106 protein-coding genes, 1 tRNA gene, 1 other RNA gene and 1 pseudogene (2 of these 109 running past the window's edge) are annotated in these 115,343 nt (G+C 67.0%); 29 read left to right on the top strand and 80 right to left on the bottom strand.

The genetic code is table 11. The features are described from left to right. The 6 genes from lgt to AC59JP_RS20270 all read right to left on the bottom strand — a co-directional run. Window positions 1-424 carry the beginning of a prolipoprotein diacylglyceryl transferase gene (gene lgt / locus AC59JP_RS20295; RefSeq protein WP_497327594.1) on the bottom strand. 632 nt of this gene lie to the left of the window's left edge, so the window shows 424 of its 1,056 coding nt (coding positions 1-424); its start codon is at window positions 422-424; its stop codon lies beyond the left edge, outside the window. Continuing rightward, window positions 421-1,203, bottom strand: coding sequence for a tryptophan synthase subunit alpha (gene trpA / locus AC59JP_RS20290; RefSeq protein WP_497327680.1), 783 nt, complete (start codon window positions 1,201-1,203; stop codon window positions 421-423). The genes lgt and trpA overlap by 4 nt, the downstream gene beginning before the upstream one ends. A 35-nt stretch (window positions 1,204-1,238) precedes the next feature. After that, entirely contained in the window at window positions 1,239-2,462 is a 1,224-nt protein-coding gene (gene trpB, locus AC59JP_RS20285; RefSeq protein ID WP_497327679.1) for a tryptophan synthase subunit beta, read from the bottom strand. A gap of 140 nt (window positions 2,463-2,602) precedes the next feature. After that, window positions 2,603-3,412 carry an indole-3-glycerol phosphate synthase TrpC gene (trpC, locus tag AC59JP_RS20280; protein WP_497327593.1) on the bottom strand — a complete coding sequence of 270 codons (810 nt, stop codon included), beginning with the start codon at window positions 3,410-3,412 and terminating at the stop codon, window positions 2,603-2,605. Between the two features lie 169 nt (window positions 3,413-3,581). Then, the gene (locus AC59JP_RS20275) at window positions 3,582-4,208 is read right to left on the bottom strand and encodes a TIGR02234 family membrane protein (RefSeq protein ID WP_497327592.1); all 627 of its coding nucleotides are present in this window, start codon (window positions 4,206-4,208) and stop codon (window positions 3,582-3,584) included. Next, window positions 4,205-5,746, bottom strand: coding sequence for an anthranilate synthase component I (locus tag AC59JP_RS20270; protein WP_497327591.1), 1,542 nt, complete (start codon window positions 5,744-5,746; stop codon window positions 4,205-4,207). Before AC59JP_RS20270 ends, AC59JP_RS20275 begins: the two co-directional genes overlap by 4 nt. A gap of 134 nt (window positions 5,747-5,880) precedes the next feature. Here AC59JP_RS20270 and AC59JP_RS20265 point away from each other — a divergent pair, with 134 nt between their 5' ends. Further along, window positions 5,881-6,369, top strand: coding sequence for a MarR family winged helix-turn-helix transcriptional regulator (locus tag AC59JP_RS20265; RefSeq protein WP_497327590.1), 489 nt, complete (start codon window positions 5,881-5,883; stop codon window positions 6,367-6,369). Between the two features lie 3 nt (window positions 6,370-6,372). On the opposite strand, the gene hisI is transcribed toward AC59JP_RS20265, so the two are convergent. From hisI to AC59JP_RS20205, 12 genes are all read right to left on the bottom strand, one after another. Continuing rightward, window positions 6,373-6,735 carry a phosphoribosyl-AMP cyclohydrolase gene (gene hisI / locus AC59JP_RS20260; protein WP_497327589.1) on the bottom strand — a complete coding sequence of 121 codons (363 nt, stop codon included), beginning with the start codon at window positions 6,733-6,735 and terminating at the stop codon, window positions 6,373-6,375. Beyond that, window positions 6,732-7,505, bottom strand: a complete 774-nt coding sequence (gene hisF / locus AC59JP_RS20255) for an imidazole glycerol phosphate synthase subunit HisF (protein WP_497327588.1) — start codon at window positions 7,503-7,505, stop codon at window positions 6,732-6,734. Before hisF ends, hisI begins: the two co-directional genes overlap by 4 nt. Beyond that, entirely contained in the window at window positions 7,502-8,317 is an 816-nt protein-coding gene (locus tag AC59JP_RS20250) for an inositol monophosphatase family protein (RefSeq protein WP_497327587.1), read from the bottom strand. Before AC59JP_RS20250 ends, hisF begins: the two co-directional genes overlap by 4 nt. Continuing rightward, a complete protein-coding gene (gene priA, locus AC59JP_RS20245) occupies window positions 8,314-9,048 on the bottom strand; it encodes a bifunctional 1-(5-phosphoribosyl)-5-((5-phosphoribosylamino)methylideneamino)imidazole-4-carboxamide isomerase/phosphoribosylanthranilate isomerase PriA (protein WP_497327586.1) in 735 nt (244 codons plus the stop codon). Before priA ends, AC59JP_RS20250 begins: the two co-directional genes overlap by 4 nt. A gap of 31 nt (window positions 9,049-9,079) precedes the next feature. Then, window positions 9,080-9,328 (bottom strand): hypothetical protein, encoded by a 249-nt coding sequence (locus tag AC59JP_RS20240; RefSeq protein ID WP_497327585.1) that lies wholly within the window; start codon window positions 9,326-9,328, stop codon window positions 9,080-9,082. Beyond that, the gene (gene hisH, locus AC59JP_RS20235) at window positions 9,325-9,957 is read right to left on the bottom strand and encodes an imidazole glycerol phosphate synthase subunit HisH (RefSeq protein ID WP_497327584.1); all 633 of its coding nucleotides are present in this window, start codon (window positions 9,955-9,957) and stop codon (window positions 9,325-9,327) included. Before hisH ends, AC59JP_RS20240 begins: the two co-directional genes overlap by 4 nt. Continuing rightward, window positions 9,954-10,364 carry an MmcQ/YjbR family DNA-binding protein gene (locus tag AC59JP_RS20230; protein ID WP_497327583.1) on the bottom strand — a complete coding sequence of 137 codons (411 nt, stop codon included), beginning with the start codon at window positions 10,362-10,364 and terminating at the stop codon, window positions 9,954-9,956. The genes hisH and AC59JP_RS20230 overlap by 4 nt, the downstream gene beginning before the upstream one ends. Next, window positions 10,352-11,458, bottom strand: coding sequence for an MFS transporter (locus AC59JP_RS20225; protein ID WP_497327582.1), 1,107 nt, complete (start codon window positions 11,456-11,458; stop codon window positions 10,352-10,354). The genes AC59JP_RS20230 and AC59JP_RS20225 overlap by 13 nt, the downstream gene beginning before the upstream one ends. 47 nt (window positions 11,459-11,505) lie before the next feature. Beyond that, on the bottom strand, window positions 11,506-12,120 hold the full coding sequence (gene hisB, locus AC59JP_RS20220; protein ID WP_497327581.1) for an imidazoleglycerol-phosphate dehydratase HisB: 615 nt from the start codon (window positions 12,118-12,120) through the stop codon (window positions 11,506-11,508). Beyond that, window positions 12,117-13,229, bottom strand: a complete 1,113-nt coding sequence (locus AC59JP_RS20215; protein WP_497327580.1) for a histidinol-phosphate transaminase — start codon at window positions 13,227-13,229, stop codon at window positions 12,117-12,119. Before AC59JP_RS20215 ends, hisB begins: the two co-directional genes overlap by 4 nt. Next, window positions 13,226-14,566: a histidinol dehydrogenase gene (gene hisD, locus AC59JP_RS20210; RefSeq protein ID WP_497327579.1), complete on the bottom strand. Its 1,341-nt coding sequence runs from the start codon at window positions 14,564-14,566 to the stop codon at window positions 13,226-13,228. Before hisD ends, AC59JP_RS20215 begins: the two co-directional genes overlap by 4 nt. Before the next feature lie 66 nt (window positions 14,567-14,632). Beyond that, window positions 14,633-15,100, bottom strand: a complete 468-nt coding sequence (locus AC59JP_RS20205; RefSeq protein ID WP_497327578.1) for an SRPBCC family protein — start codon at window positions 15,098-15,100, stop codon at window positions 14,633-14,635. Between the two features lie 182 nt (window positions 15,101-15,282). Between AC59JP_RS20205 and aztD the strand changes: the two genes are divergently transcribed. Continuing rightward, window positions 15,283-16,497 carry a zinc metallochaperone AztD gene (gene aztD, locus AC59JP_RS20200; RefSeq protein WP_497327577.1) on the top strand — a complete coding sequence of 405 codons (1,215 nt, stop codon included), beginning with the start codon at window positions 15,283-15,285 and terminating at the stop codon, window positions 16,495-16,497. Here the strand turns inward: aztD and nadC are convergent. From nadC to nadA, 3 genes are read right to left on the bottom strand one after another with little or no spacing between them, the layout of a single operon-like run. Next, window positions 16,494-17,360 (bottom strand): carboxylating nicotinate-nucleotide diphosphorylase, encoded by an 867-nt coding sequence (gene nadC / locus AC59JP_RS20195; RefSeq protein ID WP_497327576.1) that lies wholly within the window; start codon window positions 17,358-17,360, stop codon window positions 16,494-16,496. The genes aztD and nadC overlap by 4 nt on opposite strands. Beyond that, the gene (locus AC59JP_RS20190) at window positions 17,360-18,925 is read right to left on the bottom strand and encodes an L-aspartate oxidase (protein ID WP_497327575.1); all 1,566 of its coding nucleotides are present in this window, start codon (window positions 18,923-18,925) and stop codon (window positions 17,360-17,362) included. Before AC59JP_RS20190 ends, nadC begins: the two co-directional genes overlap by 1 nt. Continuing rightward, the gene (nadA, locus tag AC59JP_RS20185; protein ID WP_497327574.1) at window positions 18,922-19,962 is read right to left on the bottom strand and encodes a quinolinate synthase NadA; all 1,041 of its coding nucleotides are present in this window, start codon (window positions 19,960-19,962) and stop codon (window positions 18,922-18,924) included. The genes AC59JP_RS20190 and nadA overlap by 4 nt, the downstream gene beginning before the upstream one ends. A 143-nt stretch (window positions 19,963-20,105) precedes the next feature. Here nadA and AC59JP_RS20180 point away from each other — a divergent pair, with 143 nt between their 5' ends. Continuing rightward, complete coding sequence (locus AC59JP_RS20180; RefSeq protein WP_497327573.1) at window positions 20,106-20,801, top strand: NUDIX hydrolase; 696 nt, start codon at window positions 20,106-20,108, stop codon at window positions 20,799-20,801. On the opposite strand, the gene AC59JP_RS20175 is transcribed toward AC59JP_RS20180, so the two are convergent. Continuing rightward, the gene (locus AC59JP_RS20175; protein WP_497327572.1) at window positions 20,764-21,351 is read right to left on the bottom strand and encodes a DUF2567 domain-containing protein; all 588 of its coding nucleotides are present in this window, start codon (window positions 21,349-21,351) and stop codon (window positions 20,764-20,766) included. The genes AC59JP_RS20180 and AC59JP_RS20175 overlap by 38 nt on opposite strands. 57 nt (window positions 21,352-21,408) lie before the next feature. On the opposite strand from AC59JP_RS20175, the gene AC59JP_RS20170 reads away from it, so the two are divergent. Beyond that, complete coding sequence (locus tag AC59JP_RS20170; RefSeq protein ID WP_497327571.1) at window positions 21,409-21,990, top strand: TetR/AcrR family transcriptional regulator C-terminal domain-containing protein; 582 nt, start codon at window positions 21,409-21,411, stop codon at window positions 21,988-21,990. Window positions 21,991-21,994: 4 nt separating this feature from the next. On the opposite strand, the gene car is transcribed toward AC59JP_RS20170, so the two are convergent. After that, window positions 21,995-25,525 carry a carboxylic acid reductase gene (car, locus tag AC59JP_RS20165; RefSeq protein WP_497327570.1) on the bottom strand — a complete coding sequence of 1,177 codons (3,531 nt, stop codon included), beginning with the start codon at window positions 25,523-25,525 and terminating at the stop codon, window positions 21,995-21,997. 195 nt (window positions 25,526-25,720) lie between these two features. On the opposite strand from car, the gene glgX reads away from it, so the two are divergent. Both glgX and treY read left to right on the top strand, forming a co-directional pair. Beyond that, window positions 25,721-28,045, top strand: a complete 2,325-nt coding sequence (gene glgX / locus AC59JP_RS20160; RefSeq protein ID WP_497327569.1) for a glycogen debranching protein GlgX — start codon at window positions 25,721-25,723, stop codon at window positions 28,043-28,045. Between the two features lie 9 nt (window positions 28,046-28,054). Continuing rightward, on the top strand, window positions 28,055-30,397 hold the full coding sequence (gene treY, locus AC59JP_RS20155; protein WP_497327568.1) for a malto-oligosyltrehalose synthase: 2,343 nt from the start codon (window positions 28,055-28,057) through the stop codon (window positions 30,395-30,397). A 1-nt stretch (window position 30,398) separates the two neighbouring features. On the opposite strand, the gene AC59JP_RS20150 is transcribed toward treY, so the two are convergent. The 20 genes and pseudogenes from AC59JP_RS20150 to prfB form a co-directional block, all read right to left on the bottom strand. Beyond that, window positions 30,399-31,217, bottom strand: coding sequence for a DUF1295 domain-containing protein (locus AC59JP_RS20150; RefSeq protein WP_497327567.1), 819 nt, complete (start codon window positions 31,215-31,217; stop codon window positions 30,399-30,401). Beyond that, complete coding sequence (locus AC59JP_RS20145; protein ID WP_497327566.1) at window positions 31,214-32,509, bottom strand: class I SAM-dependent methyltransferase; 1,296 nt, start codon at window positions 32,507-32,509, stop codon at window positions 31,214-31,216. The genes AC59JP_RS20150 and AC59JP_RS20145 overlap by 4 nt, the downstream gene beginning before the upstream one ends. After that, the gene (locus AC59JP_RS20140; protein ID WP_497327565.1) at window positions 32,506-33,783 is read right to left on the bottom strand and encodes a class I SAM-dependent methyltransferase; all 1,278 of its coding nucleotides are present in this window, start codon (window positions 33,781-33,783) and stop codon (window positions 32,506-32,508) included. Before AC59JP_RS20140 ends, AC59JP_RS20145 begins: the two co-directional genes overlap by 4 nt. Then, window positions 33,780-34,511: a DUF1365 domain-containing protein gene (locus tag AC59JP_RS20135; protein WP_497327564.1), complete on the bottom strand. Its 732-nt coding sequence runs from the start codon at window positions 34,509-34,511 to the stop codon at window positions 33,780-33,782. Before AC59JP_RS20135 ends, AC59JP_RS20140 begins: the two co-directional genes overlap by 4 nt. Beyond that, on the bottom strand, window positions 34,508-35,797 hold the full coding sequence (locus AC59JP_RS20130) for an NAD(P)/FAD-dependent oxidoreductase (RefSeq protein ID WP_497327563.1): 1,290 nt from the start codon (window positions 35,795-35,797) through the stop codon (window positions 34,508-34,510). The genes AC59JP_RS20135 and AC59JP_RS20130 overlap by 4 nt, the downstream gene beginning before the upstream one ends. 69 nt (window positions 35,798-35,866) lie before the next feature. After that, entirely contained in the window at window positions 35,867-36,517 is a 651-nt protein-coding gene (locus tag AC59JP_RS20125) for an alpha/beta hydrolase (protein WP_497327562.1), read from the bottom strand. An 86-nt stretch (window positions 36,518-36,603) separates the two neighbouring features. After that, the gene (locus AC59JP_RS20120; protein WP_497327561.1) at window positions 36,604-38,193 is read right to left on the bottom strand and encodes a SulP family inorganic anion transporter; all 1,590 of its coding nucleotides are present in this window, start codon (window positions 38,191-38,193) and stop codon (window positions 36,604-36,606) included. Window positions 38,194-38,253: 60 nt separating this feature from the next. After that, window positions 38,254-38,898 carry a cysteine hydrolase family protein gene (locus AC59JP_RS20115; protein WP_497327678.1) on the bottom strand — a complete coding sequence of 215 codons (645 nt, stop codon included), beginning with the start codon at window positions 38,896-38,898 and terminating at the stop codon, window positions 38,254-38,256. Window positions 38,899-38,952: 54 nt separating this feature from the next. Continuing rightward, window positions 38,953-40,374 (bottom strand): annotated as a pseudogene (locus AC59JP_RS20110) (allophanate hydrolase); the annotation flags it as partial. 57 nt (window positions 40,375-40,431) lie between these two features. Further along, entirely contained in the window at window positions 40,432-41,058 is a 627-nt protein-coding gene (locus AC59JP_RS20105) for a GntR family transcriptional regulator (RefSeq protein WP_497327677.1), read from the bottom strand. A gap of 135 nt (window positions 41,059-41,193) precedes the next feature. Next, window positions 41,194-41,564, bottom strand: a transfer-messenger RNA (tmRNA) gene (gene ssrA / locus AC59JP_RS20100). A gap of 57 nt (window positions 41,565-41,621) precedes the next feature. Next, a complete protein-coding gene (locus AC59JP_RS20095) occupies window positions 41,622-43,130 on the bottom strand; it encodes an SDR family oxidoreductase (protein ID WP_497327560.1) in 1,509 nt (502 codons plus the stop codon). A 20-nt stretch (window positions 43,131-43,150) separates the two neighbouring features. Continuing rightward, entirely contained in the window at window positions 43,151-44,020 is an 870-nt protein-coding gene (locus tag AC59JP_RS20090; RefSeq protein ID WP_497327676.1) for an EamA family transporter, read from the bottom strand. Then, complete coding sequence (gene smpB, locus AC59JP_RS20085; RefSeq protein ID WP_497327559.1) at window positions 44,017-44,490, bottom strand: SsrA-binding protein SmpB; 474 nt, start codon at window positions 44,488-44,490, stop codon at window positions 44,017-44,019. The genes AC59JP_RS20090 and smpB overlap by 4 nt, the downstream gene beginning before the upstream one ends. 66 nt (window positions 44,491-44,556) lie before the next feature. Continuing rightward, complete coding sequence (gene ftsX, locus AC59JP_RS20080; protein ID WP_497327558.1) at window positions 44,557-45,462, bottom strand: permease-like cell division protein FtsX; 906 nt, start codon at window positions 45,460-45,462, stop codon at window positions 44,557-44,559. Between the two features lie 52 nt (window positions 45,463-45,514). Continuing rightward, window positions 45,515-46,204 (bottom strand): cell division ATP-binding protein FtsE, encoded by a 690-nt coding sequence (gene ftsE, locus AC59JP_RS20075; RefSeq protein ID WP_497327557.1) that lies wholly within the window; start codon window positions 46,202-46,204, stop codon window positions 45,515-45,517. A 49-nt stretch (window positions 46,205-46,253) separates the two neighbouring features. Beyond that, on the bottom strand, window positions 46,254-46,925 hold the full coding sequence (locus tag AC59JP_RS20070) for a hypothetical protein (RefSeq protein ID WP_497327556.1): 672 nt from the start codon (window positions 46,923-46,925) through the stop codon (window positions 46,254-46,256). Further along, window positions 46,922-47,362: an Rv3103c transmembrane domain-containing protein gene (locus tag AC59JP_RS20065; protein ID WP_497327555.1), complete on the bottom strand. Its 441-nt coding sequence runs from the start codon at window positions 47,360-47,362 to the stop codon at window positions 46,922-46,924. Before AC59JP_RS20065 ends, AC59JP_RS20070 begins: the two co-directional genes overlap by 4 nt. Then, a complete protein-coding gene (locus AC59JP_RS20060) occupies window positions 47,359-48,276 on the bottom strand; it encodes a mechanosensitive ion channel family protein (RefSeq protein ID WP_497327554.1) in 918 nt (305 codons plus the stop codon). Before AC59JP_RS20060 ends, AC59JP_RS20065 begins: the two co-directional genes overlap by 4 nt. Then, entirely contained in the window at window positions 48,276-49,391 is a 1,116-nt protein-coding gene (gene prfB / locus AC59JP_RS20055; protein ID WP_497327553.1) for a peptide chain release factor 2, read from the bottom strand. Before prfB ends, AC59JP_RS20060 begins: the two co-directional genes overlap by 1 nt. Window positions 49,392-49,512: 121 nt before the next feature. On the opposite strand from prfB, the gene hisN reads away from it, so the two are divergent. The 3 genes from hisN to AC59JP_RS20040 all read left to right on the top strand — a co-directional run bounded on the left by hisN (window position 49,513) and on the right by AC59JP_RS20040 (window position 53,032). Continuing rightward, entirely contained in the window at window positions 49,513-50,298 is a 786-nt protein-coding gene (hisN, locus tag AC59JP_RS20050) for a histidinol-phosphatase (RefSeq protein WP_497327552.1), read from the top strand. A gap of 77 nt (window positions 50,299-50,375) precedes the next feature. Then, a complete protein-coding gene (locus tag AC59JP_RS20045; RefSeq protein WP_497327551.1) occupies window positions 50,376-51,758 on the top strand; it encodes an acyl-CoA dehydrogenase family protein in 1,383 nt (460 codons plus the stop codon). Window positions 51,759-51,808: 50 nt separating this feature from the next. Then, window positions 51,809-53,032 (top strand): acyl-CoA dehydrogenase family protein, encoded by a 1,224-nt coding sequence (locus AC59JP_RS20040; protein ID WP_497327550.1) that lies wholly within the window; start codon window positions 51,809-51,811, stop codon window positions 53,030-53,032. Between the two features lie 68 nt (window positions 53,033-53,100). Here AC59JP_RS20040 and AC59JP_RS20035 read toward each other — a convergent pair whose 3' ends face one another. From AC59JP_RS20035 to AC59JP_RS20010, 6 genes are all read right to left on the bottom strand, one after another. Continuing rightward, window positions 53,101-54,066 carry a HAMP domain-containing protein gene (locus AC59JP_RS20035; protein ID WP_497327549.1) on the bottom strand — a complete coding sequence of 322 codons (966 nt, stop codon included), beginning with the start codon at window positions 54,064-54,066 and terminating at the stop codon, window positions 53,101-53,103. An 87-nt stretch (window positions 54,067-54,153) separates the two neighbouring features. Next, window positions 54,154-54,423, bottom strand: coding sequence for a metal-sensitive transcriptional regulator (locus AC59JP_RS20030; protein WP_497327548.1), 270 nt, complete (start codon window positions 54,421-54,423; stop codon window positions 54,154-54,156). A 75-nt stretch (window positions 54,424-54,498) separates the two neighbouring features. Continuing rightward, a complete protein-coding gene (locus tag AC59JP_RS20025) occupies window positions 54,499-54,900 on the bottom strand; it encodes a DUF302 domain-containing protein (RefSeq protein ID WP_497327547.1) in 402 nt (133 codons plus the stop codon). A 65-nt stretch (window positions 54,901-54,965) separates the two neighbouring features. Further along, window positions 54,966-57,119: an MMPL family transporter gene (locus AC59JP_RS20020; protein ID WP_497327546.1), complete on the bottom strand. Its 2,154-nt coding sequence runs from the start codon at window positions 57,117-57,119 to the stop codon at window positions 54,966-54,968. A gap of 74 nt (window positions 57,120-57,193) precedes the next feature. Continuing rightward, the gene (locus AC59JP_RS20015) at window positions 57,194-57,361 is read right to left on the bottom strand and encodes a DUF8730 family Cys-rich protein (protein WP_497327545.1); all 168 of its coding nucleotides are present in this window, start codon (window positions 57,359-57,361) and stop codon (window positions 57,194-57,196) included. A gap of 196 nt (window positions 57,362-57,557) precedes the next feature. Further along, window positions 57,558-57,634: transfer RNA gene (locus tag AC59JP_RS20010), tRNA-Met, on the bottom strand. A gap of 498 nt (window positions 57,635-58,132) precedes the next feature. Between AC59JP_RS20010 and AC59JP_RS20005 the strand changes: the two genes are divergently transcribed. Next, window positions 58,133-58,660: a transglycosylase family protein gene (locus AC59JP_RS20005; protein WP_497327544.1), complete on the top strand. Its 528-nt coding sequence runs from the start codon at window positions 58,133-58,135 to the stop codon at window positions 58,658-58,660. 106 nt (window positions 58,661-58,766) lie between these two features. Here AC59JP_RS20005 and AC59JP_RS20000 read toward each other — a convergent pair whose 3' ends face one another. After that, entirely contained in the window at window positions 58,767-61,727 is a 2,961-nt protein-coding gene (locus AC59JP_RS20000) for a UPF0182 family protein (RefSeq protein ID WP_497327543.1), read from the bottom strand. A gap of 171 nt (window positions 61,728-61,898) precedes the next feature. Here AC59JP_RS20000 and AC59JP_RS19995 point away from each other — a divergent pair, with 171 nt between their 5' ends. Continuing rightward, complete coding sequence (locus tag AC59JP_RS19995) at window positions 61,899-62,531, top strand: PPA1309 family protein (RefSeq protein WP_497327542.1); 633 nt, start codon at window positions 61,899-61,901, stop codon at window positions 62,529-62,531. Between the two features lie 4 nt (window positions 62,532-62,535). Here the strand turns inward: AC59JP_RS19995 and AC59JP_RS19990 are convergent, their stop codons facing one another. Further along, window positions 62,536-63,558 carry a YlbL family protein gene (locus AC59JP_RS19990; RefSeq protein ID WP_497327541.1) on the bottom strand — a complete coding sequence of 341 codons (1,023 nt, stop codon included), beginning with the start codon at window positions 63,556-63,558 and terminating at the stop codon, window positions 62,536-62,538. An 81-nt stretch (window positions 63,559-63,639) separates the two neighbouring features. Here AC59JP_RS19990 and AC59JP_RS19985 point away from each other — a divergent pair, with 81 nt between their 5' ends. The 3 genes from AC59JP_RS19985 to AC59JP_RS19975 all read left to right on the top strand — a co-directional run bounded on the left by AC59JP_RS19985 (window position 63,640) and on the right by AC59JP_RS19975 (window position 67,343). After that, window positions 63,640-65,004 (top strand): zinc-dependent metalloprotease, encoded by a 1,365-nt coding sequence (locus tag AC59JP_RS19985; protein ID WP_497327540.1) that lies wholly within the window; start codon window positions 63,640-63,642, stop codon window positions 65,002-65,004. Window positions 65,005-65,186: 182 nt separating this feature from the next. After that, window positions 65,187-65,972 (top strand): hypothetical protein, encoded by a 786-nt coding sequence (locus AC59JP_RS19980; protein WP_497327539.1) that lies wholly within the window; start codon window positions 65,187-65,189, stop codon window positions 65,970-65,972. Between the two features lie 57 nt (window positions 65,973-66,029). Then, complete coding sequence (locus AC59JP_RS19975) at window positions 66,030-67,343, top strand: ABC1 kinase family protein (protein WP_497327538.1); 1,314 nt, start codon at window positions 66,030-66,032, stop codon at window positions 67,341-67,343. Window positions 67,344-67,404: 61 nt separating this feature from the next. On the opposite strand, the gene AC59JP_RS19970 is transcribed toward AC59JP_RS19975, so the two are convergent. The 3 genes from AC59JP_RS19970 to AC59JP_RS19960 form a co-directional block, all read right to left on the bottom strand. Next, window positions 67,405-67,695, bottom strand: a complete 291-nt coding sequence (locus tag AC59JP_RS19970; protein ID WP_497327674.1) for a WhiB family transcriptional regulator — start codon at window positions 67,693-67,695, stop codon at window positions 67,405-67,407. 190 nt (window positions 67,696-67,885) lie between these two features. After that, window positions 67,886-68,089: a hypothetical protein gene (locus AC59JP_RS19965; protein WP_497327537.1), complete on the bottom strand. Its 204-nt coding sequence runs from the start codon at window positions 68,087-68,089 to the stop codon at window positions 67,886-67,888. A 162-nt stretch (window positions 68,090-68,251) separates the two neighbouring features. Then, entirely contained in the window at window positions 68,252-70,375 is a 2,124-nt protein-coding gene (locus AC59JP_RS19960) for an ATP-dependent DNA helicase UvrD2 (protein ID WP_497327536.1), read from the bottom strand. A gap of 85 nt (window positions 70,376-70,460) precedes the next feature. Here AC59JP_RS19960 and AC59JP_RS19955 point away from each other — a divergent pair, with 85 nt between their 5' ends. Further along, window positions 70,461-70,715: a mycoredoxin gene (locus AC59JP_RS19955; protein WP_497327535.1), complete on the top strand. Its 255-nt coding sequence runs from the start codon at window positions 70,461-70,463 to the stop codon at window positions 70,713-70,715. Window positions 70,716-70,741: 26 nt separating this feature from the next. On the opposite strand, the gene nudC is transcribed toward AC59JP_RS19955, so the two are convergent. Together nudC and AC59JP_RS19945 are read right to left on the bottom strand one after the other, a co-directional pair. Beyond that, complete coding sequence (gene nudC, locus AC59JP_RS19950; RefSeq protein WP_497327673.1) at window positions 70,742-71,614, bottom strand: NAD(+) diphosphatase; 873 nt, start codon at window positions 71,612-71,614, stop codon at window positions 70,742-70,744. A 71-nt stretch (window positions 71,615-71,685) separates the two neighbouring features. Then, window positions 71,686-72,756, bottom strand: a complete 1,071-nt coding sequence (locus AC59JP_RS19945) for a potassium channel family protein (RefSeq protein WP_497327534.1) — start codon at window positions 72,754-72,756, stop codon at window positions 71,686-71,688. Between the two features lie 106 nt (window positions 72,757-72,862). Between AC59JP_RS19945 and AC59JP_RS19940 the strand changes: the two genes are divergently transcribed. Continuing rightward, on the top strand, window positions 72,863-73,261 hold the full coding sequence (locus AC59JP_RS19940; protein WP_497327533.1) for a DoxX family protein: 399 nt from the start codon (window positions 72,863-72,865) through the stop codon (window positions 73,259-73,261). Here the strand turns inward: AC59JP_RS19940 and AC59JP_RS19935 are convergent, their stop codons facing one another. Both AC59JP_RS19935 and AC59JP_RS19930 read right to left on the bottom strand, forming a co-directional pair. After that, complete coding sequence (locus tag AC59JP_RS19935; protein WP_497327532.1) at window positions 73,262-76,630, bottom strand: ATP-dependent helicase; 3,369 nt, start codon at window positions 76,628-76,630, stop codon at window positions 73,262-73,264. Continuing rightward, a complete protein-coding gene (locus tag AC59JP_RS19930; protein ID WP_497327531.1) occupies window positions 76,627-79,947 on the bottom strand; it encodes an ATP-dependent helicase in 3,321 nt (1,106 codons plus the stop codon). The genes AC59JP_RS19935 and AC59JP_RS19930 overlap by 4 nt, the downstream gene beginning before the upstream one ends. A 57-nt stretch (window positions 79,948-80,004) precedes the next feature. On the opposite strand from AC59JP_RS19930, the gene AC59JP_RS19925 reads away from it, so the two are divergent. Beyond that, complete coding sequence (locus AC59JP_RS19925; protein ID WP_497327530.1) at window positions 80,005-80,784, top strand: alpha/beta fold hydrolase; 780 nt, start codon at window positions 80,005-80,007, stop codon at window positions 80,782-80,784. Between the two features lie 9 nt (window positions 80,785-80,793). On the opposite strand, the gene AC59JP_RS19920 is transcribed toward AC59JP_RS19925, so the two are convergent. Continuing rightward, entirely contained in the window at window positions 80,794-82,281 is a 1,488-nt protein-coding gene (locus AC59JP_RS19920) for an aminotransferase-like domain-containing protein (protein WP_497327529.1), read from the bottom strand. A 211-nt stretch (window positions 82,282-82,492) separates the two neighbouring features. On the opposite strand from AC59JP_RS19920, the gene AC59JP_RS19915 reads away from it, so the two are divergent. Then, window positions 82,493-84,232: an NTP transferase domain-containing protein gene (locus AC59JP_RS19915; protein ID WP_497327528.1), complete on the top strand. Its 1,740-nt coding sequence runs from the start codon at window positions 82,493-82,495 to the stop codon at window positions 84,230-84,232. Here AC59JP_RS19915 and AC59JP_RS19910 read toward each other — a convergent pair. From AC59JP_RS19910 to AC59JP_RS19885, 6 genes are all read right to left on the bottom strand, one after another. Next, window positions 84,189-84,911 (bottom strand): sirohydrochlorin chelatase, encoded by a 723-nt coding sequence (locus AC59JP_RS19910; RefSeq protein ID WP_497327527.1) that lies wholly within the window; start codon window positions 84,909-84,911, stop codon window positions 84,189-84,191. The two genes, AC59JP_RS19915 and AC59JP_RS19910, sit on opposite strands and share 44 nt — an antisense overlap. Next, on the bottom strand, window positions 84,908-86,068 hold the full coding sequence (locus AC59JP_RS19905) for a uroporphyrinogen-III synthase (protein ID WP_497327526.1): 1,161 nt from the start codon (window positions 86,066-86,068) through the stop codon (window positions 84,908-84,910). Before AC59JP_RS19905 ends, AC59JP_RS19910 begins: the two co-directional genes overlap by 4 nt. After that, window positions 86,065-86,448: a nitrite reductase small subunit NirD gene (gene nirD / locus AC59JP_RS19900; protein ID WP_497327525.1), complete on the bottom strand. Its 384-nt coding sequence runs from the start codon at window positions 86,446-86,448 to the stop codon at window positions 86,065-86,067. The genes AC59JP_RS19905 and nirD overlap by 4 nt, the downstream gene beginning before the upstream one ends. A gap of 86 nt (window positions 86,449-86,534) precedes the next feature. Next, window positions 86,535-89,084 carry a nitrite reductase large subunit NirB gene (gene nirB, locus AC59JP_RS19895; protein WP_497327524.1) on the bottom strand — a complete coding sequence of 850 codons (2,550 nt, stop codon included), beginning with the start codon at window positions 89,082-89,084 and terminating at the stop codon, window positions 86,535-86,537. Next, entirely contained in the window at window positions 89,084-90,565 is a 1,482-nt protein-coding gene (locus AC59JP_RS19890) for a nitrate/nitrite transporter (RefSeq protein WP_497327523.1), read from the bottom strand. The genes nirB and AC59JP_RS19890 overlap by 1 nt, the downstream gene beginning before the upstream one ends. 143 nt (window positions 90,566-90,708) lie before the next feature. Continuing rightward, window positions 90,709-91,947: a CynX/NimT family MFS transporter gene (locus AC59JP_RS19885; protein WP_497327522.1), complete on the bottom strand. Its 1,239-nt coding sequence runs from the start codon at window positions 91,945-91,947 to the stop codon at window positions 90,709-90,711. 84 nt (window positions 91,948-92,031) lie between these two features. On the opposite strand from AC59JP_RS19885, the gene AC59JP_RS19880 reads away from it, so the two are divergent. Continuing rightward, window positions 92,032-92,709 (top strand): FadR/GntR family transcriptional regulator, encoded by a 678-nt coding sequence (locus tag AC59JP_RS19880; RefSeq protein WP_497327521.1) that lies wholly within the window; start codon window positions 92,032-92,034, stop codon window positions 92,707-92,709. Here the strand turns inward: AC59JP_RS19880 and AC59JP_RS19875 are convergent. The 3 genes from AC59JP_RS19875 to AC59JP_RS19865 form a co-directional block, all read right to left on the bottom strand. Further along, window positions 92,693-93,547: a TIGR02569 family protein gene (locus tag AC59JP_RS19875; protein WP_497327520.1), complete on the bottom strand. Its 855-nt coding sequence runs from the start codon at window positions 93,545-93,547 to the stop codon at window positions 92,693-92,695. The genes AC59JP_RS19880 and AC59JP_RS19875 overlap by 17 nt on opposite strands. Window positions 93,548-93,617: 70 nt before the next feature. Next, window positions 93,618-94,790, bottom strand: coding sequence for an adenylyltransferase/sulfurtransferase MoeZ (moeZ, locus tag AC59JP_RS19870; RefSeq protein ID WP_497327519.1), 1,173 nt, complete (start codon window positions 94,788-94,790; stop codon window positions 93,618-93,620). A gap of 13 nt (window positions 94,791-94,803) precedes the next feature. Next, complete coding sequence (locus AC59JP_RS19865; protein ID WP_497327518.1) at window positions 94,804-95,862, bottom strand: DUF3152 domain-containing protein; 1,059 nt, start codon at window positions 95,860-95,862, stop codon at window positions 94,804-94,806. Between the two features lie 145 nt (window positions 95,863-96,007). On the opposite strand from AC59JP_RS19865, the gene fasR reads away from it, so the two are divergent. Continuing rightward, window positions 96,008-96,664 (top strand): HTH-type transcriptional activator FasR, encoded by a 657-nt coding sequence (fasR, locus tag AC59JP_RS19860; protein ID WP_497327517.1) that lies wholly within the window; start codon window positions 96,008-96,010, stop codon window positions 96,662-96,664. 76 nt (window positions 96,665-96,740) lie between these two features. Here fasR and AC59JP_RS19855 read toward each other — a convergent pair whose 3' ends face one another. Continuing rightward, window positions 96,741-96,983 carry a DUF3107 domain-containing protein gene (locus tag AC59JP_RS19855; protein ID WP_497327516.1) on the bottom strand — a complete coding sequence of 81 codons (243 nt, stop codon included), beginning with the start codon at window positions 96,981-96,983 and terminating at the stop codon, window positions 96,741-96,743. 111 nt (window positions 96,984-97,094) lie between these two features. Further along, a complete protein-coding gene (locus AC59JP_RS19850) occupies window positions 97,095-97,775 on the bottom strand; it encodes a ferritin-like fold-containing protein (RefSeq protein ID WP_497327515.1) in 681 nt (226 codons plus the stop codon). A gap of 251 nt (window positions 97,776-98,026) precedes the next feature. Between AC59JP_RS19850 and AC59JP_RS19845 the strand changes: the two genes are divergently transcribed. Together AC59JP_RS19845 and AC59JP_RS19840 are read left to right on the top strand one after the other, a co-directional pair. After that, the gene (locus tag AC59JP_RS19845) at window positions 98,027-99,649 is read left to right on the top strand and encodes a DEAD/DEAH box helicase (RefSeq protein ID WP_497327672.1); all 1,623 of its coding nucleotides are present in this window, start codon (window positions 98,027-98,029) and stop codon (window positions 99,647-99,649) included. A 12-nt stretch (window positions 99,650-99,661) separates the two neighbouring features. Next, entirely contained in the window at window positions 99,662-100,888 is a 1,227-nt protein-coding gene (locus tag AC59JP_RS19840) for an Rv3212 family protein (protein WP_497327514.1), read from the top strand. A 4-nt stretch (window positions 100,889-100,892) separates the two neighbouring features. On the opposite strand, the gene AC59JP_RS19835 is transcribed toward AC59JP_RS19840, so the two are convergent. Continuing rightward, the gene (locus tag AC59JP_RS19835) at window positions 100,893-101,684 is read right to left on the bottom strand and encodes a ParA family protein (RefSeq protein WP_497327513.1); all 792 of its coding nucleotides are present in this window, start codon (window positions 101,682-101,684) and stop codon (window positions 100,893-100,895) included. Between the two features lie 53 nt (window positions 101,685-101,737). Beyond that, window positions 101,738-103,294, bottom strand: coding sequence for a DHA2 family efflux MFS transporter permease subunit (locus AC59JP_RS19830; protein WP_497327512.1), 1,557 nt, complete (start codon window positions 103,292-103,294; stop codon window positions 101,738-101,740). Between the two features lie 172 nt (window positions 103,295-103,466). Between AC59JP_RS19830 and AC59JP_RS19825 the strand changes: the two genes are divergently transcribed. Further along, window positions 103,467-104,084 carry an acid phosphatase gene (locus AC59JP_RS19825; protein WP_497327671.1) on the top strand — a complete coding sequence of 206 codons (618 nt, stop codon included), beginning with the start codon at window positions 103,467-103,469 and terminating at the stop codon, window positions 104,082-104,084. A 3-nt stretch (window positions 104,085-104,087) separates the two neighbouring features. Here AC59JP_RS19825 and AC59JP_RS19820 read toward each other — a convergent pair whose 3' ends face one another. Continuing rightward, window positions 104,088-104,525 carry a hypothetical protein gene (locus tag AC59JP_RS19820; protein WP_497327511.1) on the bottom strand — a complete coding sequence of 146 codons (438 nt, stop codon included), beginning with the start codon at window positions 104,523-104,525 and terminating at the stop codon, window positions 104,088-104,090. Between the two features lie 46 nt (window positions 104,526-104,571). Here AC59JP_RS19820 and AC59JP_RS19815 point away from each other — a divergent pair, with 46 nt between their 5' ends. Both AC59JP_RS19815 and AC59JP_RS19810 read left to right on the top strand, forming a co-directional pair. Then, entirely contained in the window at window positions 104,572-105,528 is a 957-nt protein-coding gene (locus AC59JP_RS19815) for a diacylglycerol/lipid kinase family protein (protein WP_497327510.1), read from the top strand. A gap of 282 nt (window positions 105,529-105,810) precedes the next feature. Then, a complete protein-coding gene (locus AC59JP_RS19810; RefSeq protein ID WP_188545482.1) occupies window positions 105,811-106,065 on the top strand; it encodes a WhiB family transcriptional regulator in 255 nt (84 codons plus the stop codon). A 90-nt stretch (window positions 106,066-106,155) separates the two neighbouring features. On the opposite strand, the gene AC59JP_RS19805 is transcribed toward AC59JP_RS19810, so the two are convergent. Both AC59JP_RS19805 and AC59JP_RS19800 read right to left on the bottom strand, forming a co-directional pair. Further along, on the bottom strand, window positions 106,156-107,643 hold the full coding sequence (locus tag AC59JP_RS19805) for a sensor histidine kinase (RefSeq protein WP_497327509.1): 1,488 nt from the start codon (window positions 107,641-107,643) through the stop codon (window positions 106,156-106,158). 31 nt (window positions 107,644-107,674) lie between these two features. After that, window positions 107,675-107,890 carry a biotin/lipoyl-binding carrier protein gene (locus AC59JP_RS19800; RefSeq protein WP_188545484.1) on the bottom strand — a complete coding sequence of 72 codons (216 nt, stop codon included), beginning with the start codon at window positions 107,888-107,890 and terminating at the stop codon, window positions 107,675-107,677. Between the two features lie 155 nt (window positions 107,891-108,045). Here AC59JP_RS19800 and AC59JP_RS19795 point away from each other — a divergent pair, with 155 nt between their 5' ends. Then, entirely contained in the window at window positions 108,046-108,120 is a 75-nt protein-coding gene (locus AC59JP_RS19795; protein ID WP_370878772.1) for a 50S ribosomal protein bL37, read from the top strand. Window positions 108,121-108,202: 82 nt separating this feature from the next. On the opposite strand, the gene rsrA is transcribed toward AC59JP_RS19795, so the two are convergent. Both rsrA and AC59JP_RS19785 read right to left on the bottom strand, forming a co-directional pair. Beyond that, complete coding sequence (gene rsrA, locus AC59JP_RS19790; protein WP_497327508.1) at window positions 108,203-108,487, bottom strand: mycothiol system anti-sigma-R factor; 285 nt, start codon at window positions 108,485-108,487, stop codon at window positions 108,203-108,205. Next, entirely contained in the window at window positions 108,484-109,131 is a 648-nt protein-coding gene (locus AC59JP_RS19785; RefSeq protein WP_497327507.1) for a sigma-70 family RNA polymerase sigma factor, read from the bottom strand. The genes rsrA and AC59JP_RS19785 overlap by 4 nt, the downstream gene beginning before the upstream one ends. A gap of 209 nt (window positions 109,132-109,340) precedes the next feature. On the opposite strand from AC59JP_RS19785, the gene AC59JP_RS19780 reads away from it, so the two are divergent. The 3 genes from AC59JP_RS19780 to rsgA all read left to right on the top strand — a co-directional run bounded on the left by AC59JP_RS19780 (window position 109,341) and on the right by rsgA (window position 112,212). After that, entirely contained in the window at window positions 109,341-109,835 is a 495-nt protein-coding gene (locus AC59JP_RS19780; protein ID WP_497327506.1) for an aminoacyl-tRNA deacylase, read from the top strand. A 36-nt stretch (window positions 109,836-109,871) separates the two neighbouring features. After that, the gene (aroA, locus tag AC59JP_RS19775; protein WP_497327505.1) at window positions 109,872-111,164 is read left to right on the top strand and encodes a 3-phosphoshikimate 1-carboxyvinyltransferase; all 1,293 of its coding nucleotides are present in this window, start codon (window positions 109,872-109,874) and stop codon (window positions 111,162-111,164) included. A gap of 121 nt (window positions 111,165-111,285) precedes the next feature. Then, window positions 111,286-112,212: a ribosome small subunit-dependent GTPase A gene (gene rsgA / locus AC59JP_RS19770; RefSeq protein ID WP_497327504.1), complete on the top strand. Its 927-nt coding sequence runs from the start codon at window positions 111,286-111,288 to the stop codon at window positions 112,210-112,212. Here the strand turns inward: rsgA and AC59JP_RS19765 are convergent, their stop codons facing one another. From AC59JP_RS19765 to AC59JP_RS19755, 3 genes are all read right to left on the bottom strand, one after another. Continuing rightward, window positions 112,213-113,457: a fatty acid desaturase family protein gene (locus tag AC59JP_RS19765; protein ID WP_497327503.1), complete on the bottom strand. Its 1,245-nt coding sequence runs from the start codon at window positions 113,455-113,457 to the stop codon at window positions 112,213-112,215. A gap of 118 nt (window positions 113,458-113,575) precedes the next feature. After that, a complete protein-coding gene (locus AC59JP_RS19760) occupies window positions 113,576-114,871 on the bottom strand; it encodes a fatty acid desaturase family protein (protein ID WP_497327502.1) in 1,296 nt (431 codons plus the stop codon). A gap of 163 nt (window positions 114,872-115,034) precedes the next feature. Continuing rightward, window positions 115,035-115,343, bottom strand: partial view of a ferredoxin reductase gene (locus AC59JP_RS19755; RefSeq protein ID WP_497327670.1) — the final stretch only. It continues 807 nt past the right edge of the window; the window shows 309 of its 1,116 coding nt (coding positions 808-1,116); its start codon lies beyond the right edge, outside the window; the stop codon is at window positions 115,035-115,037.

Here is a 115,343-nt window from a genome sequence, read left to right as displayed (position 1 = left end):
CGAGAAGGATTCCGGGAGCGACCGCGTCACCGAACGCCGGAAGCGGAATGCCTCTGCGGCGGCACGCGATCCAGGCGCCGACACCGCCGAGCAGCACGGCGCCCCAGATTCCCAGCCCGCCTTGCCAGATCTTCAACGCGTCGATCGGGTTTCCACCCTCGCCGAAGTACGTCGACGCGTCGGTGGCGACGTGGTAGAGCCTGCCGCCGATGAGCCCGAACGGCACCGCCCACACCGCGACGTCGAGCACGGTGCCCTTGGTCCCGCCGCGCGCCACCCAGCGCCGGTCTCCCCACACGATGGCAATGATGATGCCGACGATGATGAAGAACGCATACGCGCGAAGGGCGAGAGGGCCCACGTGCCATACGCCTTGCGGCGGACTCGGAATGTACGCGAGGACAGCGGTACCGGGTGATGTCACGACGCCACGGTAGCCGAACGCACACCTTCGGCGAGTTCGGCTGTCAGCGCCGACACGGCGTCGATTCCGTCGTCCACGGCCGAGACGAGTGCCGAGCCGACGATCACGGCGTCGGCGTACGCGGCGATCTCCGCCGCCTGCGCTCCCGACCGCACACCGAGACCGACACCCACCGGAATTCCGGAGTGCTCCCGAATTCGTGCCACGAGCGCCGGCGCCATGGAGGACACGGCGTCACGGGCTCCGGTCACGCCCATCGTCGAAGCTGCGTAGACGAAGCCGCTGCTCGAGTCGAGAGTGCGGGCGAGCCGTTCCTCGGTCGAGGACGGGGCGACGAGGAAGATGCGATCGAGGTTCTGCTCGTCGGACGCGGCGAGCCAGTCGGTTGCCTCGTCCGGGATGAGATCGGGGGTGATCATGCCGAGCCCGCCGGCCGATGCGAGGTCGCGTGCGAACGCGTCGACGCCGTAGCGCATGACCGGGTTCCAGTACGTCATCACCACGGCATTGCCGCCGGCCGACGCGATGGCGTCGACCACGGTGAAGACGTCGCGCACGTGAGCGCCGTTGCGCAGAGCCTTGTCCGCGGCCGCTGCGATGGTGGGCCCGTCCATGACGGGATCGGAGTACGGAATGCCGACTTCGATGATGTCGCAACCGGATTCGACCATGGCGCGCACGACGTCGATCGAGCCGGGCACGGTCGGGAATCCGGCGGGCAGGTATCCGACGAGCGCAGCGCGGCCTTCGGATCGAGTCTTCTCGAAGACGGAACCCAGGCGGCCGGTGGGCCGGTAGTCGGTCGGATCGGATGTCACGTCACGTTGCCCTTCTCGTCGATGATGCCGAACCACTTGGCGGCGGTGTCCATGTCCTTGTCGCCGCGGCCGGACATGTTGACGAGAATGATTGCGCCCTCACCCAGTTCCTGGCCGAGCTTCAGAGCACCTGCGACGGCGTGCGCGGATTCGATTGCCGGAATGATGCCCTCGCGACGCGAACACAGCCGCATGGCGTCCATGGCCTCGGAGTCCGTGATGGGTCGGTACTCGGCGCGGCCGATGTCGTTGAGATAGGAGTGCTCCGGCCCGACACCCGGGTAGTCGAGACCGGCGGAGATCGAATGCGAGTCGACGGTCTGGCCGTCTTCGTCCTGCAGCAGGTAGGAGAACGCGCCGTGCAGTGCACCCGGCGACCCGGCGCCGATCGTGGCGGCGTGTCGGCCGGTCTCGATGCCGTCGCCCGCCGCCTCGTACCCGATGAGCCGCACGTTCGGGTCGTCGATGAACGCGTGGAAGATACCGATCGCGTTGGAACCGCCTCCGACGCACGCGGCGATCGCGTCGGGCAGACGGCCCATCGAGGACAGCACCTGGGCACGCGCTTCGAGTCCGATGATGCGCTGGAAGTCACGCACCATCATCGGGAACGGATGCGGGCCGGCGACGGTGCCGAAGCAGTAGTAGGTGTTGTCGGCGTTGCTGACCCAGTCGCGCAGCGCTTCGTTGATCGCGTCCTTCAGGGTCCGCGATCCCGACTGCACCGCAACGACATCGGAGCCGAGCAACTTCATACGTGCGACGTTGAGAGCTTGCCGCTCGGTGTCCACCTCACCCATGTAGACCACGCACTCGAGGCCGAGCAGCGCACATGCCGTCGCCGTGGCCACGCCGTGCTGGCCGGCTCCGGTCTCGGCGATGATGCGCGTCTTGCCCATTCGCTTGGCGAGGAGAACCTGGCCGAGAACGTTGTTGATCTTGTGCGAGCCCGTGTGATTGAGGTCTTCGCGTTTGAACAGGATGCGCGCACCACCGGCGAACTCGGCGAGCCTGGTCGCCTCGAAGACCGGTGACGGGCGGCCGGTGTAATCGCGCTGCAAGCGGTCCAGTTCGGCGAGGAAGCCGTCGTCGACTCGCGCCTTCGCGTACTCCGCGGTGACCTCTTCGATCACGCCCATCAGGGCCTCGGGTACGTAGCGGCCCCCGTACTTGCCGAAGTGCCCGAGAGCATCCGGATCGTGGGACGTGCGCTCGGTAATTCCCGAACTCGTACTCGGGACGTCGCCTGTGGTCGGTCGGTAGCTGGTACTCACGCCATCAAGTCTCCCCCACCGAACCCTGCGGGCTCATCGCGGGGGCACCGCAGAATTGTCGAGGCCGCGCAGTCTGGCGAGGTGGTCTAGCGAGCAGGCTTCGGGCAGGACGGGTGCGTACCCGCCGTCACCAGATCACGCACCGCCGAACGCGGGTCACCGCTGGTGACCAAGCCTTCGCCGACCAACACCGCATCCGCACCCGCACCCGCGTACGCGAGCAGGTCGGCGGTGCCGCGAACACCGGATTCCGCGACGCGGATCACCTCGGACGGCAGGCCCGGAGCAATGCGTCCGAACGTGTCGGTGTCCACTTCGAGCGTCTTGAGGTTGCGAGCGTTGACACCGATCACCTTGGCGCCGGCGTTCAGCGCGCGGTCTGCTTCTTCCTCGGTATGCACCTCGACGAGCGCGGTCATTCCGAGGGACTCCGTGCGGTCGAGGAGAGAGGCCAACGCGTCCTGCTCGAGAGCGGCGACGATCAGCAGAATCATGTCGGCGCCGTGGGCTCGTGCCTCGTGAATCTGATATGGACCGACGATGAAGTCCTTGCGCAGGATCGGAATCGAGACGGACCGACGGACTGCGTCGAGGTCGTCGAGCGAGCCGTGGAATCGGCGCTCCTCGGTCAACACGCTGATGATGCGCGCGCCACCTTCTTCGTAGGCGCGGGCAAGGTCGGCGGGGTCCTTGATGTCGGCCAGTGCACCCTTGGACGGGCTGGCGCGCTTCACCTCGGCGATGACGCCGATGCCGGTTTCGATGAGGGCTGCTGCGGCGTCGAGGGGCGGCCTGGCGGCCTTCGCCGCTGCCTTGACGCTGGCGAAGTCGAGCACGGATTCACGTGCTGCGGCGTCTGCACGCGCCCCGTCGAGAATAGAATCGAGAACGGTCATTTTTCTGCCCCCGCATCCTTTCCGACAAGCTCCGATGTGGAGAAGCCCATCCGGTGAACACAGACTAGAGCCCTACCGCACGGCGGCTCTCATCGGGTGTCCGAGCCGAAAGTGTGGTCACTGTTACACACATACCGACCGGCCTCGTTGGGCAGTTCGGGCGGTTCGTCTACTGCGGTCGGCGACGATCGTCGGTGGGGTCCATGCCGGAATCGAGTGCGTCCCACAATGCCCGCTCGCTGGGCTCGCCGTCGGAGTCGTCTTCGGTCAGTGCCGCCTTCTCGGCCTCGGCTCGACGCACGGCCGGGGCGTCGTATTTGGAGGACAAGCCCCCGCGCGAGGGCGGTGTGCGGCACAGCAGCACTGCGGCAACGAGAGCGAGTACCGCGCCGACGACCACGATCACCGCCGGCAACCACGACACGTCGACGGTGGTCACGTCGGCCCGCGCGGGTAGCTCGGCAAGCGCCCCGGCGCGGCCCGCGTCGGCGCCGCCGAACAGCAGCGACAGGGCCGGCACGAGCGCTCCGACCGCAACGGCGGCCACCAGCACCCCGACCAGGATGGACCAGCGGCCCTTCACCGCGAACATCGCGGCCACCGCCGCAACGAGCACGAGGGCAAGCGGAGTAGTCGCCGCTGCCCAGGTGCCCCCGTCGAGTGTCGACGTGCGCTCGTCCCCGAGGCCGTCGACCGACGAGAGCGTCACCCACGTCATGCGCGACGCCGCCCACAGGCACACTGCGGACACCGCGAGCAGAACAGCGGTCAGGGCGACGGCGCGGCGAGAATTCACGACGAAGCCGATCCCGTACCGGCAATCGTCTCGGCGGCGGCGATGGCACCGAGTACGGCCATGGCCTTGTTCCTGGACTCGTCGTCCTCGTACTCGGCCTTGGAGTCGGCGACCACTCCCGCACCCGCCTGGACGTAGGCGGTGCCGTTCTTGATCAGTGCCGACCGGATGCAGATTGCGGTGTCGGCGTCTCCCGCGAAATCGAGGTATCCCACGATTCCACCGTAGACACCTCGGCGCGACGTCTCGAGTTCGTCGATGAGCTCCATTGCACGAACCTTCGGCGCACCGGAAAGTGTCCCCGCCGGGAAACAGGCGGTGACGGCGTCGATGGCGTGCTTGTTCTCGGCCAACGACCCGGTCACGGTCGAGACGAGATGCATGACGTGGCTGTACCGCTCGATGTGGCGATAGTCGGTCACCTTCACCGTGCCCGGGGTGCACACTCGCCCGAGATCGTTGCGCCCGAGGTCGACGAGCATCAGATGCTCGGCGTTCTCCTTCTCGTCAGCGAGGAGATCCTTGGCGAGCAGCACGTCTTCTTCCTCGGTGTGCCCGCGCCACCGGGTTCCGGCGATGGGGTGCGTCGTGGCGACCCCTTCCACCACCGTCACCAGGGACTCGGGGCTCGACCCCACGATGGAGAAGGCGGTGCCACCATCGCTGTCGGGTACGTGCATCAAGTACATGTACGGACTGGGGTTCGACGCCCGCAGCATCCGGTAGACGTCCATCGGCGTGGCGTCGGTGTCCATCTCGAACCGCTGCGACAGCACGACCTGAAACGCTTCGCCCGCCTCGATCTCCTCGACGAGCCTGGCCACGCCGGCGCCGAACTGCTCCGGCGTTCGCTGGCGCCGGAATTGCGGTGCGGGACGGTCGAACTGGGCAACCGTCGAATGCGCAGGGGTGGACAGAGCGTCGGTCATGCGATCGAGTCGAGCGACGGCGTCGTCGTACGCCTCGTCCACTCGCTCGTCGGTGCCGTTCCAGTTCACGGCGTTGGCGATGAGCGTGATCGCACCCTCGTGATGATCGACCGCTGCGATGTCGGTGGCGAGCATCATGACGAGTTCGGGTACTTCGAGATCGTCGACGGTCGTGTCCGGCAGTCGCTCAAGGTGACGCACGGCGTCGTACCCGAGGTACCCCACCATGCCGCCGGTCAAGGGCGGGAGATCGGGCAGTCGTTCCGAGCGCAGCAATTCGAGCGTCGCGCCCAGCGCGTCGAGCGGATTACCGCCGGACGGTGCGCCGGCGGGCACGTTTCCCATCCAGGCAGCTTCGCCGTCGACGACGGTCAGCGCGGCGGGCGAGCCGGCCCCGATGAACGACCACCGGGACCACGATCGACCGTTCTCGGCGGACTCCAGCAGAAAGGTGCCCGGACGGTCGTCCGCGAGCTTGCGGTAGGCCGACAGTGGAGTCTCGGAGTCGGCGAGCACTTTTCGCACCACGGGCACCACGCGGTGCTCGGAGGCCAGCAGGCGAAATTGCTCACGTGACGTCGTTGCCGACGGCTTCTTCTGACCATGCATGCGACCAGTGTTTCAGGTGCCCGATCGGCACCTGCGCGGGCAGGAGTCACGGCGCACCTGACACACTGTTGGCTCGGCTAAGGGATATGACGGGTTCGGTCGAGTTCCGGACGAGGATGTGGAGGTGGCACGCGATGGACGAGCAGGGCACCCCCCGATGGCTCACCCCCGAGCAGCAAGCCGCGTGGCGCGGGCTCGTGAGCTTGTGCACCCGGCTTCCGGCGGCACTGGACACTCAGCTGCAGCGTGACTCCGGATTGACGCACTTCGACTACTTCGTCCTCGCCGGTCTGTCGGAGAGCCCCGATCGTCGTCTGAAGTTGCGAGACCTCGCGGAGAGGTCCAACGCATCGCTGTCGCGGCTGTCCCACGTGATCACCAAGCTCGAAAAGGTGGGATGGGTGCAGCGCGAGAACATCGAAGGCGGCCGCGGGTCGTTCGCGGTGCTGACCGAATCCGGGTGGGAGAAGGTGCGCGAGGCGGCGCCCACGCACGTCGAGACCGTGCAGTCGTTGGTGTTCGAAGGCCTGGACGACGCTCAGGTCGAGGCCTTGCGCACCCTGGGCTCGGTCATGCTGGCGCAGCTCGATCGCGGCATCGCCGCCGGGCTCGGAAAGGCCTGACGGTCAGGGCTTTTCGGCGGCGAGCAGCACGTCGGTATCGAAGCACGTGTGCGTTCCGGTGTGGCACGCCGCGCCCTCCTGATCGACGATCAGCAGCACGGTGTCACCGTCGCAGTCCAGCCGGACCTCGTGGACGTACTGGGTGTGACCCGACGTCTCACCCTTGACCCAGTAGTCGCCCCGCGAGCGCGAGAAGTAGGTGCCCTTGCGGGTGGCGAGCGTGCGCGAGAGCGCTTCGTCGTCCATCCACGCGACCATCAGCACGTCGCCGGTGCCGCGTTCCTGCGCGACGGCGCTGAACAGGCCGGCGTCGTTGCGCTTGAGCCGTGCCGCGATGTCGGCGGGCAGGCCGGAGGCGGGTGTCATCGGACGGTCACCCCTTCTGCTCGAAGTGCGTCCTTGACCTCACCGATCTCGAGCTCGCCGAAGTGGAACACGCTGGCTGCGAGTACGGCGTCGGCTCCGGCCGCGACGGCGGGAGCGAAGTGTTCGACGGCTCCGGCCCCGCCGCTGGCGATCACCGGAACGTGCACTGCTGCGCGGACTTTCGTGATCATGGCGATGTCGAACCCTGCCTTGGTTCCGTCGGCGTCCATGGAGTTCAGCAGGATCTCGCCCACTCCGAGGTCGGCGCCGCGGCGAGCCCACTCGACGGCGTCGATGCCGGTCCCCCGGCGTCCACCGTGGGTGGTCACTTCCCATCCGGAGGCCGTCGGCGGCTCTCCGTCGGGAACGGTCCTGGCGTCGACCGAGAGGACGATGCACTGGGAACCGAAACGGGTGCTCAGCTCTCGCAGGAGCTCCGGGCGCGCGATTGCGGCGGTGTTCACACTCACTTTGTCGGCCCCGGCGCGCAGCAGTGAGTCGACGTCGGCGACCGTGCGTACGCCGCCGCCGACGGTGAGCGGAATGAACACCTGCTCGGCGGTGCGGGTGACGACCTCGAGCATGGTCGCTCGGCCGCCGGACGAGGCGGTGACGTCGAGGAACGTCAGCTCGTCGGCGCCCTCGGCGTCGTACTTGGCCGCCAGCTCCACCGGGTCGCCGGCGTCCCTCAGATCCGCGAAGTTGACGCCCTTGACCACTCGGCCGGCGTCGACGTCGAGGCACGGAATCACGCGCACGGCAACGGTCATGGCAGGAAGTCTCCCGGATTCCCCAACGAGGTGATCAGTTCGAGGAGTTCGTCGTGCACGCCGGGGGCGGCGGCCAGGACCGACTTCGACTCGATGGTCCAGGGCTGCCCGCGCAGGTCGGTGACCACTCCACCTGCGGCCCGCACGAGCATGGCGCCGGCTGCGTTGTCCCAGGCCTGGTGTCCGAAGACGACCGACGCACCCAGAACGCCGGCGGCGGTGAAGGCCAGGTCCAGTCCCGTCGAACCGTGCATGCGGATGCGTGACGAGTCGCGGGAGAGCTCGGAGAGGATCCGCACCCGGTAGGCGCCGGGTAGACGCCCACGGCTCGCGACGTTGAACGCGCCGAATCCCACGATGGATTCCGCCAGTGTGGTGGCTTCGAGCGCGGGAAGGGGGTCGGACCCGAGGTGCACCGGCCCGCCGTCCACTGCCCAGTAGCGGTGCCCGAACAGCGGTAGCCACGTCAGACCGATGACCGGAACACCGTCCACGAGAAGTGAGAGAAGTGTTCCGGCAGTGGGCAATCCGTAGGAATAGTTGAATGTGCCGTCGATGGGGTCGACGACCCAGACGGTGCCCGAGTCGAGATCCGGCCCGCCGAACTCTTCGCCGTGCACCGCAATTCCGGTGCGCTCGGACAGTTCGTCGGTGAGGCGGCGTTCGAGTTCGAGATCGACAGCGGTCGCGAAGTCGTCGGGACCCTTCGCCACCGCGCTCGGTGCTCCGACGCCGGCGACGAATCGGTCCGTGATGCTGTCGAGGAGGTCCCGCGCGGTGGACGCGAGGGCGTCGAGATCGAGATCGGTCATGACGAGACGGCGCGAAGCGCCTCGGGCAGCGTGAACTTGCCGGCGTAGAGCGCCTTGCCGACGATGGAGCCTTCGACGCCGGCGTCGGTCAGGGTGGCGATGGCCCGCAGATCGTCGATGGTCGACACGCCTCCGGACGCGATCACGGGTGCATCGGTGGCCGCGCAGACCTGCTGCAGCAGTTCGAGATTGGGTCCGGTGAGGGTTCCGTCGCGCGTGACGTCGGTGACGACGTATCGGCTGCACCCGTCGCGGTCGAGACGGGCGAGCACCTCCCAGAGGTCTCCCCCGTCGCTGACCCAGCCGCGGCCGCGCAGGCGGTGCTCACCGTCGACGATGCGCACGTCCAGCCCGACGGCCACCCGATCGCCGTACTCGCCGAGCGCACGCGCGCACCACTCCGGATCTTCGAGTGCAGCGGTTCCGAGGTTCACACGCGCACATCCGGTGGCGAGGGCGGCCCGGAGCGATTCGTCGTCGCGAATTCCGCCGGACAACTCGACCTTGACGTCGAGTTCGCCCACGACGTCGGCGAGCAGGTCGCGGTTCGATCCGCGTCCGAACGCTGCATCGAGATCGACGAGATGGACCCATTCGGCGCCGTCACGCTGCCAGGCGAGAGCTGCCTCGCGGGGCGAACCGTAGGCGGTTTCGCTTCCCGCCTCTCCTTGAACGAGGCGCACGGCCTCGCCATCGGCGACATCGACAGCGGGAAGAAGTACCAGGCTCACGTGGTCCGAGGGTACTGCCCGAACCCGGGGTTCACGCTGGCGGGTCGACGCCGTCGGACGCGCCGGGGTCGTCGCCGAACGCGCGGCGCACGGTTCGACGAGACACCGCCGCCATCACCGCAACTGCCAGGGCGACACCGACCGCCACGATCAGCAGCCCGACGCCGGGCGCCGGACGCAGAACGAGGATCGCCACCGTCGTCAGCGCGAGGACGAGCGCCGCCGAGCCCAGCGAGATCAGGGCATGGCGAGCGAACGAGAACTCGGGGTCGTCGCTCATGCGACGGTGCGGAGCCAGTTCTCGAGCAGCGCGGCGCCGGCGTCGCCGGACTTCTCCGGGTGGAACTGTGTCGCCGACAACGGACCGTTCTCCACGGCCGCCAGGAATCGGCCGCCGTGCTCGGCCCACGTCAGCGTGGCGGGCGCTATGTAGTCGCTGGGCTCCATCTCCCACCGCAGGGCCGCGTAGGAGTGCACGAAGTAGAAGCGGGTGTCCGCGTCCATTCCGTCGAACAGAACGCTGCCCGCGTCGGGCGTCACGGTGTTCCATCCCATGTGCGGAAGAACGTCGGCCTGCAGCTGCTCGACGGTGCCCGGCCACTGGCCGCAGCCGGTGGCGGGTTCCCCGAACTCCACGCCGCGGTCGAAGAGGATCTGCATTCCGACGCAGATACCCAGGACGGGCCGGCCACCCGCGAGTCGCTTGTCGATCAGTTCGTCGCCGCGTACCGACAGCAGTCCGTCCATGCATGCTCCGTACGCGCCGACCCCGGGAACCACCAGGCCGTCGGCGGCGAGAGCCACGCGATGATCGGAGGTGACGGTGACGGTGGCTCCCACACGTTCGAGGGCGCGCTGTGCGGAGTGCAGATTTCCCGACCCGTAATCGAGTAGGGCAACGGAAGTCATGGCTCCAGTCTATCGGTGGGGTTGGCGGCCAGGTACTTCTCGGTGAGCTCGTCCGGCGCGGCGACGAGCCACGCGTCGACGATCAGGTCGGTCAATACCGCGTCCTCGACCGCCTCCAACTGGATCAGCACCGCCGGGTAGTTGGCGAAGTGCTCGATCGTGAACACGCCCGAATGCCCTTGGGCCAGTACGGCTTCCTTCTCCTGAAGGTCACCGAGGTGGACCGCGAAGATCGGCCCGGCGGGTACGGGCTGATCGCCGAATCGCTTGATGTCGGCCTTGTTCAACGGCCGCTCCCATGCGAACGCGTTCTTGCCCACGAACCAGGTGCGGTTGTTCCACCGCGTTCCTTCCCGAACCTCGGGGAGGCCGGCCGCGATCGAAGATGCCCCTGTCAGCGTCGCCATGTCGACGATCGAACCAGAAGTGCCACCACCAGCACCAGAGCCGATGCCGCGGCAAAGGTCGGCGGATAGCCGTAGTGCACGGCCAGAACGCCGAGGGCCAGCGCCCCGACGCCGGTGCCCGCGTCGAAGCTGACGTTCCAGGCTGCGCTGGCCGCTCCGAATCGGGCGGGACCCGCGTATGCGAAGGCCATGACCAGGCTTTCGTTCTGGCACGCTCCGTAGCCGACTCCGAACACCACGGCCGCCGCCAACAGCACGGCTGCAGAACCGTTTCCGGCGACACCGGCAGCAAACGCGAGAACCCCGACCGTGGTGACGACTAGCGCGGGAACCAGCGCTCGCCCGGGTCCGAGGCGATCCGCGATCGCGCCGGCGCCGTACCGTCCCACGATCATGGCTCCGCTGACGACGGCTAGAGCAAGGCCCGCCAGGACTGGAGCGTCGCTCTCGGCGATGGGAAGGAGCGAGGACAGGCCACCGAAGGCCGCCGACACCGACGCGATGGCCATGCAGGGAACGACCAACCGACGCCACGGGAATGCACCACCCGTCGATACGGGTATGGGCGCCGCGGACCGCACGTTCGGCAGACGACCGATCGCGACCAGCGCGAGCACCGGCACGAGCGCGCCGACCACGAACACCGCCGTCGACGACACCGCCTGCAGCAGAGCAAGTCCGGCCGGGAGCGAGATCATCTGCGCCACCGCGACCGCGATTCCCTGTGCGCCCGTGGCACGCCCGAGCAACGCCGGTGGCGCCAGTTCGGCGACCAGCGCCGCGGACGAGACCGTCAGCAGTCCGAAACCGACACCTCGGAACGCGGAGATCGTCAGCACGGCGAGCGGTGCGGTCGACATCAGGAAAGCCAGTGCCGGCAATCCCAGGAACAGGCATCCGGCGGCCAACGCGCCGCGGTGGCCGACGGCACGCAGCAGCCACGGCACCGCGAGCTGAGTGAGCACGGTGGCACCCATGAACACCGCTGTCGTGGCTCCGGCCAGGGCATCGGATCCGCCGTTGTTCGAGATGACGAGCGGAACCACCGGCAGCAGCAGACCGAACCCGCCGAACGACGCCGCGCCCATGATCATCGCGGCGGCGAGACCGGGGAGCCGCAGCAGCGACTGCCCGTCAGAACTCAGAGAACACCCTTGGTCGACGGCACGCCGGACACCCGCGGGTCCGGTTCCACGGCGACTCGGAGCGCCCGGGCCACCGCCTTGAACTCGGCCTCGGTGATGTGGTGCTGATCGCGACCGTAGAGCACCCGTACGTGCAGGGCGATGCGGGCGTTCGACGCGATCGACTCGAACACGTGCCGGTTGATGACCGTCGCGTAGGGGGTTCCGGGGTATCCACCGATGACGGCGTGCAGCATGTGCTCCGGCTCCCCGGTGTGCACGCAGTACGGGCGCCCGGACACGTCTACCGCCGCGTGCGCGAGGGTCTCGTCCATGGGGATGAACGCGTCGCCGAAACGACGGATGCCCTTCTTGTCGCCGAGGGCTTGGGCGAGCGCCTGCCCGAGGACGATCGCGGTGTCCTCCACCACGTGGTGTGCCTCGATCTCGATGTCGCCTGTGGCCTTGACGTCCAGATCGAAGCTGGCGTGCGTGCCCAGGGCGGTCAGCATGTGGTCGAAGAACGGCACCCCGGTGGTGACGTTCACGATGCCGGTTCCGTCGAGGTTCAGCTCGACGACGATCGACGACTCCTTGGTGGTTCGTTCGATACGCGCAATGCGTGGGGTCACGAGATCTCCTGTGCAAGTTCGGAACTGACGGCAAGAAAGCGATCGTTCTCGTGTGCGAGACCGATCGTGACGCGGAGGTACCCCTCGATACCCACGTCGCGGATCAGCACTCCGCGGTCGAGGTAGTGCTGCCAGGTGAGCGGCGCATCGGCGAATCGGCCGAACAACAGGAAGTTCGCGTCGCTGGGAACGACGTCGAAACCGAGGTCGCTCAAGGCGGCAGCTACCCGGTCTCGTTGCCGCGCAAGCTCGTCGACGCTCCCCAGCGTGTCGTTCGCGTGCCGCAGTGCTGCACGCGCCGCGGCCTGCGTGACCACGGACAGGTGGTACGGAAGGCGCACCAGCAGCAGCGCGTCGATGACGGCCGGGGACGCCACGAGATATCCGAGACGCCCGCCGGCGAAGGCGAAAGCCTTGCTCATGGTGCGGCTGACGACCAGACGTGTCGGAAACTCCGATATCAGTTCCAGTGCGCTGGGCGCGCTGGAGAACTCTGCGTAGGCCTCGTCGACGATGACGATCCCGGTGGCCACCCGAGCGATGCGGCGCAGGTCCTCCAGGCCGAGGCTGTGGCCGGTCGGGTTGTTGGGGCTGGTGACGAACACGACGTCCGGCTTCTGCTCCGTGACGACGTCCACCGCGGCGTCGACGTCCAGCGTGAAATCGGGTCGACGGGTCAGGTCGAGCCACGCGGTCTGTGTCCCCGCCGAGATGATGGGGTGCATCGAGTACGACGGAACGAATCCCAGTGCTGTGCGCCCCGGCCCACCGAACGCCTGCATCAACTGCTGCAGGATTTCGTTCGAACCGTTTGCCGCCCAGACGTTCTCGTGCGTGACGAAGACGCCCGTCCGTTCGGTCAGGTAGGCCGCCAGATCCTGCCGAAGTGCCACCGCGTCGCGGTCTGGATACCGGTGCAGCTGCGTTGCCGCCTCACGGACCGACTCGGCGACGTCGGCCACGAGAGCGGGAGTCGGCGGGTGCGGATTCTCGTTCGTGTTGAGCTGCACCGGCACCGTGAGCTGCGGAGCCCCGTACGGCGACCGTCCTCGCAGGTTGTCGCGGATCGGCAGATCGCCCAGAGTCGTTCCCGTTCCCGGCGCCGTCACGGGCGCAGGCTCTCGAAGCGGACCCGCACGGCTTCACCGTGCGCAGGAAGGTCCTCGGCATTGGCAAGGGAAATGACGTGGCGAGCAACGTCTTTCAGTGCGTCCTGCGAATAGTCGACGATGTGGATGCCCCGCAGGAACGTCTGCACACTCAGCCCCGACGAGTGACGCGCACAGCCCGCGGTGGGCAGCACGTGATTGGAGCCGGCGCAGTAGTCACCGAGGCTCACCGGCGCCCAGGGGCCGACGAAGATGGCGCCCGCGCTGCGAACGCGGTGCGCCACGGTGGAGGCGTCCTCGGTCTGGATCTCGAGGTGCTCGGCCGCGTACGCGTCGACCACTCGCAGGCCGTCGTCGACGGACGAGACCAACACGATTCCCGACTGCTCGCCGGACAGCGCGGTGGCGACCCGCTCGGAGTGCTTCGTGATCTGCAACTGATCGAGCACGGCCGCGTCCACGGCGTCCGCGAGCTCGACCGAGGTGGTGACCAGGACGCTGGCCGCCAGCACGTCGTGTTCGGCCTGGCTGATGAGGTCGGCGGCCACGTGCACCGGATCGGCGGTGTGGTCGGCGAGGATGGCGATCTCGGTGGGGCCGGCCTCGGAGTCGATGCCCACGACGCCTCGGCAGATCCGCTTGGCCGCGGTGACGTAGACGTTGCCGGGCCCGGTGATCATGTCCACCGGATCCAGGGGCGCACCGTCGACGTCGGTTCCGCCGTACGCGAGGAGCGCGACGGACTGGGCACCTCCGACCGCCCACACCTCGTCCACCCCGAGCATCTGTGCCGCGGCGAGGATGGTCGGGTGGGGCAATCCCCCGAACTCGGCCTGCGGCGGGGAAGCGACGACGAGCGACGCGACGCCGGCCGCTTGCGCGGGGACGACGTTCATCACGACGGACGACGGATACACCGCGTTTCCGCCCGGCACGTACAGGCCGACGCGATCGACCGGAATCCACTTCTCGGTGACGCTCCCACCTGGTACGACCTCGGTGGTGCTGTCCGTCCGGCGCTGGTCTGCGTGCACCTTGCGCGTGCGGTCGATCGCGACGCCCAATGCTTCGCGGACCTGCGGATCGAGGTTCTCGAGGGCTTTGACCAGCTCCTCCCGGGGAACGCGGACAGTACCCGGTCGCACCTTGTCGAACTTCTCACCGAAGTCCAGGGCGGCATCGGTGCCGCGCGTCCGGACGTCGTCCACGATCGGCTGCACCAGATGCAGCACCGAGTTCACGTCCACTCCACCTCGCGGGAGGACGGCCCTGAGTTCGGCCGTGGACGGAGAGCTACCGCGAAGGTCGACGCGGCGGAGCTCGGTGCGGGCAGTCATGACGAGTACCTTTCGGGAACCGGAAAAGCTGACGGTCCGATTATCCAGTACGCGTCACCGCATTTTTTACGAGTACGCGTTTGCGAGCTTCTCGAGCGTCGCGGTGATGCCCCTGGCGTTGGTCTTGGGCTGGCCCAGCAGCTCGAGAACCTTCGGACTCCGCGCCGTGTCGTAGAGGAAGCTCTCGGTCACCTCGGTGGTGTTGGGCCCGGTCTGGACGAGCTCCCAGCGCCAGCGATGCCCCATCGGGTGCTGCCACTCGAGCACCTTGCGCTCACCGTCGTCGACGAAATCGGTGACGGTGCTGGTGATCTTGTACGGGACGCCGTACTGCTTCATGCCGACGGAGAACTTGTCGCCGGGGCCCAGCCGAGTCGGGCCCTTCACGTTGTCCTTCACCGTGCCCGAGCCGTCGAGCTGACCGTGCCGGTGCGGGTCGACCACCATCTCGAAGATCGTGTCCGCATCCGTGGCGACGGTCACTTTACGAGAAACGGCGTGCTTGCCCTTGTCCACATTCGTCACTGTTGCCATGACGACGGTGTACCCGGGTCGGGTGTGGACAAACTCTGGCCGGGTCGACTGGGCTGGTTGCAGCAGAACTCACACGGTGCAACCCGTGAACATTGCCGGAACATGACCAGTCCTGGCGCGACGGACATATGCACCTTTTCGACTTTGACAATCATTTACATTAAGCCGTAGACAGTCACACCATGACCTCCACCTCTCGCGCGCTGCTGACCACCGCAGCCTGCATCGCCCTCGTTGCCGGATGTTCGTCGAACGCCGCCGAGCCCCCGCCCGAGCCCTCCGCCGACAAGTCCGAGAACTCCTCGCCGACACCGCGATTGGCGATCTCGTACGACGGGGGAATCATGGTTCTCGACGCGGCCACCCTCGCCACCGTCGGCGACACCCCCGCCAGCGGGTTCGTACGCCTGAACCCGGCCGGCGACGGGCGACACGTGATCGTCAGTGCCGGAGACCGATTCGACGTGCTCGACGCGGGCACATGGTCGCGGGAGCACGGCGACCACGCGCACCACTACACCTCGGAACCGGCGATGACCGACATCACGTTCGCGGCGGAGGAGCCGGGCCACGTAGTCAGGCACGCGCGCAAAACCGTCCTGTTCGACGACGGCACGGGTGAGGTGACCTCGTTCGATCCGGCCGACCTGGCGGACGGCCCGCCGCCCACCGACACTCGACGCACACCCGACCCCCATCACGGCGTCGCCGTCGAGCTCGGCGACGGATCGATGCTGACCACCGTCGGCACCGAGGACGAGCGCAGCGGCGTCGTGGTGACGAGCAGCGACGGTCGCGAACGCGCCCGCACCGATTCCTGCCCCGGCGTCCACGGTGAAGCGATCGCAGCGGACTACACCGTCGTTCTCGGCTGCGAAGACGGCCTGGTGGTGTACCGCGACGGGTCGTTCACCAAGGCACAGAGCCCCGACCGCTACGGGCGCATCGGAAATCAAGCCGGTGACGAGACGTCGCAATACGTCCTCGGGGACTACAAGACCGACCGCGACGCAGAACTCGAGCGGCCGACGCGGGTGTCGATCACCGACACGGCCACTGCGACGACGAGATTGGTCGACCTCGGCACCAGCTACACGTTCCGATCGCTCGGCCGAGGACCGGCTGGTGAGGCACTGATCCTCGGTACCGACGGCGCGATCCACGTCGTCGACCCGCAGACCGCCGCAGTAACGCGGACGATCCCGGTGATCGGTGCGTGGACCGAGCCCGACGAATGGCAGTCACCGCGACCCACACTCTTCGCTGCGGACGGGATCGCCTACGTGACCGATCCCGCCACGTCGACGGTGCACGCAGTCGACGTCGTCACCGGAAGGGTCACGGCCACTGCCGAATTGAGCCACGTTCCGAACGAGCTGACCGGGGTCACCGGTTAGAAGTCGAGACCCAGATCCAGGACCGTGACCGAGTGGGTGAGCGCACCGACGGCCAAGAAGTCGACACCCGTGCGGGCGTAGTCACCGGCCACGCCCACGGTCAGACCGCCCGAGGACTCCAGTCGGGTGGTCGGTGCGTTCTTGTCACGTCGCTGCACCGCCATCTGCGTCTGCCACAGTGGAAAGTTGTCCAGCAGTACGAGGTCGACACCCTCGGCGAGCACCTCGTCGAGTTGCTCGAGGGTGTCGACCTCGACCTCGCAGGCGATGTCCGGGGCCATGGCACGGACCGCGCGCAGTGCTGCCACCACTCCGCCGGCCGCAGCCACGTGGTTGTCCTTGATCAACGCGGCGTCGCCGAGGCCCATCCGGTGGTTCGCGCCGCCGCCGGCCCGCACGGCGTACTTCTGGAGAGAGCGCAGCCCGGGGAGAGTCTTGCGGCTGTCCCGGATCACGCACTCCGTACCGTCCACGGCCGCAACCCATTCCGAGGTGGCCGTCGCGATGCCCGACAGATGACACAGAAGATTCAGCATGGTGCGCTCGGCGGTCAACAGCTCCCGTGTCGGAGCGTCGACCGTCAGGACGGCGTGCCCCGGCTCGACGCGAGACCCGTCGGTGTCGCGCGAGACGATCTCGTAGCGGTCCGGCCCGATGACCTCGTCGAGCACCAGGATTGCCACGTCGATGCCGGCAACGGTGCCGTGGGCGCGCGAGACGACCGACGCGGTGGTTCTCGCATCTGATGCCACGGTGGCCAGCGTCGTGATGTCGGGGCCCAGTCGAAGGTCCTCGTCGAGCGCAGTGCGCACGACCCCGCGAACCTCGTCGAGATCCATGCCCGTCTGTCCCAGTTCGTTCATCACGCCACTCCCGCCATCTCCAGCGCCGACACGGCGCCGCCCGCATCCAGACCGAACACGGTGCTGTGCTGTTGACGCGGATCCGGGCCGTGGAAGTCGAGACGCGTGTGAGCTCCGCGTGTCTCGGTACGCAGCGCAGCGGCCGCAATCACGACGGTGCCCACCAGCGTCAGTGCCGCGTCCTCCACGTCGGCGCCCGTTGCCAGGATTCTCTGCGGCGCTGTGTCGAAAACGTCTGCGGCAGCGTGCAACCCGTCACCGTCGCGCACCACGCCGCCACGCTCGGTCATCGTGGCCTGAAGCACGCTGCGCGGCAACGCTTTCTCGGTCCATCGGCCGGACGCCACGTCGTCGACCTGGTCTGCATCGATGTCCGTGACGATCCCCCGCCGCTCCGCGGCCGCCGCGCCCACCCGCCGACCGACGACGGCGCCCTCGACGAGACTGTTCGACGCGAGCCGGTTCGCTCCGTGCAGGCCGGTGCGTGCGACCTCACCCGCGGCGTAGAGGCCGGGCACACAGGTGCGGCCGTGCACGTCGGTGGCGACGCCTCCGCACGAGTAGTGCGCCGCCGGTGCGACGGGGATCAGGTCGACCGACGGGTCGATTCCCGCGGCGAGGCACGACGCGGTGACCGTCGGGAATCGCTGTGCGATGTCGTCGATTCCGCGTGCGTCGAGCAAGACGTGATCGCCGCCGCTCTCACGCAGGCGGGTGGCGATCGCTCGCGAGACGATGTCGCGAGGTGCAAGGTCCCCCAGCGGATGCACGCCGGCCATGACGGATCGACCGGCGAGGTCCACGAGGCGAGCGCCCTCGCCGCGCACGGCCTCGCTGATCAGCGGACGCCGACCGAGGCCGTGCGCGTCGAACAGCACGGTCGGGTGGAACTGCACGAACTCGAGGTCCGACACGCTCGCGCCGGCACGCAGCGCCATGGCGACACCGTCACCGGTCGCGGCCACCGGGTTGGTGCTGCACGCGAAGAGCTGACCGAGGCCGCCGGTGGCCAAGAGCACCGCCGGCGCACGCAGGACGCCGACGCCATGCTCCGAGGTCACCAGTACTCCGGCCGCACCGGTCGCTCCGGTCAGCACCCGCACGGCCGTGGTCCCGATCAGCACTGCGGTTGCCGAGGACGACAGGACACGCTGCACCTCGGCGCCGGTGGCGTCGCCGCCCGCGTGGACGATGCGCGAAATCGCGTGTCCACCTTCGCGAGTCAGCGCGAGCGAACCGTCCGCGTTCGTGTCGAAACGTGCGCCGAGGCCGACGAGGGTATCGAGCGCCGCCTCTCCCGAGGAGAGGATCGACCACACGGCGGGTTCGTGGCACAGACCGGCGCCGGCCACGCAGGTATCGGCCACGTGCGACGCGATGTCGTCTCCGTGACTGATCGCGACCCCGCCCTGCGCGTACTGCGTCGACGTCTGGCCCGGGTCGGCCTTCGCGATCGTGACGACGCGCAGACCTCTGCGAGCGGCCTCGATGGTCGCGGCAAGCCCGGCCACCCCGCCGCCCACGACCACGAGGTCGGCGTCGACCTCCCAGAGGCCGGTGCTCATTCCCCGCCGCCGCCGGGTGTGCCGATCGCGATCATGCGCTCCACGGACTGGCGAGCGCGGTCTGCGACCGCCCGGTCTACGTGCACTTCGTCCTTGCCTTCGCTGAGGCACCGCAGCAGTGCGGCGGGGGTGATCATCTTCATGTACGGGCAGGACGCTCGTTCGTTGACGGGCTGGAAGTCGACGCCGGGAGCAGCTTTGCGCAGCTGGTGCAGCATGCCGATCTCGGTGGCAACCAGGACCTGCTTGGCTCCCGTCGTCCGCGCCGCGTCGAGCATGCCGCCGGTGGAGAGGATCTTGACCTTGTCCTCCGGGACGAACCCCTCCCCGGCGAGGTACAGAGCGGATGTGGCACAACCACATTCGGGATGTACGTACAGCTCGGCATCGGGGTACGCCTTCGACCGAGCGGTGAGCTCGTCGCCGTTGATGCCGGCGTGAACGTGGCACTCGCCGGCCCAGATCAGCATGTTGGTGCGGCCGGTGACGCGCTTGACGTGGGCGCCGAGGAACTGGTCCGGAAGGAAGAGCACCTCGCGGTCGGGGTCGATGGACTCCACGACCTCCACGGCGTTGGACGACGTGCAGCAGATGTCGGTCAGACCTTTGACCTCGGCCGTGGTGTTGACGTACGACACCACGACGGCATCGGGGTGCTCGGACTTCCACTCGCGAAGCTGGTCGGCGTCGATCGAATCCGCGAGGGAGCACCCGGCGCGCGCGTCCGGGATCAGCACCCGCTTGTCGGGGCTCAGGATCTTGGCGGTCTCGGCCATGAAGTGCACGCCGCAGAAGACGATCTCGTCCTCCGCCGCTTCGGCCGCGATGCGCGAGAGCGCCAACGAGTCACCGACGTGGTCGGCGATGTCCTGGATGGCCGGAAGCTGGTAGTTGTGCGCCAGGATCGTCGCTCCGCGTTCGCGGGCCAGCCGCTTGATCTCCGCCGCCCACTCCGGGCCGGCCTCGATTCCGCTGTATCCGCCCGGTCCGTCGTGAATCTGCGACAGCCCACCTGCCCATAACGTCGTGGTCGCCATGGCCCTCTCCTTCACCTTGTCCGACCGGCCTCCGGCCTGCCCGTCAACCTGCGACCGGCCTCCGGCCTGCCCGGCACCTTGCGACCGGCCCCAGTTCGACCGGCGGTTTCTCCTGTGGAGGTTTTCGACTTATGATCGAAAACATGTCACATCGTAGCACCGTCCACGAAGTGCTCAGTGTCGTGTTCCAAGTCCGTGTCTTCGACGAGGGCGAACCGGCCGAGCTCGCAGTCCTGTTGTGGCAGCGCGCGCGCTCCCCCGAGAGCGGCACGTGGTCGCTACCCGGAGGCACCCTGGCCGACGACGAAGACCTGCCGACGTCGGCCCGCCGTCTGCTCGCAGAGAAGGTCGACGTGCGCGAAGTCGCGCACCTCGAACAGCTGTCGGTGTTCTCGGATCCGGACCGGGCACCGGGGCCGCGGCGCATCGCGTCCACCTTTCTCGGTCTGGTTCCGATCGTGGCCGATCCGCAGCTGCCCGTCGACACCGCGTGGCACCGCGTGTCGGCGTTGACCGACATGTCCTTCGATCACGGCACCATGGTGCGGCACGCGCGCACCAGGCTTGTGGCCAAGCTGTCGTACACCAACATCGCGTTCGCGCTGGCGCCGACGGAGTTCACTCTGTCCACCCTTCGCGACATCTACTGCGCCGCACTGGGTTACCAGGTCGACACGACCAACCTTCAGCGCGTACTGAGCCGGCGCGGGGTGCTCGAATCCACCGGCACCACCGCTCCCCCGGGCCCGTCCGGTGGGCGCCCGCCCACCCTCTATCGGTTTCGCGAATCGGCCCTGCGTGTCACGGACGAGTTTGCGGCTCTGCGTCCACCGAACTGAGGTCCGATCTCGCGCTCTCGTGGTCCTCCATGCTCTCGTCGACGTCACCGCGCAGATCGTCCGACCGGCTGAGCGAAGCGAGTACCACCACGACGAGAGCGACGACGAAAGGCTGCACGAGAACCGCGACGGGCGTGGACAGTCCGGGTGCGAACGAGATGACATCGCCCACCGGCGGGGAAACGGCGTGTGGATGCAGCAAGCGTCCGACACCCAACCCCACACCGGCAGCGACGACGGCACCCACCAGCGACGACGCGACAAGCGCGATCGTCGTCGCAGGCCCGCGGACTGCCGTGACGATCCAGCTCCCGACCGCGGTGACCGCACCCAGCGCGATCGACATGCACACGAACAACGCGAGTGCGTCGAAGCGGTGCGCACTCTCCCCGGTCAGCAGGATCCCGCGGTTTTCCTCGACCACCATCAGGTGCTCCGTGGGCGCCAGTACACCCCACACCGCACCGGCGAGGGCGCTGACGATCACGACCGCTGCCACCAGGATCGGTATCGGTCGACGCGCCGCATGTCTCACCTGCACCACAGTCACCCGGACCACACTACTGTCGGCCCGGCACGCGACGGGCGCCGCGTTATGGTGGTCGCCATGCAGTTGCGCAGGCAGGACGTCGTCGTCGGCGCTATGGCGATTCTCGACGAGTACGGTCTGGCCGACCTGACGATGCGCCGTCTCGCCGCCTCTCTCGGTGTCGGGCCCGGCGCACTCTATTGGCACTTCCCGAACAAGCAGGCGCTGCTCGGCGCGGTGTCGGATCTCGTTCTCGCGCCGGTGGGTAAGCCGCTCACGACGTCCACGTGGGACGCGCGCGTCGGCGAAGTGGCCCACCGTCTGCGCGACGCCCTGCTGGCGCACCGTGACGGAGCCGAGGTCGTCGCGTCCAGCCTCTCGGCCCGGACCGTCACGTCCACGGTTCGAGACCAGGTGAGCGAGACCGTGGCCGCGGCGGGGCTGGGTGCCTCGGACTCGTCCTCCGCTGCCGACACCCTGCTGTACTACGTACTCGGCGCCGCCCTCGACGAACAGGCACGACTGCAATTGGACTCCGCGGGGGCGCTCACCGAGTCCGCGTCACCCTTGGCCGAATCGCCCTCGGCTGCAGAGCGATTCGGCTTCGGCCTCGAACTCTTTCTCGACGGTGTGCGCCACCGCGTCCACGCGCTGCGCTGACCGCTCAGAGCAGTCCGAGCTTCGTCAGGTCGGTGACGTACTTGACGATCAGCTCCTGCGAGAGATGCGGAATGTCCCGGTCGGCACCGATCTCGTTGCGGCGAACCGCAGATCTGAACACCTCCGCCGGAATTGCGGATCCCGGAGCGGGTTCCGCCGGCTGGGCGTATGCGTGCATCAGCGGAAGCAGCGAGTGCTGCTTCTGCTTTTCCGGCATCGCCCTGATTGCGGTGTCCAGGCGGGAGAACCATTCGTCGTAGTCGTCGATGCGGGTGATCGGGTACCCGGCATCGATCAACCAGTCGACGAACGTGTCCAGGGAAATTCCGTCGTCGTGCGGATTCGTGACGTCGTACGTGACGTGTCCCTCGGTGATGTGACCGCCGAGTTCCGCGATGGCTGCCGCGGTGAAATCGGCGGGGAGACCGTCGTAGTGGGCCTGTGACGCGTCGGCGGTGTAAAAGGAGGCCGGTGCGATCCCGGTCGCCACGACGCTGAGGATCAGACGGGTGAACACGTCCGGAACGTTGAGCTGACCGCCGTAGGTGCTGTGAGCGAGGATCATGTCCGACCGGAAGACGGCAACCGGGAGACCGCAGAGATCGTGCGCTTCCCGCAGAAGAACTTCGCCGCCCCACTTGCTGTTGCCGTATCCGTTCGCGTACGAATCGTCCACCACCCGTTCAGCGCTCACGATCCGGATGTCTCCGTCCTCCTCGAACGTCGACGGGTCGATCTGCGATGCGACGGCGACCGTGGACAGATAGTCGACGGGCTTGATCTTCGACGTCAACGCCATTCGGATCAGTTCGGCGGTGCCGACCACGTTCGGTCCGAACATCTGGTTGTACGGCAGGACGTGATTGACCAGCGCTGCGGGGTGAACGATCAGATCGACGGTGTCCGCCAGGCGCTTCCAGGTCTGCGGGTCCAGTCCCAGGTTGTCGTCGCCGATGTCGCCTGCGATCACCTCGAGGTGTTTCGCCGCCAGATCCGCGTAGTGCGCACGCAACTCGTCGTCGCCGCTGTCGAAAGCGTCGTCGAGTCGGCGGCGGGCGGCGGCCGCGTCCGCTCCGCGCACCAGCGCGATCACTGTGCCGCCGGTTTTCGCGACACGCTCAAGCCACTCGAGGCAGAGGAAGCGGCCGAGGTACCCGTTGCCACCGGTCAGGAGCACCGTGCGGGGGTCACCGCTCGGCTGGGGCAGAGACGGGGCCGCCCGCAGGGTGCCCTCGTCGATGAACTTGTCCAGCGTCAGATCCGTTGCCGAGACCGACGTGCTGCCCGCCCCGTGTACCGAGGCGAACGACGGTCGCTTGGCACCCGTTCGGCGCTCGCTGTCGATGTAGTCGGCGAGACGGCTCAGGTCGTTGGCCGCACTGACGATGACCCCGACGGGCACCTCGACCTCGAAGATGTCCTGGAGCAGCGTGGAGAACGTCAGCGCAGACAACGAGTCACCGCCGAGGTCGGTGAAGTGCGCGTCGGGAACGACGTCCGCCTCCGCGCACCCGAGGAGCGCACGCGCCGCGCGCACCACGGTGTCCAGGGCCGGACCGTCCGGGTCGCTGGTTCGCAGGGACTGCATTTCGCGTTCCTGACCGTCCGCGAGTTCGGAGTAGAGCCGTTCGAGGCTGTCCCCGTACCGTTCCTTCAGCTTGGGCCGCAGCAACTTTCCGACACCGGACAACAGCCCGTTGTCCTGAGTGAACGGCTCGGTCTCGACGATGACGTCGCGGGGAATCTCGTACGAATTGAGAGTCTCTGCTGCCGCGATGGACTGGAGCGACTGCAGGATCGCGTTCTTGTCGACGTTCGGGTCGGTGGGTACGACCACCGCCAGCAGGTACGAGCGCGCACTGTTTCCGTACACGAATATCTGTTGCACCAGTGGGCTGTTCGCGTAGTCGGCTTCGAGCTTCGACACCGCCACGAACTCGCCCTGCGACAACTTGAGCACGTTCTTGCGCCTGTCGACGTACACGAGCTGGTCGGGGCCGACCTCGGCCATGACGTCGCCGGTCATGTAATACCCGTCGGCGTCGAACATCTCGGCCGTGATCTCCGGTCGCTTGTAGTAGCCGGGGAACATCGATTCGGTCTTGAGCAGCAGTTCACCCCGCGGATGTGGGGTGTCCGTCGCGAAGTATCCGAGCTCGGGGACGTCGACGAGTTTGTAGTCGATCACCGGCGGGCGCTGAATTTCCTGATCCACCAACACCATTCCGGCCTCGGTGGAGCCGTATCCTTCACCGAGGTCGAGGTCCAGGCACGACGAGACGAAGTCGGCCATCTCGGTGGACAACGGGGCGGTGCCGCACGTCGCGGTCAGCACTCGGCCTCCCAGAACGCGTTCGCGAATGTCCTTCTTGACCTGTCGTTCGAGTTCGGCGTCACCGAGGCTCTCCCCGGCGCGGCGGTCGACCTCGCTGCGGAAGAGCTGAAACACCATGTCGCACACCCGAGGTACGAAGTTGAAGGCCGTGGGACGGATCGACGCGATGTCGTCGAAGAGTGTGGAGAGGTCGCTCTTGGCTGCGAAATAGGCCGTTCCGCCCGACGCCAACGTCATGGCGAGCCAGTGCCGCCCGTACAGATGACTCATCGGCATGAAGTTGATGTGGATGGCCGGGATGGTCTCGTCGTGACGCCGGTCGAGAAGGGTGGACGGCAACCAGGGTGTGACGAGCATCCGCTCGGTGTACATCGCACCTTTGGGGGCGCCGGTGCTGCCGGACGTGTAGAAGATGGTGGCCAGCGGGTTGTCGTTCTCCTCGGGTACGAACAGCGGCGGCGGATCACCCGCCGATCCGCGCTCGACGACCTCGATGAGGGACTCCAGAACAACGCCGGCCGGAAGCCGGTCGCGGGCGGCCTCGAACGCCTCGCGCTGGTCGTCGTCTTCCGGGTAATAGTCGAACACCACCACGCGCTCGGGCGCCGTGCCCTGCGCGATGGCGTCCACCGCGGTGTCCAGCTGGTCGATACTCACCGCGAAGGCGGTGGGTGCCACCTCGGCGATGATCGGCGCCAGCTGCGCGGCCGGCGCGCTCGTCTGAAGCGGGACTGACACGGCGCCGAGGCGAATGCACGCGAGGTCGAGCGCGGTGTAGTCGCTGCTCGTGAATCCGAGAATTGCCACGAACGAGCCTGCAACGGAACCGATGTCGTCGCTCCACGAGCGAGCGATCGCGGCAACCCTGCGCTGCAGATCGCGATAGGTGGTGGTCTCGAAGTCGTCGAGCAGATGCATCGAGGTTCGACCGGTAGCGGAATCGGTGACGAACTCGCGGCGGCGCTGCCCCAGCGCGGGGCGGTCGGCGTAACCGGTCAGGACGGTCTCGACGACCTCGGCCAGGCGCAATCCCGGCTCCGATGCGGCGCGAGCCACGTCGGGCCGCGGCATGGCGGCGGCGAATTGCTCGTCGTTTTCGAACAGCTCTGCCGTCCGGCGCGCGAGGCGCTCCTCGCGGTCGTCCGCCGAATGCAGTGTTTCTGTGGAGATCTCGGTATCCAGCTGCGTGTCGATCGTCACGATGCCCCCTCGTTTACCAAGTCTTTAGATGTGTTAATGAGTAACGCTAACTATATTCGGGGTCCTCGGCCGATCGGATCGATGTGACAAGCACCACCCCCTCGATGTGCCTCTCGCGGGCTCGTTCGGGCCACGTGACCTGCGGCAACTGCGCCGAAGCGTCGCCCGGGCCGAGGCCGGGATAGGGTTTCCACCATGTCCGTCGACCGCACCACCGACCCACTCGTGATCCCCACATGGCCCGGTAGTGCTTACCCGCTGGGTGCGACCTACGACGGCGCGGGCACCAATTTCGCGATCTTCTCCGAGGTTGCCGAGAAGGTGGAGCTGTGCCTTATCGATCCGGACGGAACGGAAACCCGCGTCCGGCTCGACGAGGTCGACGGATACGTCTGGCACGCCTATCTTCCGTCGGTTCAGCCCGGCCAGCGCTACGGATATCGCGTACACGGACCGTGGAACCCCGGTGCGGGGCAGCGATGCGATCCCAGCAAACTCCTTCTCGATCCGTACGGCAAAGCGTTCGTGGGCGCCTTCGACGGTGACCGGTCGCTGTTCAGCTACGACATCGACATTCCCGCGCAGAAGCCGGACGCCCCGGATCCGGCCGAGATTCACCCCGGCGAGGTACACCCGGCCGGACCCGCGGGCTCGGCAGTTGCGTCCATGACGGTGGACGCGACCCGCGCGAACGTCCCGACCGTGGCCGCACCCGTCAAGGAACCCGCCCCCGTCGAGGCTCCGGAACCGGTGACCGGTGACAGCTCCTTCCCGCAGCACGACTCGCTCGGTCACACGATGACGACCGTCGTGGTCAATCCGTTCTTCGACTGGCAGAACGACCGCTCGCCGCGGCGGCCGTACAACGAGACGGTCATCTACGAGGCGCACGTCAAGGGCATGACGATGACGCACCCGGACATCCCGGAGGACATGCGCGGAACCTATGCGGGACTGGGTCATCCGGCCATCATCAATCACCTCGAGAAGCTCGGGGTGACAGCCATCGAACTGATGCCGGTGCACCAGTTCATGCAGGATCAGACATTGCTGGACAAGGGTCTGCGCAACTACTGGGGCTACAACTCGTTCGGTTTCATGGCTCCGCACAACGAGTACGCATCGTCCGCGCTGGCAGGTTCGGCGGTCTCGGAGTTCAAGACCATGGTCCGTTCGTTCCACGAGGCGGGTATCGAAGTCATCCTCGACGTGGTCTACAACCACACTGCCGAGGGCAATCACATGGGGCCGACCATCGCGTTCCGCGGAATCGACAACGCCGCGTACTACCGCCTCGTGGACGACGATCCGTACTTCTACATGGACTACACCGGAACGGGAAACAGCCTCAATGTCCGGCATCCCCACACGCTGCAACTCATCATGGACTCGCTGCGTTACTGGGTCACCGAGATGCACGTCGACGGATTCCGCTTCGATCTGGCGTCGACACTGGCTCGTGAGCTGCACGACGTCGACAAACTGAGCGCGTTCTTCGACCTGGTGCAGCAGGATCCGGTGGTCAGCCAGGTCAAGCTGATCGCCGAGCCGTGGGACGTCGGCGAGGGCGGGTATCAGGTAGGAAACTTCCCGAGCCTGTGGACCGAGTGGAACGGCATGTACCGCGACACCGTCCGCGACTACTGGCGCGGTGAGCCGGCCACCTTGGGCGAGTTCGCATCTCGCCTCACCGGGTCGTCCGATCTGTACGAGAACACCGGTCGGCGTCCGGGCGCGAGCATCAACTTCGTGATCGCGCACGACGGCTTCACCATGGCGGACCTGGTGTCCTACAACGAGAAGCACAACGACGCCAACGGTGAGGACAACAACGACGGCGAGAGCCACAACCGGTCGTGGAACTGCGGCGTCGAGGGCCCCACCGACGATCCGGAGATCGTGTCGTTGCGCGCCAGGCAGATTCGCAACATGCTGGCCACTCTGATGCTGAGCCAGGGAACGCCCATGCTCGCGCACGGCGACGAGATGGGCCGCACCCAGCAGGGCAACAACAACGTCTACTGCCAGGATTCGGAACTGGCGTGGGTGGATTGGTCGCTGGCCGAGAAGAACGCCGATCTGGTCGACTTCACCGCACACGTGATCGCGCTGCGCAACGACCATCCGGTCTTTCGTCGGCGACGCTTCTTCGAGGGCCGACCCATTCGCAAACTGGGCCAGACGCGCGACATCGCCTGGCTCACGCCGGCGGGCGAGGAGATGACGGAGGAGGACTGGGACAGCGGATTCGGTAAATCGCTCGCCGTCTTCCTCAACGGCGAGGGCATTCCGGAACCGGACGTTCGCGGCAACCGAGTCGTCGACGACACCTTCTACCTGTGTTTCAACGCCCACCACGAGCCCTTGGACTTCACCACCGTCGACGGTGAATACGCATCGGAATGGACGGTGGCGCTCAACACCGCCACACCGACCGGGCTCGAGGATCGCACGATCGTCGCGGGCACGGCCGTCGCCGTGGAAGCAAGGTCACTGTTGGTGCTGCGCAAAACTGGGTAATAGGACGCCATGGTTGCCATCACGTCCACGTACCGCCTCCAACTACGCGGCGACAGATTCACCTTGGCCGATGCAGCCGGGGTCGTGGACTACATCCACGCGCTCGGCGTCTCCCACGTGTACCTGTCCCCCATCCTGACCGCAGCCGAAGGCTCGACTCACGGATACGACGTGACCGACCCGAGGTCGGTGTCGGAAGCCCTGGGTGGCCGAGCGCAGTTCGAGGACGTGGTGAGCGAATGCCGCGCCCGCGGAATGGGTGTGGTGGTCGACATCGTGCCGAACCACCTCGGCGTGGCCGTTCCTCGGCACAACCCGTTCTGGTGGGACGTGCTCGAGTTCGGCCGGGCGAGCGAGTACCGCGACTGGTTCGACATCGATTGGACCGCGGACACCATCGCGTTGCCGGTCCTCGGTAGTGACGACGACATCGCCGAGCTCACCGTCGATCGCTCCGGCGACGAAGCGATGATCGCGTACTACGATCACCGCTTCCCCATCGATCCCGCCACCGACGACGGCTCGGAAGACGCTGCGGCACTGCACGATCGCCAGGCTTACCGACTCGTGGGATGGAAGACGGGTCGGATCGGTTACCGGCGCTTCTTCACCGTCAGCGATCTCGCGGGCGTCCGACAGGAAGATCCGGCGGTGTTCGACGCCACGCACACCGAGGTGCGCAGCTGGTTCACCGACGGCCTCGTGGACGGCCTGCGGGTCGATCATCCCGACGGATTGGCCGCTCCCGCAGATTATCTGACGCGTCTGCGCTCGCTGATGGGCGACGACTCCTGGCTGGTGATAGAGAAGATCCTGACGGGAACCGAGCCCCTGGATCCGGCGCTTCCCGTCGACGGTACGACCGGATACGACGCGCTCTCCGACCTCGGCGGCGTGTTCGTCGATCCGGCGGGAGCCACTGCGCTGGAACAACTGTCGACGACGTTCACCGGCAACCCCGGAGACCGCGCATGGCTGCACGCCACCGAGCTCGACATCAAACGCACCACCGCCCAAACCGGACTGTCCGCCGAAGTCGACCGTCTGGTGGCCGCGGTGGCGAGGGCCACGGGCCGGCCGACGGATGCGGCCGCGACACGCGACGCGGTCGTCGAGATCGTCGCCCGGATGCCCGCGTACCGCTCCGATTACGGCCCGCTGGCGGGCACCCTCGCCGGCCTCGTCGCCACCGTCGCCGAGGAGCAGCCCGCGCTGTCCGACGCCCTGACCGGCATCGCCGCCGCGATCGCCATCGGCGGCGAAGCATCGGTACGCCTGCAACAGGTGGCCGGAGCGGTGATGGCCAAGAGCGTGGAGGATTGCCTGTTCTACCGCACGTCGCGCCTGATTTCCCTGCAGGAGGTCGGCGGCGATCCCGCGCAGTTCGGCCGATCCGTGGCCGAGTTCCACATCCGACTGGCCGAGAGAGCCCGGCTGTGGCCCGCCGCCATGACCACCCTCTCCACACACGACACGAAGCGCGGCGAGGACGTTCGCGCCCGCATCGCCGTGTTGTCACAGGTCCCCGACCTGTGGACCAGGTGCCTCGCCGACTGGGAGGCCGTGGCACCGAGCCCGAACGGTACGACCGGACTGTTCCTGTGGCAGAACATCATCGGCACCTGGCCGGCGGACGGCGCCATCACCGACGAGTACCGCTCGCGTCTGCACGACTACGCCGAGAAGGCGGTCCGGGAAGCCGGGTTGTTCACCTCCTGGAACGACTCGGACGACGACTTCGAGTCGGCGATGCACACCTGGATCGACGCTGTCCTGGGCGGTCCCGTGGCCGCGTCGGTGACGACGTTCGTACAGCACATCGCGCCGCATGCGTGGTCGGACTCGTTGGGGCAGAAGCTGCTTCACCTCGTGGGCCCCGGCATTCCGGACATCTATCAGGGCACCGAGCTGTGGGAGGACTCCCTCGTCGACCCCGACAACCGGAGGGACGTGGACTACACCGCGCGCCGAGAACTGCTCGAGTCGGTCACATCACTGCCCGCGATCGACGACTCGGGCGCAGCCAAACTGTGGGTCACTCGTCATGCGGCGACGGTGCGACGGGACCGCCCGTCCAGCTTCGTCGGTGGCACGTACGCGCCGATCGTCGCGGACGGTGATTCCGCGCAACACCTGGTCGGCTTCGCTCGCGGTCCGCAAAACGCGGAACCCGACGTTCTCGCTCTCGCGAGCCGGCTCAGCCTCGCGATGTACGACACCGGCTGGCGTGAGACGACGGTGACACTGCCCGAGGGCGAGTGGACCGACCGGCTGACATCGCGGAAGTTCTCCGGCACCGTGCAGCTCGAGGATCTCTTCGAAGGACTACCCGTCGCGCTACTGGTGCGCTGACTTACCGGTGCGCTGACGCCTTCGGCGGACGAGGGATGAAGTAGCTCGTGCGCTGCTGATACTCGCGGTAGCCGGGCCGTTTCTCCATGGACTGTTCCAACAGCTTCGCGCCGGTGGCGAAGACGAGGAAGTACGTCATCGCCACCGGGGACAGCACCGTCAGTACTCCCGGCCAGTGCGCCGCGGCGACGAGGAAGATTCCCCACCACACGCACGCGTCGCCGAAGTAGTTCGGGTGGCGGGTCCAGGCCCACAGCCCTCGGTCCATGACCGTCGGCTGCTGGTCCTTCGGAAGTGTGGCCTTGTCGGCCTTGTACTTGTCCATCTGGGCATCGCCGACGGTTTCGAACGTCAGACCGACCAGCCACAGGACGACACCGATGCCGCTCACGATTCCGAACGAGCCGTGGGTGACCGCCGACACCTGCAGCGGCAGGGACACGAACCACAGCGCCAGTGCTTGCGTCAGGTAGATCTTGCGAATCGCGGTCCACACAGGGTGACCCCCGGCGCGCCCGAGCATCTCCTCGTATCGCGGGTCCTCGCCCTTGCGGCGGGAACGGCGAAACATCGAGGACGCCAGACGCAGCCCCCAGATCCCGACGAGGACGACGAAGAGAATGCGGCGCCATCCGTCACCGGTTCCCGACAGCGCGGTGGCGACGGCTACGACGACGAAGCCCAGCCCCCAAGTCACGTCGACCACGTTGTGTCGACCGATCCGGAACCCGATGATCGCCGTGACGGTCAGCAGAACGACGATGGCGAGCAGGCTGACCCCGACGACCGCGAGGAAGTCGGACCACACGAAGGAATTCATCCTTCGTCCCGCGCCGACCAACTCGGACGGACCGCCGGCATCGACGTGTGGCCGCGGCTGTCCGGCCTGACCGCCAGGATCTGATCGACGCCCATACGGCCGTCTCGGAAGGCCATCCCGCCGCCGACGAGGTAGAGCCGCCACACTCTGGCGACCTCCTCGCCCACGAGAGCAACGAGGTCGTCCCACCGATGTTCGAACGTCTCGTACCAGACGTCGACGGTGCGAACGTAGTGCTCGCGCATCGCGTGCACGTCGCGCACTTCCAATCCGCCCTCCTCGATCATGGCCACGGTCTCCCCTACCGGTCGCATGAACATGTCGGGGGCGATGAACGACTCGATGAACGGTCCGCCGCCGGGATGGTCACCGGCCTTGCGAGACATCTGCTGAATCAGGACCCGGCCACCCGGAACGATGTTGTCGTGCAACGCCTTCACGTACACGGGGTAGTTCTTCTGCCCCACGTGCTCGCCCATCTCCAGCGACGCCACGGCATCGAACGGGCCGTCCGGCACCTCCCGGTAATCCTGAATGCGAATCTCCACGAGATCGGCGAGACCGCGGTCCGCAATGCGCTTGTCGATGAAGGCCTTCTGCTCACGCGAGATGGTCACCCCGACGACCCGAGCGCCGAACTCGGCCGCTGCGTGCAGGCTCAGCGACCCCCATCCGCAACCGACATCCAGGAAACGCATGCCTCGGCGCTGATCCAGACCGACCTTGCGGCAGACCATGTCGAGTTTGTCCCGCTGCGCGTCCTCGAGGGTGTAGTCGGGCGAGTCCGACGTCCAGTACGCGCTCGAGTACGCCATGTTGGGATCGAGCACCATCTCGTAGAACTCGTTCGACAGGTCGTAGTGGTGGCTGATGGCAGCGCGGTCCCGGCTCAGCGAATGCAGGCGTCCCTTGACCTGTGCCTGCGAGACAGGCGCAGGCAACGGCCTGCCGAACGCACCGAGAGAGCGTGCAGCGCGGACCAATTCGAGGATCTTGGCGGGCGTCGGCCGCACCATGGTGAGCCCGCGGCTGTGCACGACGGACCACACGTGCGTCAAAGCCTCGCCGAGGTCACCGTCGACGTCCAGCTCCCCGGTCACGTACGCCTGAGCGGCGCCGAGTTCGCCCGGGCTCCACAGCAGTCGGCGAAGCACGTTCGGACTGGTCAAGCGAACGTGCGGCGCATCCTCGGGTCCGGCGGTCGACCCGTCCCACGCGGTCAGATGCACCGGCAGCTCGCCGCCCACCACGGGCGCCAGCAGGTCGGCCAATGTCGTTGCAACGGCGGTCATGTGGCACTCCTACGGTCGAGAGTGATCTGTTGGACGTCGATGTAACCCGACCGGAAGCCGGCCTCGGAGTAGCACAGGTAGAAGTGCCACATCCGAGCGAAGATGTCGTCGAACCCGAGCATGGCCGCTTCCTCGACACGGGAGGCGAATCGCTCGTCCCACAGCCGCAGAGTGTGTGCGTAGTGGTCACCCATCGACAGACGTTCGCGTACGCGCAGCGTGGTCTGCTTCTCGGTCACGTCTTCGATCGCCCTGATGGATGGCAGGAATCCGCCGGGGAAGATGTATTTGTGGACCCACGTGTACGTGTTGCGGGTGGCCAACATTCGTTCGTGCGGCATGGTGATCGCCTGAATCGCGACCTTGCCGCCGGGCGCCAGGAGCGAATCGATGGTCGAGAAGTACTCGCCCCAGTACTGGTGGCCGACCGCTTCGATCATCTCGACCGACACGATCGCGTCGTACTCGCCGTCGACCAGCCGGTAGTCGAGCAGATCGACGCGAACCTGGTCGCTGTAGCCGGCGGCATCGATGCGTTTGCACGCGAGTTCGAGCTGTTCGGTCGAGAGGGTGACCGTGCGAACGGTGGCACCACGAGAGGCTGCGCGGATCGCCAGTTCGCCCCAGCCGGTGCCGATCTCGAGTACGCGAGAACCGGCGGTGACTCCTGCACGATCGAGCAGACGGTCGATCTTGGCGTGCTGAGCGTCGGCGAAGTCGTTCCACGTCGGCGCCGGCGTGACGCTCGGGAACAGGGCGCTCGAGTAGGTCATCGACTCGTCCAGGAACAACTCGAACATCTCGTTGGACAGGTCGTAGTGCCGGGAGATGTTGGAGCGGGTGTTCTTCGTCGTGTTCTTCTCTGCGCGTGGCTGTTTGGGTATGTAGAGGCCGCGCAGTCGCTGCAGCCATTCCGGAACGAGGGTGGCCATGCGCGATGCGAACACGCCGAGTGCGGCGGCGAGGTCCGGCGCGTCCCAGTCGCCGGCCATGTAGGCCTCGCCGAAACCGATCAGTCCGCTGTCGCCGACACGTGCGGCGAACGCGGCCGGCCGGTTGACGATCATCACCGGGGCCAGGGGGTCGTCGGCGCCGCCGCCGATGACCTCGCCTCCGGGCATCTCGACGCGGATCGGCAATCGCGAGGCCGCGTTGCGAAACAGTGCAGCTGCCACGGGAGCCGCCAACCTGACCTTGGGGCCCGACGGAACCCGGGCGATGCTGGGCCAGCGTTCGGCGTTCAGCGCGAGGGAAGGATCAGTCACAGCAGTCATTGCACGCTCTCCGGGGTGGTGTGGACGCGACGGGGAACCACGGGGAGGCCCCGCTTCCACAATTTGATTCCTTGAAGACGGATACGAGCCGACGCCACGAGCGGCGCCATCGGCAGCGATGCGACGGTGCGCACGATCTGCCCCGTGGTGGCGGGCCGACGGGTCCCGTCGACCGTGGCCACGAACGGTGGGTGCCCGTCGCGGTGGAGCACGATGGACAGCGAGAGCTCGGCGCCCGGCTCCGGCAGGCGCATGCGGTACTCGCCCTCGACCTCGTTGAACGGCGAGACGTAGAACTCCTTCGCCGTGCGTGCCGCACCCCGCTCGTCGGTGCGGACGAGGTAGCAGTGACGCTCACCGTAAGTGTTGTGGACCTCGGCGATCACGCACGCGAGCGCGCCGTCACGGTCGTGACACCAGAACACGCTCAGCGGGTTGAAGACGTACCCGAGTACGCGGGCGGACGCGAGCATGTCCACTCGTCCACCCCGGAGATCGATTCCGTGGTCGGCGAGAAACGCATCGACGTTCTGCCGCAACGTCGCCGACGGATCACCGAGATGGTCACGCGCCTCGAAACGCGCGAAAGGCCGTAGCGGGGCGGACAATCGGGGCAAACGGTCGATATCGACGAGCCAGGAGTAGCTGCGGTAGGTGAACCTGTTCGCAATCGGACCGGTACGCACGTGCCGAATTCTGGTGTCGTACAACGCCGCCGCGGTACTCATGTCCACATTCCACCGATGCGTTCGGCGGCGCGCAACCCGGACAGCGCACCGTCTTCGTGGAACCCCCAACCGTGGTACGCGCCGGCGAACGCCAGCGTGTCCGAATCGAGTTCCGGAAGGCGCCTCTGCGCGGCGATCGAGTCCGGTGTGTACTGCGGGTGCTCGTAGTCCATCTCGTCGATGACCGACGCCGGATCGACCGAGTCCGAGCCACCGAGAGTGACGACGTATCGCGCGCCGGTGTCCGGCAGCCGCTGCAAGCGTGTCATGTCGTAGCTGACCAGAACGTTGTCCGGCTTCGCGTCGCACGAGGGCATCGAGTAGTTCCACGACGCCCGCGCACGCGGCAACCTCGGCAGGACCGACTCGTCGGTGTGCAGCTGAGCGCGATTGGGCGAGTAGGCCATCGCTCCGAGAACGGTGTGTTCGGCGGACGTCGGTTCGACGAGCATGTCCAACGCGTGTCGCGGATGGGTGGCGACCACCGCCGCGTCGAAACGCTCACACGCTTTCGACTCCACCGTGATGTCGACCGAATCTGCGTTGCGGCGGATCCGGCGAACAGGCGCGCCGAGCTCGATACGGTCGATCGCGGCCGCGACACGCGAGACGTACTCGACCGACCCTCCGGTCACCGTCCGCCACGTCGGCGAACCCTTCACCCCCAGCATGCCGTGATGATCGAGGAACGTGAACAGGTAGCGTGCCGGATATTGAAGCGCCACAACGGGATTGCACGACCACACTGCGGACACCAGCGGCGTCATGAAGTGTGCCGTGAAGTAGGGCGAGAACTCCCCCATGGCGACGAAGTCGTCGACGGTGACGGAGTCGTCGGTGTCCGGCGACGCCAGCAGTTGTCGAGCCTGGCGGTGGAATAGCGTGATCTCGCGAAGCATCGTCAGATACTTCGGACGCATGGCCGTCCTGGCCGAGGGAAACAGACCCGACACACCTTGTCCGCCGGAGTACTCGAGGCCGCACCCGTCGCAGTGAATGGACATGCTCATGTCCGATTCCTGCGTGGCGACGTTCAATTCGCGGAAGAGCCGCTGCAGGGTCGGGTACGTCCTGTCGTTGTGCACGATGAAGCCCGTGTCCACGGCGAGTGGTCCGAGCGGAGTGTCGACGACGTGTGTGTCGGCATGGCCACCGAGTCGCCGATCGGCTTCGAACAGTGTGACGTTCGCTGTCTTCGACAGGACCCAGGCGGCGGTGAGACCCGCGACCCCACTACCGACCACAGCGACGCTGCGCCGTGGTGCAGATTCAGGGGTGGTGGTCACGTCGGGCTCTTCTCTGTTGTTTCGACTCACGAGTTTCGACTCATCGGCGGGTTGTTCGTTTGTGCCGACTCACCGAGTTTTCGTAGCGCAGTTGCTCGGCGATTGGTCCACCACGAAGTCGCGTACGAGATTCGACCACCTCCACGGGGCCCGAAGCATGAAATGTCCGGATCTGGGCATCGAGATGTACCGCGCAGCGATTCCGCGGGTGGACGCTGTCTCGGTCGCAGCGCGCGACAACGCCGGGTCGGTCCAGCGGTCGGCGGTGCCGTGCACCACGAGGAGCGACTGGTCGGGCCGCATGAGCTTCGTTTCGTCGCCCGACGGCCACCACGGTGCCAGCGCCGCGATCGCGACGACGGACTTGTCGTCCGCGACGGCAGCGGCGGTTCGTCCGCCCATGGAATGCCCGAGCAGGGTGACCGGAACGTCGCCGTACCGATCACGGATCTGCGTCAGCGCCCACCGCGCATCCTGGACGGGACTCTCCTCGGCTCCGTTCCACCCGCGGTAGCGGTACTGCAACTGCAGCACGGCGGTATCGTCGAGCGCTCGGCGCAGTGAGCGAGTGAAAGGCACCATCCGCACGCTCGACAGCTGCCACGGGGTCGCGCGATCGTGGGACTTCACCTTGCCACCGTGCAGGACCAGGACGGCGGACGTCACGGGACCTCGTGTGGAGCCGTGCAGAACGGGCACCGTGTCGGTCTTCGAATTCATGGCAGTCATTCGACACCGAACGGGCCATGAGTCGGATGACGACGCGCCCCGTTGTGTGATGTCGGGAACAGAAATTCACACTGCGGTCAGGCGGCGGTCTCACTCACGCCGGACGCATCGCTCGACTCCTCGGCAGTGGGAGGGATGCGCGAGTACACCAGGCAGACTGCACCGAAGAGGAGGTAGCCGAGCGCGACCTGCGGTGACGCCGCCCAACTCACTTCGGCGCCGTGAATCAAACCGATCCACGCGAGCGCAGCTCCGACCGTTGCCGCACCCGCTGCGGCGACGAACCGCTTGTCCAGGACGAAGGTCACCACGGCGCCGAGCACGAGGCCGGCGAGAACAGCGCCCTCGCCCAGAGTCTTCAAACCGTCGTAGACCACACCGGCCGCACCCAGCTTGTCCATTCCGACCTCGGCAGCCGTGGTCCCCGCGGCGCTGAGAGCGTTGTCGATCAGCCCCGTCGCCCATTCCGCGAGGTTGGGCAGAAGCGCAGCGACGACGGCAACCGCGTGGATCTTCGGAACGGCCTGGAACGCTTGCGCACCGATGAGCAGGCCGATGTAGAGCAGGATCGGGACGATCGCCGGGATCGGCAGGAGTGTGGCGAGCAGTCCGAAGAGACCGAGGAAACACATCAGACCGACGACGACGCCGCTCGCCACCGAGTAACCGGTGCGGCCGCCCGCGTCCTTCCAGCCGGGATGACCGATGTAGACGGCCGGCGGAAACGGCGACCCGAAGGCCGACCCGACGACCGCGCCCAGCCCGTCCGCCAACAGCACGCTGCGCAAGTTGTAGTTGTCTCCTGCCGCGGCTGCACTCTCGACGTTGCTCATCGCCTCGGTGAAGTTGTAGACGCCCAGCGGGATAGCCGTGGCCAGGAGGGGTGCCAGATTGCTCAGCCCGTCCCACAACAGGTCGAGCCGAAGGTCGGGCAGACCCAGTGCCACATTGCTCGCCGCCTCGGTGACGTCCGGTACCGACATGTACCCGCCGATCCACCCGATCGCCGTGCCGACCAGCAGGGCTGCCAGACCGACCGGGACGTTTCCGGGCAGCTTCACGTCGGTGAAGAATCCGATGAGGATGATCGCGAGGACCGGCAGACCGATCCACGCCGCTTCCCACATCTGCGCCGCCGGGCGCATCGCGATGAACGTGATCGAGATTCCCGCCAGAGTGCCCAGCATGGCGGCACGCGGGGTGATCTTGCGGACGTACGGCCCGACGAAGGCGCCGATCATCACGATGATGCCGATCATGAAGGCCCACGCGAGGCCCGCTGCCCAGGCCTGGATCGCGTCGCCGGTCGCCAGGTAGACCGGCAGCATGACGACGAACACCACGATGAACATGTGCGGCACGCTCGGCCCGTACGGAAGAGCCGTGACGTCGGTTCGGTTCTCCCGCGCGGCGAGTCGCCGAGCCAGCAGCATGTAGTACAGGTTGCCCAGGATCAGCGCAACCCCGAGCGCGGGAAGAAGCGTACCCAGCACGTCGCTGCTCGGGATCGACACCACGGCGACACTGAGTGTGGTCAACGTGAGCACGTTCACGAGGATGTTGAAGCCGAGCCCGAAGAATGCGTTGGTGTCGCCCCGGGTCCACCAGGGCAGGCGGAACGGCGTCGCGGGATCGGGTGTCTGCTGCGTGGAGACGTCGACGGCCATGATGGGTTCCTTTGTCCTGGTGGAGGGTTGACCGGTGGGAGTTCTGGCGGGGAAAAGAAATTACGGCGTGGGTGCGAGCGAGGAGAGCGCAGACAGTACGGCGGCGGAATCGGCGACCCAGCCGAAGATTCCACCCTGTGCGGAGATCATCTCGAGTCCCACTCGCTGGAACTCGGGGAAATACGAACCGACACAGTCGGATACGACGAGACATTCGTATCCTCGGTCGTTCGCTTCGCGGGTGGTGGTGTGTACGCACACCTCCGTGGTGACACCCGTGACGAGAAGCGTTGTGATCGAGTCCTTCTGGAGAATCTCCTCCAGCTCGGTGGCGTAGAACGCTCCCTTGCCGGGTTTGTCGATCACGATCTCGCCGGCGACGGGTGCGAGTTCGTCGACGATGTCGTGGCCGTACTCACCCTGGATCAGGATGCGTCCGTACTTGCCCTGGTCACCGATCCGCGACGACGGGGCACCGCGATTCAGTTTGGCCGGTGGACAATCCGACAGATCGGGTCGGTGACCTTCGCGGGTGTGAATGACCGGAACTCCGGCCGCCCGTGCGCCGGCGATCAGTGCAGCCAGGGGTTCGACGACGGTGGCCAGACGCGAGACGTCGTTACCGAGACTGTCGCCGAAGCCGCCCTCGAGAAGGAAGTCTCGCTGCATGTCGATCACCAGCAGTGCAGTCTTCCCGGCAGGCATCGTGAAAGGCGTTGGAACGGCGTCGATCCGAGCAACCGCAGATCGATCGACCGCGGCCGGAGGGTGCGACACCGCAGGGACCGATCGGGACTGGCCGAGAATGCGCGCCGCGACATCGAGCACCACGTCGTCGGCCAGCGCGGGCCCGACCACCATGAGGCTCACCGGTCGACCGTCGGCTGTCGACCCGGCCGGCACCGCGACCGCCGTGAGATCGAGGAGGTTGCCGAAATGCGTGTAGTGACCCAACATCGAGTTGCACCCGATCGGGTTCGACTGCACTTCCTCGACCGTGAAGGTCGTTCCGATCGTGGGCAGAACCATCACGTCCATCTCGTTCCACAGGCGTGCGACCAGGGCTTTGCACTCCCGAAGACGCTGCTGAGCACGGAAGGCGTCGACCGCCGAGTACCCGCGTCCACCCTCGAAGATCTCTCGGACGACCGGAACGAAGGCGTCCGGCTTCTCGTCGAGAAAATCGGCGAACTCGACGAGCCGCTCGGCGACCCACGGCCCCTGGTAAAGCAACTCGCCGGCGGTCTCGAAGGGAGCGAACGGGACGGTGACCGAGCCGAAACCCAACTCCAGCAGACGATCTCGCGCCTGGAAGTGCGCGGTGGCCATCGCGTCGTCACCGAAGAAGGCCAGGTCGCCCGGATCGGGAAACCCGATCGTGATCGGGTGGCCGTCGTAGCGTGCACCACGTTCGCGTGACCACGCGTCGCGGTCGTCGACACCGGCGACGACGTCGAACACCCGATCGAGATCGTCCACCGTGGTTGCCATCAAAGTGATGCAGTCGAGCGATTTACAGGCGGGGACGAGCCCCACCGTGCTGATGAGACCGCGGGACGGCTTCCACCCGACGATTCCGTTGAGAGCAGCCGGAACTCGACCGGATCCCGCAGTGTCGGTAGCGACACAGAAGGGAACTTCGCCGAGCGCCACGGCCAGCGCGGATCCAGAGCTCGACCCACCGGAAATGATCTCGTTGCCGAACACGCTTCGCGGGATCGTGTACGGCGTTCGAGTTCCGTTCAGCCCGGTCGCGAACTGGTCGAGGTTGGTCTTGCCCACGTACAGCGCGCCAGCCTCGAGCAGGGCCGTCACGACCGGTGCCGTCTCGGAGGCGACGTAGGCGTACTCGGGGCAGGCCAACGTGGTGGGCTGCCCCGACACGTCGATGCTGTCCTTGACGCCGAACGGCACCCCGTACAGCGGAAGGTCGCGGGCGTCCGGCCTGGACTCGAGCGCACGAGCGGCCTCGAGCAACTCGGCGCGTGAGAGTGGCGTGATCCAGGTACCGTCGTCGCCGCGGCTTTCGATGGCATCGGCGACGCGCATCGCGGTCGAGGTGGGAGTAGCGCGTCCGTCGGCATGAGCGGCAAGAATGTCCGCGACCGTGGGTCCCGAACGCGGACCGGCGGCCACGTGGATGTCGCTCACCTGGTTGTCGTCGAGCGTCTCGTTCGTCATTTCGTCGATTGTCGACAGTTTCTGTGAACACGACGGTCTCGTCTTGTATCCAGCGTGTTAGCAGATGTTCTCCAAGTGCAGGTAGGTCAGCTCACCGTGGCGGCGCAGCGCCTCCACGGCCACGTCCGGATCGTTGCTCTCCACCGCTCGAAGCAGGTCGGCGTGCCGCCGCAGGCCGTCCATACGGTGCGCCACGCGCGCTTCCTCCCGAAGGTTGCGCGCCATCGGCAGCTGCAACTTCAAGATCACCGGCCCGTAAGCGAGGTCGAGCTGCGCGTTGCCGGCCAGCCCCACGATGGCCTCGTGGAATCTGCGATGCGCGACGTCCTTGGCCAGTGAGTCCTCTCGGCTGTCGGCGTCGACCATCTCCGCCAACGCGCGCCGCGGCGCCGCGAAGAACTCGTCGGGATCGCCGGTCATCGGCAGTGCGCTGGTCACCGCGTGACGTTCGAGCACCTGCCGGATCCCGAAGAGTTGCACGATGTCGGTGGGCGACCACACGACGACGCGGAACCCGCGCCGAGGGCGGTGCTCCACCAGACCCTCCTGCACGAGAAGCCGGAGCGCCTCGCGTACCGGCGCGCGGCTGATGCCGAGGCGAGAACACAGTGCTTCTTCGACGATGTGCGCGCCCGGCTCGAGCTCACCGCTGAGCACCTCCTCTCGAACGGAGTGGGTCACCATTTCGACCAGGCTCTGCGGGAGCTCGTCGCTCGTTCGAACCGAAGTCACACCGGCCAGTGTACGAACGTCGGCGCCTGAAGAATGGACCGACTCACAAGGAAAGCCCCGCCTCGTAGGAGGCGGGGCTTTCCTTGTCGGTGGAGCTGCCGGGAATCGAACCCGGGTCCTGTGTCGGTTTGCTAGGGCTTCTCCGTGTGCAGTCCGCTATGCCTCTACTTGGATCTCCAGATCTCGCAGACAAGCCTGGATGACGATCCCAGCCACTGTTTGATGTTCCGCATCACTCCGTAGCCGAGTGAATAGGTAAGCCCTCTAGCTGATGCCAGTACCCGACCCGAGGGCAAGATCGGACTGACAGACACGCAGTCGCTACTTAGGCAGCGAGTGCGTAGTCGCGCTGATTGGAATCGGCGCTTATATTTTTGCGATGACGCTTACGGTGGTCTCTCGCCTGCACCGACACGCTTCCCCTAACTAGACGCACACAGTCGAAACCGTTCAGCCCCGTGTGCACCCCGGCTCTCTGCCGGGGCTGTTCAGTGTAACGCGTCAAACGGCCCGAATCATCCGGATATCGAGCGCGTCGACTCCTCGGACCGTTCCGCCTTGCCCGTGATGTTCTCGAGCATGCCGCGGAAGATCACGCCGTGGAACGGCATGATCGCGTACCAGTAGACCCGTCCGGCAAGCCCGCGCGGGAAGAAGATCGCACGCTGCTCGTACCGCGACCGGCCGTTCCCCAGGTCGCTCACCCGCAGCTCGAGCCACGCCCCACCGGGCGCCTTCATCTCCGCCCGGAGCCGCAGAAGCGACCCGCGCTCGATTTCCTCCACGCGCCACCAGTCGAGGGCCTCGCCGGTCTGCAACCGGCGCGGGTCGCGACGACCGCGCTTGAGCCCCACGCCGCCGACGAGTTTGTCCATCCACCCACGGATGACCCAGGCAATGGGGAACGAGTACCACCCGTTCTGGCCGCCGATACCCTCGACGACCTCCCAGAGCAGTTCCGGGCTCGCGTTGCAATCACGAGCGCGCTCGTCGACGAACACGTCCTCACCCGCCCAATCGGGATCCGACGGCAGCGGATCCGACGGAGCGGTCACGTCCGACGCACTGGCCCAGGTGGTCTCGACCGTGCCCTCCTCGATGCGCCGCAGGGCGAGCCGGACGGAGTCGGCGTAGCTGGTCAACCCGCCCTCGGGAGGGGGAATGACCGCGCCGATGTCGGACTCGTGCGCGATGGCGTCGTACTGCAACGACTCGATCAGCGGCATCGCGAGACCGCGCGGAATAGGCGTGACCACTCCGATCCAGTGACCCGCCAATCTCGGCGTCAGCACGGGGAGCACGACCATGCGCCGCTTCCGCAGACCGGCCACCTCCGCGTACAGATTCATCATCTCGCCGTACTCGAATACGTCCGGGCCGCCGACGTCCCACGTTCGGCTGGTCTCGAACGGTGCGTCTGCTGCCTCGATCAGGTAGTGCAACACGTCTCTGACCGCGATGGGCTGGATCTTGTTGTGCACCCACTTCGGGGTGGTCATCACCGGAAGTCTGTCGGTGAGGTGACGGATCATCTCGAACGACGCCGAACCCGATCCGATCACCACGCCGGCCTGCAGTACGACCGTCTGCACGCCCGAATCGATCAGGATCTCCCCCACCTCGGCGCGCGAGCGCAGGTGCGGTGACAGTTCACCTTCGGTGGGGTGCAGGCCCCCCAGGTAGACGATGCGCCGAACGCCTGCGCCCTTGGCCGCCCGTGCGACGTTCTCGGCGCTCTCCCGCTCGGCCCGGTGGAAATCCTTCGTACCGCCCATCGAGTGGACCAGGTAGTAGACGACGTCGACATCGGCGAACGCCGCATCCAGCGACTCGGGGTCGCCCAGATCGCCCTTCGCGACCTCGACGTCGGCCGCCCAGGGAACGTCACGCAATTTCTGTGGTGAGCGGGCGAGCACGCGGACCCGGTAGCCCGCCTCGTGCAGTCGCGGCGCGAGCCTGCCTCCGATGTACCCGGTTGCGCCCGTCACCAGCACGCGCGTTCGGACCGCGAAAGGTTCGTTCATGCAGAGCATTCGGAGCCGCGTCAACCCGCGACCGTGATCAGACCCACCGCTCCGAGTGCGAGCGCCATGCCCACTTTCTGAATGCCGCCGACGCGCTCGCCCAGCATCACCATCGCCAGCAGCACGGTGGCCGCCGGATACAACGATGCGATCACGCTGACCAGCGACAACAGGCCGCCCTGGAACGCGTACAGCAAGGCCACGTTGGCGACGACGTCGAGGACGCTGACGAACACGGCGAGCTTCAGCACTCCCCCGCGCGGCGGTGAGAACTGCCGACGCGACAGCGCGACACCCCACACGACGGCAGTCGCGGCGGCCCGCGAGGCCACCAGCGGCCACAGACCTGCGTCCGAGTCGCCGATTCGGTCGATGGCGATGAACGCGAGCGCGAAGGCGACACCGGATCCAACGGTCAGCCACGCGACCGCCGGGGTGAACGACAGGGTCCTGCCACCGGCAACCTCACCCGCGGCGTCGTCGGGTGATTCCTTGCTCACCAGAACCACGGCGATCAGCGCGAGGGCGATACCGCCGAAGGCCAGTGCGGTCGGCCGTTCGCCGAGCGCGAGACCGACCACGACCGGTACGCCCGCGACCAGAACCGCGGTGACCGGCGAGACGATCGCCATGGGTCCGTCGGCGAGAGCGAGGTAGAACCACCACACGGCGATGCCGCCGGCGATACCCGAAGCGACGCCCCACACCATCGGTGCGAGGCTGACTTCCCCGCCGACGAACGGGGCGAGCGCACCGACGACGATCAGGGACAGTGGGTAGGACACGATGACCACACGCAGAGCCGCCACTCGGCGTGAAGCCACACCTCCCACGAAATCACTCACTCCGTAGCCGAGCGCGGCCACGAGAGCGAGAAGGACTGCGGTCAGCGCATTCCCTTGATGCGGCGGCCCATCTCGCGGGTGACCTCGCGCTCGGCGGTGCGCTTGGCCAAAGTCTGCCGCTTGTCATAGTCCTGCTTGCCCTTGGCCAGCGCGAGCTCGACCTTGACCTTGCCCTCGTTGAAATACATCGACAGCGGCACCAGGGTCAGGTTTCCCTCTCGGGTCTTGCCGACCAGATGCTCGATCTCTCGCTTGTGCAGCAACAACTTTCGGTTGCGGCGCGGCGCATGGTTGGTCCAGCTGCCCCGTGTGTACTCGGGGATGTGGAGTCCGCGCAGCCACACTTCGCCGTCGTCGACGGTCGCGAAGGAATCGGCCAACGAGGCCTTTCCGTCACGCAGGCTCTTCACCTCGGTACCGACCAGCGCAACGCCGGCTTCGTACACGTCGAGAATCGAGTAGTTGTGCCGGGCTTTGCGGTTGGTCGCAATCGCTTTGCGACCCTTCTCTTTCACAGCGGGACCTTTCCGATCATGGGCGTCGATCCATCATAAGGACGCCGGCCACCGATTTATTTCGGATCACTCCCGCACGTACAACCGGAGCGTGATGTAGGAGGTGATCGCCGCCATACCGATTCCGGCGAGGAGCAGTATCGGCGCGATCAACAACACGTCGCTCGCGGTGATGCGAGCCAGGATGTTGGCCTGATAGAGATCATCGAGCACGGAGTCGATGAACACCGACTTGGCCGTGAAGAGGGCCGCGATCGCCAGGACCGCACCGACCAGCGCGGCGACGATCGCTTCGAGAAGGAACGGCAGCTGGGTGTACCAGCGAGTCGCGCCGACCAGGCGCATGATCCCGACCTCGGTTCGGCGGGTGAACGCCGCGATCTGGACCATGTTGGCGATCAGGAGGATTGCAGCCAGTGCCTGCACGACGGCGATCGCGAACGCTGCGTTACGCACTCCGGACAGGACGCTGAACAGACGGTCCACCAACTCTCGCTGGTTCAGCACGCTCTGCACACCGGGACGTTGCGCGAACTGATCGTTGATCACGCCGAACCGTTCCGGGTCGCTGAGCTTGACCTTGAACGACGCCGGGAAGCTGTCCGGGCTGACCAGCGACGCGAGCTCCGGCTGATCCTTGAAGACTCGGTTCGTCGCGTCCGCGACCGCGTCCGCGCGATTGAGGTACTGCACGGACACGACGGCCGGCGTTGCCTCGATGTCGCGACGCAACCCGGCACAGATGTCGCCGGTGCAGTCGGGGTCCGTGGTCGAGACGTCGTCGGTGAGGAAGATCTGCACCTCGACGCGGTCGAGGAAGATCTGCTGTGTCTTTCCGGCCATCTGGACCACCAGCAGGCCACCACCGAACAGGCCGAGCGAAATCGCGGTGGTGAGAATCATCGCGATGGTCATGGTGATGTTGCGGCGCAGGCCGGTGAGGACCTCGCCGAACAGGAAACTTGCGCGCATTGTCGATGAACTTTCGTCGTTCGAATGGGGCCGAAGTCGTGAAGAGGGGCGCTTACCTGCCCACGCCGTAGACCCCGCGCGCCTCGTCTCGCACCACACGCCCGTTGTCGAGTTCCACCACGCGGCGCCGCATCGAGTCCACGATGTGATTGTCGTGCGTCGCCATCAACACCGTTGTCCCCGTTCGGTTGATGCGTTCGAGGAGCAACATGATGTCCGAGCTCGTGTCCGGGTCCAGGTTTCCGGTGGGCTCGTCGGCGAGCAGAACGAGCGGCCGGTTCACGAAGGCACGTGCGATCGCGACGCGCTGCTGCTCGCCGCCTGAGAGTTCGGTGGGCAGGCGATCTGCCTTGCCCGACAGGCCGACCAGATCGAGAACCTCCGGCACGGTCCGCTGGATCATCGAGCGCGGCTTGCCGATCACCTCGAGTGCGAACGCCACGTTCTCCGCGACGGACTTCTTCTGCAGAAGGCGGAAGTCCTGGAAGACGCACCCCATGGTCTGGCGCAACCGCGGGACGCGTCGACCCGACAGTCGGTTGACGTGAAAGTTGGCGATGTGGATGTCGCCCGACGTCGGCGTCTCCTCCTTCAGGAGCAGACGCATGAACGTGGACTTGCCCGATCCCGACGGCCCGATGAGGAAGACGAACTCGCCCTTGTCCACCTCGACCGACACCTTGTCCAGCGCAGGACGAGTCGACGACTTGTAGGACTTGGACACATTCTCCACGCTGATCACGGGTCGCCAGTGTAGCCGCGAGCCGCACGCGCTCCCCGGATCGCCGCGCTCAGTTCAGGATGTTGATGGCGCGCGCCAGAACCATCGCCACCGTGGCCAGGGCGATCACCGACTGGACGGACATCGCCAGTTTGGCCCAGCGACTCATGGGCATCGTGTCCGTCGGGCTGAACGCGGTGGCGTTGGTGAACGAGACGTAGAGGTAGTCCCCGAACCTCGGCTCCCAGTGCGGATCGGCCAGGTCCGGCGTCGTCATCTGCGGGAACACGAAGTCCGGGTACTCCGCGATCCCCGCGGCCCGGGCCGCGGGTCCGCCGCGATCGAGATCCCAGAACAGCAGGCCGAACACGATGACGTTGGTCAGATAGATGGTGCCGCCGGTGGTCAGCAGAGCCGGTGCGCTCACCCCGTTGGCCCCGGTCACGATGTCGACGACCAGGGTCACCGCCGAGAAGGCGTTCGCCAGCGCGGCCAAAGCGATCAGCGTCAGGCTCAGCGCGCGCAGCGGCGACGACACGCGATCGATCCGCAGCGGGTTGGCCGCCACCAGCACGACGAGGAGTGCCGCTTCGATGCCGGGAAGCAGGTACGGCGACGACAGGTTCAGCCGCTCGGGCAGGCTGACCTGCAGAGCGATGACCGCTGCCATGGCGACGGCCGCGACCCACCTGGGCTCGCCGGCCGTGACGCGGCGCCAGGCAGGCCGGTCGGCCTCGCTCACCGCGCAGGCGTCGTGGTGGGCGCCAGGCCGGGCAGCTGCAGGCCGGGGATGGTCGGGAGCTGAAAACGGGGGGTGGTCGTCGTCGTGGGCGCGCCGGACCCGGATGTCGCTGCGCCGCCGCCTGATTCGGACCCGGGGGTGGGCGTCACGGACGGAGTCGTGGACGGCGCTGTCGTCGTCGTGGGTGTACGCGTCGGAACGTACTCCTGCGTGGGAGCGACCTGCGTGGACGTAGCGGGAGGCACGTACACCGGAGAGTTCTCGACCGTGGTCGGGTCCGGCCGCAGATACAGGTACAGACCCAGCACGAGGACGAACGCCGCGAGGAGCCCTGCCGTCGAGGTTCGGACGCGACCCATCAGGTGAGCCGGGATGGACCGCTTGTGCTCGGCCTGGTCGTCGCCGTCCGTCGACGACGGCGTTGTGGACTCGCTCATTCACCCTCCCCCACCGGTGCGTTCGCGGCGGCCGCCGGCTGCCCCGTCGTGAGCTCGGGACTGACGGTGATTCCGTTGCGACGCAACGTGATAGCGATGCGGGCACGGACTTCGCGACCCACCTCGAACTGCTTTCCCGGCAGCGTGCGGGCAACCATCCGCAGGTTGACCTGGTCGACCTCGATGCTGTCCACACCCATGACCGTCGGCTCGTCGAGAAGCAGATCGCGCAGCCGGGAGTCCCGATACGCTTCCTGCCCGATCTCCTTCAGAATCTCGGTGACGTGTCCCAGTTCGGCGGTGACCGGAACGGGAATGTCGATCACGGCCCGCGCCCAGTCCTGAGACAGGTTGATCGCCTTCACGATCTGCCCGTTCGGCACGGTGATCACCTCACCCTCGGCGGAGCGCACTCGGGTCACACGCAGGGTGACGTCCTCCACGGTTCCACTCGCCTCGGCGGTGGCGCCGACGACGGCAATCCGGACGACGTCGCCGTATCCGTACTGCCGCTCGGTGATGATGAAGAAGCCGGCCAGGATGTCCTGGACGATGCGCTGCGCACCGAAGCCCAGCGCTGCGCCGAGAACCGTCGCGGGAGCCACCAACGACGAGATCGGGAAACCGAGCCTCTGCAGCACCTGAATGGTGACCAGCACGTAGATCATCGCGATCACCACCCAGGTGACCACCTGCGCGACGGAGTGGCGGTGCTTGGCCGATTCCGTGCGCACCAGCTGATCGGTCTGCTGGTAGCTCTTGTCGATTCTGATCGTGACCTTCGCGCCGGCCCAGGCGACGAACCGGGCGAGAAGCATGCCGCCGAGAATCAGGAGCAGAATCTCGAGCCCGTTGTTCCGCAGCCACAGCTGAAAGTCCGCGGTCTCGGGAAGTCCGAATGCCGAGAACGTCATCAGGCGTCGTCACCACGCATGCGCCAGCGGATTCCGGACTCGATGAACCCGTCGATGTCACCGTCGAGCACCGCAGACGGGTTGTTGACCTCGTATTCGGTGCGGAGGTCCTTCACCATCTGGTACGGGTGCAGAACGTACGAGCGCATCTGGTTGCCCCACGAGCTGCCGCCGTCACCCTTGAGTGCGTCCATCTCGGCGCGTTCTTCCTTGCGCTTGACCTCGAGCAACTTGGCCTGCAGAACGCGCATGGCCGACACCTTGTTCTGCAGCTGCGACTTCTCGTTCTGACAGGTGACGACTATGCCGGTGGGGATGTGAGTGAGCCGCACCGCGGAGTCGGTGGTGTTGACGGACTGCCCACCCGGTCCAGACGAGCGGTACACGTCGACGCGGATGTCGCCTTCGGGAATCTCGATGTGGTCGGTGGTTTCGACCACGGGGAGCACCTCTACCTCGGCGAACGAGGTCTGACGGCGGCCCTGGTTGTCGAACGGACTGATTCTCACCAGGCGGTGGGTGCCCTGTTCGATGGACAGCGTTCCGTAGCTGTAGGGCGCCTTGACCGCGAAGGTCGCGCTCTTGATGCCGGCCTCTTCGGCGTAGGACGTGTCGTACACCTCGACCCCGTATCCGTGCTTCTCCGCCCAGCGGATGTACATGCGCATGAGCATCTCGGCCCAGTCGGCAGCGTCGATGCCGCCCGCCCCGGACCGGATGTTGACCAGTGCGTCGCGCTTGTCGTACTCACCCGACAGCAACGTCCTCACCTCCAACAGCTCGACGTCCGCGTGCAGCGATGTGCGCTCGCTGTCCGCTTCGGCCAACGCATCGGCGCCCGCGGCGCCCTCCTCGGCTTCGGCGAGCTCGTACAGAATGGGCAGATCGTCGAGCCGTTGACGCAGTTCTTCGACTCGGCGCAATTCCGCCTGAGCGTGCGAGAGCTGGCTGGTGACCTGCTGGGCGTGCTCCTGGTCGTTCCACAGCTCCGGGTCGGCGGCCTGATGTTCGAGCTCGTCGATTCGGCGCCGGAGTTCGTCGATGTCGAGCACCGATTCCACCGTTTTCAAGGTGGCGTCGAGCTCGGCTATGTCTGCGGAAACGTCGGGATGCACGGTAGTCGAGGGTACCGGGAGCGGCGAGGTGGTGATGACCCCCGTCGGCGACCACCGAGCCGGGCGACGTCACCTCCCGCAGCCGTGACGTGGGGCACGCGAGGGTGAGTAATCTCATTCGGTGCCCGATTACTCCGCCGACCTCGAACTCGCCCTGCGTCTCGCCGACACGGCCGACGCCATCACGCGCGACCGGTTTCGCGCACAGGATCTGCGGGTGGACGACAAACCCGATCTGACACCGGTATCGGACGCGGACCTCGCGGTCGAGACCGCGGTGCGCGACGTCGTCTCCACTGAGCGACCCGACGACGCCGTCCTCGGTGAGGAGTTCGGCGGCACAGCCTCCTTCGCCGGGAGGCAGTGGGTCGTCGACCCGATCGACGGAACGAAGAACTTCGTCAGAGCGGTTCCGATCTGGGCCACGCTCGTCGCCCTGCTCGTCGACGGCGGGCCGGTCGTCGGCGTGGTCAGTGCCCCGGCACTGAACCGGCGCTGGTGGGCGAGCGCCGGCGGCGGAGCGTTCGGCAGTCACGACGGCGAGACGCCCCGACGTCTGCAGGTGTCGTCCGTGAGCGATCTCGGATCGGCGAGTCTGAGTTTCGCGAGCCTGTCGGGCTGGCGGGAGCTGGGTCTGCGCGAGAAGTTCGTGGATCTGACGGACGCAGTATGGAGAGTGCGGGGTTACGGAGACTTCTTCTCCTACTGCCTACTGGCTGAGGGAGGTCTGGACATTGCCACCGAACCAGAGGTGTCTCTTTGGGACTTGGCACCGCTGGACGTCATCGTGCGGGAAGCGGGCGGACGTTTCACGTCGTTGGATGGATCCGACGGGCCGCACGGAGGTAGTGCCGTGGCGACGAACGGGCTGCTCCAGGAGGAAGTTCTGGCGCGACTCGCGCGCTGAACTTACTCGGTAGTAGACACCTATCTTACCGGTGAGTAAGATAAAGCTGTCCACGACCGAACACCGAGAAGCAGCTGGTGATCATGACGAAGCAAGACACCGTACGAGACACGTCCGCACCGGGCCTGAACCCCGTCAAACGTGACGCGATCGGCACCGCAATGCGTGTGCTGACGAAGATCACCGGTTCGGACCTGGCCGAGAAGTACAACCTCCGCCAGACCATCGACCGCGGCATCTACGAGAGCACCAAGACCGGGTTCAAGACTCTGGGCGCGGCAACCCGCACGTTCGAGAAGGTCGCGGGCGGCGGCAAGCCCGAGCGGCTTCCCGACGCGACGGGTGCGCGCAAGGACTACTTCGACCTGACGCCGGACGACGAGCAGAAGATGATCGTCGAGACGGTCAAGGAGTTCGCCGAAGAGATCATGCGTCCGGCCGCACACGACGCCGACGAGGCCGCGGAATCCCCGGCGGACCTCGGCACTCGCGCCGCCGAACTCGGCATCACGCTGATCAACGTCCCCGAGAGCCTGGACGGCGCCGCGAGCGAACGCGGAGCGGTCACCAACGCCCTCGTCGCCGAGGCGCTCGCCTACGGCGACATGGGCCTCGCGCTCCCCATCCTCGCGCCGAGCGGTGTTGCGGTCGCACTCACACAGTTCGGTACCGAGGCTCAGCAGAAGACGTACCTCCCGGCGTTCACCGGCGAGACCGTGCCCGGCGCGGCCGTCGTGATCAACGAGCCGCGGGCACTCTTCGACCCGTTCGCACTGCAGACCAAGGCCGTGCGCTCCCCCAGCGGATACAAGCTCAACGGCGTCAAAAGCTTGGTACCCGCGGCGGCCTCGTCGGAGCTGTTCGTCATCGGCGCCGAGCTCGACGGCAAGCCGTGCTTCTTCATCGTCGAGTCCGACACCAAAGGCCTTGTCGTAGAAGCGGATCCGAGCATGGGCTTGCGCGCCGCGGGCCTGGGACGGCTGCTCTTGACCGACGTTGCCGTGCCCGAGTCGGCACTGCTCGGCGACGGCGACTCGGCTTCACGCGCCGGCGACTACGCCGACGCAGTGCGTCTGGCCCGTCTCGGATGGGCGTCGATGGCCGCCGGCACCTCGAAAGCCGTCCTCGACTACGTCGTTCCGTACGTCAACGAGCGCACCGCGTTCGGTGAGCCGATCAGCAACCGTCAGGCAGTGGCGTTCATGGTGGCCAACATCGCCATCGAGCTCGACAGCATTCGCCTCGTGACCCAGCGCGGCGCGTCGCGCGCCGAGCAGGGCCTGTCCTTCGCGCGGGAATCGGCGTTGGCGCGTCGACTTGCCACGGACAAGGGCATGCAGATCGGCCTGGACGGAGTCCAGCTCCTGGGCGGTCACGGATTCACGAAGGAGCACCCGGCCGAGCGCTGGTACCGCGACCTGCGTTCCGTCGGCGTCGCCGAGGGCATCGTCCTCATCTGATCCGCCCGGCCCCACTTCTTTCTCGACTCCTCCTTGACTAAGGAATCACGATGATCAATCTCGAGCTCCCCAGGAAGCTGAAGGCTCAGGCGAATCAGGCACATCAGGTCGCCGCCGAAATCTTCCGTCCCATCTCACGCAAGTACGACCTCGCCGAGCACGAATATCCGATCGAGCTGGACACCATGGCCGCCATGGTCGAAGGCATGTCCGACGCCGGTGGCGACATCGGCGGTGCCGCGGGCGGGCGCGACAAGAACAGCGAGGACGCGCCGAAGCCCAGCAAGACGGCAAATGCCAACGGCGGCAACATGGCTGCACTGGTCAACGTCATCGAGACGTGCTGGGGTGATGTCGGCTTGACGCTGTCCATCCCGTACCAGGGTCTCGGCAACTCGGCCATTGCGGCCGTCGCCACCGACGCTCAGCTCGAGCGGTTCGGCAAGGTATGGGCCTCGATGGCCATCACCGAGCCCAGCTTCGGCTCCGACTCCGCAGCCGTCACCGCCACCGCCACCCTCGACGGCGACGAGTGGGTCCTCAACGGCGAGAAAATCTACGTCACGGCCGGTGAGCGCTCCACGCACGTCGTGGTGTGGGCAAGCGTCGACAAGAGCAAGGGCCGCGCCGCGATCAAGTCGTTCGTCGTTCCGCGCGACACACCGGGCATGACGGTGGCTCGTCTCGAGCACAAGCTCGGCATCAAGGCGTCCGACACGGCAGCACTGCTGTTCGAGAACTGCCGTATCCCGAAGGACAACCTGCTCGGATCCGCAGACGTCAACACCGACAAGGGATTTGCGGGCGTCATGCAGACGTTCGACAACACGCGCCCCCTCGTGGCAGGTATGGCCATCGGCGTCGCGCGGGCAGCACTCGAGGAGCTGCGAACCATCCTCACCGACGCCGGTATCGACATCTCCTACGACGCCCCGGCCATGACTCAAAGCGCCGCGGCGTCGGAGTACATCCGGCTCGAGTCGGATTGGGAAGCGGCGTACCTGCTTGCCCTGCGCGCAGCGTGGATGGCCGACAACAAGGAGCCCAACTCGCTGCAGGCCTCGATGTCGAAGGCCAAGGCCGGACGCGTGGCGAGCGACATCACTCTCAAGGCCGTGGAGTTGGCGGGCACCTTCGGCTACTCCGAGCGACTTCTGCTCGAGAAGTGGTCGCGCGATTCGAAGATCCTCGACATCTTCGAGGGCACGCAGCAGATTCAGCAGCTCATCGTTGCTCGTCGAGTTCTCGGAAAGTCGTCCGCCGAGCTCAAGTGATTCGTCTCGACTGATTCGTCTCGACCCGGGCCCGGTGCAGATTCTTGCGCCGGGCCCGTTTCCGCATCTCATCCCGAGATCGATTCCGTCGCAGCATCTCTCGCGTCTTCGACCAGCCGGTGGATGCGTCCGGTGAGCTCGTCGAGCTGATCGACGACATCTGTCCGCAACGCCGCTTGCGTGGCCTCGTCCAGCCCGCCGCCGTCGCTCGCCTGCACCGAAATGAGAAGTTCGATGTTGGTGCGCAGTGCCGTCAAGGGGGCCTGCAGTTCTGCACCGGCGTCCACCACGAGCTGACTCTGGCGCGCGCGCGACGAGTCCAGCGCACGCAGCATCGTGTTGAACCCGACGGCCAACTGCGCCAACTCGTCCTTGCCGGTCACCGTGATCGGCGTCAGGTCTCCCATCGTCGCCACACGCCGTGTCGCCCGCGTGAGGCGCTCGACGGGCCGCAGACCGATTCCCGCGGCCCCTGCGCCCACCGCCGCCGCGAAGAGAATGAGACCACCGCCCAGCACACCGAGCAACACCACCAGCTTGTGGAGTGTCGGTTCCATGCTGGACTCGGGTTCGGCCACCAGAACGATGTCTCCCCCGACGGCCGTGATCCCGCACATGAGATAGCCGTCGGTCTCGGTGGCCACCTGTGCGGTCTCCCCGCGGATCAGGGGTTGCAACGACGGCGCCATCCGCCCGTCCGCCGTCTCGAACGGCTCGGTCGATCCGTCCTGCGCGATGAATTCGCCCGCGGCCGTGATCATCGCGACGCGCATCGGGCCGGTTCCGTCGTTCGCGAAGCCGAGTGCGTCCGGCGACACCTGCGTGGACGAGCTGACGGCCAGCTTGGCCGCGTTCCGCTCGACTCTCTCCGCGATCTGAGCGCGCAAGGCGTCTTCGGTCACCACGTAGATGGCGATCGAACACGCCGCCACCGCGATGGCCGCCAGAGCCGTGGTCAGCAACACCACACGGCGCCGCATCGACAACCCCGCTCCCGGCTGGGGACGGGCGCCGGATCGTGAGAGTAGTCGCACCCGGCCAGTATCGGCGGCGATGCTGAGACTGCGCTGAGGCCCCTGCTGAGGCTGGAAGAAGTCAGCCCTGGAGTCTCGTCGTGGCGGTCAGGCCAGCGCGAGGAACAGCTTCTCGAGCTCCGCCTCGGTCATCGGCTCCTTGTCGTCCGCGGTGGCGCCGGTCATGCACTCACGAAGCCCGGTGGCGACGATCTTGAATCCGGCCTTGTCGAGCGCACGGGACACCGCGGCGAGCTGGGTCACCACGTCCTTGCAGTCACGCCCGTTCTCGATCATCGAGATCACGCCGGCGAGTTGACCGTTCGCGCGGCGGAGACGGTTGAGAACCAATGCGATGCTGTCCTCGTCGCCGATCATGGCATTGCCCCTGTCAGTGTGTCCGTAAATGGTGCTATCGGTTGATGGTGAAGTCGATGGTACCCCTGGGGGCATTCACCCCTCGAGCGCCGTGATCGCGGCGCGCAGTTTCGTGGCGGCTTCGCCGGCCACGTCACCGAGCGCGGGTTCACCGGTCGCGTCGACCATGATGTCCGGGTTCATCGCGTCGACGATGATCGTGTCGGCATCGTTCGGGTCCTCGCGGACCACGACGTTGCAGGGCAGCAGCAGGCCGATCTCGCGCATGACCCCGACCGCGCGGTGCGCGAGCGGCGGATTGCACGCACCCAGGATCAGGTAGCGCTCCATGTCTTCGCCCAGCTTGGCTTTCATGGTGGCCTGCATGTCGATCTCGGTCAGCACTCCGAAGCCCTGTTCGGCGAGGGCGTCGCGGGTGCGCTGCACTGCGGTGTCGAAGTCGGTGCCGGTCAGGGTGGTGGAGATGGCGATGCTCATGACAGTGATTCCTTGTCGTCGGTGTCTCGAGATCAAGTGTTCTGGAAATTCAGCGTCGTGAAAATTCAGTGCGAGAAGCTGATGGACGGGAGGACCTTGCGGAGCCAACTCGGTGACCACCAGGCGGCACCTCCGGTCAGTCGCAGCAGAACCGGCAGCAGGATCAGCCTGATCAGTATGGCGTCGAGAAGGACGGCCACACCGAGAATGATGCCCATCTCCTTCGGCGGAAGCGGATCGGCCAGAGCGAAGGTGAAGAACACCGCGACCATCACCGCGGCGGCGGCGAAGATGACGCGCCCGGAGTGGGCAAGACCGTCGATCAACGCTGTCGTCGGGTCGCCGGTGCGCTCGAAGTGCTCCTTCGCGGTGGCAAGCAGGAACACGGTGTAGTCCATGGCGATGGCGAAGATCATCGCGAAGAAGAACACAGGTCCCCAGCCGTTCAGGAATCCTTGAGGTGTGAAGCCGAGCAGCGAGGCGCCGTGCCCGTCCTGGAAGATCAGCTTCGCGACACCGAATGCGGCGGCGGTGGAGAGAAGACTGACCGCGGTGCCCAAGAACGCGATCAACGGGGCCTGCAGCGCAACGAGCAAGAGCACGAATCCGAGGATCAGAATGATGGTGATCACGAGCGGCAAGTAATCGTTCAGGGCTTGCTGCAAATCCAGATTCTCCGCCGGAGCGCCGCCGACCAGAGCCGAGTCCGGCAGCTCGCCGCGCAGGTCGGCGAGGATGCCGCCCACGGACTGGTCCGACGGGTCGACTGCCGGTATCGCCTGCAGCAGCGCGTACCCGGAGCCGTCGGCAGCAGGCTGAGGAGGGGTGACCATGGCGATGCCCGACACCTTCGCCGCGGCGGCGGCGGTGGCCGCGGCGTCCGACTGCGGAACCACGATCTGCAGAGCTCCGGGCGCGCCCGCACCGAACTGCTGCTGCACCACTGCATACCCCTGCCGGACGGGCGCGTCCTCGGGGACGACGGAGATCGACGGCATCGCAACCTTCAAGCCGAGGACAGGAAGGGCCAGTGCCACCAGCACACCGATCGAGGCGAGGGCGAACGGCCACGGATGCTTGTGCAGAAGCGCGCCCCAGGCCGCGAACATCGGTGAGCGGTGCGGCTGACGCTTGGCGTACGGGAGGGACGCGGCGTCGACCTTCGGTCCGAGCGCGCCGAGGGCGGCAGGCAGAAGAGTCAGGGTGGCGAGCAGAACGAAGACGACGGCGAGCATGATGCCGACGGCCATGGTTCGCACCGCGGGCGCCGGCACCATCAGCACGGCGGACAGGCTGACCAGGACCGTCAGGCCGGAGAGAACGACGGCCTTGCCGGCGGTGTCCATGGTTTCGGCGACCGCGGCCCGCGGGTCACGTGTGCGCAGGGCGTCGCGGAAGCGAGCGACGAGGAACAGTGCGTAGTCGATGCCCAGGGCGAGGGCGAACATCATGGCGAAGTTCATGGCCCACACCGAGATCGGCGTCACCTCGTTCAGCAGGACCAGCCCGCCGGCGGAGGCAACCAGTCCGTCGATGGTCAGCAGCAGCGGAAGTCCGGCGGCGACCAACGAGCCGAACGCGAGGACCATGATGGCGAGCGTGACCGGCCACGAGATGAATTCGGCCTGGATCATGGCGTCGTGGTTGGCCTTGTTGAAATCCGACCACAGCGCCGACGCGCCGGTGGGAGAGACCTCGACCCCGTTGCCCGACAGTGCGGTGAGCCGGTCCTTGACGTCGTCGACGGCAGTGACCATCTCGTCGGTCGTCCCGGCGGCGCCGGCGACGACGATGCCGGTTCGCCCGTCCGGGCTGATGGTCATCCCGGGTTGCGGTGGCAGGATCTCACCGAAACGGGGGTCGTCGCGCAGGATCGAGATGGTCTCGGCGACGGCGGCGGACGCCGCGGTGTCGGTCAGCGAACCGGAGTCGCTGTGCACGACGACCTGCACGGCTGCCGACGAGTTCCCGCCGAAGTGCTGTTGGGCCAACTCGCGCACCTGCACCGACTCGGAGCCGTTGGCTTGCCATCCGGCACCCGCAAGGGACGAGAACACCGACGGCGCAGCGGATCCCAGGGCAATCAGAAGAATCAGCCACACACCGAACACCCAGCGGCGGCGGGTGACCATGGCTGCGCCCCACCGGCCGAGGCGGCCGGGGGCGCTGTCGTGGCGGTCGCCGGGCCGTGGCGCGGCGACGGTATCGGACTGAGACACGAGAACTCCTATACGGGTGGGGGTATTCAAACGACCTGGAGCAACCATGGTGGGGACGCGACGAAGAGTTCGGATCAGCGGCGAAACAGAGAACGCAGGCCACCGGCCGGGCGGGATACGGCGGATCCGTCGCAGTTGCAGCGTTTCGCCTGCGGGACGGACCTCATCACGCTGTCGACGTGCCGACCGCAGCCCGACCACGTGGTCTTGCCGCACCGAGGGCATTGGGCGGGACTGCACATGTGGGTCTCTTCGATGCTTCGGATCGGCTGTACGAAACGTACATTGCCACATACGGAGGGGGGTATGCAAGTACCCCCTGGGGTATCCGAACGTCAGAACTCCGCAGGGTTCGTCGGAGCGGGACTAGATGAGGCGAAGGATGTGAGAAACGACAAAAGCCGGCGTCTTCGAAAAGACGCCGGCTTTTGCTTCCGTTGGTAGCGGGGACAGGATTTGAACCTGCGACCTCTGGGTTATGAGCCCAGCGAGCTACCGAGCTGCTCCACCCCGCGATGCCTGCACCCTGTGACTGTTCGAGATCCGCGATTCGAAAACCGTTATTCGAGAACCGCCTCAGTTGCTGAACAAGAAGTTACCGGACGGCGTCGGCGAATAGCAAATCGCGTGCCGAACAACGATTTTCCCGTGTTCAGCGGGGCGAAACGAGGGGCGAACGGGTGACCGCGGTCTCAAAAAGTGGGTGATCCCCGCCACGTAACAACAAGATCACGATCAGGACACGGTTGGACTGTCATGCCGTCCGAACAGGGCGAACGCCGATTTTCGACCCCCGTTCGAGCTGTTGGTCCGTGCCGGAAGCTCATGTGACGGCTCACGAAACCTCCATTACCGTCGCCCTCGGTCCGCATCAAGGGCCAGGCCGACCCGCCGCTGGACGCTCACTGCCCCGCGGGATCGGATACCCGACTTACCCGGGGGCAGGGATCGACGAGCACCAATGGCGGAACACGCGCCGCTCGCGTCTACCAGCACGAGAGGATTCACTCCGCATGACCACAGCAAAGAAGATCAGCACGCGCGCACTCGGATGGGCCGCCGTCACCGGCGCCGTCGTCGCAATCCCGCTCGGGCTGAGCACCGGTACCGCCAGCGCCGCAACCCACAACTGGGACGGCGTCGCACAGTGCGAGAGCGGCGGCAACTGGGGCATCAACACCGGCAACGGGTACTACGGCGGTCTGCAGTTCTCGCAGAGCACCTGGGCCGCCAACGGTGGTTCCGGCTCGGCTCACAACGCCTCGAAGGCCGAGCAGATCCGGGTGGCAGAGAACGTCCTGCAGACGCAGGGTGCCGGTGCATGGCCCGTCTGCGGCCAGTACCTCAGCTCGGGTACGACCGCCGCCGCCGAAAGCCCGGCCCCGGCACCCGCATCGGTTCCCGCCGCAGCGCCGGCGCCCGCACCGCTCTCGGGTCTCGTCGATCAGGGCAAGGCAATTGCCGATCAGTACGGACTCGGACAGCAGTACAGCGATCTGGTCAACCAGAACGCCGGTCTGATCAACAGCATCGGCCGCTGACACCGCGCACACAGAACACGCAAAAGCCCCACACCCTCAGGGTGTGGGGCTTTTGCGTTGCGCGCCTTGATCAGTCAGCCGTCGAACAACTCGACCGCCGACGAACTCAGCCGCCGGACGCGTTGTACTGATCGACCGCCGCCTGCAACGCGTTGAGCGCGTCACCCAACTGCGCGAGATTGCCCGACGTCTGCGCCGACCGCACGTTCTGCAGCGCAGTGTTCAGGTTGGCCACCGCAGCGTCCCGGCTCGCCGGCGTCTGCGGCGTCTGAGACGTGGGCGGCGCGGCGGACGACGACGGTGCGGCCGAACTCGTCTGACCGCTCGAATCCGGCGGCGTCTGAGTCGGAACGGTCGCGGGCGTTCCCGCACCCTGTCCGATGGCCTGATTCAGCGCCTCGCTGAGAGTCGGCGCATACCCGACCCGTCCGCCGTAGCTCACGAGCACGCGGATCAGCTGCGGGTACGACGAGGAATCGTTGGCCCGCGATGCGTACACCGGCTCGACGTAGAGCAACCCGCCGTCACCCACGGGCAACGTGAGCAGGTTTCCGAACGTCACCGTGTTCTCACGACGCACGATGCCCAGGTTCTCGGATACCGCTGTGGTCGTGGTCATCTGGTTCTGCACCTGAATCGGACCCTGCGTGGACGTGTCCGTCGGCAACTGCAGCACGGTGATCTTTCCGTACGCATCCGGTGACGAGTCCGCACTGACGTACGCACCCAACACCTGTCGCCGGAACCCGGTCAGCGCGCTGGTGAGCTGGAACGTCGCGCCTTCGGCCCTCTGCGAGGGGTCAGCCGCGACCACGTAGTACGGCGGCTGACTCAGGTTGGTGCCGGCGCCGCCGTCGACGGTGGGATCCCCGGGCACCTCCCAGAACGCGTTGTTGGTGAAGAACTCACGCGGATCGTTCACGTGGTACCGGGTCAGCAGCTCCCGCTGGACCTTGAACAAGTCCTCCGGGTACTTGAAGTGGCTGGCCAGTTCGGGCGTGATGTCCGATTTCGGCGACACCGTTCCCGGGAACACCGACATCCATGCCTTCAGCACAGGGTCGTTCTCGTCCTGCTGGTAGAGCTTGACCGTGCCGTCGTACGCGTCGACGGTGGCCTTCACCGAGTTCCGGATGTACCCGACCTGCTTGCTCGGTAGCGCACGAGTCGTGGTGGACGCCAACGAGTCTGCGGTCGCGTCGTCCAACGACATCTGCTGCGAGTACGGGTAGTTGTCCAGCGTCGTGTAGCCGTCGATGATCCACACGATCTTGCCGTCCACGACGGCCGGGTAAGTCGATCCGTCCAATGTCAGCCACGGAGCGGTCTTCTGCACTCGGTCGCGCGGATCACGGTTGAAGATGATCTTCGACTGGTCGTCGATGGCGCTCGAGAACAGCAGATTGCGCTCGGTGTACTTGGCGGCGAACAGGGCCCTGTTGAACCAGTTCGAGATCGGCACGCCGCCTTGACCGTCGTACGTGAAACTCTTGCTGTCCGAATCGTATTCACGCGGATCTCCACCGGATCCGACGATGGAGTAGTCGGCGTCGGAGTTCGCGATCACCGGCCCGTAGTAGATGCGGGGCTGATCGAGCTTCGCGGGACCGTCGTTGCGAATCGTTCCCTGCTGGTTGTTCTCGATCCAGTTGATGTCGTAGTCGGGGTACCCACCCGTGGCGGCGTTGGTGTCCCCGTCCGTCGCCACGCCGACGACCGAGTTGGCCGGGGCGGCAACGAAACCGTTGCCGTGCGTGTAGACGGTGTGACGGTTGATCCAGTCCGTCTGGTTTCCGTTGAGGGACTGGGGGGAGATTTCACGAGCCGCCACGACGTAGTCGCGCAGTTCGCCGTTGGTCTCGTAGCGGTCCACCGCCAAGGTGTCGGGGAACCCGTAGAAGTTTCGAATCTGCTGCTGCTGCGTGAAGGTGCGTGACAACACGTTCGGATCGAGCAGTCGGATGTTGGACAAGGTGTCGGTGTCGCCGGCCACCTGCTGCGGGGACTGGGTGGCCTGGCCGGAGTAGTCCTTGTATTCGACTGTGTCGTCGGTTATCCCGTAGGCCTGCCTGGTCGCTTGAATATTGCGCTCGATGAAGGGGCTTTCCTTGTCGGCTGCGTTCGGGCGCACCGAGAACTGCTCCACCACCAGCGGCCACACGGCGCCGACGAGGATCGACGACAGCACCAGCAGCGCCGTGGCCAAAGCCGGAATCCTGAGGTCCCGGAGGAAGATCGCCGCGAAGAACGCGCCCGCACAGATGACCGCGATGGCCAGGAGGATCAGCTTCGCAGGAAGCACCGCGTTGATGTCGGTGAAACCGGGACCGGTGAAGGTGGGTTCCTTGCGCCCGCTCGAGAGCAACGAGTAACGGTCGAACCAGTAGGCCACGGCCTTGAGCACGATGAACGTTCCCGCGAGAGCAGCAAGCTGGATTCGGGCAGACTTCGTCAGCGCCCCTTCGCGGCCCGTGAGACGGAGGCCGCCGAAGATGTAGTGCGTCACCAGAGCGACGAGGAAGGCGATCAGAATCGCGACGAACAGCCAGTTGAGCACCGACCGAAAGAACGGCAGATCGAAGGCGTAGAAGCCCACGTCGAGACCGAACTGCGGATCCTGGATCCCGAAGGATCCGCCGTGCAGGAACAGCTGCACGGTGACCCAATTGCTCTGTGCGACAAGTCCGGAGAGCACACCCACCGCGATAGGAATACCGATTCCGAACAGGCGCAGACGGCTCATCACGGTGGTGCGGTACCGGGCGATCGGATCGTTGGGGCCGGCCACCGGCACGAACACCGGGCGCGAGCGGTACGCGAACACCATGGCCCCGAACACGATGCCGCCCACCAACAATGCGACGACGAGGAAGGTGATGAGGCGAGTGACGAGAACCGTGGTGAAGACACCGCGGAATCCGACCTCGCCGAACCACAGCCAGTCCGTGTAGGTGCTCACCAGTCTGGGACCGATCAGCAGCAGAACCGCGACCACCAGCGCCAGTACGATAAGGGTTCGGCTGCGCCTCGACAGAGACGGCAGTCCGGTTGGGGGCCTCATGCCCACGTGCCACACTCCAGTTTTCGCGCGATACCCGACCTGCTCGTCGCAGATGTGGCAGTTATCGCAATGTCCGATTTTCCCGCCACTCTACGCAAGCGACGGGCGGTCGCCGCCGACCCGACGGGTGACGGTGGCGGCCATGCCGACTGTAGTACCGAGTGCAAGGATGGTCCGGTGAGCGACAGAGACGATGCGTACTTCGATCACGCCGACGCGGAAGGTGCCGAAGCCGCACTCGCTCGGTGCGTCCGCGAGGTGGTCGAATTCGTCGACGCGGGAGGGTGGGATCAGCCGCCGCAGATGTTCGCCATCGTCTCCACCGCCGCACTCGCGGCCGCGGAACCCGCACTGCTCGATCAGCTGGCCGACGGCGCCGAACTGACGCCCGTGGCGCAGGAGCGCCTCCCGGCCGACGTCGACGGAGGATCACCGGCGCTCGACGAATTCCTCGCCACCACGTCATGGCCGTCCTCGGTGGCGGGATGCGCATTGGTCGAGGAGATCGTCGTACTCCCCCCGGACGCCGAATCCGACCTCGACAGCGCACTCGCACCGTTGCTCGCCGACCGCGACGCGGCCGATCACGCCGCCCGTATCGCCGCCGAGTCGCACCCCGAGCGCCGCGACGGACGACTCATCGCGGCCGTACTCCGGGACGGGCCGTCGCTGGCTCTGCTCCAACTGCGACCGGACGAGGACGACGACGACCCCGACGCTCCCGTCGAACTTTTGACGTACGAGAACCTGGCGCCGAACGTCGTCGCGGCTCTCTACGCGACTCTCGACGCGGTCGAGGACGACGACTAGACCGTCAGCAGCTCGGCGCGTCGCCGCCGGACCGCAACGACTCGAGCGAATCCACCGCGCTCGCCAGGGAATCGACCTTCACCAGGCGCAGACCGTCCTGCTGATGCGCCTTGGCCTCGTCGCAATTGTCCGACGGCACGAGGAAGGTCGTGGCGCCGGCCTCGCGGGCGGCGATGAGCTTGTAGGGAATTCCGCCGATCGGCCCGACCGACCCGTCGGAGCTGATCGTTCCGGTGCCGGCCACGAAGCGTCCGCCGCTGAGTTCGCCGGGCGTGAGTTTGTCGATGACGGCGAGGGTGAACATCAGCCCGGCCGACGGGCCGCCGATGTCGGCGAGGTTGAACGTGACGTCGAACGGGACGTTCGGCACCTCCTCGGGGGTGATGCCCAGGTATCCGCGGCCGGTGTCACCGGGACGCGCACCGACCTTGACGGTCTCGCGGGCCGGCGCTCCGTCGCGCACCACGTCGAGGGTGATCGAGGTGTCGGGCGCAATCTTCCCGACGACGTCCTGCACACCGCTCACCGTCGTCACCGGCGTGCCGTCGATGGAGACGAGCGTGTCCCCGTCGCGCAGGACGTTCGCGGCGGGCCCGCTGTCGGAGACGTCCTTGACGCGCAGGTCCACCGGCAGATCGAGGTAATGCAGAGCCGCCAGTTCGGCGCTGTTCTCCGACTGTTGGAAATCGGCCTGGTTGGCGTCCTGGATCTCCTGTTCGGTCTTCTCCGGCGGGTAAACCTCTTCACGCGGGACCAGACCTTGACGACCGCTGAGCCACAACCCGAGCGCCTCGAACACGTTCAACCCGTCACGCACAGCGACGGTGGTCATGTTCAGGTTGCCCGACGTCGGATCGACGACGGTTCCCTCGATGTCCACCACCTGCTTGCCGTCGACCTCGGCAAGGGTGTTGAACGTGGGCCCGGGACCCAGGGCGGCGAACGGCACGGTGACGACCGTGCCCAGAACGCCGAGCACCAACACCGGCAACAGCGCGACCAGCAAGGTCGCAATCCTGCGATTCACCGGGTCCACAGTAGAGACCGTGTTCGCGCAGAGCGCACGCGACAGGGCGCTCGATCACGCCATGCCTTGTACCGTTGACCCATGAGCAATTTCGGATTCTCCAGTTCCGACGACGATCCCGACCGCGAGCAGAACAAGCCCGGCGACCCGGCGAGCGGTGCCGGCGGGTTCGGATTCGGCGCGGAGGGGTTCGATCCCGCGGCGCTCGGTCAGATGCTCACGCAGTTCGGCCAGATGCTCAGCGGCATGGGCACCGGCGGCGGTTCGGGGCCGGTCAACTACGACGTCGCTAAGAAGTTGGCGTTGCAGCAGATCGGAGCCGCTCCCGTCATCCGTGACGGCGAGCGCACCGCAATCGCCGACGCGGCACATCTCGCCGAACAGTGGCTCGACGCGGCCACCATCCTTCCGGCCGGCGCCGTCCGCACCGAGGCCTGGACACCGCAGCAGTGGCTCGACAACACACTGAACACGTGGAAGCGCCTGTGCGATCCGGTGGCTCAGCAGATTTCCGGCATGTGGACCTCCGGCCTGCCCGCCGAGGCGCAGCAGATGATGGGCCCGATGATGGGCATGCTCGGCCAGATGGGCGGACTGGCCTTCGGGTCGCAGCTCGGCCAGGCCCTCGGCCAACTCGCGAAAGAGGTGCTGACCTCCACCGACATCGGACTTCCGCTCGGCCCCAAGGACATCGGTGCTCTGCTGCCGACCGCGGTGGCCGAGTTCAGCAAGGGGACGGAACTTCCCGAGCGCGAAGTTCTCGTGTTCCTCGCCGCACGTGAAGTGGCTCATCACCGCCTCTACACGCACGTTCCGTGGCTGCGTCAGCGCGTGCTCGCCACCGTCGAGGAATACGCCCGCGGTATCCGTATGGATTTCAGCGCGCTCGAAGAAGCCGCCCAGGGCATCGACCCGTCGGCACTCACCGACCCGGCCCAGCTCGAGAAGATCCTGCAGCAGGGGACGTTCGAACCCCAGACCACTCCCGAGCAGAAGGCCGCTCTCGAACGCCTCGAGACATTGCTTGCCCTCGTCGAAGGATGGGTCGACACCGTCGTCGGGAACGCTCTCGGCGAGCGGCTGCCCGGTGCATCCGCGATGGCCGAGACGATTCGACGTCGCCGCGCATCCGGCGGACCCGCCGAGCAGACGTTCGCGACTCTGGTCGGCCTCGAGCTGCGCCCCCGCAAGGTCCGCGAAGCCGCCGACCTGTGGCGACGACTGACCGACGGGGCAGGAATCGACGGACGTGACGGTGTGTGGGCTCACCCCGACCTGCTCCCGGACGCCGCCGACCTCGACGACTCCGCCGCGTTCGTCGACCGCATCGTCGGTGGTGACACCGGAACGTTCGACGACCCGATCGCGGAGCTGGAGGCCACCGAACGGCGCGAGCGGGAAGCACGCGAGAAGAAGACGGACGAGCCGGGAACCGACGAATCCTGATCGACCTGGGACTTCCCACGTCGGGGACACTGTATCTGCAGGTCGGCGGGCCGTAAGGGTGTGGATAACTCGGGCGTCGAGATAGCTGCCTCGGCGGGCCGTGCGGTAATCGTGGAGCCGTGACACCCGGCCTTCGCGATCGCTCGACCTGTCCCGAACTGGACAGACACCTCACTCTTCTCGTGCGTAGAGACGGGTACGTGCAGGTGGGCTGCACACCGGAGCGCACTCGTCTGCTCAGTCCCCCACCCGGGGTGGAGCCGCGGGACATGATCTCGGCGCTTCGGCTCATCGACGGACGACGCAGCCTGCCCGACCTCTACTGGCGTGCCGCCGAGCTCGGAATCGACGCCTCGCACCTGACCCGCATCTTGGGCGAACTCTCCGATGCCGCCCTGGTGCGTCCACGCTCGGACAACGACGCCGGCCGCCGAACGCTTCTCGTCGTCGGACGCGGACCACTCGCGGACGCCGTGGCGAAAGGTCTCACACCGGGCAGCGACGTCGACCGGGCGATTTCGGCACTTCCCCACGCGCCGAGCGACTTCGACTGTGTCGTGCTCGCAGACCACTCGATCCCCGATCCCGGCACGGTGGCCGAGTTGATGCGGAGCCTGACCCCGCACGTCCCGGTGCGACTGCGCGACGGGTGCGGCGTGGTGGGACCGCTGGTTCTGCCCGGACACACGAGTTGCCTGCGCTGCGCGGACCTCGTGCGCTGCGAGTACGACCGCGAGTGGCCGTATCTCGCCGCGCAGCTGTTCGGGACCACCGGGACCGCGTCGGCCACGACCGTCGCGGCGACCGCCGCTCTCGCGGTGGCACAGGTCGACGCTCTGCTCACCCGGCCCATCGGTCCCCCACCCACCACCCTGGGTCGAAGCATCGAGGTGGACGTCGACCGAGCGTCGCTGACGCAGCGGATGTGGCCCGTCCACCGGCTGTGCGGTTGCACCGCGCGCACCTGACATGCCCTCGAGCAGGGCGCGCAGGCACGGCCGGGCATCGTCGTGAATGATGGAGGCGTGCCCGACATTCCCCGCCGCAGTTCTGCACGAACCGCCAAGCTCGCCAGCATCCCGCTCGGGATCGCGGGTCGTGCGGCTATGGGTTTCGGTCGCAAGATGGCCGGTGGCGACCGAGACGAAATCGACGCGCAGCTGGCCGCGAAGGCCGCCGAGCAGATGTTCAGTGTGCTCGGTGAGCTCAAGGGCGGCGCGATGAAGCTCGGCCAGGCGCTGAGCGTGTTCGAGGCTGCCGTCCCGGAGGAGTTCGCGGAACCGTATCGCGAAGCGCTCACCAAACTGCAGGCCGAAGCGCCGCCGATGCCCGTCAAACGTGTTCACGCCGTACTGGATCAGCAGCTGGGCACCGGTTGGCGGCAGCGGGTCAAGGATTTCGACGACACGCCGACCGCGTCGGCGAGTATCGGCCAGGTGCACCGCGCCGTGTGGTCGGACGGCCGGGACGTCGCGGTGAAGGTGCAGTACCCCGGTGCGGACGTCGCGTTGCGGTCGGATCTGAAGACGCTGCAGCGCTTCGTCGGAATCTTCGCGACCGTGATGCCGGGCACCGACATCAAATCCGTGCTGGACGAGTTGTCGGCCCGCACGGAGGAGGAGCTGGACTACCGCATCGAGGGAAGCAACCAGCGTGCCTTCGCCACGGCGATCGGAGACGACGACGAGAATTTCGCCGTTCCTCGGGTGGTGGCAAGTTCGCCGAAAGTCATGATCTCGGAATGGATGACGGGCACACCGCTGTCGTCGATCATCTCGAAAGGCACTGTCGAGGAACGGAACACGGCAGGAAACCGACTGGCCCTGTTCCAGTTCGTCTCCCCCGCGCGCGTGAAGATCCTGCACGGCGATCCGCACCCCGGCAACTTCATGCTGCTGCCCGACGGTCGGCTCGGCGCCATCGATTTCGGTGCGGCGCTGGGGCTGCCCAACGGACTCCCGCGAGAACTGGGCGCCATGGTGCGTCTGGCCAAGGACGAGAAGTTCGACGAGCTGACCGAGCTGCTGCGCGAACAGAATTTCATCATCGCCGGACGCGACGTGTCGGACAAGGAGATCGCGGACTACCTGCGCCCGATCACCGACCCGATCAAGATGGAGTCGTTCCACTTCACACGTGCGTGGATGCAGGGAATGGCAAGCAACGCAACCGACTTCACCACCACCCAGTTCAAGACGGCGCGGTCGCTGAACCTTCCCCCGCAGTACGCCATGATCTTTCGCGTTCTGCTCGGCACGGTCGGGATCTGCGCACAGCTGGACGCCTACGCCCCGTACCGCTCGATTCTCGAGGAATGGTTGCCCGGCTTCACCGAGTGAACGGCCGCTTCCGCCGAGCGCGAGAGCGCTCGGCGGAAGTCGTTGCCGCACAATGCCGCACTCATGCGCAGGCTGCCTGCGTGGTTGCTGCGGCGTCCTTGCGGGGCCGTCCGCGGGGACGCTTCCGCGCGATCACGACGCCCTGGTCGAAGATCTCCCCTCCCCAGACGCCCCACGGTTCTGCCCGACCGAGCGCCGCGTCGAGGCAGCGCAACCGGATGGGACATCCGGAGCAGAGCTCCTTCGCCTCTTCGAGCTGAGACGGCGTCTCGGCGAACCACAGGTCGGGATCGACCTCACGGCACGGTATGTCGTTGTAGGGACGGCTGTCCGAGCCGATCCGGCTTCGGATGTCGTTTCGGCATGTCGTCCGATCGGTTACGGGTGACACGTCGTACTCCTTACGCTCTCTTCGATGAAAATCGGTGTGACGGTTGATGATGCGAACGAGAACCGATTGCCGAAGTTCGTGAGAGCCCTCTCACGACAAAGGCCACGGTTCGCGAGTGCGAATCCGTGGCCTCGGTGGAGGAGGTGAGCGTCTATCGAGATCGTTCTCGATGAATGCTGACCGGTACGGATTCGCGATCTGCCTCGCGCAGTCGGGCGACGCGGAATGCGGCATTGCCTGCCGTGCGCGGCGCCCATGCGGCATGCCCCAAGTCGAGGTGCACCGCGAATGCGACTGCGGAACGGGAGGCGAACGCGACGACGCTCGATGCGTCGGTCATCTGAATCTTCTTCACGGGTAACACCTCCCACTCTCTGCGCGTGACTGTTCGACGGCGCCGACATCCTTTTCGGGACTACGACGCGGGTACGGCGATAACACTAAACAAGCTTCACACCGAAGCACAACCCTTTTTCTACCTGCGGTTTCGTCACATCGTGGAAGTCGAGAATCCTCGTCACCGGACGCTGACCGATCCCGTTCTGACCAATTCGAGAACGTCCGCACCGAAACGCTCGAGCTTCTTCGCGCCGATTCCGGGAATTCCCACCAGACCGCGATCGTCTCCCGGACGCTGCTCCGCGATGGCGGTGAGGGTGTTGTCGCTGAAGACCACGTAGGCGGGAACCTTCAGCTCGCGCGACTTCTCCAACCGCCACGCGCGCAACGCCTCGAGGAGCTCCATGTCCACATCGGACGGGCACGCTTCACACCGGCCGAGCATGGTGGCGGTGGTCCCGATCACGGGTTTGCCGCACACCCGGCACACCGGCCGCTTCTTCGTCGCCGTGGGCGCCGCGATGCGCGACGCCGGCGAGTCGTCCGGGACCAGGCCGACGAGGAAACGTGACCGCCGACGGGATTTGCGGCCACCGGCGTTGCGCGCCAACGCCCACGACAGCTCGAGGTGCACACGCGCGCGGGTCACTCCGACGTAGAGCAGGCGCCTCTCCTCCTCCACCGCCGCCTCGTCGGGAGCCGAATTGTTCTCTCCCAGAGCGTGAGTGATGGGCAAGGTGCCGTCGGTCAGACCGACGAGGAACACCGCGTCCCATTCCAAGCCCTTCGCCGCGTGCAGCGACGCCAGCGTGACACCCTGAACGACCGGTGGATGCCGAGCCTCGGCGCGGGCGGCGAACTCACGCAGCAGCCCATCGACGTCGAGATCCGGTACCTGAGAGACGAGTTCTTCGGTCAGCGCGACCAACGCCTGCAACGACGCCCATTTCTCGCGAGCCTGCGCGCCCGTGGGTTCGGACGATGTGAGCCCCAGCGGAGCCAGCAGAGCCCGAACGAGACTCGGCAAACCGTCGCCTCGGCGCGCGTCCTCCGGGAGGTCGTCACGCCCCGCACCCACACGGATGGCCGACACCGCCTGGCGGACCTCCGCACGGACGAAGAAGCTCTCCCCGCCTCGGATCTGGTACGGAATCTCCAACGACGTCAAAGCCTGTTCGTGAGCTTCCGAATGGGCGTTGATTCGGTACAGCACAGCGATGTTCGCCGGCTCGACACCCGTCCGAATCAGCCGCTGGATGGACCGGGCCACCCCGGCTGCCTCGGCCGCTTCGTCGTCGTACTCCACGAACGTCGGTTCGGGACCGCTCTCGCGCTGCCCGATGAGCTGAAGCCGCGTACCGGCGATGCGCCCCCGTGCCGCGCCGATCACCCGGTTGGCGAGCGAGACGACCTGCGGCGTCGACCGGTAGTCGCGTTCGAGCCGGACCACCGTGGCATCGGGGAACCGCCGGGAGAAGTCGAGAAGATACTTCGGCGTCGCGCCTGTGAAGGAGTAGATGGTCTGGTTCGCGTCACCGACCACGGTCAGGTCGTCGCGTTCCCCCAGCCAGGCGTCGAGAACCCGCTGCTGAAGAGGAGTGACGTCTTGGTACTCGTCGACCACGAAGCATCGGTACCGGTCGCGGAACTCCTCGGCCACCGCCGGGGAGTTCTCGAGCGCAGCGGCGGTGTGGAGAAGCAAGTCGTCGAAATCGAGCAGGACGGCGTCGGGATTGCGGGATTTGAGCTGCTCGTACCCGTCGTAGACCGCCGCCACCTTGTCCGGATCGAACGGCGCATCACGGCGGATGCGAGCGACGAAAGCCGGGTAGTCCTCCGGCGCGATCAGCGACGCCTTGGCGAACTCGATCTCTCCCGCGAGGTCACGCACACTGTCCGTCGACGTCGGCAGGCCGACCTTCGACGCAGCTTGGCCCACCACGGCGAACTTGCGGTCGAGCAACTGCCAGTCGGAGCTTCCGACCACCTGCGGCCAGAAATACTTCAGTTGCCGCATCGCGGCGGCGTGGAAGGTGCGCGCCTGCACCTGCCCGCCGTCGCCTCGAATGCCGAGGGCACGCAGCCGCTCACGCATCTCGCCGGCGGCGCGGGCGGTGAAGGTGACGGCCAGGACCTGGCCGGGCGAGACGTGACCGGCCTCGACGAGGTGCGCGATGCGGCGGGTGATGGTGCGCGTCTTACCGGTACCGGCACCGGCGAGGACGCAGACCGGCCCGCGGGGCGCCGACACCGCCGATGACTGCTCGGGATCGAGCCCGTCGATCATCGCGTCCGAAGCCATGGGTCCATCATGTCAGCCGCCCCCGACAACGTCGTACGAGCGGAGCCTGCGGAACACGATCCGGTGTTGGGGCGTTGGACTGACCATGACATCGACCGACAACGCTCAGATGACCATGTACTCGACCACCTGGTGCGGCTACTGCCGCCGGCTCAAGACGCAGCTGGACGAGAACGGGATCGGCTACACCGAGATCGACATCGAGCGCGATCCGAAGTCCGCGGAATTCGTCGGCAGTGTGAACGGTGGCAACCACGTGGTCCCGACCGTGCTCTTTCCGGACGGCAGCACCGCCACCAATCCGTCGCTCGCGCAGGTGAAGAAGGCGCTCGGCATCTGATTCGACAGGATCGTTCCAGCGCTGCCTCAGTCGAGCGCGGCCCAGGACTCGAGCATCGCGCGGGCGATGGAGATGGATCCGGGAAGTAGCAGGGGCGCGTCGTCCGCGGCGGTCCAGTCCCCCAGGGCCAGGGCGTCACGCACCTGCGCCCGCGAGAACCAGGTGGCTTCGGCGATCTCGCCGTCGTTGAACGAGACAGCCTGCGCTCGATCGGCCCTGGCCGCGAACCCGATCATCAGTGACCGGGGAAACGGCCACGGCTGGCTGCCGAGGTAGCGAATGTCGGTGACGTCGAGACCCACCTCCTCGCGAATCTCGCGCACGACGCAGGTCTCCATCGATTCCCCCGCCTCGACGAAGCCCGCGAGCACCGACATTCTGCGCTCGGGCCAGACGGGTTGACGGGCGAGCAGTACGTGGTCGGCGCCGTCGTGGACGAGGCAGATGATGGCCGGGTCGGACCTGGGGAATTCTTCGTGGCCGCTCGCCGTGCTGGTGCGTGACCAGCCGGCCGAGGACAGAACCGTCGGCGACCCGTCGATCGAGCTGAACGACGCGCTTCGGTGCCAATTGAGCAGCGCGACGGCGGTGACCAGCAGGCCGGCCGAATCGTCGTCGAGCACCTGACCCATGAGTCGCAGATCGGCCAGGTCGCCGCTCAACGCACCGACGCTGCGCGCCCACACGTGTCGGCCGTCCACCACACCGAGGAACACGGCGTCGTCCGCGCGTTCCTCGCTGACGTCCGTCGCCGGGACGAGTACGACCCGCCCGTCGTCGATGCGCACGCGTCCCTGGTGATCGACCGACAGCATCGACGCGGTGGACCACCCGTGCGCCAACGCATCGTCGTTGCGCCGCAGCTCCTCCGCTCGGTCGATGGGCGAGCGGGACAACATCGGTTCCGTGGTCAGGGAAAAGGTGGAGCTGGAGGTCTCGGGCACTGCTAGGACACTACTGAAGGCCGGAACTAATTCGACACGCGGCGGATGTACAGCAGGCGATCGTTGGCCTCGACCGCATCGACCTCGGGTGATCCGACCCGCAGAAGCCGTCCGTCCCGCACCACACCGAGGACGATGTCCGCGAGATGACGGGGCGATCCGCCGATCTCGTCGCGTTCGACCTCCCGCTCGGCGATGGCGAAGCCGTCTTCCGGGGTAAGGAGATCTTCGATCATCTCCACGACACTCGGTGTGGTGGTGGCGATTCCGAGGAGACGGCCTGCGGTCTCGGACGACACGACGACGGAGTCGGCCCCGGACTGGCGCAGAAGGTGGACGTTCTCGGCCTCGCGGATGGCTGCCACGATCTTGGCCTTCGGCGCCATTTCGCGCGCGGTCAGAGTCACCAGCACCGCGGTGTCGTCGCGGTTGGTGGCCACGATGATGGCCGACGCGTTCTGAGCCCCGGTCAACCGCAGGACGTCGGACCGCGTGGCGGACCCGTGGACGGTGACGAGTCCGAGGTTGGCGGCGGATTCGAGGATGGTCTGATCGGTGTCGACGACGACGATGTCCGCGGCAGCCACTCCGTCTCCGAGCATGGCGTCGACCGCCGTGCGCCCCTTCGTTCCGTACCCGACGACGACCGTGTGATTGCGCACGCTGCGCCTCCATCGCTGAATCTTGAACGCCTGGCGCGAACGTTCGGTGAGCACTGACAGGGTTGTTCCGACGAGCAGGATGAGGAAGAGCACGCGCAACGGGGTGATGACGAGGATGTTCACCAGCCGGGCCGTCGGCGAGATGGGTGCGATGTCGCCGTACCCGGTGGTCGATAGCGAGACGGTCGTGTAATAGAAGGCGTCGAGGAAGGACAGCTCGTTGTCCTGGTTGTCGGCGTATCCGTCGCGGTCGATGTAGACGATGATCGCGGCAACGAACAGCACGATCAGCGCGATCACGATGCGTTGCCAGATTGCCCGCCACGGGCTGGATTCGATGGTGGGAATGCGAAGCACGCCCACGAGCGCGAAGTCCGGGCGGTCGGTCAGCACGGTATTGCTCTTGCGCAGACGCGAGCTCAGCCGTCCGGCCATTGATCTGCCCCTCGATGTGCGTCGTCGCGGTTGCTTCGTCGTCCTCGCGTCGGTAACGCGATTCGATCGCAGCCTAGCGTGCACACTGGCGTCGCCCGCGCGGGTGATGCAGGGTGTCACCATGACCGACTCCCGTGGACAGACCGCCGCACTACGCCTCGCAGCCCTCCTGGGTGGGGCGGGTGTTCTGCATTTCGCCGCGCCGGGTCCGTTCGACAAGCAGGTGCCGCGGGCGCTGCCGGGTAGTGCGCGGACCTACACGTACGTGTCGGGCGTTGCCGAGTTGGCCTTGGCCGGCGGTCTCGCGGCCCCGCGTACGCGGCGCACCGCGGCCGGCGCGGCGGCGCTGTTCTTCGTTGCGGTGTTTCCGGCCAACGTTCAGATGGCGGTGGACTGGGTGCGCAGCTCGAAGACGACCCCTGCGATGAAAGCCGGTGTGCTGGCGCGTCTTCCGCTGCAGATTCCCTTGATCACCGAGGCTGTCAAGGTCCGCCGCAGCAGCTGATCACGAGCTGCCCGAGTTCGCGATCAGTTCCTCGAGCTCGCGGGCATCGGGAAGATTCTCCGGAGCTATGGTGCGGCCCGATCTGACGTAGTGGAACGCCGCGCGCACAGACTCGAGCGGAACCGGGCGCTCGGGACGTGCAGCCGACGCCAACTCCGCCCAGGCCACTCGGTAGGCGGCAAGCTGCATGGTGACGGCGTGCTCGTCGTCCGGGCTCGGCTCGGCGCCGGTCTTCCAGTCGATCACCGTCCATCCCCCGTCCGGATCCTCGAACACGGCGTCGATGCGGCCGCGCAGAACCACGCCGGCGACGGTGGTCTCGAAAGGAACCTCCACTTCGACCGGACTCCGCATCGCCCAGGGCGATCGATTGAAGGCATCCTGCAGCCTGGTCAGTTCGCTGTCGTGGGCGGCTCCGGTGTCGGCCGCGCCAGGCAACTCGTCCATGTCCAGCAGACGTGTTGCCCCGAAGCGCCGTTCGACCCAGGCGTGGAACGCGGTGCCGCGGCGGGCCAGCGGGTTCGGCGGATACGGCACCGGCCGACGCAGCTTGGCCGCCAACGCATCGGGATCGGCGACGAGGTCGACGAGCTGACTCACCGACAGGTGGCCGGGCACCTCGACCTCGGTGTGCACCGACCGGCGGGCGTCGCGTTCGGCGAGCAGTGCGTCGATGTCGGCAGCCCAGCCCTCTGGATCGTCGTCGGCCGCCACGGCATCGGGTTCGGGTTCGGCCGCCGCCGCGAGGACCGCTGCTGCACCGAGTTCGACGGCGTCGCGGCGCGATCCGAAGGGATCCGCCGGCCACATCGCGGACGCGGACGTTCCGCCGAAGGGGTTCACCGCACCGTCCTCGGGCGCCGGGGCCCACACGTCGACGACCGCCACACCGTCCGCTGCCCCGGCGCCCACCGCGTAGTCGTGAAGTTCGTCCAGGAACTCCGACGATCCGCGCGCTGCGGACCCGGCGCTGTCCCAGTGGTAGCCCGAAACGAACAGTGCCCGTTCGGTTCTGGTGACGGCCACGTAGAACAGCCGGCGATCCTCCGCGAGCTTGCGGCGTTTGAGAGCTTCCTTGTGCGCCGTGAGGGCGGTCTCGATGTCCTTGCGGTTGTAGGCCTCGGACAGGTCGAGAACGGGGACGCCCTCGGTGTCGTCGGCGTCGCGAGCTCGGTCACCCCTCAGGGACGGCGGAAGTTCCGCCACGGAACCGAGCCAGTAGGACGGCGCCGTCGACGAGGGGAATACTCCCCGACTCATGTGGGGCACGGCCACGACTTCCCATTCCAGGCCTTTGGCTGCGTGCACCGTCAACACCTGTACGCGGTGCGCCGCCACTTCGACTTCTCCTGGTGCCAAGCCGTTCTCGACCGAATCGGCGGCGGCCAGAAAGCCGAGGAGGCCCGACAGGGTGGCGGTGGGCCGATCGCCGTAATCGGCCACCACGTCGGCGAACGCGTCGAGATGTTCGCGGCCGGCGCCGAGAGTTTCGCCGCCTCGGCTGCGCGACCCGGCTTCGATTCCGATGCCGAGGACGCGCTCCACGTCCGCGGTGAGCTCGCTGAGGGGCTGGCCCAATCGCCCTCGGAGTGCATGCAGTTCGGACCCGAGCTCGACGATTCGGCGGTATCCGGCCGTGGAGTACGCCGACGGGTCTCCCGGGTCGGCAATGGCGTCGACAAGTCCCGACTGCTCGGCGCGCTCGCCGGGCACCACGGCGTCGAGAGCTTCGTCCAGCGCGGACGGGTCGGTGACGGCACCGGCGGTATCTCGTCGACCCTGTGCTCCGATCCGTCCCGCACGATCCCAGAGGGCCCGCAGATCGCCGATTCCGAGACGCCATCTCGATCCGGTGAGGATCCGCATGGCGGCGCTTCCCGCCAGCGGGTCGGCGACCAGTCTGAGCATCGCCACCAGATCGGCCACCTCGGGCGTGCGGAGCAATCCGCCCAGCCCGACCACCTCGACGGGTAGACCCCGACGTCGCAGTGCTTCCGCCATCGGTTCCGCGTCGGCGTTTCGCCTGATCAGCACGGCCGCCGTGGGCGGCTCGCGACCCGTGTCGTACGCGGCGTCGTACTCCGCGGCGATGCGGGCGGCCACCCAGTCACGCTCCTCGTCGACCGTCTCGGTGAGCGCGAGCCGCGCATCACCGGGAGCGGCCCCGGGGCGGGCAGTGAGCTCGTCCACGGTGACGCCTCGCGAACGCAGTGGTGCGGCAACCAGATTGGCCAGAGCCAGCGCTTCGGGCGGGTTGCGCCAGCTGGTCGACAGCTCGCGTACCGGGGCGGACCGCCCACCGGGAAGGGGGAAGTCGGTGGTGAAGCGAGGGAGGTTGGCCGCCGACGCTCCTCGCCACCCGTAGATCGACTGCATCGGATCCCCCACTGCGGTGACCGCAAGGCCGGGGTCTGCTCCACCCCCGAACAAAGACGAGAGCAGCACGCGCTGGGCGTGGCCGGTGTCCTGATACTCGTCGAGAAGGACGAGCCTGAACCGCGCTCGCTCGGACGCGCCGACGTCGGCGTGGTCCGACGCCACGGTGGCCGCCAGCGACATCTGGCTGCCGAAGTCCAGCACACCCTCTCGGGACATCACCTCGCGGAGGCGTTCGACCAACGGCAGCAGCGCGACCCGGTTCTGTTGTGTGTCCAACGCGTCCAGCAGCACTTTGCTGGGCCCGCCTCGCTGCCCGGGACCGGCGGGCAGCGTGTGCACCAACTTGTCCAGTTCGGTGTGTGCTTCCCTCAGGTCGGCGGGATCGACGAGGTGCTCGGCCAACTGACCGGCGAGCGCGAGGACGGACTCGGTGATCGACGTGGGCGTCCGGTCGAGGTCGATGTCTCCGTCCCACGAGCTGACGACGCGGTAGGCGAGTTGCCAAAGTTCGGTCTCCGTGAGCAGCCGCGCCGACGGTTCCACCGGCAGCAGCAGTCCGTGCTCGGCGATCAGTCGGCCGGCGTACGAGTGGTAGGTGCTCACCTCGGGCTCGCCGCTGACGATGGAGTCTCGCAATGCGCCCGACGGGTCGGCCCGAAGGATCAGCTCCGAGCCGGCCAGCCTGGCGAGGCGTTGCCGGATACGGGATGTCAACTGCTGCGCGGCCTTACGCGTGAACGTCAGACCCAGCACCTGATCGGGGTGCACGAAACCGTTGGCGACCATCCACACCACACGGGCCGCCATGGTCTCGGTCTTGCCCGCGCCGGCTCCGGCCACGACCAGGGTGGGACCGATCGGTGCTGCGATCACGGCGGACTGCTCGGCGGTCGGCCGGTTCTGACCCAGGGCGTCGGCGAGCTCGCCGGGACCGAACCGGGCGTCGAGCGTGCGCGGCCGACCCTTCGACCGTGCTGCGGTGCTCGTCATCCCTCACTCACCTGCCTTCCGGTGTCCCGAGCGGGACAGCTGGAAGCTATCGGGCAGTGCCGACATCCGTCGTTGACCCGCGCCTCGAACGACGGACCGCGAGTAGCCGACGCCGCGGCAGCGATCGCGTCTCGCCAGGCGTCGACATCGTCCGCGGACAACGGGTTCTGGGTGCGCTCGGTCGCCCCCGCGCTGCGATGCGGCTTGGCGACGAAAACCAAACGCGCGCCGCCCGGTTCGGTGGCGGGCTCACCGGCGATCGCCCCGGCAGCCGCGGCCACCTGATAGGTCGCGAGTTGAGCGTGTTCGGCGGCGGCGGACTTGCTGACGGGACTCTTCGCAGTCTTCACGTCGATGACCACCGGACGGCCGTCGTTGTCACGCTCGAGCCGGTCGATGCGGCCGCGCAGTCTGATGTCGGGTTCGTCGGGCGTGCGGCCTTCCAGCACGCCGTCGACGGGAACTTCGACTCCGACCTCCGTCAGCTCCGAACGCGACGTCCTGAGCCACTGCTCGAACGTCTCGAGCATGGTCGCCGTGCGGCCGAGCTCCTTGCGCGAATACCATGCGGATCCGAGATCGACAGCGGTCCAAGCATTTTCGAGCGATGCCCGCACCCGCTCCGGTGGTATGCGACCGGCCACCGCCTGCACGAGCGTGTGCACCAGGTTTCCGGTGACGGCGTGCACCGTGTCGCCGTCGTTGCCACCGGATCGTTCGAGCGCCCACCGCAACGGGCACGTACCGAGCTGCTCGACGGTGGACGGGGACATGGGCACGGGCCCGTCCTCGGCGTTCCACAGCGGTTCGAGTGTGCTGACCGCGGACGTGCCGTACCACTCGTCGGGGTGCGCTCCCCGGACGCCTTCACGTGCGAGCCGCGCGAGTGACGTTGCGGCCCGTCGATGCTTCGCCGGATCGTGTTGCGCAACAACCGGATCGCACACCACACTGCGCAACTGGGCAACCAGGGACGACAGCGAGAGAACGTGACCACGGCGGGGCGTGGCAGCCGTGGCGTCACTCGTGTGCTCCTCACATAGTCGCGGGTCGGCCAGCAATTCGTCGAGGAAGCGCGAGTGAACCAGATCGGAATCGGCCACCGAATCCACGGCGGTGACGAGCAACCGGCGGCGAGCTCGACTGCACGCCAGCAGGAACAGGCGTCGTTCGTCGGCCAGGATCGGGGCAGCGCGAGAGACCGTCCCGGCAAGGGAGTTCTCGCCGTCGGCGACACCGCTCGCAAGATCGACGAGCGCTTCCACTCCGAGGAGCGACCCGCGCGCTCGCAGGGTGGGCCACAACCCTTCCTGGACTCCTGCAACGGCCACCACGTCCCACTCGCGGCCGGCCGCGGAGTGGGCGCTCAGCACGGTCACGGCATCGACGGGAACTTCTGTGCGCGAACGGGAATCGGTGGGGATCTCCTGGTCCGTGACGTACTCGACGAATCCCCCGACGGTGGCGCGCGGCAGCCGATCGACGTAGTTGGCCGCCGCGTCGAAAAGCGCGACGACACTGTCGAGGTCGCGATCGGCCTGGGTGCCGAGGGCTCCGCCGCGCTCCGACGCCGATGTCCACCGTCGCTCGAGCCCCGACGCCTGCCACGCGGCCCAGAGCGTGTCCTCCACAGCGCGAAGGTCGCGCCGGAGCACGGCGCCGGCCTTGTCGAGGACTTTCTGCACTCGTCGGAGCGGCGCGGCCTCGACGTCCGTCAACTGCGACACCAGATTGTCGACCTCCGCACGGCCTGCCTGATCGAGGGCCGACCGGATGATCTCCGTGGAGTCGCGGTCACCACCCGCGGCCACGTCCGCGCGCCGGAGACCCCTGCGGAGTCGGCGCAGCGCAAGAGGATCGGCGCCGCCGATCGGTCCCTCGATCAGGGCCACCGCATCGTCGCCGGTGAAGCCGGCATCTGCGGAGACCGCGCGCAGCACCAGCAGAAGCGCGACGGCGCCTCGTTGCCGGTGCAGCGCAAGTTCGTTCGCCGATGCGACGACGGGCACTCCCGCTGCCAGCAGGGCGCGCCGAATCGGTGCCAGCGCACGCGGAACGGAGCGCAGCACCACGGCCATGGACGACCACGGCACACCGTCGACGAGGTGCGCGCGGCGCAAGGTGTCCGCCACGAGGGCGGCCTCCTTCGCCGTGGACGACGCCACCTCCACGCGAACCGCCGCGGTGGAGTCGGCGGCGAAGGTGAGCGGCAGACGGGTGGGCGAGGATCCCGGCAGCCGAGCCGCCACCGCGGCAGTGACCCGTCCGATCGCAGGGTCGGAGCGGAGGTTCTGCGTCAGAACCACACGCTCGGCACGCCCTCGAATGTCGAACTCGCGCAGGAAGGTTGGATCGGCCCCGCGGAAGGTGAAGATCGCCTGATCCGGATCGCCGGCGACCACGGAGCTCGATGCCCCTGCCGCGAGAAGCCGGACAATCTCGGCCGCCTGCGGATCGAGGTGCTGTGCGTCGTCGACCAGGACGTGCCGTATCCGCGCGCGTTCGCTGCGCAACAACTCCGGATCGGTGGCGAACGCCGTCAACGCGGCGCCGACGAGTTCTGCGGCGTCGAGTCCGGGCGCGGTGGCTTCCGGCGCCTCCATTCCGACCGACCCACGAAGAACCATCGCCTGTTCGTACTGGGCCGCGAAACGCCCGGCGGCAACCCATTCGGGTCGCTTGTGCTTACGGCCCCACCGGACGAGATCCTCCGGACCGAGCCCTCGTTCCGCCGAGCGAAGAAGGAGATCGCGAAGTTCCGCCGCGAACCCGACCAGGCCCAGCGCGGGCCTCATCTTCTCCGGCCACGCCGGCGCGCCGTCGGCGAGCTCGCCGCGCAACATCTCGCGCAGTACTGCGTCCTGCTCCGCGCCGGTCAACAGTCGAGGTGGCTTGTTCCCGTGCGCCGACGCCTGAAGGCGGAGCACGGCGAACGCGTACGAGTGGATTGTCCGCACCAGCGGTTCGCGGGTGGCCCGCGCCGCGCCGCCGGCACCGATCAGTGCCGCCGTGATCTGCTCACGCATGGCGAGGGCAGCCCGTTTCGAGTGTGTGAGAACGAGAACCGACTCGGGGTCGCTGTGCGCGTCGACGATGCGCGAGACGGCCACATCGGCGAGAAGGGCGGACTTGCCGGTGCCGGCCGCCCCGAGCACCTGCCATGCACGGCCTGGACCGGCACCGTCGACGATCCTCGCCACGTCGTCGGGCCATTCGCGCCGAGGAACGGTGACCACCGGCCGACGGACCAGTGTGGCCGCGGGCGCGGCACCGGACCGGCCCCCGTCGTCCGCCGGTCTCGGCGCGTCGTCGATCATGGACGCATTGCATCATGGGGGTACGACACAGCACGTTCCGGACGCGAGGAGCCTTCGATGCCCGACATTGCGGTACACACCTACGGACCGGACGACGGTCCCGAGGTGTTGGCCATCCACGGGATGACCGGGCACGGCCAACGATGGGAATCCTGGTCGCGCCATCTGCCGGAGGCCCGGATCATCGCCCCGGACCTGATCGGGCACGGTCGGTCCCGTTCCACCCCGCCCTGGTCCATCGACGCACAGGTCGCCGCGCTGCACGAGGTTCTCCGTGAACGTGCCCGGGGTCCGGTGGTGGTCGTGGGGCATTCCTACGGCGGCGCCATCGCGCTGCACCTCGCCCGGACCCATCCGGAGCAGGTTCGGGCGCTCGCCCTTCTCGATCCGGCGATCGGCCTCGACCCGGAGGAACTGCTGGACGTGGCGGAATCGACAGTGCAGCACAGCGAATACACCGATGCTGCGGAAGCGCGGGCCGAGAAGCTGGGCGGGGCATGGCACGACGTCGACCCTGCTCTCGTCGACGCGGAGATCGAGGAACATCTGGTGACGACCGACTCCGGTCGAGTCCGGTGGCGCCTGTCCGTCCCGGCTATCGTCGCGTCGTGGGGTGAACTGGCCAGGCCGTTCGTTCTGCCGTCCCCCGACGTGCCCATCACCGTGGTGCAGGCCATGCAGGTGCAGCCTCCCTACGTGACGCCGCAATTCCAGGCCGCGCTGCGCGAGCAACTCCCCCTGCTGCGCTACGAGCAGTTCGACTGCGATCACATGGTGCCGCAGGCGAAACCCGCCGAGTCCGCGCAGTTGGTGCGCGACCTTATCGGCGCTGCATAGCGGCTCGCGTCACACGACCACGGACGGCCGGCGCGGAGCCGTGTCCGCCGTGTCGGTGCTCGACGACGCGACATCCGCCGCCGCGTCCGCCAATACCGCTGTCGCGGCGGTGATGTCGGCGAGCGAACGGGTGAACGGAATGCGCTGACGATCGTCGAACGCGTGCCCCAACCCGAACCGCGTGCCCGGCGCCAGGAGCAGACCGCGGGCATGCGCGGCCGCCACGAGATCGGTCGATCGCAGGCCCGCCGGCAGCCGACACCAGAGCGACAGTCCGCCGGCAGGAAGGTCCAACTCCCAGTCCGGCAGTCGTTCTCGCAGAAGATCGGCGAGTCGATCCCGCGCCGCCCGCAATTCGTCGGTGCGCGCGCGGCACACGTCGTCGTAGCGATCGAGAAGCAGCGCGGCGACAGCCTGGTCGAGCACGGACACCGACAGCTGTCGGCGCGCGTAGCGGGCGGCGATGCGGTGGACGGTCGACGGTTCGGCACGCACCCACCCGACGCGAAGCCCTCCCCAGACGGTTTTGCTGGTCGAGCCGATGTGGACCGTCGCGCGTGCGGGGGTGGCCGCACCGAACGGTTCGACGGCGGCGGATCCGTCCAGTGTCAGATCCGAGGACACTTCGTCCACCACGGTGATCACGCCGTGACGATGCATCGTCGCCGACAGTCGGCGGCGACTCTCCGCGGGAAGACGCGTTCCGGACGGATTGGAGAAGTCGGGCATGAAGTAGGCAACCGTCGGCGCGCTCTGTCGCGCCGCCAGATCGGCAGCAGCGACGAAGCCGTCCGGATCGCAAGAATCGACGGCGACGGGAACGCATCTGCCCCCGATGGCCGCCACGACGTCCACGACACCCGGGTACGTCGGGTGTTCGACGAGAACGCGGCTGCCCGGTTCGATCAGGGCGTCGAGCACGGCGTGCGCTGCGTCGGAGGCACCGGAGGTGATCAGGATGTTCTCGGCCGAGGTCGGGAGCCCGCGCCGGGTGTAGTACGCGGCCACGGCGTCCCGCAGCGCGGGCATCCCGGCGGGCGCATATCCGCTGTGCGGCAGCAGGTCCCGGACACGCTCCACCGCGGACAGGTACGCGTCGGGCAGCAACGCGGACGCGGCCGGCGAGGCGTTGACGAACTCGAGCCGACCCTGCCCGTGACCGCGCGCGAGGGTCCCCCAGGACTCGCGGGTGGCCGACGGTGCCACGAACGTTCCCGCCCCCTGCTGCGAATGCAACAGACCGGCGACGCGCAACTCGCGGTAGGCCGACGCAACGGTCACGCGGCTCACCTCCAGGCACGTCGACAAGGCGCGCTCCGCCGGGAGCCTGGTGCCCGACGGAAGAATTCCGGTTTCGACGAGGCCACGCAGTTGTGCCGCGATCCGTTCGTACAGCGGCCCGCCCGGCGTAGGCGCACCGGACGAGGAAGCCGTCAGAGCGTCGGCGAGTTGGCGGGCCGAGATGGCCGCGGGCCCGACCGGCTGAATGCTCGACATCAGTCCATTCTGACACGGTGGACTGCACATTTCAGCCTAACGACAGTCCAATATTGGCTCATGTTCATCATTGGAATGCTTCTGGTCCTGAGTGTCATCGGTGTGGTCGGCATGGCCGGGTCTGTTTCGAACGGTGGCCGTTGCGCCCTGTCGGGACCACCGCGCAGTCGGGCGCACTCGGACTGACAGAGACGATCGCTAGGCTCGGTGCATGCCCGTCGATGCAGTCGTCCTCGCCGGCGGACGGGGCACCCGAATGGGGGGCACCGACAAACCCGCCCTCGTCGTTGCGGGCACCTCGCTGCTCGACCGCGCGGTGGCCGCCGTCGCCTCGTGCGACCGGGTCGTGGTGGTCGGTCCGCGACGAGAGCTGGCCGGGGGAACACGCGAACCGATATGGGTGCGTGAGGATCCCGCACACGGCGGACCCGTGGCCGCACTGGCGGCCGGTGTCGCCGCCCTCGACCACCGGCCGTCCGACGACGGGACGCCGGTGGTCGTCCTCGCCGCCGACATGCCGTGGGTGACCGAGGCCGACGTGCAGGTTCTCGTCGAGCACCTGTCATCGAACGAGTCGATCGACGCGGTGTTCGCATCCGACGTCGACGGGAGAATTCAGTACCTGTACGGCGTCTGGCGAGCGAACGCACTCCGTCGGGCCCTCGGCGACGGCACAGGCGTGTCGGGTCGCTCGATGAGATCGCTTCTCCCCCAGCAGGTCGCAACGGTCCGAACGGCCCGCACGGAGGACATCGACACCGCGACCGACCTCGACGATGCCCTCGGCCGGGCCACGTTGTCCGTCCGGGACGCGCGACACCGGGTGCGGTCGACGGTTCCGCTGTTGCCCGCTCGCTCCGCCTCCGTGGGGTCGGCGTCGAATGCAGTTCTCGCCGAACCACTTCGGGCCAACACAGCGTTTCCCCGATTCGACACCTCGGCTATGGACGGATACGCGGTGGCGGGCGACGGACCCTGGACCGTGCGTGCGGACATCGTGTTCGCCGGCCCCGCCGGCGCTGCGCCACTCCCCTCGGGGACCGCCGTCCGTATCGCGACCGGCGCCCGGGTACCGGAGGGCGCCACGTCGGTGGTCCGAGACGAGCACGTCGTCGTCGACGACGACCTGCTGCACCTCGCGCCCGATGCACCCGCTCGCAACGACACCCGGCATACGGGCGAGGACTGGACCGCGGGAGCCGTGCTGGCGCCGCCGGGGATCGCGGTCACCCCCACCGTCCTCTCGACCGCGCTGAGCGCGGGCGTCGACACCGTGGTGATTCGTGGGCCGGCCACGGTCCGAACCGTGATCACCGGCGACGAGGTTCGTTCCAGCGGCCCGCTGGCCGACGGTCAGATCAGAGACTCGATCGGCCCGGTTCTGCCGAGCTTCCTGCGCTCCTGCGGATTTCGGCCCGACGGTGAGGTGCACACACTCGACTCCGAACACGGATTCGACGACGTTCTGACGGCAGCATCCGACGTGGACGTGGTGATCGTGGTCGGCGCGACCGGAGGCGGTGCGGCGGACCGGTTGCGCGGTGCGCTCGACCGCGCCGGGGCTCGCATCGTCGTTGGCTCGGTTGCGTGCCGGCCCGGCGGATCGTCGGTGATCGCCCTTCTGCCCGGCCGGCGCGTGGTGTTCGGCCTCCCCGGTAATCCCTACGCCGCCGTCGCGACGCTGCTGTGTCTCGGACCGAGTATCGCGGCGGCCCTGACCGGTGTCACGTCCGGGGCGAACGCCACCGGGGTGATGCCCGACCCGCCGACGACGTCCACCGCGACGCGTCTCGTTCCGACCTACCGGGACGATGAAGGTCGTTGGTGGGCAACCGAATCGACACGGACCGCGCATCTCGCGGATCTGGTGGGGTGCGACGGGATCGCCGTCGTACCGCCGGGAACCGTCAGCGGCGACCGGGTCGAGATTCTGCCTCTGCCGACTCGATGAGCCGAGCACCCTCTCGGTAACGGGAGACCAGCAGGTCCACCACGCCCTCGTGCCGACCGAGCGGCTCCGTCACCGCGGTCGCACCGCAGTTGCGCAGGCGTGTGTGGAACAGACCGGGAGCCAACAGGTACGACGCGACGAAGACGCGGTCGGCGCCGTTCGCACGCAACCGTGCGACCACGCACGGCACGCGCGGGCGGCCGGTGGCGATGTAGCCGGTGACCACGGTCGTGGAGGCCGCGTCGGCGAGCTGCCGACGCGCTCGCTCCACATCGGACACCGCGCGCGGATCGGACGAGCCTGCCGCGGCGAGCACCACCGGATCACCGGGTCGCCATCCCGCGCGCCGAAGCTGCTCGAGCATGATTGCGGCCAGCGCCGGGTCGGGACCGAGGGCCCGAGTGACGTGCACGTCGGCGTGTCCGCTGGCGTCGATCTCGCGCGGAAGGTCGACATGAACGTGGTACCCGGAGGCAAGGAACGCGGGCACGACCACCACGGGGGACGTGAGGGCGGAGTCGCGCAGCACCTCCTCGGGAGACGGACCGAGGACGTCGACGAACGCGACGCGGACCGTACCGACGCGGGGCCGGACCGATTCCGCAAGAGAGGCAACGAGTTCGACTCCCTTCGGATTACGCGTCCCGTGCGCGACGAGGACCAGCGCCGGGCCCGTCATATCGTCTCGAAGGAGTCGTCGAGAGCGAGCCGGTATCCGCGTTTGACCACGGTCTGGATCACCTTGGGTGCACCCAGGGACGACCGGACGCGAGCCATGGCCGTTTCCACGGCGTGGGTGTCTCCGCCGCCGCCGGGCAGGGCCGCCAACAGATCCTCGCGCGACACCACTCGACCCGGGCGACGTGCCAGGGTCTTGACGATGGCCATGCCGGCGGGCGAGACCTGGCGCGGTTCACCGTCGACGACCACGCAGCCGCCGAGAACGCTCAGCACGTGGCCACCGGCCTTCATCGACTTGGTGCGCCGCGGAAGTTCGTCGGTGACGTGACGTGCGAGCGCTCCCAGCCGGGCGCGGGCCGGAGCGGTGGTGTCCACGGACAACGCCTCCAACGGAGCGGCGGTGACCGGCCCGACGCAGGCCGCGAGAACGCGTCCGCGCATCGATTGCAGGAACGGTTCGAGCACTCCGTTGCTCTTGGCGCGCATGAGCATCGACGCCACCGCGGGCGCGCTGGTGAAGGTGACCGCGTCGAGCTCGCCGGCGATCATGGACTCGATCATGCGGTCCATGGGCGCCTGATCCGTGGGCGGCGTCCAGCGGTAGACGGGCACGGGAATCACCGTGGCGCCCGCACACCTGAGCACCTCGCAGAAGTCCGGTATCGGCTCCCACTCGGTGGTCGCCCCGTGCAGCTGGACCGCGATGCGCTTGCCCTCCACACCTTCCTCGAGCAGGTGGTCGAGAACCTCGGCCGACGATTCGGACGCGGGCGACCATACTTCGCGAAGGTCCGCCGCGCGGATCGCCCCCTTGGCCTTCGGCCCTCGCGCCAGCAATCGACTGGCACCGAGAGCGCTCACGAGTCGCTCCGCGAGTCCCCACCCGTCGGCCGCTTCCATCCAGCCTCGGAAGCCGATTCCCGTTGTGGCGACGGCGATGTCGGGCGGAGCGTCGACGATCTCTCGGGTGACACGCTCGAGCTCGGTGTCGTCGGCGAGCGGAATGATGCGAATGGCCGGGGCATGCACCACGGCCGCGCCGCGCCGCGTCAGCAGGGTGGCGAACTCGTCGGCCCGACGCGCGGCGGTGATTCCGACCGTGTACCCGGCGAGGGGTTTGTCCGCCGAGTCTCGGGGAACGATCTCGGCACTCACGTCGGCAGTCTCTCCGCTCGGTCGGTTCGCAGCTTCACTCGGACGATTCCCTCGACCACGTCGACGTCGAACGTCGGCAGCACCACCTCGGGCTCGTCGAGGCACCGCCCGTCGACGAGCGAGAACGCCTGCTTGAGCAGAGGCGACGCAACGGTCGGTTCACCGGCGCGATCCCCGACGATTCCCCTCGACATCACGGCGGCACGGCCGTAGGGGTCGATGTTGCCCACCGCGAAGAGTCGGCCGTCCTCGAGGCGGAAGAGCGCTGCCTGATGCCCACCCCTGAGCAGGACGGCGACACCCCGATTCGCCGTCAACGAGTCGAGAGCGCAGGCCGGTGTCCACGAGTCCGAACGTACCGCTGAATCGATCACAGTCATGAGTCCTCCTCCGTGCACCATTTGTACGGGTGCGGTGTTACTTCGTCGTTACGGCCGTCGGCACGGCGTGTGAACCGGACAGCTGCTCAACGACCGCCGCGCACGGCCGGCATACCCATCAGAACCGGAACCTTGCGGGCGCCGGTGTCGTCGAACATCACCGTCGGGTCCTCCTGATCGGGAGCGTTGACGAAAGACACGAACCGAGCGAGCTTGGCCTCGTCGTCCAGCACGCCCTTCCACTCGTCCTGGTATCCCGCGACGTGCCGCTCCATGGCCGCTTCGAGCTCGTCCGCGATGCCGAGACTGTCGTCGCAGACCACCGCCCGGAGGTGGTCGAGTCCCCCGTCGAGCGCCTCGATCCACGGCGCCGTCCGTTGCAGTCGATCGGCGGTGCGCACGTAGAACATCAGGTAGCGGTCGATGAACTTCACGAGGGTGTGGTCGTCGAGCCCCGACGCAAGCAGCTGAGCGTGGACCGGAGTCTGCCCGCCGTTTCCGCCGACGTAGAGGTTCCATCCGCTCTCGGTGGCGATGACTCCGACGTCCTTGCCGCGCGCCTCGGCGCATTCGCGGGCACAGCCGGAGACTCCGAACTTGATCTTGTGCGGCGACCGCAATCCTCGGTATCGCTTCTCGAGGTCGACGGCCATACCGACCGAATCCTGGACGCCGTAGCGGCACCAGCTCGATCCGACGCAGCTCTTCACCGTCCGCAGCGACTTTCCGTACGCCTGGCCCGATTCCATCCCGGCGTCGACGAGTCGCTTCCAGATGGCCGGCAACTGCTCGACGCGGGCACCGAACATATCGATGCGCTGTCCGCCGGTCACCTTGGTGTACAGACCGAAATCGCGCGCCACCTCGCCGATCACGATCAGCTGCTCCGGCGTGCATTCGCCGCCGGGCATGCGCGGCACCACCGAGTAGGTGCCGTTCTTCTGGATGTTTGCCAGGAAATGGTCGTTGGTGTCCTGCAGCGACGCGGATTCACCGTCGAGAATGTGGTCGGACGACGTCGACGCCAGGATCGATGCGACGACGGGTTTGCAGATGTCGCATCCGGCTCCCCTGCCGTACTTCGCGACGAGACCCGAGAACGTACGCACCCCGGTGGCGGACACGATCTCGAATAGCTCGGCACGCGACTGAGAAAAGTGCTCACACAGCGCTTTCGAGAGCACGACACCCGACGCGGCAAGCAGCGACTTGATGGTGGGCAGACACCCACCGCACGTGGTTCCGGCGTCGGTACAAGCCTTGACCGACGCGATGTCGCACGCGCCGTCGGCGATGGCCGAACAGATCGTTCCTTTGTCGACCGCGTTACACGAGCACACCTGGGCGTCGTCGGGAAGCGCTCCGGCGCCGATCTTCTCCCCCGTGGGAGAAATCAACGCGGCGGGATCGCCCGCCAGCTCTCGTCCCACGAGCGGCCGTAGAGTCGCGTAGGCGGAGGCGTCCCCGACAAGGATGCCGCCCAACAGAATTCGGGCATCGTCGGAGACGACCAGCTTGGCGTAGGTGCCCTTGGCCGCGTCGTTCAGCACGACCTCGAGGGCGCCCTCCGCGGTGGCGAGTGCGTCGCCGAAACTGGCGACGTCGACTCCCATCAACTTCAGTTTGGTCGACATGTCGGCGCCGGGGAACGTCGAGTCACCGCCGAGCAGACGGTCGGCGACGATCTCCGCAGTGCTGTACCCGGGTGCGACTAGTCCGTAGCAACGACCGTCCACGGCCGCGCACTCGCCGATGGCGAAGATCGCGGGATCGGATGTCACGCAGCGTGAGTCGGTCAGAACGCCGCCGCGCTCACCGATCTCGAGACCGCTCGACTTCGCGAGGGCGTCCTGCGGCCGAACGCCGGCGGAGAACACGACCAGCGCCGCGTCGATCTCGCTACCGTCCGCGAGTTCGACGCGTACTCCGCCGCCGGTGTCGGTGATGCTCGACGTGCCGACGCCGACGTGCACGGTGACACCGAGTTCGGTCACCAGCCGGGCGAGAAGAGCGCCGCCGCCCTCGTCGACCTGCATCGGCATCAGACGCGGTGCGAACTCGACCACGTGCGGCGACATACCCATGAGCGACAGCGCATTGGCTGCCTCCAACCCGAGGAGCCCGCCGCCCACCACGACGCCGACTGCGCCGGGCCCTGCGGCGTCGGCCCGTGCGCGAATCCCGTCCAGGTCGTCGAGTGTGCGATACACGAAGCACCGGTCGAGGTCGTGTCCCGGAACCGGCGGCACGAACGGGTACGAACCGGTGGCGAGAACCAGCGCGTCGTACTGCACCCGATCACCGTCGGAGGTGTGCACGGTGCGCGTGTCGCGATCGATCTGCGCCGCGCGCACCCCGGTCCGCACGGTGACCGATTCGTCACCGGCGTAATCGTTTCCGGCCAGTGCGAGCTCGCGGTGGTCCCAGTTCCCGACGTAGGACGACAGCCCCACGCGGTCGTACGCGGGCAGGTTCTCCTCACACAGGACGGTCACCGTCCACTGGTCCGTGACGTCGCGGGCGCGCAGCGTCTCGACGAACCGGTGACCGACCATCCCGTGCCCCACCACTACCGCGTGTTTGTTCGTTCCAAGTCGCCCGCTTGACTCCGACCGGCCTCCGGCCTGCCCGCTCATCAGACGGACACCGCCGCCGCGTTCGGATCGCTCGCAGTGGAGTTCGGCGCGACGGCGCTGCGGGGCTTGCGAAGGTAGATCGCCCACGTCACCAGAGCGCAGAGCACGTAAAACCCGAGGAACACCCAGAACGCCATGGTGGCCGACTTGGCTGCACCCGAATACGACGCTCGCAGAACGAGATTGATGGCCACGCCGCCGAGTGCACCGATGGCACCGGCGATTCCGATGAGCGCCCCGGACATCCGGCGCGACCATGCCGCCTGCTCGTCGGGGGTCATGCCGACCAACTCGGTGGACTTGACCACGAAGATGGCGGGAATCATCTTGTAGACCGAGCCGTTGCCGACCCCCGAGAGAACGAACAGCAGGATGAATCCGACGACGTAGGACACCATCATCGATCCTGTTGCGGCGCCGGCGGTTCCGTCGTCGGTCATGGACGTCGCGACCAGGATTCCGGCCGAGAAGATCATGGCCACGAACGTGTACAGGGTGATCTTTCCGCCGCCGATCTTGTCGGCGAGCTTGCCGCCGAAGGGACGCGAGAGCGATCCGAGCAACGGTCCGATGAACGCGATCTGCGCGGCGTGCAGTGACGCCTGGGCTTGCAGTGCCGGTGTGACCGGTCCGCCGTCGGCCAGTCCGGCGAGGAAATTGATCTGCAGAATCTGACCGAAGGCGAAGCTGTAGCCGATGAACGAGCCGAAGGTCCCGATGTAGAGGAACGCGATCCACCAGGCGTCCGAGAACTTCAGGACGTCCACCATCGACCGAGCATTCGTCTTCTGGTTGTCGAGGTTGTCCATGAACAGCGCCGCACCGACGGCGGCGACGGCGATCAGCACCAGGTAGACGGCGCACACGATCTCGGGCGCCGTGTTGCCGATGGTGGCGATGACCAAGAGGCCGATCAGCTGGATGACGGGGACACCGATGTTTCCGCCGCCGGCGTTCAGACCCAGCGCCCACCCCTTCTCACGCTGCGGGTAGAACGCGTTGATGTTGGTCATCGACGACGCGAAGTTGCCGCCGCCGAGGCCGGCGAACGCCGCCACGATCATGTACGTCGTGTAGGACGCCGGGTTCAGCATGAAATACATGGTGAGCAGGACCGGGATCAGCAGCACCAAGGCGCTGAAGATGGTCCAGTTGCGGCCGCCGAACTTCGCCGTCGCAAAGGTGTACGGGATACGCAGAAACGCGCCGACCAGGGTGGGCATGGCGACGAGGAAGAACTTCCCGGCCGCGTCGATGTTGTAGACGCTCATCGGCATGAACAGCACCATGACCGACCAGATCGACCAGACCGAGAACCCGACGTGCTCGGCGACGACGGACCACACGAGGTTGCGCCGCGCGATGTCCTTGCCACCGGACTCCCACGCGTCGACATCCTCGGCGTTCCAGTTCGAGATGTGGTGCTTCTTGACGGCGGGAGCGGTCGGCGCTCCGGTGGCGGCCTCTGGCGTGCTGGTCACGTCTGGTCTCCTAGTCTTCGGAACTCAGAGAATGGGTCTCTGGGAAGCACCAAAGATAAGAAAACGATGTTGCCGCTACGCGTTACGCGATGACCTCGGAGTGAACTTGCCCTCACGCGCTTCGGCAGGCGCGGGTGAGACGACTAGATTCGCGGGTCGTCCTCGAGCAGCCGCGGCCGGCACGCCGCGAACGCGCCCACCAGCAGCACCGCCACTCCACAGGCCAGGAAGCCCAGCGAGGCGCCCCACCCACCGGTTGCCGAATGCAGGAGTCCGAACAGCAGCGGCCCTGCGCAGGCGATGGTGTAGCCGACTCCCTGCGTGAAGCCGGACAGCGCAGCCGAGCCTGCCGGTGTTCGGGTGCGCAGGTTGATCAGGGTCAACGACATCGGGAACGTCGTCGGCCCGAGGCCGACCAGCACCACCCAGAGCATCGTCGCCGTGCCGGGTGACCACATCAGACCGGCAAAACCCGCGAGGTAGAACACGGCGCATCCGACGACGATCGGGAACGGGTTACGCATCCGCTCGCACAGGGTGGGCGCGACGAAGGACACCAACAGCCCCATCGCGCCGAACACCGCGACGGACACACCGGCGAACTGCTCACCGGCGCCGGCCTCGACCAGCAGCTCGGGCAGCCAGGTCAACATGGCGTAGGTGATCATCGACGTCATCGCGAACATCGTGGCCATCCCCCAGCCGAGCGGCGTCCGCCACACGGGGATCGAGGTGTGCGGTGCGGCGACGACTCCGTCGGTCCGGGCCGGTTCGCTGCGGCGCATCAGAACGATCCCGATCCAGGGCAGCACTGCAGCGCCTGCCGCCAGCGACCACATTCCGATGGAGAACCGCCACCCGCCCAGATCTGCGGCGGGGACGGCGGTGAGGGCCGGGACGATCGTGCTCAGCTGGAGGAAGCTGATGTACACGGTGCTCATCAGAGCGAGCCGGTCGGAGAAGTAGCGCTTGACGAGCGGCGGGATGACGACGTTGCCGATTCCGAGACCGGCCAGCGCGAGCGCCGACACACCGAGCAGCGTCGACACGTTCGGCGCGAAGGCGCGCAGCGCTATACCGACGGTCGCCGCGATCATGGCCGTGAGCGCGGTCCATTCGAGACCGATGCGGCGCGAAATTGCGGGCGTCGCAACCCCGAACACCGCGAACATCAGGGTGGGGACCATGCCGAGGAGCCCGATCACTCCCGGTCCGAAACCGAGGTCGTCGCTGATACGTCCGAACAGCGGAGACATCGACGTCACGGCGGACCGCAGTGTGAAGGCGGACAGGATCAGCGCCAGGAACACGAGAGCACGACCGCGGATCAACGGACGCGCGGACGTGCGTGCGGTCGGATCCTCCACGATGACTGCGCTCATTCGTCAAATCATAGGATGACCCGATCACTTGGCGCAAAGAGTATTAAGGTCTTGTCCATCACCCGTCTCGCAGGAGGGCATCGAGTGCAGCCGGTACGCCGCCACAGTCTCATCACGCAGGTGACCGATCAGCTGCGCGAGGACATCGCGCGCGGCGTGTGGCCCGTCGGCAGCCGCATCCCGACCGAGCCCGAGCTCTGCGAGCGCACGGGAACCGGACGCAACACGGTGCGTGAGGCCGTCCAGGCTCTCGTCCACGCCGGGATGCTCGAACGCAGGCAAGGATCGGGGACCTACGTCGTCGCCACCTCGGACGTCGGTTCAGCTCTGGGCAAGTACTTCGCCGAGGCTCGCGACCGCGACGTCGTGGAACTGCGCCGCGCGCTCGACACCACGGCAGCCTCACTCGCGGCCGAGCGGCGCGACGTCGCGGACATCGCAGTGCTCGAGGATCTGCTCGAACGCCGTCGATCGCTGTGGGAGACGGACCTGGCCGCCGCGCTCGACGCCGACGTCGCTCTGCACCGTGCCATCGTCGCGGCGAGTCACAACGAGGTGTACCTCGAGGTCTACGACCGGCTGCTCCCCACGATCGAGGAGACCATCGTCCATCACGTGTCGAGCACCGGTGTCGCGCTGCACGACGAGCATGCCGCCCTCGTTCGCGCGATCGTCGACGGTCGTCCCGACCGCGCCGCGGACGCAGCGCGATGCTTCTTCACCGAGCTGGTCGAGTCGACGGAACCTAGAGAATCAACCTGATCAGGTCCGCGGTGCGGGCGAGGCCGCCGAACGCCTCTGTCGTCGACCGCGGGTGCAGCGCGTGCACAGCGAGCCGAAACATCACCGCTCTGAGCAGCATCTGAGGCCATTCGGGCATCCCGTCCCAGCGGCCGATCAGTCCGTCGTCCGCGCCGCCCCACGACAGTGCGTCGACGACGACGACCGCCGCAGCCCAGGAGGCAGGTCGCCAGTACGGGGTGATGTCGGTGATTCCCGGCGCGAGGGCGCCCGAGAACAACACCGTTCCGAAGAGATCGCCGTGGACGAGTTGGTCCTCCAAGGTCACGGCGCGGCGCAGGGTGGCCAGTTGTCCGATCAACTCGACACTGCGCCGGCCGTCGGGCGACGTCGGCTCGGTCGCACCTCCCGCTCGGGCAGACCGCAACGGCACCGGCTCCCAGGCCGCACGGTCCGCGGCCACGAACACGTCGACGTCCGCCCACGGGGCCACCGGCGGCTGTACCAGGAAGCGCGGCCGCTCGAGCTGAGCCGTCGCGGCGTGCAAACGCGACGACAGCGACACGACCTCGTCGTACCTCGGCTCCGGCACACCCTCGATGAAGGTGTCGGCGCGCCACCCGGACACCACGTACCGACCGTCGGTGGAGCGGACCGGGCGAGCGAGGCGAACCCCGTCGACCACCAACGTCTCGCGGACCTTCGCCGACCAGGCTGCGCGAGCGTGGTCGGCGACGGGCGAGAGAACGACGTCGCCGAAACGCCAGCCTCCGTCCCAGTCGACTCCCAGCGGTTCGGCGGGGACGTCACGCAGCCCGAACGTGCCGCAGACGTGCTGGGGAGGCTCGGTGGACGTCACGTTTCCCACGCTACCGCCGCACGAGCGTCACTTCCGGGAACGCAACGCCGCACGGACCAGGATGAAGGAGTCAGTAGACGGGCAGGCTCGGGTCGATGTGCGTGGCCCACGCGGTGATGCCACCGGACAGATGCGTCGCGTCGGCGAATCCGGCGGCGCGCAGGGCGGCCAGCACCGCTGCAGAGCGGATGCCCGTGCGGCAGTGGACCACGATCGGTCGGTCCTGCGGCAGCTCCGCCAGCGCCTCACCGGACAGAATGCGCTCCTGAGGTATCAGCTGGGCTCCGTCGATGTGCACGATCTCCCACTCGACCGGCTCGCGAACGTCGATCAGCGCGAACTCCTTGCCGGAGTCGATCAACGCCCGAAGCTCGTGGACCGTGATCCCTCCGTCGTCGGCAGAATCGACGGCCGGGGCGACCCCGCAGAACGCGTCGTAGTCGACGAGTTCTGTGATGGGTGTTCGCGCGGGGTCCGGTCGCAACGTCACCGTGCGGTACGACATCGCGAGTGCGTCGTAGATCATCAGTCGGCCCAGCAGGGTCTCACCGATACCGGTGATGAGCTTGATCGCCTCGGTCACCATGATCGACCCGATCGACGCGCACAGAACGCCCAGCACTCCCCCCTCGGCGCACGACGGGACCGACCCGGGCGGCGGCGGATCCGGATACAGATCGCGGTAGTTGACGCCGCGGCCGTCCGGTGCGGCTTCCCAGAACACCGATACCTGGCCTTGAAACCGGAAGATCGATCCCCAGACGTACGGCTTGCCCGCGAGCGCCGCAGCATCGTTCACCAGGTAGCGCGTCGCGAAGTTGTCGGTTCCGTCGATCACCAGGTCGTACTGCTCGAAGAGCGACACCGCGTTGTCGGCGCTCAGGCGATCGGGATGCAGTCGCACGGTCACGGACGAGTTGATCGCCAGGACGGAATCGCGCGCGCTCTCCGCCTTGGGCCGGCCCACGTCGGACTCGGAGTGGATGACCTGCCGCTGCAGGTTGGAGGTCTCGACCACGTCGAACTCGACGATCCCCAGCGTGCCCACCCCGGCGGCGGCGAGATACAGCAGCGTGGGCGACCCCAGTCCCCCGGCGCCGACCACGAGCACGCGCGCGCTCCTCAGCCGCTTCTGACCGTCGACTCCGACGTTCGGGATGATGAGATGCCTCGAATAGCGGGCCACGTCCTCGCGGGTGAGGTCGCCGTCCGGCTGCACCAACGGTGGCAGTGTCGCGCTCACGTCGAACAGCCGCTCATGCGCGCGGGTACGGCCACGGATTGAACCTGCAGGTCAGCCCGTTCATCGGCACGACACCGGCGGGATCGAGCGTCGCGATGTCGTTGTTCGCGGTCCCGAACGTCTGCTGCATCATGATCGGCGCGAGACCGCCGTCCGTCTCGCACGGCTGGTGCTGGGCGTACCCGATGGCGTGACCCACCTCGTGGTTGATCTGATACTGGCGATACGAGCCGATGTCGCCCTGGAACGCAATCGCTCCGCGCACCCACCGGGGCTCGTTGAGAACCACGCGGTCGATGCCGGGGTTGTAACACGACACCTCGAGCTGAATGTCGTACCCGCAGGCCTGCCGGATGGTCATCTGCGAGGTCAGCGAGATACGGAAATCCGGATCGCCGGTGTCGACTCGCCGGAACGCGAAACGGGGATCGTTGGTCCAACTCTTGGGATTCGCGAGCGTCTGATCGACCAGGCGACCGAACGATTCGTCGCCGCCGAATCCGGTGGTGTCGACGCCGTCCTCGACCTCCACGGAGTAGCTGAACACCTTCTCGGTCCCCTGCCCGACCTGACCACTCGTTCCGGGCACGATGTGCCAGGTTCCCGCACCCTGCTCGGTGAAGGGCCCTCCGTCCGGCAGCGCGCCGGACGGGATGGTGTCGGCGAAGTTCCCGTCGCCCTGTGGCGGGACCCCCACCACACCGGTCGACGAACTGGGATCGCTCAACGCGCCGAATCCGGGGTCGGAGTCGACCGACGCGGTCGGTGACGCCAACGGACCGGAATCCCGAACGGCGTCGATCACCACGAGGATCGTCACCACGACGAGAATCGGAATGGCGTACGCGCGCCAGCCGTACGTCGAGGTGAACCGCCCGAGCCGGCTGCGCTTCTTGGCGCTGCGTTCCGGTCGAACGGCGCGCTGGCGGGAACTATCGACGGCGGTGGGGTCCCACTGAGCACGGAGCGGCTGATGGGACCTGCGTGCGCGATCGCCCGACGGTTCGCCGAAGTGGCGGTCCGTTCGCACGGAGTCCGCCCGTGGGTCTCGAATTCCCCCGCGGTCACTCATCGATCCAGGTTCTCATACGCAACCGAGACGCACCTCTGGCGCGCCGGGGTAATGTCGTCACGATCTGACCGAGAGTGCTGCAGACCGACGAAGCCCCGAGACCCGGAGCCGAACATCGACGCAGCGGAGGGGAACCTGAACATTCATGACTGACGTCGCCGATCGGAGTTCTTCCGTGGGCAGTCCGGCTGGAGGCAACCGCCGCAGCGCCCGCCTGCCACGCGACGCGCGCCGCGCACAGCTTCTCAGCGCAGCGAGTGAAATCTTCGTCGCCCGCGGCTATCACGCCGCCGGCATGGACGAAATCGCCGATTGCGCCGGTGTGAGCAAACCTGTTCTCTATCAACATTTTCCGGGCAAACTCGACCTGTATCTCGCGGTTCTGCAGAGCTACGTCGACAGCCTGATCGCCGGGGTTCGCCAGGCTCTGCGCTCCACCACCGACAACAATCGCCGCGTGCGTGCGGCGGTCTACGCGTTCTACGACTTCGTCGACAACGATTCGCAGGGTTTCCGCCTCGTCTTCGAGTCCGATCTGATGGGCGACCCGCAGGTTCAGCGCAGCGTCGACCAGGCCACCGAAGCGTGTGTCGACGCCGTGTTCGACCTGGTCAGCCACGACTCGGGCCTGGACCCGCACCGAGCGCGCATTCTCGCCGTCGGGTTGGTCGGGGCCAGTCAGTTCACTGCCCGGTACTGGCTCGAGGCAGACCGCCCCATCAGCAAGGAGGAGGCCGTCGACACCACGGTGACCTTGGCCTGGGGTGGGCTCTCGCGAGTGCCGCTTCAATCCGGTCAGTAGTCGGCCCACTGCACGACGAAGCCCCGCGCCGACGGATCGTTGCGGGGCTTCTTCGTGTGTCGATGGAGTGTGCTCGTCAGGCCTGCGGAGTGGGCGAGGAGAAACCGACACGCCGGGCGTCGGACGGGCCGATCTCGACGTAGGCGACCTTCGCGGACGGGATGAGGTACTTGCGGCCCTTCTCGTCCACCAGGGACAGGACTCCCTCGCCGCCGAACGCGGTGGACACGAGGGCCTCGACCTCGCTGGGCGTCTGGGTGCTGCTCACGACGAGCTCTCGCGGGCTGTCCGCGATACCGATCTTGACCTCCACGGTCAACCTCCGAACATAGTCATCACGTTGTCGATTTCAGGCTAGTGCAGAGCCGAGTGCAGACGTCCATGACGCGCACACGCCCTGAGCGAACACCGCGTCGCCGATCGACGAGTCTCAGACGAGTCCGAGAACGGTCATCCGTTCCGCGTGCCGCACCTGCATGCGGTCGAAGAGGGCCACGATCCCGTTGAAGTCGCCGGACGCGGTCATCACCAGGTCGGTCAGCTCTTCGCGTTGGGCCAGGACGAACTGGGCCTGGGTGATGGCCTCACCGAGCAGGCGCCTGCCCCAGAGCATCAACCGATCCTTGTCCTGCTGACTCGCGGCAACGCGAGCCTGCACCTCGTGCACCACGAATTCGGAGTGCCCGGTCTCGGAGAGGACTTCCCGGACCGTCGCGCTCACGTCGTCGGGGAGGCTGTGTGCGATCTCGAGGTAGAAATCGGCGGCCAATCCGTCGCCCACGTAGGTCTTGACCAAGACCTCCATCCACGTCGACGGGGTCGTCGACGCGTGATAGGCGTCGAGAGCGCCGGCGAAGGGCTCCGTGACGGACAGAACGTCCCGCCCGCGATCACGCAAGGCCGCTTCGAGCGCCTCGAAGTGGTTCATCTCGGCGGCTGCCATGCTGGCCAGGGCGATGCGCCCTTCCAGCGACGGTGACAACCGGGCGTCTTCCACGAGGCGATAGAACGCCGAGATCTCGCCGTAGGCGAGAACGCCGAACAGGCTGATGATCCCCGGATGATCGGCTGCGACCGACGATGCGGTCGAGTTCGACGGATTGGCTCCCATGCCCGCAGACACTACCGCCGCCGGGCCGTCCGGAGCGGGCTTGCGACTCGCGGGGCGTACCACCAGGTAGAATAGGTTCAGAGCTACGTTGCGGCATGCCGTCACCAGCTCGACAGACACTGCGCGCGCACCTGATTCGCGTTCTCGGTCGGAGCCCCGCCAACTGCGATGGGCTCCGGGAGAACATTGCCGGATCGAGGGCATCGACATCGGCCGTATCTCGGCCTGGCCCCTTTCGTGCGCGCAAGCGAATCACGAGAAAGGCCGAGCCACTGAGCAAGATCACCGTCGAATCCGAGGACGCCCCTGTGGGGACCACCGTCACCGCGACCATCGACACCACCCACGTACCGCCCACCTTCGCCGAGCTCGGAGTGCGCGAGGAGATCGTCCGCGCCCTCGACGAGATCGGAATCGAACGTACCTTCGCCATCCAGGAGCTGACCCTCCCGCTCGCACTCGCGGGAGACGACCTCATCGGTCAGGCTCGTACGGGTATGGGCAAGACGTTCGGATTCGGCGTCCCGTTGCTCCACCGTCTGGCCTCGGGCCAGTCCAACGGCACCGGCACCATCGATCTCGACGGCACGCCTCGCGCACTCGTCATCGTTCCCACGCGCGAGCTGTGCGTGCAGGTTGCGAGCGACCTCGAGAACGCCGCGAAGCACCTGCACTCCACCCGCGGGCACGTCGAGGTGCTGTCCATCTACGGCGGTCGCCCCTACGAGTCGCAGATCGAAGCCCTCCGCAACGGAGTCGACGTCGTCGTCGGCACCCCCGGTCGGCTGCTCGACCTGGCCAAGCAGGGCCACCTGATTCTCGGCAAGATCGGCGTCCTCGTCCTCGACGAAGCCGACGAAATGCTGGACCTGGGCTTCCTGCCCGACATCGAGCGCATCCTCGGAATGGTCCCTACAGGACCTTCGGGTCGCTCCACAGGTTCCGCTCCAGGACGCCAGACCATGTTGTTCTCGGCCACCATGCCCGGCCCGATCATCACCCTGGCCCGCACGTTCCTCACGCAGCCGACGCACATCCGGGCCGAGGAAGCCGATTCGTCCTCGATCCACGAGCGCACCGCTCAGCACGTCTATCGCGCACACGCACTCGACAAGGCCGAGATGGTCGCCCGAGTCCTCCAGGCCGAGGGCCGCGGCGCCACCATGATCTTCACCCGCACCAAGCGGACCGCACAGAAAGTGGCGGACGACCTCGCCGAGCGCGGGTTCGCCGTCGGCGCCGTCCACGGCGACCTCGGGCAGATTGCGCGCGAGAAGGCGCTGAACGCCTTCCGCAACCGCAAGATCGACGTGCTCGTGGCCACCGACGTCGCCGCACGAGGAATCGACATCGACGACGTCACGCACGTCATCAACTACCAGTGCCCCGAGGACGAGAAGACGTACGTTCACCGCATCGGCCGCACCGGCCGCGCAGGACGCACCGGCATTGCCGTCACCCTCGTGGACTGGGACGACATCCCACGCTGGCAGCTCATCGACAAGGCACTGGGACTCGACATCCCGGATCCGGTCGAGACCTACTCGAGCTCGCCGCACTTCTACACCGAGCTGAACATTCCGGTCGACGCGAAGGGCAGCGTCGCCAAGCCCGTCGCCGAGAAGGCTACGAAGAAGTCCGACGAGAACCCCGAGGCGAGCCGGGAGCGTGGTTCCGACGGGCCGAGTGAGCCCCGACGGTCTCGTTCACGCCGCCGCACCCGCGGTGGTCAGTCCGGTGCGGGCCACGCGCCCGAGGCCGAGTCGGGCTCGTCGTCCGGCGACGCTGCACCCGAGACGTCCGGTGAGACTGCGTCGGCACCGCGCCGTCGCCGCCGTCGCCGCTCGTCGGCATCGGCTCCCGCCGCGGACTGACCCTTCCCGCCTGTGATCGCACCCGAACGCCGCACGCGCGTCGACACGGCGGTGGCCGCAGCCATCGCGCTCGTCGTGATTGCTGCGATTGCGCTGGTGTGGTTCAGCAGTGACGCGCGGGGAACCACGTCCACGGAGGCTGCCACCCCGGCAACGACACCCGCTCCGGCGACGTCGGTTCCGGCACGTCTCCAGGAAACGTGGCATCGGTCCGACACGACGGGTCCGGCGCCGGTGACGGCGGGCGGAACCGTCGTCGCGTCGTCGGGCAATTCGGTGGAGGGACTGGATCCGACGTCCGGAGCCACGGTGTGGTCGTACAACCGCGACGTCGACCTGTGCTCGGTGATCGCGGCCTGGAACACGGCCGTCGCGGTGTACGCGGACGACCGCGGATGCGGGCAGGTCACCGAGCTGAACGGTTCCACGGGTGCGCGAACGGCGCAGCGCACCAGCGACGCCGACGACCCGGTGTCGCTGTCCACGGATGGCACCTACGTCACCTCCCGCGGCAGTACGCGCATGGAAGTCTGGCGGTCCGATCTCGTCCGCACGCTCGAATACGGACGCGTCGACGCACCGGTCAATCCCGGCGATCAGCCACGCTCGGGATGCCAACTTCTGTCGTCGGCGTCGAGCAGCAGCCGGGTTTCCGTGCTCGAACAGTGTCCGGGCGAAGAGGGCCCGCGGCTGACGACGATGAATCCGGCGCCGAAGGACAATTCGAAACCCGAGCCGTACGGCTCCACGATCCTGACCGACGTTCCCCCCGGCGATTCGGGCGCGCGCGTGCTTGCGGTCGCGGGTGACCGCGTGTGCCTCTACCTGCCGCCCAGTGGGAACGCAGTCGCTCGGATCGGCGTGTTCGACGGGTCCTCGAACTTCGTGACCGCATGGCCGCTGGCGGCGCCGGCCTCGACCACGGGCGACGACGGCCGCAACGTGATTCAGACCGGAAACGTCCTCACGTGGTGGACCGGCAATGCTGCACTCGGCCTCTCACAGGGCGATCTGGCGGTCCGGTGGTCGGTACCGGGTGCGCTCGGCGCGGGGGCGGTCATGGCAGGCAAACTGCTGCTCCCCGTGCCCGGTGGACTCGCAGTCACCGACCCGGCCACCGGACGTGTCGAGAACACGATCGCGGTGGACCGCGGGGCCTACACGGGTCCCGTCGGTGTTGCGGTCATCGGGACCACCGTGCTCGAACAGCGCGGAACGGATCTGGTCGCGTTGGCGTGAGCCCTTACTCCGCCGAGTAGGTTTTCAGCTCCGCACCGTTGGTCCAGTGGTCCGAAAGATGTTCTGCAAGACTCTGATACGCCATCGCACCCTTGTTCTTGCGCCCCGTGAGCACGGTCGCTCCCGACGCGGACGCCTCGGCGAAGCGCACGGTGCGCGGGATGGGCGGGTCGAGGACGGCGATGTCGTACCGGTCGGAGACGTCGGCCAGCACGTCGCGGCTGTGTGTGGTTCGTGCGTCGTAGAGCGTGGGCAGTGCGCCCAACATCGTCAGCCCCGGGTTCGTGATCTGCTGCACCTCGGACACCGTCCGCAGCAGCTGCCCCACACCGCGATGCGCGAGCGTCTCGCACTGCAGGGGCACCAGAACCGAGTCGGCGGCCGTGAGCCCGTTCAGAGTCAGCACACCGAGCGAGGGCGGGCAGTCGATGATCACGACGTCGAAGTCGTCCACGATGGGCTTCAACGCGCGAGCCAAGGTGTGCTCGCGGCCCGGCCGCATCAGCAACAGTGCCTCCGCCCCGGCCAGATCGATGGTCGCCGGTAGGAGCTGCGCGCCCTCGCGGGTGTCGAGCAGCACGTCCGCGGCAGGAACACCAGCCGTCAGCACCTCGTGCACCGACTGCTCGAGTCGGTCGGGGTTGTGCCCCAGCGAGAACGTCAGAGACCCCTGCGGGTCGAGGTCCACGACCAGAACCTTGTGGCCCAGTCCCGCCAGAGCAGCCCCCAGAGACGCCACGGTCGTCGTCTTGGCGACGCCACCCTTTTGGTTGGCCACAGCCAGAATCGTCGTCACCCGGTTCATCCTTCCCCAGTTCGACGGCCCGAGCGAGGGCGACCCACGCCGAATCAGTGCAGGGCGACGGCCGGCTTGCCCGTGCCCGAGTCCGTCGAGGCGTCGAACTTCCTGCGCGGCAACATGAATGCCGGAATCAACGTGATCACGATGAGAACGAGGGCCACCATGAACGTGTTGCCGAACGCATCCGCCGCTTGGGCGAGTCCGGTGTCGGCTGCACCCGTCGGGAGCGAGGCCGCCACCTCCGGATTCTGCTGCGCGGCGATGGCGGCCGACGCCAGTTCGCGCGATTGCAGCTGGTTCGTCAGAACCACCGACATCACTGCCGTGCCGACCGAGCCGGCCGCCTGCTGCACGATGTTCATGAGCGTCGAGCCCCGAGCGACGGACGCGTCGTTCAGCGTCTGCAACGCCGCCGTCATGATCGGCATCATCGAGGCACCCAAGCCGAGTCCCATGACGAACAGTGCGCCGAGCAACAGCCCGTACGACGTCGTCGATCCCAACTGGGTGAAGACGAACATGCCGCCGGAGACCAGCACCATTCCCACGATCACGATCTTTCCGGGTCCGATGCGGTCGGCGAGCTGGCCGGCGATGGGCATGGACACCATGGCTCCGAGCCCCTGCGGCGCGAGCAGCAGTCCTGCGGCGAGAGTGGTTTCACCGCGAACCTGGAGGAAGTAGCTCGGAAACAGCAGACCCGCTCCGAAGAAGGCGACGGCGAACAGGCTCATCGCCACCACCGCCACGGTCAGACTGCGGTTCTGGAACAACCGCAGATCGATCAGCGGGTGCTGCGTGCGCAGGGCGTGAAAGACAAAGGCGACAACGAGGATCAGCCCGACGATCGCGGGACCGAGCACGCGGGTCGCCATCACGGTCTGGGTCTCGGGAATCGAGGACACACCGAAGAGAAACAGCGCGAGACCCGGTGACAGCAGCAGCATTCCGACGAAATCGAAGGACTGGGACGGTTCGGCGTTGTCCTTCGGCAGGATCATCACCGCGGCGGCGAGTGCCACCACACCGATCGGCACGTTGATGAGGAAGATCCAGTGCCAACTCGCGGCGTCGATCAACCATCCACCCAGGATCGGCCCGGCGATCGGGCCGAGGAGCATCGGGACGCCCAGCACGGCCATCAGGCGGCCGATGCGCTCCGGACCCGCGGCCCTGGTCAGAATCGTCATCCCGAGGGGCATCAACATGCCACCACCGAAGCCTTGCAGCACGCGAAACACGATCAGCGACGTGACATCCCACGCGAAGCTGCACAGCACGGACCCGAGAACGAACAGAACCAGAGCCAGGATGTACAGACGCTTGGTCCCGAAACGGTCGGCGGCCCACCCGGTGAGGGGAATGACGGTGGCCAACGCCAAGGTGTAACCCGTCATCGTCCACGCGACGTTGGCGTACGACGTCTGGAACTCGTAGGCGAAGGTGGGGAGCGCCACGCTGACGACGGTCACGTCGAGGATCGACATGATCGCGCCGATGACGATGACGGCGGCGATCTTGAGCACCGCCGCGTCGAGAGGCGGCGGGGCGGCCGGACTCTCGGGTGAATCCGACGGGTGAGTGGTTTTCGACGTGTCGGTCATGAGCATCTTTCGTCTCGGCGGCTTTCGCGCGCGGCATTCCGGACCACAGGCGTCGACGTGGATTCAACCCCGCATCGGCGCCCCGTGCCACCGAATTTCCGAAGGATTCTACCCCCGGTGACCGATGTCGCCGATCCAGGCGACCAGGGCCGAGCGCCCCGGATCGACGTGCATGATTGCCGTCATGGAACGCGAGCAGCGACGGCTTGTTCTTCTGCGTCACGGCGAGACCGAGTGGGCGGCCGGCGGGCGGCACACCGGGACGACCGACATCCCGCTCACGCCGTACGGCGAACGCCAGGCACGATCAGCGGGGCTCCTGCTGGACGAACTCGGGCTGCTCGATCCGCTCGTCATCAGCAGTCCGCGTCGGCGCGCCGCTCACACCGCAGAGTTGGCGGGTCTGGCGGTCGACCGCACCTGGGACGCGCTCGGCGAGTGGGACTACGGCGATTACGAGGGGCTGACGACACCGGAGATCAGGGTCCACGTTCCGCACTGGACGGTGTGGACTCATCCGTGCCCGGGGGGCGAGACCGTGGATGCCGTGTCCGCGCGCGCGGACATGGTGCTGTCCGTCGCCGAACCGGCACTGTCGGAACGCGATGTCGTGCTGGTGGGCCACGGGCATTTCTCCCGGGTGCTGATCGCACGCTGGGCAGAGCTCTCGGCCACCGAGGGCAAGCGGTTCGCGCTCGACCCTGCCTCGTATTCGATTGTCGGATACGAGCATTCGTATCGTCAGGTGATCACCCACAACGTCGACTCGCGCACTCCACGCGAGGAGTGAGGATCAGTCGCGCGCATCCACTTCGTCGCCGGGAATGTCGTCACCGGGGATGTAGTCGCGAGCGAGCCACTGCGTGGCCGGCGGGCTGAAGAGGAGAACCAGGATCGCGACCACCACCACGCCGAGTAGCGAACCCCACAGAGGCTGATGCGAATCGGTCAGCAGGGACCACACCACCGGTAGCAGCAACAGTTGCGCCACCACCGCGATGGCTCGTGCCCATCGACGCCCGAGCGCGAGTGCGACGCCACCGGCGACGACACCGCCACCGAGAACGAGGAACCACAGCGACGTCCCGTAGCCGTTCGCGACGAACTGCTCGTGTCCGAGAAGGCTGCGGACCAGCAGCACGACAGCGACACCGACGGCCACCGACCCCTCGAGTGCGACCAGGATTCCCGCCCACCGAATCGGTGCGGGGACGGGCAGGTTGGTCGGCACCGGTCCAGGGTAGATCACCCCACCGCGGGCACTAGGGTGATGGTCCGTGCGAGCTTTGCTGATCGTCAATCCGAACGCCACGTCGACAACAGCGGGTGTTCGCGACCTCGTGGTCCACGCACTGTCGAGCCGAGTGAAGTTGTCGGTAGCGCACACAACCCACCGCGGTCACGCGTCCGAACTCGCACGTCAGGCGCGTCTCGGCGGCACCGGCATGGTGATCGTCCACGGCGGCGACGGCACCGTCAACGAGGTTGTGAACGGCCTCCTCGGGGTGCCCGCCCCGACCTCGATGCAGTCCGTCACCATCGGGCCCATTCCCCCGGTCGCGGTCGTCCCGGGCGGGTCGGCCAACGTGTTCGCTAGGTCGCTGGGTATCGACAACCATCCGGTGGAAGCGACCAATCAACTGATCGATCTGATCAAGGGCAATTCACGGCGACGAATCGGGCTGGGTCACTGCGACAAACGGTGGTTTCTGTTCAACGGCGGTCTCGGGCTCGACGCCGACGTGTGCGCGGCCATCGATTCCTCGCGCAGCGGCGGGGGCATCGTCTCGCCCACGAAATACGTCAGGACGACGGTTCGCACGTTCTTCCGCAACAAGAGTCGCGATCCGCGACTGACGGTCGAGCTGCCCGACGGGCGCACCGTCGACGGCGTTCACTACGCGTTCGTGACCAACTCGAATCCGTGGACGTTCTTCGACGAACGGCCCGTGCACACCAATCCCAGCACGTCTTTCGACAGCGGACTGGGCGTGTTCGCGATGAAGACCACCAAGGTCCTTCCGACACTGCGCGTGGCGCGGCAATTGCTCGTACGCAACGGGCAACCACATTCCAAGCACCTGATGCGAGACGACGACGTGACGTCCGTGCGCATTCGAGCCAGTGAGCCGACGGCGCTGCAGATCGACGGCGATTACCTGGGAATGCGTACCGATGTCGAATTCTTCTCGGCACCCGACGCGCTGGACGTGGTGGCGCCCGCACGTTCGTGACCTGCAGTCGAAGCAATCGCATTCGACGGTGATCTGCTACAAACCTCGAGACTCGCGGCCGTATTGGCGAGCGAAACCAATGCCGAGCAGGTACAACGGAGAACGGCACAACTTCAGAAGACGATAACAAAGTGAGCTTGGCCACCGGACGGCGGCTATCTCTTGACTTCCCCACCGTTCGTGAAAGCATTCACAAGTAACAGTGCGGAAACATCGAGTACGCACACATGAACGGTTCTACAACGCAATGGCGTACGAGTGCGCCCAGTAAGGAGTACCAGGATGGATTGGCGCCACAAGGCTATCTGTCGCGACGAGGATCCGGAGCTGTTCTTCCCGGTTGGAAACAGTGGTCCCGCCCTCGCTCAGATCGCCGATGCCAAAGTTGTCTGCAATCGCTGCCCTGTCACCGCCGACTGCCTGACGTGGGCACTCGAGTCGGGCCAGGACGCCGGCGTATGGGGCGGAATGAGTGAAGACGAGCGTCGCGCGCTCAAGCGTCGCAACGCACGCACTCGGGCGCGCTCCAGCGTCTAGTTCGACAGCCTTCGCGAAGCCCGGCACCTCAGCGGTGCCGGGCTTTGCTGTGTCCCGACCCTGAACGATGCCTCGACCGGAACGTCGGCCTCACGACCGACCCGACCGACGTCCGAGCGGCACCCGCAACACGGCCTCGGTTCCGCCGCTGCGTCCGGGATGCACTCCGAGAGAACCCCCGAGTTCGACGTCGACCAGGGTGCGAACGATCTGGAAACCCAGCCGATCCGAACGCTCCAGGCTGAACCCCGGCGGCAGCCCTTTCCCGTCGTCGTGAACCACCACGTCCAGCCACTTCGACGACCGGTCCGCCTGCACCGTGACGGTGCCGTGCGCGTCTCGGTCGAAACCGTGCTCCATCGCGTTCTGCACCAACTCGGTCAGCACCATCACCAATGGAGTCGCGCGCTCGGCTGCGAAGACGCCGAGACTTCCGGTGCGGACGACCCGAATGTGTGCCGACACGGATCCGACGTCCACCATGATCGGGACCAGCCGATCGACCACCTCGTCGAGGTCGACTTCCTCGTCCACCGACATCGACAACATGTCGTGCACCAGGGCGATGGACGTGACGCGCCGAACGGACTCGCCCAGGGCCTGTCGAGCCTCGTCGTTCTCGAGCCGTCGCGACTGCATTCGAAGCAATGCCGCCACGGTCTGCAGATTGTTCTTCACCCGATGGTGGATCTCGCGAATCGTGGCGTCCTTGCTGAGCAGAGCTCGGTCACGACGCTTCACCTCGGTCACGTCGCGGACCAGGACCACCGCTCCCACCGACTCACCGCGCGGACGCAGCGCCACCGTCCGCAGCAGAACCGTCGCCCCGCGCGCGTCGACCTCCATGCGGTGCCCGCCCAGCCCCGTCAGGGCACCACGAATGTGGTCGGCCACCTCCTGACTGTCGAACGGATCGGTGATCAGAGCGCGCGTGATCGACGCCAGATCGTGGCCGGACAGATCCGACGTCAGACCCATGCGGTGATAAGCGGAGACCGCATTGGGACTTGCGTAGGAGACGATTCCCGACGTGTCCAGGCGGACGAATCCGTCGCCGGCGCGCGGAGAAGAATTGACGTCGGTCTTCTCGTCCGGAAGCGGAAAGGAGGCCTCGCTGATCATGTGGCACAGATCGTCTGCGCAGTCGCGATATGCCTGCTCGAGCGGGCTCGGCGGCCGGGACGAATTGAGCGCCGTGTCCCGCGTGAGAACAGCGATGACGTGCTCGCCGGCACGAACCGGAACCGCGTCGCGCGGGCCCGATGCGGAGTCTCCGACGCGGACGATGTCTTTCGACCGCAGGCATTCGAGCACGTGCGGATGTTCGGAGGGTGACACCGTGGCACCCACCATGTCCACCGGAATGGCAGTCGGTGCCGTGGTTGGTCGGCACTGCGCAACGCAGAGAACGGGTACGTCCGCGCGGCTGTCGATGTCGTCGACTCCGACCCACAGCAGGACGTCCGCGAAGGAGAGGTCCGCGAGCAGCTGCCACTCCCCTACGACCCGCTGGAGATGATCGACCGCCTCACCGGGCAGATCGGTGTGTTCGGCCAGAAGATCGCTCAGCGTGGACATCGGGCCCCTCTATCCGTTGACCAAGGGCGTATCAGGAGATGACCGCGATCAGATCGCCGGACTGGATGACGTCACCGACGGTGACCCCGACCGACGTGACGGTTCCGGCACTCTCGGCCAGCACCGGAATCTCCATCTTCATCGATTCGAGCACGACGAGGGTGTCCCCTTCGGACACCTGATCGCCCTCGGCGACCACGATCTGAAAGACGGTCGACACCATCTCCGCCCGTACGTCTTCGGCCATCGACAATCCTTCCGTCTGCGGTCTGACGGCTGCACCGACCGGCCGCGAGTGGGTCGCGAATGGGTACAGCCAACCACACGTGAAAGACTGTGCGGAAACGGTCGACCGGTAGGCCGGAGGCCGGTCGGAAATCGAGCAGGAAAGGAGTAGCAACCATGGGTAAGCGAGGACGCAAGAAGCGCGCACGCAAGGGCAACAAGGCAAATCACGGCAAGAGGCCGAACAGCTGACACGCCTGCTGCACGCGAAGGGCCGGGACGCACTGCGTCCCGGCCCTCGCTGTATGTGAGTGAGCTGTATGCGTGTGAGAGGTCAGCGCTCGTCGTCGACGACGGTCGTGGTGGTGACGGTCCGCCGAATCTCGATGGTCAGGCGCTCACGCAGGCCCTCCGGCGCACGTTCACCGCCGCACTTACGCCCGATCAACGACTTGATCTTCTCTTCGATCCCGTATGCCTCGAGGCACGGGCCGCAGTGATCGAGGTGCTTCTGCACTCGAACGCGCGACGCCTCGTCGCACTCGTTGTCCAACAAGGTCCAGACGTCGGCAATCACCGAGGAACAGTCCAGATCTTCGAACTCGTTCTCGCCGCTCATCGCGACACCTCCTCGTGCGCATCGACTGCGCCGTTTCGGTTGAATCCACGTTCACGCGCGACGCCGGCCAACTGTCCGCGAAGCTGCTTGCGGCCACGGTGGAGTCGAGACATCACCGTGCCGATCGGGGTGCCCATGATCTCGGCGATCTCCTTGTAGGGAAAGCCCTCGACGTCCGCGTAGTACACGGCCATACGAAACTCCTCGGGGAGCGCCTGCAGAGCGGCTTTGATGTCGTCGTCCGGAAGCGCGTCCAGCGCCTCGACCTCGGCCGAGCGAAGTCCCGCCGAGGTGTGCTCGGCGGTTGCCGCGAGCTGCCAGTCGGTGATCTCGTCCGTCGGGTACTGCGCCGGCTGCCGCTGCTTCTTGCGGTAGGAGTTGATGTAGGTGTTCGTCAGGATGCGGTAGAGCCACGCCTTGAGGTTCGTACCCTCGCGGAAACTCTTGAACGCGGAGTACGCCTTGACGTAGGTCTCCTGCACCAGATCCTCGGCGTCGGCCGGATTTCGCGTCATGCGCAGCGCAGCGCCGTACAGCTGGTCGAGCAGTGGGAGAGCGTCGCGCTCGAACCGTGCCGTCAGCTCCTCGGGCGTCTCCGCTGTCGATCGGTCGTCGTCAGCCACGCTGATCCCTTCGATAGCCATCGATCCCGAGATTACCGGGAGGACGACCATCTTGTTCGGGTGCCCACAGGTGGGCGAGGGTTCTGTCCGAACCCGTTCCGGCGCCAACACACTCACTGGCGACTCCTTTCGACTGCTCGTACTGGTGTGCAACAGCCGCGCCCTCGACGGTGTTCCCGGTTGCGGTCTCGTATCGGATTGGATTCGAACGGGCGTTTAGAGTTCGCGGCGTGGCTGGAACCGCGACACCCGCAACGACCGCATTGAAGAAGAACGGCATCGACTTCCTCGTGCACACCTACGACCACGATCCCGGCGCCGAGTCGTACGGCGGGGAGGCGGTCGACGAACTCGCAGGGCAAGTGAACGTCTCCCCCGAACAGATCTTCAAGACACTCGTCGTCCGGGGCCCCGACGGCACACTTGCGGTGGCGGTGCTTCCGGTGCCACATCGGTTGTCCACCAAAGCGTTCGCGGCGGCCGTCGGATGGGCGAAGGTGGTCATGGCCGATCGAACGGAGGCAGAGCGATCGACCGGCTACGTACTCGGCGGCATCTCGCCGGTCGGACAACGCAAACCGCTGCGCACCGTCGTCGACGAGTCCGCGCTGCAGTGGCCGCGCGTCCTCTGCAGCGGTGGGCGACGCGGACTCGAGATCGACCTCGATCCGCGTGACCTCGTGCGCGTCACCGGTGCGCTGTCGGCCGACATCGTGGCGCACTGACCGCAGCGGCGCCGAGCCGGATGGGAGGATGGCGAGGTGACCGCATGGACCGCCCCCACCGCTTCTGCTCCCGTCCGCGCCGTCGTGCCGCTCCCGGGATCGAAATCCATCACCAACCGTGCGCTCGTCCTCGCCGCTCTCGCCGACGGCCCGAGCGTGGTGCGCCGCGCCCTGCGCAGCCGCGACACCGACCTCATGATCCAGGCGCTGCGAGCACTGGGGGTGACGGTCGACGAAGGCGGCACCGACGGCACCACGCTCACGGTGACGCCCGCCCGCCTGACGGGAGGCGCCGTCGAATGCGGCCTCGCCGGAACGGTGATGCGTTTCGTTCCCTCCGTCGCCGCACTGGCCGACGGGCCGAGCACCTTCGACGGGGACGAGCAGGCTCGCACCCGTCCGCTCTCCACCGTGCTGGACGCGTTGCGTGCCCTGGGCGTCGACATCGACGGAGACAGGCTCCCGTTCGTGGTGAACGGTACGGGGTCCGTGCGAGGAGGCACGGTCGAGATCGACGCCTCCGGTTCGTCGCAGTTCGTCTCGGGCCTGCTGCTCTCGGGTGCAGCGTTCGACGAGGGTGTGGTGGTTCACCACGTCGGCAAGCCGGTGCCGTCCATGCCGCACATCGACATGACGGTGGACATGTTGCGCACTGCCGGGGTTTCGGTGGACACGCCGGCCGACTCGGGTCTGGCGGACACCTGGCGAGTGCACCCCGGCACCGTCCGGGCCGTCGGGTTCGACGTCGAGCCCGACTTGTCCAATGCCACACCGTTTCTCGCGGCGGCTGCGGTCACCGGCGGCGAGGTGACGGTGCCGGACTGGCCGACGGCGACCACGCAACCCGGAGATGCCATTCGCGACATTCTCGAGGCCATGGGCGCCGACGTCTCGATCACCGACGCCGGCCTCACCGTGCGTGGCCCGACGAGGTTGCGCGGCATCGACATCGACCTTCACGACGTCGGAGAGCTGACGCCGACCGTGGCCGCGCTCGCCGCCGTGGCCGACGGCGTGTCGTTTCTCCGCGGCATCGCTCACCTGCGTGGGCACGAGACCGACCGATTGGCGGCGCTGGCAACGGAGCTGACGTCTCTCGGCGCGCAGGTCGTCGAACTCGACGACGGACTCGAGATCACCCCGGCGCCGATGACGGGCGGCGCCTGGCGGTCGTACGCCGATCACCGCATGGCGACGGCAGGAGCCATCGTGGGACTCGTCGTTCCCGGGGTCGTCGTCGACGACGTCGGCACCACCGCCAAGACGCTGCCCGGCTTCGAGAACATGTGGGCCGAGATGCTCGGCGAGCACGCAGGAGTGGGTCGATGACGAGGGAGGCCGAGCACTGAGCCCGCGGCAGCTCGACGAATCGGACGTCCGCATACGTCCGGGACGGGGAACCCGGCCACGCACCAAGACGCGTCCGACGCACGCGGATGCGGAGACCGCCATGGTGGTCTCGGTCGACCGTGGCCGATGGGGGTGCGTGATCGACGGTGATCCGCACCGTCTCGTCGTCGCCATGCGCGCACGTGAACTGGGCAGAACCCCGATCGTCGTCGGTGACAACGTCGGCGTCGTGGGCGACGTGTCGGGCAAGGTGGACGCGCTCGCTCGTATCGTGCGAGTGCAGGAGCGGCGAACGGTGTTGCGGCGCACGGCCGACGACACCGATCCGTACGAACGCGTGGTGGTGGCCAATGCGGACCAGTTGTTGATCGTGGTTGCGCTGGCCGATCCCCCGCCTCGGTCCGGGTTCGTCGAACGCGCGATGGTGGCGGCGTACGTGGGCGGGTTGCAACCGGTGCTGTGTCTGACCAAGGCGGATCTGGCCGACCCGGACGACTTCGTGTCGCTGTTCGCCGACCTCGACGTCCCGGTGGTGATGGCGGGACGCGATCAACCGCTGGGGCCGCTGCTCGACCGCATCTCCGGCTCTCTGACCGCTCTGATCGGGCATTCGGGTGTGGGTAAGTCGACGCTCGTGAACCGGTTGGTTCCCGAGGCCAACCGCGCGACGGGAATCGTGTCCGGGGTGGGCAAGGGACGGCACACGTCCACTCAGTCCGTTGCGCTGCACCTGCCGGGCGAGCCGACGCCGGATCTCACGTCGGGCGATCGAAATCCGTTCGGAGGCTGGGTGATCGACACGCCGGGCATCCGCTCCTTCGGCCTGGCTCACATCTCGGCCGAGGACGTCGTCGCAGCCTTCTCCGATCTCGCCGTCACCGCGGAGCAGTGCCCCCGAGGCTGCACCCACCTCGGTCCACCGGCGGACCCGGAATGCGCGCTGGACACGTTGACCGGCAAAGCGGCACAACGTGTCCAGGCGGTTCGGCGTCTGCTCGTGGCCATCGGCACGAACGAGACGTGGTGATCAGCTCGCGATCAGCGACCTGACCTTTCCGGCCTTCTTCGAGCCACGCATCGCACTGAGAAGTCCCCGACGCTTACCCGTCGCAGGATCGATCGTGGCGGCGCCGCCGTAGGCGCGCTCCGAGTGCGTCTCCGGAGCGTCGTCGGCGGTGGCCTTGAGGTACTTGTCCGGAAGCGAGAGCTTGGCGATGGTGCGCCACGACTTGGCGTACTGCAACGCGAAATTGCCTGTGGTGTAGGGCAAGTCGTACTTCTCGCACAGCTCGCGCACCCGCACGCTGATCTCGGCCAACCGGTTGCTGGGCAGATCCGGGAACAGGTGGTGCTCGATCTGGTAGCTCAAGTTGCCGCTCATGAAGGCGAGCACCGGGCCGGAGTGGAAGTTCGCACTGCCGAGCATCTGGCGGAGGTACCAGGCGCCCTTGGTCTCGTTCTCGAGATCCTTCTTCTTGAACTTCTCCGCACCGTCCGGGAAGTGTCCGCAGAAGATCACGGCGTTGGTCCAGACGTTGCGAATCAGGTTCGCCGCGATGTTGGCCGTGAGTGTCGATCGGAAGGTCGCTGCGGGCGAGACCGAGCAGACCGCCGGAGTGACGGCGTAGTCCTTGACCATCTGCCGGCCGATCTTGGTGGCGGCGAACCGGGCACGGCGCAGCGTCTCGGCCTTGGCCTCGCCGCCCTTGGCGATCTTGCCCAGTTCGACGTGCTGAACTGCGACGCCGTACTCGAACAGAAGCATCAGGAGCGTGTTGTAGACCAGGTTGCCGGCGTTGAACGGCGACCACTTGCGGTCACGGGTCACGCGAATGAGGCCGTAGCCCACGTCGTCGTCCATGCCGAGCACGTTGGTGTACTTGTGGTGAATGTAGTTGTGGGTCTGCTTCCAGTACTCCGAGGTGCCGGCGTTGTCCCACTCCCACGAGGTGGAGTGCACCTCGGGGTCGTTCATCCAGTCCCATTGGCCGTGCATGACGTTGTGGCCGAGCTCCATGTTCTCGATGATCTTGGAGACGCCGAGCATCGACGCGCCCAGCCACCACACGGGGCGGTGCTTGCTCCCGAGCAACACCGTGCGCCCCGCGGCCTCGAGGCCGCGCTGCAATCTGATGGTGTTCCTGATGTACCGGGCATCGCGCTCTCCGCGCGATTCTTCGATCTCGCGACGGATCGAGTCGAGCTCGTGACCGAGGGCCTCGACATCGGCCTCGGTCAGATGTGCATATTCCTTCACATCGGAAATAGCCATGGTTGCAGCTCCTTGCCAACATTGGATGGCCGAAACGGGATCGTGACCCGTTGACCGTTGGCCCTACTGTACCGAAAGTTACGCCACCGTAGGTTGGAGATCTTCCAATGTGACTCGGCTAACCTTGGACCTTCGCATGAACGAGATGCCTTGCCTGCTCCGAGGCCGATTGGTAGGCGTCCTTCGCTCCTCGTCGTGCCTCACGAAGCGCCGACCGCAGACCACGCTTGCGTCCGGTGACCGGATCGAACCGAACCCTGTCCACCATGGATGCGCCGGCGACGTGGAAACGGCGCTCCGAGCTGGTCTCGGGGGCATTGTCCGAGGTGGAGCGCAGGAACCGGTCCGGCAACGACAGCTTGTAGATGGTGCGCAGAGCCAGCCAGTACTGCGTCAGCAGGTTGCCGGTGGTGTAGGGCAGGTCGTACTTCTCGCACAGAGCGTGAACCCGCTCCGCCACCTCGGCGTACCGATTGCTGGGCAGGTCGGGGAAGAGATGATGCTCGATCTGGTAGCAGAGGTTGCCGCTCATGAACGCCATCGCCGGGCCGGCCGTGAAGTTCGCGCTGCCGAGCATCTGACGCAGGTACCACTCCTCGTGGGTCTCCGTCTCGAACTGACCCATCGTGAACTTCTCGGCACCGTCCGGGAAGTGTCCGCAGAAGATGACGACGTACGCCCACAGATTGCGAATCACGTTCGCCGTCAGGTTGGCGCCGAGCGCGCGCCGCCAGCCGCTGGGTCCGGCCAGCGCGGGAAAGACCACGAAGTCCTTGGCCAGCTGCTTGGTGATCTTGTTGACGAACTCCCTGTTCGGGCCCCTCCGCAACTCGAATCGGCCCTCGTCGCTGGTCAGCTTCGCAGCGTCGAGATCGTGGAAGGCGATGCCCCACTCGAACGTGAGCGCCAGGATGAGGTTTCCGATGGGCTGAACCGCGTTGCGCAGCTTCCACTTCTCGTCACGCGTCATCCGCAGGATCCCGAAGCCCACGTCGTGGTCCATGCCGACGATGTTCGTGTACGTGTGGTGCGAGTAGTTGTGCGCGCGCTTCCAGTGCTGCGACGGGCCGGTCTGATCCCACTCCCACGACGTCGAGTGGATCTCTGGATCGTTCATCCAGTCCCACTGGCCGTGACTGACGTTGTGGGCGAGCTCCATGTTCTCGATGATCTTCGCCGTCGCCAACAGCGCCGTTCCGAGCACCGCCGGTGCGCGCCACTTCGATCCCAGGATGCACAGGCGTCCGGCGATCTCGAGGCTGCGCTGCGCGGCGATGGTGCGCCGAATGTACTTGGCGTCGCGCTCGCCCCGATCGTCCTCGATGTCGCGGCGAATCGCGTCCAACTCACGGCCGAACGCTTCGATGTCGGCGTCCGTGAGATGAGCGAACTCTTTGATGTCGGTGATCGCCACCGTGCTACCCCCGAAGGATGTCTGGACAGTGATTCGGCTGTCGCGGATCACGCTCTCGGCTGCTCTTTCGAGTCTCGGCGTGCATCACGAGAATAGCGGAACCCTGACGCACCCGGTGTGAGCCGAGACGCACGCCACCCGATTCCTCGGGCGCCGCGCGGGTCTACATCTCGATCGTGCAGTCTCCCGCCGCGGCCGAGATGCACGTCTGGATACGCTCGCCGGCGGAGTGTTCCTTGCCGCTGCGCAGATCGCGTACGTGACCGGAAACCAGTGGCACGACGCATGTTTGGCAGATTCCCATGCGGCAGCCGAACGGCATCCGCACACCGAGCTTCTCGCCGGCGTCGAGGAGCGTGGTGGCGCCGTCCACGTCGGCTGCGCGGTCCGACACGGCGAACGTCACGGTGCCACCCTCGCCGACGGCACCCGCTCGGGCGATCTCGAATCGCTCGGTGTGCAGGTTGTCCGC

The sequence above is a fragment of the Rhodococcus sp. 320_ES genome (genome assembly GCF_059691855.1).
The sequence above is the reverse complement of the archived record's forward strand: the minus strand, read 5'-3'. Positions and strand labels throughout refer to the sequence as shown.

What these genes read in the sequence shown, in the direction of transcription:
- trpC (WP_497327593.1), bottom strand. Translation starts at nt 3,412, where the DNA reads ATGACCGTTCTCGATTCTATTCTCGACGGGGCGCGTGCAGACGCCGCA.
- AC59JP_RS20270 (WP_497327591.1), bottom strand. Translation starts at nt 5,746, where the DNA reads ATGCATGGTCAGAAGAAGCCGTCGGCAACGACGTCACGTGAGCAATTT.
- AC59JP_RS20265 (WP_497327590.1), top strand. Translation starts at nt 5,881, where the DNA reads ATGGACGAGCAGGGCACCCCCCGATGGCTCACCCCCGAGCAGCAAGCC.
- hisI (WP_497327589.1), bottom strand. Translation starts at nt 6,735, where the DNA reads ATGACACCCGCCTCCGGCCTGCCCGCCGACATCGCGGCACGGCTCAAG.
- hisF (WP_497327588.1), bottom strand. Translation starts at nt 7,505, where the DNA reads ATGACCGTTGCCGTGCGCGTGATTCCGTGCCTCGACGTCGACGCCGGC.
- AC59JP_RS20250 (WP_497327587.1), bottom strand. Translation starts at nt 8,317, where the DNA reads ATGACCGATCTCGATCTCGACGCCCTCGCGTCCACCGCGCGGGACCTC.
- AC59JP_RS20240 (WP_497327585.1), bottom strand. Translation starts at nt 9,328, where the DNA reads ATGAGCGACGACCCCGAGTTCTCGTTCGCTCGCCATGCCCTGATCTCG.
- hisH (WP_497327584.1), bottom strand. Translation starts at nt 9,957, where the DNA reads ATGACTTCCGTTGCCCTACTCGATTACGGGTCGGGAAATCTGCACTCC.
- AC59JP_RS20230 (WP_497327583.1), bottom strand. Translation starts at nt 10,364, where the DNA reads ATGGCGACGCTGACAGGGGCATCTTCGATCGCGGCCGGCCTCCCCGAG.
- AC59JP_RS20225 (WP_497327582.1), bottom strand. Translation starts at nt 11,458, where the DNA reads ATGATCATGGGCGCGGCGTCGTTCGGCGGGTTCGGTCTGCTGCTGCCG.
- hisD (WP_497327579.1), bottom strand. Translation starts at nt 14,566, where the DNA reads ATGACTGCCCGCACCGAGCTCCGCCGCGTCGACCTTCGCGGTAGCTCT.
- AC59JP_RS20205 (WP_497327578.1), bottom strand. Translation starts at nt 15,100, where the DNA reads ATGGCAACAGTGACGAATGTGGACAAGGGCAAGCACGCCGTTTCTCGT.
- aztD (WP_497327577.1), top strand. Translation starts at nt 15,283, where the DNA reads ATGACCTCCACCTCTCGCGCGCTGCTGACCACCGCAGCCTGCATCGCC.
- nadC (WP_497327576.1), bottom strand. Translation starts at nt 17,360, where the DNA reads ATGAACGAACTGGGACAGACGGGCATGGATCTCGACGAGGTTCGCGGG.
- AC59JP_RS20190 (WP_497327575.1), bottom strand. Translation starts at nt 18,925, where the DNA reads ATGAGCACCGGCCTCTGGGAGGTCGACGCCGACCTCGTGGTCGTGGGC.
- nadA (WP_497327574.1), bottom strand. Translation starts at nt 19,962, where the DNA reads ATGGCGACCACGACGTTATGGGCAGGTGGGCTGTCGCAGATTCACGAC.
- AC59JP_RS20180 (WP_497327573.1), top strand. Translation starts at nt 20,106, where the DNA reads ATGTCACATCGTAGCACCGTCCACGAAGTGCTCAGTGTCGTGTTCCAA.
- AC59JP_RS20170 (WP_497327571.1), top strand. Translation starts at nt 21,409, where the DNA reads ATGCAGTTGCGCAGGCAGGACGTCGTCGTCGGCGCTATGGCGATTCTC.
- glgX (WP_497327569.1), top strand. Translation starts at nt 25,721, where the DNA reads ATGTCCGTCGACCGCACCACCGACCCACTCGTGATCCCCACATGGCCC.
- treY (WP_497327568.1), top strand. Translation starts at nt 28,055, where the DNA reads ATGGTTGCCATCACGTCCACGTACCGCCTCCAACTACGCGGCGACAGA.
- AC59JP_RS20150 (WP_497327567.1), bottom strand. Translation starts at nt 31,217, where the DNA reads ATGAATTCCTTCGTGTGGTCCGACTTCCTCGCGGTCGTCGGGGTCAGC.
- AC59JP_RS20145 (WP_497327566.1), bottom strand. Translation starts at nt 32,509, where the DNA reads ATGACCGCCGTTGCAACGACATTGGCCGACCTGCTGGCGCCCGTGGTG.
- AC59JP_RS20140 (WP_497327565.1), bottom strand. Translation starts at nt 33,783, where the DNA reads ATGACTGCTGTGACTGATCCTTCCCTCGCGCTGAACGCCGAACGCTGG.
- AC59JP_RS20135 (WP_497327564.1), bottom strand. Translation starts at nt 34,511, where the DNA reads ATGAGTACCGCGGCGGCGTTGTACGACACCAGAATTCGGCACGTGCGT.
- AC59JP_RS20125 (WP_497327562.1), bottom strand. Translation starts at nt 36,517, where the DNA reads ATGAATTCGAAGACCGACACGGTGCCCGTTCTGCACGGCTCCACACGA.
- AC59JP_RS20120 (WP_497327561.1), bottom strand. Translation starts at nt 38,193, where the DNA reads ATGGCCGTCGACGTCTCCACGCAGCAGACACCCGATCCCGCGACGCCG.
- AC59JP_RS20115 (WP_497327678.1), bottom strand. Translation starts at nt 38,898, where the DNA reads ATGCCTGCCGGGAAGACTGCACTGCTGGTGATCGACATGCAGCGAGAC.
- AC59JP_RS20105 (WP_497327677.1), bottom strand. Translation starts at nt 41,058, where the DNA reads ATGGTGACCCACTCCGTTCGAGAGGAGGTGCTCAGCGGTGAGCTCGAG.
- AC59JP_RS20095 (WP_497327560.1), bottom strand. Translation starts at nt 43,130, where the DNA reads ATGAACGAACCTTTCGCGGTCCGAACGCGCGTGCTGGTGACGGGCGCA.
- ftsX (WP_497327558.1), bottom strand. Translation starts at nt 45,462, where the DNA reads ATGCGCGCAAGTTTCCTGTTCGGCGAGGTCCTCACCGGCCTGCGCCGC.
- AC59JP_RS20065 (WP_497327555.1), bottom strand. Translation starts at nt 47,362, where the DNA reads ATGAGCGAGTCCACAACGCCGTCGTCGACGGACGGCGACGACCAGGCC.
- AC59JP_RS20060 (WP_497327554.1), bottom strand. Translation starts at nt 48,276, where the DNA reads ATGACGTTCTCGGCATTCGGACTTCCCGAGACCGCGGACTTTCAGCTG.
- AC59JP_RS20040 (WP_497327550.1), top strand. Translation starts at nt 51,809, where the DNA reads ATGATCAATCTCGAGCTCCCCAGGAAGCTGAAGGCTCAGGCGAATCAG.
- AC59JP_RS20030 (WP_497327548.1), bottom strand. Translation starts at nt 54,423, where the DNA reads ATGATCGGCGACGAGGACAGCATCGCATTGGTTCTCAACCGTCTCCGC.
- AC59JP_RS20025 (WP_497327547.1), bottom strand. Translation starts at nt 54,900, where the DNA reads ATGAGCATCGCCATCTCCACCACCCTGACCGGCACCGACTTCGACACC.
- AC59JP_RS20015 (WP_497327545.1), bottom strand. Translation starts at nt 57,361, where the DNA reads ATGTGCAGTCCCGCCCAATGCCCTCGGTGCGGCAAGACCACGTGGTCG.
- AC59JP_RS20005 (WP_497327544.1), top strand. Translation starts at nt 58,133, where the DNA reads ATGACCACAGCAAAGAAGATCAGCACGCGCGCACTCGGATGGGCCGCC.
- AC59JP_RS19985 (WP_497327540.1), top strand. Translation starts at nt 63,640, where the DNA reads ATGAGCAATTTCGGATTCTCCAGTTCCGACGACGATCCCGACCGCGAG.
- AC59JP_RS19960 (WP_497327536.1), bottom strand. Translation starts at nt 70,375, where the DNA reads ATGGCTTCGGACGCGATGATCGACGGGCTCGATCCCGAGCAGTCATCG.
- AC59JP_RS19955 (WP_497327535.1), top strand. Translation starts at nt 70,461, where the DNA reads ATGACATCGACCGACAACGCTCAGATGACCATGTACTCGACCACCTGG.
- nudC (WP_497327673.1), bottom strand. Translation starts at nt 71,614, where the DNA reads ATGTTGTCCCGCTCGCCCATCGACCGAGCGGAGGAGCTGCGGCGCAAC.
- AC59JP_RS19945 (WP_497327534.1), bottom strand. Translation starts at nt 72,756, where the DNA reads ATGGCCGGACGGCTGAGCTCGCGTCTGCGCAAGAGCAATACCGTGCTG.
- AC59JP_RS19940 (WP_497327533.1), top strand. Translation starts at nt 72,863, where the DNA reads ATGCAGGGTGTCACCATGACCGACTCCCGTGGACAGACCGCCGCACTA.
- AC59JP_RS19935 (WP_497327532.1), bottom strand. Translation starts at nt 76,630, where the DNA reads ATGACGAGCACCGCAGCACGGTCGAAGGGTCGGCCGCGCACGCTCGAC.
- AC59JP_RS19930 (WP_497327531.1), bottom strand. Translation starts at nt 79,947, where the DNA reads ATGATCGACGACGCGCCGAGACCGGCGGACGACGGGGGCCGGTCCGGT.
- AC59JP_RS19925 (WP_497327530.1), top strand. Translation starts at nt 80,005, where the DNA reads ATGCCCGACATTGCGGTACACACCTACGGACCGGACGACGGTCCCGAG.
- AC59JP_RS19920 (WP_497327529.1), bottom strand. Translation starts at nt 82,281, where the DNA reads ATGTCGAGCATTCAGCCGGTCGGGCCCGCGGCCATCTCGGCCCGCCAA.
- AC59JP_RS19915 (WP_497327528.1), top strand. Translation starts at nt 82,493, where the DNA reads ATGCCCGTCGATGCAGTCGTCCTCGCCGGCGGACGGGGCACCCGAATG.
- AC59JP_RS19910 (WP_497327527.1), bottom strand. Translation starts at nt 84,911, where the DNA reads ATGACGGGCCCGGCGCTGGTCCTCGTCGCGCACGGGACGCGTAATCCG.
- nirD (WP_497327525.1), bottom strand. Translation starts at nt 86,448, where the DNA reads ATGACTGTGATCGATTCAGCGGTACGTTCGGACTCGTGGACACCGGCC.
- nirB (WP_497327524.1), bottom strand. Translation starts at nt 89,084, where the DNA reads ATGAGCGGGCAGGCCGGAGGCCGGTCGGAGTCAAGCGGGCGACTTGGA.
- AC59JP_RS19885 (WP_497327522.1), bottom strand. Translation starts at nt 91,947, where the DNA reads ATGAGCGCAGTCATCGTGGAGGATCCGACCGCACGCACGTCCGCGCGT.
- AC59JP_RS19865 (WP_497327518.1), bottom strand. Translation starts at nt 95,862, where the DNA reads ATGAGTGACCGCGGGGGAATTCGAGACCCACGGGCGGACTCCGTGCGA.
- fasR (WP_497327517.1), top strand. Translation starts at nt 96,008, where the DNA reads ATGACTGACGTCGCCGATCGGAGTTCTTCCGTGGGCAGTCCGGCTGGA.
- AC59JP_RS19850 (WP_497327515.1), bottom strand. Translation starts at nt 97,775, where the DNA reads ATGGGAGCCAATCCGTCGAACTCGACCGCATCGTCGGTCGCAGCCGAT.
- AC59JP_RS19830 (WP_497327512.1), bottom strand. Translation starts at nt 103,294, where the DNA reads ATGACCGACACGTCGAAAACCACTCACCCGTCGGATTCACCCGAGAGT.
- AC59JP_RS19825 (WP_497327671.1), top strand. Translation starts at nt 103,467, where the DNA reads ATGATTGCCGTCATGGAACGCGAGCAGCGACGGCTTGTTCTTCTGCGT.
- AC59JP_RS19810 (WP_188545482.1), top strand. Translation starts at nt 105,811, where the DNA reads ATGGATTGGCGCCACAAGGCTATCTGTCGCGACGAGGATCCGGAGCTG.
- AC59JP_RS19805 (WP_497327509.1), bottom strand. Translation starts at nt 107,643, where the DNA reads ATGTCCACGCTGAGCGATCTTCTGGCCGAACACACCGATCTGCCCGGT.
- AC59JP_RS19800 (WP_188545484.1), bottom strand. Translation starts at nt 107,890, where the DNA reads ATGGCCGAAGACGTACGGGCGGAGATGGTGTCGACCGTCTTTCAGATC.
- rsrA (WP_497327508.1), bottom strand. Translation starts at nt 108,487, where the DNA reads ATGAGCGGCGAGAACGAGTTCGAAGATCTGGACTGTTCCTCGGTGATT.
- AC59JP_RS19785 (WP_497327507.1), bottom strand. Translation starts at nt 109,131, where the DNA reads ATGGCTATCGAAGGGATCAGCGTGGCTGACGACGACCGATCGACAGCG.
- rsgA (WP_497327504.1), top strand. Translation starts at nt 111,286, where the DNA reads ATGGTGGTCTCGGTCGACCGTGGCCGATGGGGGTGCGTGATCGACGGT.
- AC59JP_RS19765 (WP_497327503.1), bottom strand. Translation starts at nt 113,457, where the DNA reads ATGGCTATTTCCGATGTGAAGGAATATGCACATCTGACCGAGGCCGAT.